82 protein-coding genes, 1 tRNA gene, 2 pseudogenes, 1 riboswitch and 4 other annotated features (1 of these 90 only partly in view) are annotated in these 88412 nt (G+C 42.6%); of the genes and pseudogenes, 9 read left to right on the forward strand and 76 right to left on the reverse strand.

The window, feature by feature from the left end; translation table 11 throughout:
- The 7 genes and pseudogenes from ilvC to CVD28_RS14730 all read right to left on the reverse strand — a co-directional run.
- Nucleotides 1-458, reverse strand: the beginning of a protein-coding gene (gene ilvC / locus CVD28_RS14695; RefSeq protein ID WP_101593133.1) for a ketol-acid reductoisomerase. Its footprint begins 568 nt before the window's first position; only the first 458 of its 1026 coding nucleotides appear in the window; the start codon lies at nt 456-458; its stop codon lies off the left edge, out of view.
- A 52-nt stretch (nt 459-510) separates the two neighbouring features.
- Complete coding sequence (gene ilvN / locus CVD28_RS14700) at nt 511-1029, reverse strand: acetolactate synthase small subunit (RefSeq protein WP_101593134.1); 519 nt, start codon at nt 1027-1029, stop codon at nt 511-513.
- Complete coding sequence (gene ilvB / locus CVD28_RS14705; RefSeq protein ID WP_101593135.1) at nt 1026-2744, reverse strand: acetolactate synthase large subunit; 1719 nt, start codon at nt 2742-2744, stop codon at nt 1026-1028. Before ilvB ends, ilvN begins: the two co-directional genes overlap by 4 nt.
- Before the next feature lie 172 nt (nt 2745-2916).
- Nucleotides 2917-3177: a binding site (T-box leader), on the reverse strand.
- Nucleotides 3178-3180: 3 nt separating this feature from the next.
- Entirely contained in the window at nt 3181-4086 is a 906-nt protein-coding gene (gene ilvE / locus CVD28_RS14710; protein ID WP_101593136.1) for a branched-chain-amino-acid transaminase, read from the reverse strand.
- 398 nt (nt 4087-4484) lie between these two features.
- Nucleotides 4485-4721, reverse strand: a complete 237-nt coding sequence (locus tag CVD28_RS14715) for a YiaA/YiaB family inner membrane protein (RefSeq protein ID WP_101593137.1) — start codon at nt 4719-4721, stop codon at nt 4485-4487.
- Nucleotides 4722-4870: 149 nt separating this feature from the next.
- Nucleotides 4871-5326 (reverse strand): annotated as a pseudogene (locus CVD28_RS28830) (FtsW/RodA/SpoVE family cell cycle protein); the annotation flags it as partial.
- A gap of 18 nt (nt 5327-5344) precedes the next feature.
- A complete protein-coding gene (locus tag CVD28_RS14730) occupies nt 5345-5614 on the reverse strand; it encodes a hypothetical protein (RefSeq protein ID WP_101593140.1) in 270 nt (89 codons plus the stop codon).
- Nucleotides 5615-5756: 142 nt separating this feature from the next.
- Here CVD28_RS14730 and CVD28_RS14735 point away from each other — a divergent pair, with 142 nt between their 5' ends.
- Nucleotides 5757-5930: a YjfB family protein gene (locus CVD28_RS14735; RefSeq protein WP_101593141.1), complete on the forward strand. Its 174-nt coding sequence runs from the start codon at nt 5757-5759 to the stop codon at nt 5928-5930.
- 96 nt (nt 5931-6026) lie between these two features.
- Here CVD28_RS14735 and CVD28_RS14740 read toward each other — a convergent pair.
- The 13 genes from CVD28_RS14740 to CVD28_RS14795 form a co-directional block, all read right to left on the reverse strand.
- Nucleotides 6027-6100: transfer RNA gene (locus CVD28_RS14740), tRNA-Arg, on the reverse strand.
- 265 nt (nt 6101-6365) lie between these two features.
- Complete coding sequence (locus CVD28_RS14745; protein WP_101593142.1) at nt 6366-6878, reverse strand: metallophosphoesterase family protein; 513 nt, start codon at nt 6876-6878, stop codon at nt 6366-6368.
- The gene (locus CVD28_RS14750; protein ID WP_101593143.1) at nt 6875-7492 is read right to left on the reverse strand and encodes an XTP/dITP diphosphatase; all 618 of its coding nucleotides are present in this window, start codon (nt 7490-7492) and stop codon (nt 6875-6877) included. Before CVD28_RS14750 ends, CVD28_RS14745 begins: the two co-directional genes overlap by 4 nt.
- Entirely contained in the window at nt 7489-8247 is a 759-nt protein-coding gene (gene rph, locus CVD28_RS14755) for a ribonuclease PH (protein ID WP_101593144.1), read from the reverse strand. The genes CVD28_RS14750 and rph overlap by 4 nt, the downstream gene beginning before the upstream one ends.
- 122 nt (nt 8248-8369) lie before the next feature.
- Nucleotides 8370-9446 carry a GerMN domain-containing protein gene (locus tag CVD28_RS14760; RefSeq protein ID WP_101593145.1) on the reverse strand — a complete coding sequence of 359 codons (1077 nt, stop codon included), beginning with the start codon at nt 9444-9446 and terminating at the stop codon, nt 8370-8372.
- Between the two features lie 234 nt (nt 9447-9680).
- Nucleotides 9681-10487, reverse strand: coding sequence for a glutamate racemase (gene racE, locus CVD28_RS14765; protein WP_101593146.1), 807 nt, complete (start codon nt 10485-10487; stop codon nt 9681-9683).
- A gap of 1 nt (nt 10488) precedes the next feature.
- Nucleotides 10489-10944, reverse strand: a complete 456-nt coding sequence (locus tag CVD28_RS14770; RefSeq protein WP_101593147.1) for a MarR family winged helix-turn-helix transcriptional regulator — start codon at nt 10942-10944, stop codon at nt 10489-10491.
- 275 nt (nt 10945-11219) lie between these two features.
- A complete protein-coding gene (gene gerE / locus CVD28_RS14775) occupies nt 11220-11444 on the reverse strand; it encodes a spore germination transcription factor GerE (RefSeq protein ID WP_101593148.1) in 225 nt (74 codons plus the stop codon).
- A 163-nt stretch (nt 11445-11607) separates the two neighbouring features.
- Nucleotides 11608-12072 carry an acyl-CoA thioesterase gene (locus CVD28_RS14780; RefSeq protein WP_101593149.1) on the reverse strand — a complete coding sequence of 155 codons (465 nt, stop codon included), beginning with the start codon at nt 12070-12072 and terminating at the stop codon, nt 11608-11610.
- A gap of 74 nt (nt 12073-12146) precedes the next feature.
- On the reverse strand, nt 12147-12320 hold the full coding sequence (locus CVD28_RS28145; RefSeq protein ID WP_180954177.1) for a hypothetical protein: 174 nt from the start codon (nt 12318-12320) through the stop codon (nt 12147-12149).
- An 83-nt stretch (nt 12321-12403) separates the two neighbouring features.
- Complete coding sequence (gene sdhB, locus CVD28_RS14785) at nt 12404-13165, reverse strand: succinate dehydrogenase iron-sulfur subunit (protein WP_101593150.1); 762 nt, start codon at nt 13163-13165, stop codon at nt 12404-12406.
- 3 nt (nt 13166-13168) lie between these two features.
- A complete protein-coding gene (sdhA, locus tag CVD28_RS14790) occupies nt 13169-14929 on the reverse strand; it encodes a succinate dehydrogenase flavoprotein subunit (RefSeq protein ID WP_101593151.1) in 1761 nt (586 codons plus the stop codon).
- A gap of 65 nt (nt 14930-14994) precedes the next feature.
- Nucleotides 14995-15603 (reverse strand): succinate dehydrogenase cytochrome b558 subunit, encoded by a 609-nt coding sequence (locus CVD28_RS14795; RefSeq protein WP_101593152.1) that lies wholly within the window; start codon nt 15601-15603, stop codon nt 14995-14997.
- Nucleotides 15604-15955: 352 nt separating this feature from the next.
- Here CVD28_RS14795 and CVD28_RS14800 point away from each other — a divergent pair, with 352 nt between their 5' ends.
- Nucleotides 15956-16411 carry a YslB family protein gene (locus CVD28_RS14800; protein WP_101593153.1) on the forward strand — a complete coding sequence of 152 codons (456 nt, stop codon included), beginning with the start codon at nt 15956-15958 and terminating at the stop codon, nt 16409-16411.
- A gap of 147 nt (nt 16412-16558) precedes the next feature.
- Here the strand turns inward: CVD28_RS14800 and CVD28_RS14805 are convergent, their stop codons facing one another.
- The 13 genes from CVD28_RS14805 to zapA all read right to left on the reverse strand — a co-directional run bounded on the left by CVD28_RS14805 (nt 16559) and on the right by zapA (nt 32190).
- Nucleotides 16559-17788: an aspartate kinase gene (locus CVD28_RS14805; protein WP_101593154.1), complete on the reverse strand. Its 1230-nt coding sequence runs from the start codon at nt 17786-17788 to the stop codon at nt 16559-16561.
- 114 nt (nt 17789-17902) lie between these two features.
- A riboswitch (Lysine riboswitch) is annotated at nt 17903-18076 on the reverse strand.
- A gap of 69 nt (nt 18077-18145) precedes the next feature.
- Entirely contained in the window at nt 18146-19918 is a 1773-nt protein-coding gene (uvrC, locus tag CVD28_RS14810; protein ID WP_101593155.1) for an excinuclease ABC subunit UvrC, read from the reverse strand.
- Nucleotides 19919-20314: 396 nt separating this feature from the next.
- A complete protein-coding gene (trxA, locus tag CVD28_RS14815; RefSeq protein ID WP_101593156.1) occupies nt 20315-20629 on the reverse strand; it encodes a thioredoxin in 315 nt (104 codons plus the stop codon).
- 331 nt (nt 20630-20960) lie between these two features.
- Entirely contained in the window at nt 20961-21938 is a 978-nt protein-coding gene (locus CVD28_RS14820; protein WP_101593157.1) for an electron transfer flavoprotein subunit alpha/FixB family protein, read from the reverse strand.
- Between the two features lie 41 nt (nt 21939-21979).
- Nucleotides 21980-22753 (reverse strand): electron transfer flavoprotein subunit beta/FixA family protein, encoded by a 774-nt coding sequence (locus CVD28_RS14825; RefSeq protein ID WP_101593158.1) that lies wholly within the window; start codon nt 22751-22753, stop codon nt 21980-21982.
- 51 nt (nt 22754-22804) lie between these two features.
- Nucleotides 22805-23578 carry an enoyl-CoA hydratase gene (locus CVD28_RS14830; RefSeq protein ID WP_101593159.1) on the reverse strand — a complete coding sequence of 258 codons (774 nt, stop codon included), beginning with the start codon at nt 23576-23578 and terminating at the stop codon, nt 22805-22807.
- Nucleotides 23579-23664: 86 nt separating this feature from the next.
- A complete protein-coding gene (locus tag CVD28_RS14835) occupies nt 23665-24249 on the reverse strand; it encodes a TetR/AcrR family transcriptional regulator (protein ID WP_101593160.1) in 585 nt (194 codons plus the stop codon).
- 239 nt (nt 24250-24488) lie between these two features.
- Nucleotides 24489-26183, reverse strand: coding sequence for a long-chain-fatty-acid--CoA ligase (locus tag CVD28_RS14840; protein WP_101593161.1), 1695 nt, complete (start codon nt 26181-26183; stop codon nt 24489-24491).
- 363 nt (nt 26184-26546) lie between these two features.
- Entirely contained in the window at nt 26547-26954 is a 408-nt protein-coding gene (locus tag CVD28_RS14845) for a DUF350 domain-containing protein (RefSeq protein ID WP_101593162.1), read from the reverse strand.
- A 16-nt stretch (nt 26955-26970) separates the two neighbouring features.
- On the reverse strand, nt 26971-29325 hold the full coding sequence (locus CVD28_RS14850; protein WP_101593163.1) for an endonuclease MutS2: 2355 nt from the start codon (nt 29323-29325) through the stop codon (nt 26971-26973).
- Nucleotides 29326-29366: 41 nt separating this feature from the next.
- Nucleotides 29367-31085, reverse strand: coding sequence for a DNA polymerase/3'-5' exonuclease PolX (gene polX, locus CVD28_RS14855; protein WP_101593164.1), 1719 nt, complete (start codon nt 31083-31085; stop codon nt 29367-29369).
- Nucleotides 31086-31381: 296 nt separating this feature from the next.
- Nucleotides 31382-31924 carry a CvpA family protein gene (locus CVD28_RS14860; protein ID WP_101593165.1) on the reverse strand — a complete coding sequence of 181 codons (543 nt, stop codon included), beginning with the start codon at nt 31922-31924 and terminating at the stop codon, nt 31382-31384.
- 5 nt (nt 31925-31929) lie between these two features.
- Complete coding sequence (gene zapA, locus CVD28_RS14865; RefSeq protein WP_101593166.1) at nt 31930-32190, reverse strand: cell division protein ZapA; 261 nt, start codon at nt 32188-32190, stop codon at nt 31930-31932.
- Nucleotides 32191-32379: 189 nt separating this feature from the next.
- Here zapA and rnhC point away from each other — a divergent pair, with 189 nt between their 5' ends.
- Nucleotides 32380-33342, forward strand: a complete 963-nt coding sequence (rnhC, locus tag CVD28_RS14870; RefSeq protein WP_101593167.1) for a ribonuclease HIII — start codon at nt 32380-32382, stop codon at nt 33340-33342.
- A gap of 128 nt (nt 33343-33470) precedes the next feature.
- Here rnhC and pheT read toward each other — a convergent pair whose 3' ends face one another.
- The 3 genes from pheT to CVD28_RS14885 all read right to left on the reverse strand — a co-directional run bounded on the left by pheT (nt 33471) and on the right by CVD28_RS14885 (nt 38222).
- Nucleotides 33471-35885, reverse strand: coding sequence for a phenylalanine--tRNA ligase subunit beta (gene pheT, locus CVD28_RS14875; RefSeq protein ID WP_101593168.1), 2415 nt, complete (start codon nt 35883-35885; stop codon nt 33471-33473).
- Nucleotides 35886-35953: 68 nt separating this feature from the next.
- Entirely contained in the window at nt 35954-36991 is a 1038-nt protein-coding gene (gene pheS / locus CVD28_RS14880; RefSeq protein ID WP_101593169.1) for a phenylalanine--tRNA ligase subunit alpha, read from the reverse strand.
- 59 nt (nt 36992-37050) lie between these two features.
- Nucleotides 37051-37288, reverse strand: a binding site (T-box leader).
- Between the two features lie 178 nt (nt 37289-37466).
- Nucleotides 37467-38222 carry a TrmH family RNA methyltransferase gene (locus CVD28_RS14885; RefSeq protein WP_101593170.1) on the reverse strand — a complete coding sequence of 252 codons (756 nt, stop codon included), beginning with the start codon at nt 38220-38222 and terminating at the stop codon, nt 37467-37469.
- A gap of 150 nt (nt 38223-38372) precedes the next feature.
- Here CVD28_RS14885 and sspI point away from each other — a divergent pair, with 150 nt between their 5' ends.
- A complete protein-coding gene (sspI, locus tag CVD28_RS14890) occupies nt 38373-38582 on the forward strand; it encodes a small acid-soluble spore protein SspI (protein ID WP_101593171.1) in 210 nt (69 codons plus the stop codon).
- Nucleotides 38583-38672: 90 nt separating this feature from the next.
- Here sspI and CVD28_RS14895 read toward each other — a convergent pair whose 3' ends face one another.
- On the reverse strand, nt 38673-39758 hold the full coding sequence (locus CVD28_RS14895) for a M42 family metallopeptidase (RefSeq protein WP_101593172.1): 1086 nt from the start codon (nt 39756-39758) through the stop codon (nt 38673-38675).
- 62 nt (nt 39759-39820) lie between these two features.
- Nucleotides 39821-40309, reverse strand: a complete 489-nt coding sequence (locus CVD28_RS14900; protein ID WP_101593173.1) for a dUTP diphosphatase — start codon at nt 40307-40309, stop codon at nt 39821-39823.
- A gap of 314 nt (nt 40310-40623) precedes the next feature.
- Here CVD28_RS14900 and CVD28_RS14905 point away from each other — a divergent pair, with 314 nt between their 5' ends.
- Nucleotides 40624-41004 (forward strand): sigma-w pathway protein ysdB, encoded by a 381-nt coding sequence (locus CVD28_RS14905; RefSeq protein ID WP_101593174.1) that lies wholly within the window; start codon nt 40624-40626, stop codon nt 41002-41004.
- Nucleotides 41005-41088: 84 nt separating this feature from the next.
- Here the strand turns inward: CVD28_RS14905 and CVD28_RS14910 are convergent, their stop codons facing one another.
- From CVD28_RS14910 to CVD28_RS15035, 25 genes and pseudogenes are all read right to left on the reverse strand, one after another.
- Nucleotides 41089-41355, reverse strand: coding sequence for a DUF1294 domain-containing protein (locus tag CVD28_RS14910; protein ID WP_101593175.1), 267 nt, complete (start codon nt 41353-41355; stop codon nt 41089-41091).
- An 83-nt stretch (nt 41356-41438) separates the two neighbouring features.
- Nucleotides 41439-41798, reverse strand: a complete 360-nt coding sequence (gene rplT / locus CVD28_RS14915; protein WP_101593176.1) for a 50S ribosomal protein L20 — start codon at nt 41796-41798, stop codon at nt 41439-41441.
- A 33-nt stretch (nt 41799-41831) separates the two neighbouring features.
- A complete protein-coding gene (gene rpmI / locus CVD28_RS14920; RefSeq protein ID WP_028392188.1) occupies nt 41832-42032 on the reverse strand; it encodes a 50S ribosomal protein L35 in 201 nt (66 codons plus the stop codon).
- Nucleotides 42033-42054: 22 nt separating this feature from the next.
- On the reverse strand, nt 42055-42555 hold the full coding sequence (infC, locus tag CVD28_RS14925) for a translation initiation factor IF-3 (protein WP_219621198.1): 501 nt from the start codon (nt 42553-42555) through the stop codon (nt 42055-42057).
- A gap of 83 nt (nt 42556-42638) precedes the next feature.
- Nucleotides 42639-42776 (reverse strand) — a sequence feature (ribosomal protein L20 leader region).
- Nucleotides 42777-42983: 207 nt separating this feature from the next.
- Nucleotides 42984-43490, reverse strand: a pseudogene (locus CVD28_RS28835) (GNAT family N-acetyltransferase).
- A gap of 152 nt (nt 43491-43642) precedes the next feature.
- Nucleotides 43643-45574: a threonine--tRNA ligase gene (gene thrS / locus CVD28_RS14940; protein WP_101593180.1), complete on the reverse strand. Its 1932-nt coding sequence runs from the start codon at nt 45572-45574 to the stop codon at nt 43643-43645.
- Between the two features lie 88 nt (nt 45575-45662).
- Nucleotides 45663-45904: a binding site (T-box leader), on the reverse strand.
- Between the two features lie 129 nt (nt 45905-46033).
- Nucleotides 46034-46864 carry a putative sporulation protein YtxC gene (gene ytxC, locus CVD28_RS14945; RefSeq protein ID WP_257985877.1) on the reverse strand — a complete coding sequence of 277 codons (831 nt, stop codon included), beginning with the start codon at nt 46862-46864 and terminating at the stop codon, nt 46034-46036.
- A 250-nt stretch (nt 46865-47114) separates the two neighbouring features.
- A complete protein-coding gene (gene dnaI, locus CVD28_RS14950) occupies nt 47115-48053 on the reverse strand; it encodes a primosomal protein DnaI (RefSeq protein ID WP_101593182.1) in 939 nt (312 codons plus the stop codon).
- 8 nt (nt 48054-48061) lie between these two features.
- Nucleotides 48062-49462 carry a replication initiation and membrane attachment family protein gene (locus CVD28_RS14955; RefSeq protein ID WP_101593183.1) on the reverse strand — a complete coding sequence of 467 codons (1401 nt, stop codon included), beginning with the start codon at nt 49460-49462 and terminating at the stop codon, nt 48062-48064.
- Between the two features lie 198 nt (nt 49463-49660).
- The gene (gene nrdR, locus CVD28_RS14960; RefSeq protein ID WP_101593184.1) at nt 49661-50119 is read right to left on the reverse strand and encodes a transcriptional regulator NrdR; all 459 of its coding nucleotides are present in this window, start codon (nt 50117-50119) and stop codon (nt 49661-49663) included.
- Between the two features lie 172 nt (nt 50120-50291).
- Nucleotides 50292-50678 carry a hypothetical protein gene (locus tag CVD28_RS14965; RefSeq protein WP_142384783.1) on the reverse strand — a complete coding sequence of 129 codons (387 nt, stop codon included), beginning with the start codon at nt 50676-50678 and terminating at the stop codon, nt 50292-50294.
- A gap of 149 nt (nt 50679-50827) precedes the next feature.
- Nucleotides 50828-51208, reverse strand: a complete 381-nt coding sequence (gene speD / locus CVD28_RS14970; RefSeq protein WP_101593186.1) for an adenosylmethionine decarboxylase — start codon at nt 51206-51208, stop codon at nt 50828-50830.
- Nucleotides 51209-51581: 373 nt separating this feature from the next.
- The gene (locus CVD28_RS14975; protein ID WP_101593187.1) at nt 51582-52613 is read right to left on the reverse strand and encodes a glyceraldehyde-3-phosphate dehydrogenase; all 1032 of its coding nucleotides are present in this window, start codon (nt 52611-52613) and stop codon (nt 51582-51584) included.
- Between the two features lie 257 nt (nt 52614-52870).
- Nucleotides 52871-53479 carry a dephospho-CoA kinase gene (coaE, locus tag CVD28_RS14980; RefSeq protein ID WP_101593188.1) on the reverse strand — a complete coding sequence of 203 codons (609 nt, stop codon included), beginning with the start codon at nt 53477-53479 and terminating at the stop codon, nt 52871-52873.
- A 101-nt stretch (nt 53480-53580) separates the two neighbouring features.
- Nucleotides 53581-54417, reverse strand: coding sequence for a DNA-formamidopyrimidine glycosylase (gene mutM / locus CVD28_RS14985; protein ID WP_101593189.1), 837 nt, complete (start codon nt 54415-54417; stop codon nt 53581-53583).
- Between the two features lie 101 nt (nt 54418-54518).
- Nucleotides 54519-57152, reverse strand: coding sequence for a DNA polymerase I (gene polA / locus CVD28_RS14990; RefSeq protein ID WP_101593190.1), 2634 nt, complete (start codon nt 57150-57152; stop codon nt 54519-54521).
- Between the two features lie 91 nt (nt 57153-57243).
- Nucleotides 57244-58173 (reverse strand): protease modulator HflC, encoded by a 930-nt coding sequence (gene hflC, locus CVD28_RS14995; protein ID WP_101593191.1) that lies wholly within the window; start codon nt 58171-58173, stop codon nt 57244-57246.
- Entirely contained in the window at nt 58173-59132 is a 960-nt protein-coding gene (gene hflK, locus CVD28_RS15000; protein WP_101593215.1) for an FtsH protease activity modulator HflK, read from the reverse strand. The genes hflC and hflK overlap by 1 nt, the downstream gene beginning before the upstream one ends.
- Nucleotides 59133-59361: 229 nt before the next feature.
- Nucleotides 59362-61122 carry a two-component system histidine kinase PnpS gene (gene pnpS / locus CVD28_RS15005; protein WP_101593192.1) on the reverse strand — a complete coding sequence of 587 codons (1761 nt, stop codon included), beginning with the start codon at nt 61120-61122 and terminating at the stop codon, nt 59362-59364.
- Nucleotides 61119-61838: a response regulator transcription factor gene (locus tag CVD28_RS15010; protein WP_101593193.1), complete on the reverse strand. Its 720-nt coding sequence runs from the start codon at nt 61836-61838 to the stop codon at nt 61119-61121. Before CVD28_RS15010 ends, pnpS begins: the two co-directional genes overlap by 4 nt.
- 229 nt (nt 61839-62067) lie before the next feature.
- A complete protein-coding gene (locus tag CVD28_RS15015) occupies nt 62068-62541 on the reverse strand; it encodes a MaoC/PaaZ C-terminal domain-containing protein (RefSeq protein WP_101593194.1) in 474 nt (157 codons plus the stop codon).
- 105 nt (nt 62542-62646) lie between these two features.
- The gene (gene mdh, locus CVD28_RS15020) at nt 62647-63585 is read right to left on the reverse strand and encodes a malate dehydrogenase (protein ID WP_101593195.1); all 939 of its coding nucleotides are present in this window, start codon (nt 63583-63585) and stop codon (nt 62647-62649) included.
- Nucleotides 63586-63699: 114 nt separating this feature from the next.
- On the reverse strand, nt 63700-64968 hold the full coding sequence (icd, locus tag CVD28_RS15025) for an NADP-dependent isocitrate dehydrogenase (RefSeq protein WP_101593196.1): 1269 nt from the start codon (nt 64966-64968) through the stop codon (nt 63700-63702).
- Nucleotides 64969-65220: 252 nt separating this feature from the next.
- Nucleotides 65221-66336 carry a citrate synthase gene (gene citZ / locus CVD28_RS15030; protein ID WP_101593216.1) on the reverse strand — a complete coding sequence of 372 codons (1116 nt, stop codon included), beginning with the start codon at nt 66334-66336 and terminating at the stop codon, nt 65221-65223.
- Between the two features lie 793 nt (nt 66337-67129).
- Nucleotides 67130-67588: a DUF441 domain-containing protein gene (locus CVD28_RS15035; protein ID WP_101593197.1), complete on the reverse strand. Its 459-nt coding sequence runs from the start codon at nt 67586-67588 to the stop codon at nt 67130-67132.
- Nucleotides 67589-67745: 157 nt separating this feature from the next.
- Between CVD28_RS15035 and ytvI the strand changes: the two genes are divergently transcribed.
- Nucleotides 67746-68873, forward strand: a complete 1128-nt coding sequence (ytvI, locus tag CVD28_RS15040; RefSeq protein ID WP_101593198.1) for a sporulation integral membrane protein YtvI — start codon at nt 67746-67748, stop codon at nt 68871-68873.
- Nucleotides 68874-68986: 113 nt separating this feature from the next.
- On the opposite strand, the gene aceA is transcribed toward ytvI, so the two are convergent.
- The 9 genes from aceA to dnaE all read right to left on the reverse strand — a co-directional run bounded on the left by aceA (nt 68987) and on the right by dnaE (nt 82038).
- The gene (gene aceA / locus CVD28_RS15045) at nt 68987-70288 is read right to left on the reverse strand and encodes an isocitrate lyase (protein WP_101593199.1); all 1302 of its coding nucleotides are present in this window, start codon (nt 70286-70288) and stop codon (nt 68987-68989) included.
- Nucleotides 70289-70657: 369 nt separating this feature from the next.
- On the reverse strand, nt 70658-71044 hold the full coding sequence (locus tag CVD28_RS15050) for an FxsA family protein (RefSeq protein WP_101593200.1): 387 nt from the start codon (nt 71042-71044) through the stop codon (nt 70658-70660).
- 158 nt (nt 71045-71202) lie between these two features.
- Nucleotides 71203-72963, reverse strand: a complete 1761-nt coding sequence (pyk, locus tag CVD28_RS15055) for a pyruvate kinase (RefSeq protein ID WP_101593201.1) — start codon at nt 72961-72963, stop codon at nt 71203-71205.
- Between the two features lie 167 nt (nt 72964-73130).
- On the reverse strand, nt 73131-74090 hold the full coding sequence (pfkA, locus tag CVD28_RS15060) for a 6-phosphofructokinase (RefSeq protein ID WP_101593202.1): 960 nt from the start codon (nt 74088-74090) through the stop codon (nt 73131-73133).
- Nucleotides 74091-74610: 520 nt separating this feature from the next.
- Nucleotides 74611-75588 carry an acetyl-CoA carboxylase carboxyl transferase subunit alpha gene (gene accA, locus CVD28_RS15065; RefSeq protein WP_101593203.1) on the reverse strand — a complete coding sequence of 326 codons (978 nt, stop codon included), beginning with the start codon at nt 75586-75588 and terminating at the stop codon, nt 74611-74613.
- Complete coding sequence (gene accD / locus CVD28_RS15070) at nt 75582-76451, reverse strand: acetyl-CoA carboxylase, carboxyltransferase subunit beta (protein WP_101593204.1); 870 nt, start codon at nt 76449-76451, stop codon at nt 75582-75584. Before accD ends, accA begins: the two co-directional genes overlap by 7 nt.
- Before the next feature lie 92 nt (nt 76452-76543).
- On the reverse strand, nt 76544-77182 hold the full coding sequence (locus CVD28_RS15075; protein WP_101593205.1) for a FadR/GntR family transcriptional regulator: 639 nt from the start codon (nt 77180-77182) through the stop codon (nt 76544-76546).
- Nucleotides 77182-78420, reverse strand: coding sequence for an NAD(P)-dependent malic enzyme (locus tag CVD28_RS15080; RefSeq protein ID WP_101593206.1), 1239 nt, complete (start codon nt 78418-78420; stop codon nt 77182-77184). The genes CVD28_RS15075 and CVD28_RS15080 overlap by 1 nt, the downstream gene beginning before the upstream one ends.
- Nucleotides 78421-78672: 252 nt before the next feature.
- The gene (dnaE, locus tag CVD28_RS15085; protein WP_101593217.1) at nt 78673-82038 is read right to left on the reverse strand and encodes a DNA polymerase III subunit alpha; all 3366 of its coding nucleotides are present in this window, start codon (nt 82036-82038) and stop codon (nt 78673-78675) included.
- A 165-nt stretch (nt 82039-82203) separates the two neighbouring features.
- Between dnaE and CVD28_RS15090 the strand changes: the two genes are divergently transcribed.
- Together CVD28_RS15090 and ytrI are read left to right on the forward strand one after the other, a co-directional pair.
- On the forward strand, nt 82204-82539 hold the full coding sequence (locus CVD28_RS15090) for a YtrH family sporulation protein (protein WP_180954178.1): 336 nt from the start codon (nt 82204-82206) through the stop codon (nt 82537-82539).
- Entirely contained in the window at nt 82536-83045 is a 510-nt protein-coding gene (gene ytrI, locus CVD28_RS15095) for a sporulation membrane protein YtrI (protein WP_101593207.1), read from the forward strand. The genes CVD28_RS15090 and ytrI overlap by 4 nt, the downstream gene beginning before the upstream one ends.
- Nucleotides 83046-83141: 96 nt before the next feature.
- Here ytrI and CVD28_RS15100 read toward each other — a convergent pair whose 3' ends face one another.
- Nucleotides 83142-84086 (reverse strand): DHH family phosphoesterase, encoded by a 945-nt coding sequence (locus CVD28_RS15100; protein ID WP_101593208.1) that lies wholly within the window; start codon nt 84084-84086, stop codon nt 83142-83144.
- A 178-nt stretch (nt 84087-84264) separates the two neighbouring features.
- Here CVD28_RS15100 and CVD28_RS15105 point away from each other — a divergent pair, with 178 nt between their 5' ends.
- Complete coding sequence (locus CVD28_RS15105; protein ID WP_101593209.1) at nt 84265-84570, forward strand: YtpI family protein; 306 nt, start codon at nt 84265-84267, stop codon at nt 84568-84570.
- A 312-nt stretch (nt 84571-84882) separates the two neighbouring features.
- Here CVD28_RS15105 and CVD28_RS15110 read toward each other — a convergent pair whose 3' ends face one another.
- The 3 genes from CVD28_RS15110 to CVD28_RS15120 form a co-directional block, all read right to left on the reverse strand.
- The gene (locus CVD28_RS15110; protein WP_101593210.1) at nt 84883-86202 is read right to left on the reverse strand and encodes a CBS domain-containing protein; all 1320 of its coding nucleotides are present in this window, start codon (nt 86200-86202) and stop codon (nt 84883-84885) included.
- A 70-nt stretch (nt 86203-86272) separates the two neighbouring features.
- Complete coding sequence (locus tag CVD28_RS15115) at nt 86273-86512, reverse strand: hypothetical protein (RefSeq protein ID WP_101593211.1); 240 nt, start codon at nt 86510-86512, stop codon at nt 86273-86275.
- Between the two features lie 189 nt (nt 86513-86701).
- Nucleotides 86702-88075, reverse strand: a complete 1374-nt coding sequence (locus CVD28_RS15120; protein ID WP_101593212.1) for an amino acid permease — start codon at nt 88073-88075, stop codon at nt 86702-86704.
- Nucleotides 88076-88412 lie beyond the last annotated feature (337 nt).

Consider the following 88412-nt stretch of genomic DNA (forward strand, 5'->3'; position numbering starts at 1 on the left):
TAAATAGCGAATAATGCGGGTACTCCAGCTTCCTGCTCATAGGTTCTGCGTACCAGATGCCCCGGCCCCTTTGGTGCAACAAGCAGGACGTCTACATCAGCAGGAGGAACCACCTGATGGAAATGAATATTAAACCCGTGAGCGAACATCAAAGCATGGCCTTCTCTTAAAGCAGGTTCGATTTCTTCCTTATATACCTTCGGCTGCATTTCGTCCGGAAGCAAGATCATTACAACATCGGAAGCTTCAACTGCTTCGCCCACAGGGTAAACCTGGAAGCCATCCTGAACTGCCTTCTCCCATGACTTTCCTGGCCTTAATCCAATGACTACTTCCACACCGCTGTCACGAAGGTTTTGTGCATGAGCGTGTCCCTGGGAACCATATCCGACAACTGCCACCCTTTTATTCTGAAAAAATGCTGTATTGCCTTCTGCGTTATAATATACCTTTGCCATTAAAAATCTCTCCCTTTTCCATTTGTTTGTTTGATTTGAAATTTATTTATAATTACAAAATTGATACTATTTTATTTGCCTGGCTGCTCCGCTGGGTGCCTCGCAGGAAGGCTGTCGTTCCGGTACGTGCCAGCTCTTTAATGCCATATGGTTTTAGAAGTTCAATAAAAGCTTCAATCTTATCGGATTCTCCTGTTATCTGGATGGTCAAATTGTCCTTGCTTACATCAATTACTGAAGCCCTAAACGGTTCAATAAAGGAGTATAGTTCCGCCCTTGTCTGAGGGTTGACCGTTACTTTTATCAGGGCGAGTTCTCTCGCAACAATGGATTGCCCTGTAATATCGGAAACCTTTAAAATATCAACCTGCTTGTTTAGCTGTTTCGTAATCTGTTCAATGTCCTTTTCATCCTCAGCCTGAACAACAACTGTAATGCGAGAGATGTCTTCCTGTTCAGAATGCCCTACCGTAATGCTTTCGATATTATAGCTTCTTTTAGAAAATAGATTGGTAATCCGGTTAAGTACGCCTGGCCTGTTTAGAACGGTCAGGGAGATAATTCCTTTCATGGCTTTACCCCTTCCATTTCATGTAACCCTTTTCCTGGCGCGATCATTGGATATACATTTTCGCCAGGTTCAACCCGCAAATCTACCAGTACTGGTTCATTCAGTGCAAATGCCTGCTGGAGTGCTGCTTTTGCCTCCTCTTCTGTAGATCCCTGGAACGCCTTTATTCCATAAGCGTCCGCCAGCTTCACGAATGATGGCTGTACCTGAAACAGGCTATGAGAATAACGTTCCTTATAAAACAGCTCCTGCCACTGCCTCACCATCCCTAACGCCTGGTTGTTTACAATGATGATTTTAATAGGAAGCTTCATCTCCGCTATTACCGCCAGCTCCTGGTTTGTCATCTGGAAGCCAGCGTCGCCTACCACCGCGATTACCGTCTTTTTCGGTTCAGCAATTTGGGCGCCAATCGCTGCAGGAACACAGAACCCCATTGTTCCAAGCCCTCCTGAAGTTACCCATGCATGAGGCTTATTGAATGTATAATACTGGGCGGCCCACATTTGATGCTGGCCTACATCAGTAACAACGACTGCGTCGCCTTTGGTGTATTCATGGAGCAGCTCTATTACCTTTTGAGGCTTCAGATTCTCGCTCTCGGTATCATACCAATACGGACATTCTGCTTTCCATTCTGTTATTCTAACCAGCCATTCATCAGATTCAGCCTTCTTGCCATTTTGTTCAACTAGCTGGGAGAGGGCCTCCTTTGCATCTCCGACGACAGGTATTTTCGTTGGTACATTCTTGCCGATCTCTGCCGGGTCAATATCTATATGGGCGACAGTTGCCTTTTTGGCAAAATGCGTCAGGTTTCCAGTCAGCCGGTCATCAAATCTTGCCCCGACACTGATTAATAAATCACACTCAGACAAGGCCATGTTGGCTGCGTATTCACCATGCATGCCGGCCATTCCGACAAAAAGTCTGTGATCGGCTGGAAAACCGCCAAGTCCAAGCAAAGTATGAACGACCGGTATACCCTGCTGTTCAGCATAAGCTTTCAGCGTTTCAGATGCTTTAGCGTGAAGGACACCTGCTCCCGCAAGAATAACAGGCCTTTTTGCGCCGGATACTGCTTCAACAAGCTTTCTGATTTGAAGGTAGTTCGGCTGGATTTTAGGCTGATAGCCAGGCAGGTAAAGTTCCGGATCTTCCTCCGCTTCCCCCTCCAGGACTGCCATATCCTTCGGAATATCGATCAGCACTGGACCAGGTCTTCCGCTAGCCGCAATATAAAAGGCTTCTTTAACCATCCGCGGAATATCTGAAGGCTTTCTTACCTGGTAATTATGTTTAGTTATTGGGGTGGTTATCCCGAGAACATCCGCCTCCTGAAAGGCATCCGTGCCGATTACATTTGTCGCAACCTGGCCTGTAAATACTACTAAAGGAATGGAATCAATCATTGCATCTGCAAGACCTGTGACAATGTTTGTGGCTCCAGGTCCGGATGTCGCAATAACAACTCCTGGCTTTCCGGTAATTCTTGCATATCCCTCAGCAGCGTGGATGGATCCTTGCTCATGCCGGCAAAGGATATGTGGTATTCCGGCGTCGTAGAGCTTATCGTAGATAGGAAGTACAGCCCCTCCTGGATAACCGAATATGACTTCTACATTTTGCTTTCGTAGCGCTTCCATCAAAAAATCGGCACCGGCTTTTTTGGTTTTTTCACCCTTCTTTTCTGGAAGTACTGTCTTTTGATTCATTTCTTTGCCTCCCCAATAACTTTTCATTACTTCTTAACAAGCAGCCGACTTAATCATTAATGTAAACTCTTTGAAGCTACTTAGATGATTGGCTATTCTTTAAGTTTGCTAATGCTGTAAAAAAACAATATAAAAAGCCCCTCCACCCGCATACGCCTGCCTCAAGCAAGCTAGAAGGGGTGAAAAGGCTTTGGGAACCAATCCACGGTACCACCCTTGATTCGCGCTTAAAAAGATGCGCGCACTTATGGACAGCTTTTGCTATCCGTTTTGATAACGGGTGATGGTATTCACCCGTTCAGCTCTACTCGATTGCTTTCAAGCTGAAACTCCGAGGTGAGTTCATTTTCCAGCTGCATGGCCGGCTCTCAGCAACCCCGGCTCTCTGTACCTGCTTTTCTGGAAAACTACTTATCCTCATCTACGTTTTGCGATATTAAATGACTTGTTTGGCATCCTCCGGATAATAGACCGGTACGCCATCTTCAACTACTTTTTTCCTGAATACTTCAAGCAGCTTTTTCGTTGTCTCTCCAGGTACACCGTCGCCAATCGTCCGCCCATCAACCTTGATGACGGCGATGACTTCAGCAGCGGTACCTGTCAAGAAAACCTCGTCAGCCACATAGACATCATGCCTTGTAAAAGCCTCTTCCTTCATTTCATAGCCTAATTCCTTGGCAATTTCGATAATGGCACTGCGGGTTATCCCTTCCAGTGCTCCGATATAACCAGGCGGTGTATAAATGCATCCTTTTTTCACAATAAAAACATTATCGGCCGATCCTTCAGCTACATACCCTTGGTCGTTTAACATTAAAGCTTCACTTACATTAGCAAGATGGGCTTCAATTCTAACCAATACATTATTCAAATAATTCAGTGATTTCACCATAGGACTTAACACATCCGGACGATTCCGTCTGGTCGCTACAGTTACAATTTCAATTCCCGTCTCATAAAGATGTTTTGGGAAGATGGCCAGCGGTTCAACAATGATGACAATACTTGGAGCTTTACATTTATATGGATCCAGGCCAAGATCTCCAACACCTCTGGAAATCACTAGCCTGATATAGGCATCTTTAATGTTATTTCTTGCTACTGTCTCCAGGACTATTTCAGTCAATTCTTCCTTGGTATGAGGAATGTTAAGCATAATGGACTTTCCTGACTGGTACAGGCGATCCATATGTTCCTCCATTCTGTAGACATTTCCGCTATATACTCGAATTCCTTCGAAAATTCCGTCTCCGTATAAAAAGCCGTGGTCGTAAACAGAAACTTTTGCATCTTCTTTTTTTACGAACTCGCCATTTAAATAGATCCATTGTTCCGACACAGAAGCCACTCCTTTGCAGTTAAAAAGCTTTAAATCGATAAAGCGAAAAAATATACCTTTTACCGGGGAAAATTATATCGGACTTTTAATCCCGCCCTGGTTGTATTCTTGGTGAGCCATCCCTTATTTGTGGACTATATTACGCCCATTTTTTAGGGGAGTCAATACTATTTTTATGAATTATTTGACTATTTAGATTTATTAATTATTTTGTATCCGCTTACATCCGCATTAGGACAGCAATAGTTATCTTGAAAAATTTTTTTGATTTTCTAAATTTCTTATGTACATCGCTGCTCTAAGCTGCCATCCAGGTCCTTACTAATCACGCCCTTATTTTCGACAAATTTGTGAACAACAAAAAAAGATGGAAGGTAAGCGCCATCTTTTTAGGTTCATTACATATCGTTATTTTGTTTCGTATACTCATCGTCTTCCTGATTATCACGTACAACCTTTGCAACCGTAAAGGAAGAAATAATTACACCAATCGTTCCCATTAAATAATAGCCTTTTACCATCAGCGGTTCTTCTAATGTATATAACCCTATCAATATAAGACCGGTAAAAAGAATCAATCCGAACCAGGCTAACATGGTAAAGGCCGGAGTATTTCTACGGCGATATTTTGCCATCCAATTTCAACCTCCTTTTCCATAAATTATATTACAAACTATTCCTCATGTTCTACAATTAACTCTAAAATTAGCATAATAAATGGTCGCAGGTAAATGCGGCCAATATCTTATCTAGTCATAATATTGTCAGGCATATAGAGGTCCTTTCACCGATAAACACTTAATACAATACCAACTGCCATGGCATTTAGAAGCATAGACATAGTTCCATAGCTTATAAACGGAAGCGAAACAGCAGTTATCGGTACTAAACCTATAACCATTCCCACGTTGATTATTAAAGGATAACAATATAAGGCAAGACAGCCGCTTATCATAACTTTTCCAGATGTATCCTATATATTGCGGTTTAACGATTGCATTCTGAAAGCAACAATCAACAAGAGAAGGATGATAACAGAAGCCGCAGCCCACCCAAACGAATATGTCAGTGTAACAAAAACAAAATCCGTATGGCTGCCAGGCAAGCCTATCCCCTCTTTGGGAACGTTATGGCCAAACCGGCCAGCTTCAGACATTAACTTATTAACTTTTAGATACAAAAACCCACTGCTTTGCGGATTCTCCTCCGGATATAGAAAAGCAGTGATCCTGGCCCTTTGATATTCCTTTGCATATGCCTATGTTAACACGCCTCCAAGGGCTATAAAAATCGCTCCGGCCGATGAGACAATCAAAGCAGCCTTTCTTCCGTATTTACTGTGCCACAACATAACAAATAGCCCTGTAGCATTTAACGAAATCTCCTGAGTTAAATCCTCGGCCGCAGTTTTAATGCCTGCATAAGAATATGCGAGCCTCAGCACATCCTGCCCGGACATTTTCATAATGTCATCAAGCAGCGCTTCAGTGTCCCCTATTTCCATGGCCTCAAGCACAAATTCTTCCAAACCTCTCACCTCTCTTGATATCTATTTGACGAGTCCCACTTACAAAAAGTTTTTCATTTTTGCAGACGACTGTAAATAGATACCACTCTAAAATTTATTTTATAAAAAACGAACCGATATAAGAAACAGGAGGTGTAGTAATTTGGGTATTGCTTCATTGTCAATTGGCATGAGCCAGGCTTCACTTGGCCAAAAAGTAAGTTTAGCTTTAACAAAAAAAATTATGGACACATCACGGCAAAACGCAAATCAAATGGTAGAGATGATGCAAGCTCCGCATCCTTCATTGGGCAAATCAATAGATTTAAAGGGGTAACAATTTAGAGAAATGCATTCCGCATTCGGATGCATTTCCCTTTCAGTTTACGCAAAAAAAAAGAAAACCCCAAATGAGGTTTTCTTTCTGCATTAGCGTCCCAGGAGAGATTCGAACTCCCGACCGACGGCTTAGAAGGCCGTTGCTCTATCCAGCTGAGCTACTGGGACATTATGAAATTTAATTAATAAATTTGTGCTTACATTTTGAGCGTCGTCCTGATCTCAGGAAGTAATTGCAAGATGCGGCTCGATCAGTACGCTGCAGATTATTCAGGAAGCATATTCGATCGTGCTCTATCCAGCTCATATTATTGTAACCTGAAAATGATTTTTTCAAGGACATTTTTCATTATAGTACCATAGTTTACGAAAGTCAATATCATTTTTGAACAATAGACAGAAAGAATTTTACTCTCTGTCTATTGTTACTATATCAATCAAAAATATACTTCTTGCTCAATACATCAACTGAATTTCCTTCGGTATCGTAGTAGTTCACTTTTATTTCATTGCTGTTTACTTCTAAGATCACGTATGTTTTTTCAGGCCCCTGCTTCGGGAGACGGATGCTTCCCGGGTTGATGAAGATGGTATCGCCAATCATTTCTGAACCAGCAATATGGGAATGGCCAAAGCAAGCGATTTGGGCATTTTCTTCTTGCGCTTTATAAGACAAATTCATCAGCGTCATTTTAACATTGTAAAGGTGTCCATGGGTAATAAAAAAACGGAATCCTGCCAAGTCCTGTGATATATGCTCAGGATAGTTGCCCTCAAAGTCACAATTTCCCCTTACTGCAAGGAACCCAGACATCTCCAGGCTTCCATAAGACAGTTCAGAATCTCCGCAATGGATCATTCCCGCTACTTCATTGCGGTGTCTAACCTTGATTCTGCTGACTTCATCAGTTAAGCCATGGCTGTCACTCATGATTAACACTTTCATTTCTCTTCCTCTTCCGTTTGCAAGAAAGTCTCTAACAGGCCTTCCAGCTTTTTCAAAGCAACAGCCCGATGGCTGATCGCATTTTTCTCTTCTTTCTCTAATTCAGCCATCGTTTTCCCTTTTTCCTCAACGAAAAAAACCGGATCGTACCCAAAACCGTTTGTTCCTGAGGGAGTTTCCGTAATCCTGCCTTCTACTGTGCCTGCAACCGTTACAGTTTCCTGATTAGGTGAAGCAAGCGCCAGGGCGCAATAAAAGCGGGCTGTTCGCTCCATTTGCGGCACATCTTTCAGCTCCCTCAGGACCTTTTCGGTATTTGCAGCGTCATTTTTTTCCTCACCGGCATAGCGGGCAGAATACACGCCCGGCCTGCCATCCAGAGCATCGACAATCAAGCCTGAATCGTCGCCTATCACGATAGTGCCAATTTGCCTAGCAATTGTTTCTGCCTTTAGAATCGCATTTTCCTCAAATGTGATGCCTGTTTCCTCTACATCAATAGAACCTTCTATATCAAGCAGGGTTTGTACATTGTAGCCCTTTGGCAAAAACAAGCTTTCAAACTCTTTTGCTTTTCCTATGTTTTTTGTTGCAATCAATACAGTTTTCTTCATGCCTGTCCCTCTGCAGCAGCTGGTATTTTATCTGCAATTTCACCAAGTGCTTTCCGCTGGATTTCAAATAAATTCATTAATCCTTGCTGGGCTGCATCCAGCATCTGCTGTAACTGATTGTATGAGAACGTTGCCTCTTCGCCTGTCCCCTGAAGCTCTACAAATTCTCCGCTTCCCGTCATGATAATATTCATGTCTACAAGAGCCGCTGAGTCCTCAACATAATTTAAATCAAGCACAACGCCCTGATTCTCGACAATCCCAACACTAGTGGCTGCCAAATAATCCTTTATTGGGAACTTGGAAATTCTTTTTTCTGTATGTAATTTATTCAGTGCTATTGATATCGCGACAAATGCTCCTGTTATGGAAGCCGTCCTTGTACCGCCATCAGCCTGAATAACATCACAGTCAACCCATATCGTTTTTTCACCAAGTGCCTGCAGGTCGACAATGGCTCTGAGTGCACGGCCGATGAGCCTCTGTATTTCCATAGTGCGCCCGGTTATTTTCCCTTTCGCCGCTTCCCTGATCGTACGCTGGTTTGTAGCTCTCGGCAGCATGGAATACTCAGCTGTAATCCAGCCCTTTCCCTGCCCTCTCATAAAGGGAGGTACCCGGTCTTCAATGCTTGCCGTACAAATCACCTTTGTATCACCAACAGTGATTAAAACAGAGCCTTCAGGGTGCTTCAAATAATTTGTATCAATATGTATCTCTCTCAATTGATTATGTACCCGTCCATCATTCCGCATAAATAAAGAGCCTCCTGTGCTACCGGCTTTCTGAATACAGCCAATATCAATTTACAAACAAAGAAGAGGCGGCTTCCGCCAACCCCCGCTTTATACTATATAGTATATCAAAAAATATTTTTTTAAAAACTGCCAGTGTTGACTTTTTCTGGACGCATCACAGGTTCAGAAAGCGGTTTTCCATCTTCTTTCACCAGCTCTGCCTTCCCATTGACCTTAATTTCAACGCTTTCAATCCCTGGTTGTTCTGTTAGTGACAGTACTAGAGCATCGAGCATTTGGCTGGAAACCTTATTTTTTTCCTTAAAGCTGCCTGAAATAGATTCATTAAAATTTAATGTAACCTTACCGTCTGCTACCTTTGGCGTATCGACAAGCTTAACATCCGGCATAAATAAATTCTCCAGGCTAGAAGCGTAAGAAGGACCTTTGACCAGTTCATCAATGGCAGCTGCCACATTATCCTTTTTTGTTTCACTGACCCTGCGTGTAACAGGCACGTAATAATAGTTGTCCTCTTCCCCGCCAATATAATAAACAGTCAGGGCTTTGGTATTAGTAATATCTGCAACATTTTGAACATCAAGATTTATACCATGTGCTCTTGTAACACCTTCAGACACTGGAGTGCCATTTACAGGCATTTCATTTACATCGTGACCATTTATTCTCAGCTTAACCTTTTTCACGGAATCGAATTGAGTCAGTGTCCAAGTAATGGCCTGCAGAATGCGTTCTTCATCCTCTGCTTTATACTCTGAAAACTCTTTGGAAAAATCGGCAATTGCCTCTCCATTTTTAATATTTACATTTACCTCTGTACCAGCTGGAAGCACTGCACGGAAGCCATTTGGGAGCATTTCCTCAACAGGGCCGTTTGAAACAAGATATTCCAAGGCTTGTTTAGCTACCCCTTCCAACTTAGGCAGCGCCATTGTCTGGGGTACAACATAGCCGTTTTTATCAATTAAATAAAGCTCCGTTTTTACAGTCCCTTGTGCAGCTTCCTTATTTGATGTCTGCTCGGCTTTACCTTTATCCTCACTCTTATCCAGTGATTCAGCATCCTCCACATAAGAAACAGCTTTTGGCGGATCTATTTTCTTGACCTCTTCTCCTCCAAATAAACCGCATCCAGTCAACAGTACAGAAGATGCAAGAATCGTAGTAGCTATCGTTCCTTTTGTCACTTTGGACATTACAAATCCCTCCCAAGACAGTTTGTACTACTATTTATACGAGCCCTCAGGTATTTTAGACCGATTTCAAAAAATATAATAATAAAAATGCCATATAAAAAATCGACGTGCTGGAGCCATTTATAAACAAAACACACTGCTCTCGTTATCCGCAGGTCTGGAATTAAAATCTCTTTATTAATGAAAAAAATCCCCTGCCATTTGGCAGAGGATTGTTGTTTTCTTCATTCAGTTTCAGAACTGTTCAAACAGCTTGACAGTGATCACTTCTTCAATTGGCCTCTCCAGCCACGAAGAAGCAATTTTACGGAAAATTTTCTTTGATCCTGTTGTAAAGAAACGGTACTCGGGTAGTTCGCTGCTTGTGTTCAGCAGCCCATTGTGCTGCAGGATCACACTGGCTTCCCTGGCCGTTTCCTCACCCGAAGAAATCACCTTAGTACTGGGACCCATATAATTGCTGATTACTGGACCTAAAAGCGGATAATGGGTACATCCCAGAATAAGTGTATCGAGATTTTTCGACTTCAGGGGGCGAAGTGTTTCGGCCACCACTTTTTTCACTATGGATCCCTGGAATTCACCGCTTTCCACAATCGGGACAAATTTCGGGCAGGCAAGACTTTCTACAGACACCCGCTGATTGATAGATTGCAATGCTTTTTTATAAGCCTCGCTTTTCACTGTGCCCTCCGTTCCAATGACACCTACACGGAGAGTACGTGATGCCTTAAGTGCAGCCCTTGCTCCAGGATGGATAACACCCAGAACAGGAATTGGCAGCCCTTCCTTTATTTCCTCCAGCACTGCTGCTGTAGCAGTATTGCATGCTATGATCAGCATTTTAATATCATATTTTAATAAGTAACGGGTTATTTCCCATGTAAATTGCTTTACTTCTTCCATTGGCCGAGGCCCATAGGGGCACCTTGCCGTATCTCCCATATACAGGATATTTTCGTTTGGCAGCTGTCGCATTATTTCTTTCGCAACCGTTAGCCCGCCTACTCCTGAATCAATTATGCCAATTGCTTGTTTCAACTCATTCGTCTCTCATTTCTTGGTGTAGTTTAATTAAATTTCGCTTAAGAGAAGCTATTTCCTCGTTATTATGATCAGTCAATACTGCATTTAAATAATCCTGGCGCTTTTTGATAACTTCATCGATAATTCGCTTTCCTTCTTGCAGTAAATGGATTCTGACAACACGGCGGTCATTTTCATCCTTAACTCTCATTAATAATTCATTCTTTTCCATACGGTCCACTAAGTCGGTAGTTGTGCTGAATGCTAAATACATCTTATTGGAAAGCTCCCCAATTGTCATGTCTCCATCCTCAAACAGCCATTGCAGCGCGATAAATTGAGGTGGAGTGATTTTATAATTGCTTAGTATTTCCCGCCCCTTTTGCTTTATGATGGATGAAATGTAGCGTAACTCTTTCTCTATCTCAGCAACATCTTTGCTATTGCTAGTTATTGGATGAACTTCATTCATTCTCTCCACAGCTCCCTATTCCTTCTTTAGCAGACTCATTATTCTTATTGTGTAATAAAATACAGTAAATTTCAAGGCGAATGATCTTTATTAAAGTTATCAATTATTTCTAAAAGTTTGTTCAAAAAAAAGTAAGATGGCAGGAGTGTTTTTTAGCGCATGTGGAAATACACAATACGCCTTACATCTCCGTTCCATCTTACTGCTAAAATTTAAAACTATACGACGATTATTTTTTTCACCCTGCCAGAGGCAAGAATACACCGACAAAAACACTAAAGCTCAAGCTCGCCCATACGAAGGAGCTCTACTACAGCTTGTGATCGCCCTTTAACTCCAAGCTTTTGCATAGCATTCGAAATGTGATTCCGAACGGTTTTTTCGCTGATAAACAATTCACCTGCAATTTCTTTTGTGGTTTTGTCTTGAACTAATAACTCAAATACTTCTCTTTCTCTTTTGGTGAGTAATGGCTTATGAGTGAATTCGTTCTCCTTCAAGTATTGTAACCCTCCTTGCCTTCACCAGCGTAAACCCGGAATGGGTATCTATTTAGTCATCATATCTTATGTGAAAGACAGGAATGTCGTGACTGGTTTTAAACAAAAACTTCTTGCATTAGGAGGAGTCCGTTACAACAGTTTGGATAGAAAATTTATGAAATTAAATTTTGCAGTTTTCTTCAGTCTGCAGGAGTGCTTTTGCTTCGTCCGTCCACTTTACAGGTTTACCTGTATAACGTGAAATTTGTACCATTGTCCCTCTTCCGGTAAAGCAGATAGTTCCGTCCTGCTTTTTACCCATATAATGAACATCTACAGAGGAAGAGCCCACATTGTTGGCCTTAACATATACCAATAAAGTTTCATCGAAAAATACTTGCTTAAGAAAATCGCATTGGAGATCGGCCACCACAGGAATTGTTTCATTATTGCTGCTCACCCAGTCCTGCATTAAACCAAGACTTTTAAAAAACTCAATCCGAGCTTCTTCAAAATAAGTAAATGGAACGGTATTGTTTAAATGTCCAAACATATCTGTTTCTGAAAAACGCACTTTCACTTCATTATAGAATTTAAATGTTTGCTCCCACTCTTCGATATTAGGTATATATGTAATTTTGCTCAAAACAGATGAACCCCTTTCCATTGAATGAGTACTCACTCATATTTTAATAGATTAGCTTAATGAATGAAAGGATTTTACTTGATTAGATACTTTTTCTGTAAAAGGGCAGAGCTGTCCGCTTGGACATTGGATTGGCTTCCTTGAAAAAACACCGCACGAAGGAAATGCAAAGCATTTTCGAGGAGTCTCACGCCTTCCGCTCCAATCAAAATAGCGGCAAATTCAACAATGAGCTTTAAAAAAGCCAATAAAAAGGAGCCTTCATAATAGCTGAAGGCCCCCTTTTATTCATGCTAGCTTCGCCAAGAGGATTAATTACTTAACTATCTAATTAAACCTGGTCGCTTCCGAAGAAATTACGGAAGGATTGCAGGGTAGTATCCCTGTTTAATGCTGCGATAGAAGTTGTTAATGGAATCCCTTTCGGGCAAGACATAACACAGTTTTGCGAATTACCGCAGTTTGCCAGGCCTCCATCACCCATGATAGCATTCAGGCGTTCTGCCTTGTTCATTTCACCAGTTGGGTGAGCGTTAAATAAACGCACCTGAGAAAGCGGCTGGGGACCGATAAAATCAGAGTTGCTGTTAACGTTCGGGCATGCTTCCAGGCAAACACCGCATGTCATACATTTAGAAAGCTCGTACGCCCATTGGCGCTTTCTTTCAGGCATACGTGGTCCAGGTCCAAGATCATATGTTCCATCAATAGGAATCCATGCCTTTACCTTTTTCAGGGAGTCAAACATGCGGCTGCGATCTACCTGAAGGTCACGGACTACCGGGAAGGTGCGCATAGGCTCCAGCCGGATTGGCTGTTCCAATTGATCCACCAGCGCCGTACAGGATTGGCGAGGCTTGCCGTTGATGACCATAGAGCATGCACCGCAAACTTCTTCAAGACAGTTCATGTCCCAGGCAACCGGAGTTGTTTGTTTTCCTGTTGCATTCACTGGATTTCGGCGCAGCTCCATAAGTGCTGAAATTACGTTCATATTAGGTCGATATGCGATTTCAAATTCTTCCGTATAAGGGGCAGAATCTGGCTGATCTTGACGTGTGATCACAAAACGTACTGTTTTATTCTCGGCCATTTGTTAATTTTCTCCCTTCTTCTTGGAGTAGTCGCGTTTACGAGGCTTGATCATGGAAACATCCACGTCCTCATAATGGAACTCAGGAGCACTTGTTAAGCCGGTAAACTTGGCCATTGTTGTTTTCAGGAAATCTTCATCATTGCGGTCCGGGAAATCTGGCTTGTAATGGGCACCGCGGCTTTCATTACGGTTATACGCTCCGATTGTAATAACCCTTGCAAGCTGTAGCATATTTTGAAGCTGGCGGGTAAATGCTGCACCCTGATTGCTCCATTTAGCCGTATCGTTAATATTGATATTGTTCCAGCGCTCGATAAGCTCCTGGATCTTTTGGTCAGTTTTTAATAGCTTGTCATTGTGACGAACAACCGTTACATTATCAGTCATCCACTCGCCAAGCTCTTTATGAAGCACATAGGCATTCTCCGTGCCATTAAGTGACATAATATTATTCCACTTTTCTTCTTCTTGCTTTACGAAACCTTCAAATAATGAAGAATCAAGGGAATCAGCACCTTTTTCAAGGCCCTCGATATAATGGACAGCCTTTGGTCCAGCCACCATTCCTCCATAAATTGCAGATAGCAGGGAGTTTGCGCCAAGACGGTTTGCACCGTGCTGAGAATAATCACATTCCCCGGCAGCAAACAAGCCTGGAATATTAGTCATCTGGTCATAATCAACCCATAGTCCGCCCATTGAATAATGGACAGCAGGGAATATTTTCATAGGAACCTTGCGAGGATCATCTCCCATGAATTTTTCATAGATTTCGATGATTCCGCCAAGCTTAATATCCAGCTCTTTTGGATCTTTATGTGAAAGATCCAGATAAACCATGTTTTCACCATTGATGCCCAGCTTTTGGTTAACGCACACGTCAAAGATTTCACGTGTTGCAATATCACGGGGAACCAGGTTTCCATACGCAGGATACTTTTCTTCAAGGAAGTACCATGGTTTTCCGTCTTTATATGTCCATACACGGCCGCCTTCACCACGGGCAGATTCACTCATCAGACGAAGCTTGTCATCCCCCGGAATAGCAGTCGGGTGAATCTGGATAAACTCCCCATTCGCATAATAAACGCCCTGCTGATATACAATGGAAGCAGCAGATCCAGTATTGATAATTGAATTTGTAGATTTACCAAAGATGATTCCAGGCCCGCCAGTCGCCATAATGACTGCATCGGCCGGGAAGGCTTGAACTCTCATATCTTTAAGGTTTTGCGCAGTTATCCCGCGGCAAACCCCAGATTCATCGATTACTGCCCCTAGAAATTCCCAGCCCTCGTATTTTGTGACAAGCCCTGCCACTTCATAGCGGCGAACCTGCTCATCAAGAGCATATAACAGCTGCTGCCCGGTTGTTGCTCCGGCAAAAGCTGTTCTGTGGTGCTGCGTGCCTCCGAAACGGCGGAAATCAAGCAAACCTTCAGGTGTACGGTTAAACATAACACCCATTCTGTCAAGCATATGGATAATCGCCGGAGCCGCTTTTGTCATTGCCTCTACAGGCGGCTGATTAGCAAGGAAATCCCCGCCATAAACTGTATCATCAAAGTGCTCCCAAGGTGAATCTCCTTCACCTTTTGTATTAACCGCACCGTTAATTCCGCCCTGCGCGCAAACAGAGTGGGAGCGTTTCACTGGTACCAGTGAGAATAACTCAACTTGCTGTCCTTCTTCAGCAGCCTTGATGGTAGCCATAAGTCCAGCCAGACCGCCGCCGACAACGATAATTTTCCCTTTACCCAAACTTGCTCACTCCCTTAATCAATATCAAAGCATTCGAACGCTTTGACGAAAAGATCTATCTATTATTATATGAATGCTAAAATAGTACGAATCCCTACTAAAGAAAGAGCGATAAAGATGCCCATTGTAACATATGTTGAAATCCTTTGTGAACGCGGTGATACCGTTAGTCCCCAGCTGACTGCGAAAGACCATAAGCCATTGGCAAAGTGGAAAATAGCAGAAATGATACCAATAAGATAAAAAGCAACCATTAAAGGATTTGAAAGAATGTTTTCCATCATTTGAAAGTTAACTTCAGAACCAAAAGCAGCCTGAACTCTAGTTTCCCAAACATGCCAGGCAACAAATACTAGAGTTATAATTCCGGTTACACGCTGAAGCATGAACATCCAGTTGCGAAAAAATCCAAATTTGCTAACATTGTTTTTCGCTGTAAATGCTATGTATATCCCATAAATCGCATGATAAAGAAGCGGCAAATAAATTACTACCGTTTCTAAAACAATCCGGAAAGGAAGCCCCTCCATAAAATGTGCAGCATCATTGAATGATTCTGGCCCTTTTGTTGCAAAGTGATTAACTACCAAATGCTGAATGAGGAACACACCTACAGGGATTACTCCCAGCAGTGAATGTAACCTGCGATAGGCAAACTCTCGATTTTTTGCCATACAATACCCCCCCTTATAAATAAAAAAGCAATGCATGGCATTAATTCCCCCTGCCGCTGCAATACTCCGAAAATGATTTTTCGTCATTTTCTAACAATTATGTGACATGTCCATTTTACTCCCTCAATCTATTAGCGTCAAGAAAACGGATACAACATTATTTCTTTAGTAAAATAGAAATATTTTAAATATTAAAATATTGTTAACCTTAATAAAAACCTTTCCATTACTGCCGGAATATCAGTTATAAATATACCAAAATAGTTATTTATAAATATATATTCCAGGAAATAATTTATTCTGCTGCAGCCTAAAAGCGTATATAATGTAAAAATAGAAAGAGGAGATGAACATGGAAAAAAATACTTCGACAAATTTACAGGACAACTTGAATTCGGAAGATCTGATGTCTTCGTTTGGATACGAATTGATCAGAGACATGCTTCTGCCTGATATTCTCGGCAAGGATGCCCCGCAAATTCTTTATTGGGCCGGGAAACAGCTGGCCCGGAAATTCCCTTTAAGCGGTGCAGAAGAAGTAGCTTCATTCTTTCAAAATGCCGGCTGGGGCAGCCTCCAACTAGCTAAACAAAGCAGGAATACATACGAGTTTGAACTTACTGGCAACATTATCGCTCGCCGGCTTTTCATGTATCCGGATGGTCATTTCCAATTAGAGGCAGGTTTCCTGGCTGAACAGCTTTCCCTTCAGAAAAAGATGCTCGCGGAAGCTGTTGAAGAAAAGAAGAAACGGGCCGGCAAGGTCATCCTCACTGTTAAATGTGATACGAAAGATAACATGGAGTAACAGCAATTGATCAATGGATTGTGTTATTATCGAGACACCGGGTCAGGTACGACAAGGTGTCTCTTACCCGTTAAGGCATATTACCCGCAGCATTTTTTCAAAGGTTTCGTCCAGTTTAGTACAAAACGGCATCCCCCATGACCGTTTTTACAATACTTGTACTGCTTCCAGGTTGAAGGCTTTATGAAGGGCCTTTACCGCATTAAGCATCTGAGCTTCTGCAACCACAGTTGATACTTTAATTTCTGATGTACTTACCATTTTGATTTGAATTTCATTTTCTGCCAGTACCTGGAACATTTCTGCCGCTACACCCGGATTGGATACCATTCCAGATCCTACAATGGAAACCTTTGCAAGATCTGTTTCAGTTTCAACATGCGTGAAATTAAGCTGCTCCTTATATGTATTAAGGACTTCAACTGTTTCTTGTACATCCTCACTATTAATGGAAAAAGAAAGACTGGTGCTGTTTTGCTCCTGAGTCATGCTTTGGATGATTATATCTACATTAATGTGGTGTTTTGCCAGAGTAGTGAATATCGTTGATAGCGTACCAATTTTTCCGGATAGCCCGCAAACTGTCATTCTGGTAATTCCATCTTCAAAAGCAATGCCTCTAACTACCAAGTTTTGTTCCATTGTTGCTTCCTCCTCAATAATTGTACCTGGAACTCGTTCCATGCTTGATCTGACCTGCAAAGGAATTTTATAATTTTTGGCAAACTCGACAGCCCTTGGATGCAGAACTCCCGCTCCTAAGTTAGCAAGCTCCAGCATTTCATCATAGGAAACGGAAAGCAGCTTTCTTGCTCCTTCAACATAACGCGGGTCTGTCGTATAAACTCCGGTTACATCCGTATAAATATCACATTTCTCCGCTTTTAATGCTGCTGCCAATGCTACAGCTGTTGTATCAGAACCGCCTCTGCCAAGCGTTGTTATTTCCCTGTCCGCAGTCCAGCCCTGGAACCCTGCCACAACAACAATTTTCCCCTTTTTAAGCCTATCAAGGATTTTTCCTGTTTCAATATTCATTATTCTTGCATTTGAATGTACTGGCTCTGTCTCTATTCCAGCCTGCCAGCCGGTGTAGGAAACTGCTTCCTGGCCTAACTCGTTCAAAGTCATCGCCAGCAAAGAAATCGTTATTTGCTCTCCGGTTGTAAGAAGCATGTCCATTTCTCTCTTGCTTGGAAACGGGGAGATTTCCTTTGCCATTGAAACCAAGTGATCCGTAGTTTTCCCCATGGCCGACACCACAACAACTACTTGATTGCCATTCCGAACTTCCTCTATAGCCCTCTCGGCTACATTTCTGATTTTCTCAACACTGCCAACTGAAGTTCCTCCGAACTTTTGTACAATTATGCCCACGCTGCTATCCCCTCTCTATCGGTTCCCAACAAACCTTTCTTCATTCGTTTCAACAAAAAAAGCAATGAGAATATTATCTCATTGCTGTGAGGTACGCAAAAAATACGCAAGACACAGTGAGATAGCTCTCCAAGAACATTCTTGACAATCCGGTTTTTATTTAAAACCGGACCAGCAAGGCAAGCTATGAGGCTGCCTCACTTCGGCGATTTCCCCTTTCCAGGCTTTTCGTTGAAGCTCATACTTCTCCAAGCCTGTACTATTGAATCTCGCACCTCTATCACCACTTTAATATGGTAAAGTTTAAACGTATGAATTTAAAAACGATTATAGCATAGGTATACGACAGTGACAATGTTATTCCTGTAATTTTCTAACGATTTCATCCGCCAGTGCTGCCGGCATACCAGCTGCTATTATTTCCTCAACGGTAGCTTCTTTCATTTTCTTAACGGATCCGAAGTGTTTTAATAACATCTTCCTTCGTTTTTCTCCAACTCCTGGAATATCATCCAGCGTGGATTGGAAGGCATTTTTTCCTCGTAATTGACGGTGGAATGTGATAGCAAAACGGTGAACTTCATCCTGAATCCGCTGAAGCAGATAAAATTCCTGGCTTCTTCGGTCAAGCTCAACCATTTCAAGCGGGCTTCCAATCATTAATTGTGAGGTCCGGTGCTTTTCATCCTTTACCAGCCCGGCTAGGGGCACATCGAGTCCCAGCTCATTTTCCAAAATATCGCGAACCCCTTCAACATGACCTTTTCCGCCATCAATAATAATTAAATCGGGTAAAGGCAGACCTTCCTTTAATACTCTGCTGTACCTTCGTCTAACTACTTCCCTCATGGATTCATAGTCGTCAGGACCTTTTACTGTTTTAATATTATATTTTCGATATTCCCGTTTTTCCGGTTTTCCATCAATGAAAACTACCATTGCTGAAACAGGATTCGTTCCCTGGATGTTCGAGTTGTCGAAAGCTTCTATTCTATGCGGAGTGTATATCCCTAGCTGCTGACCAAGACTTTCCACAGCCTTTATTGTCCGGTCTTCATCGCGTTCAATTAAGGAAAATTTCTCTTGGAGAGCGATCGCTGCATTTTTGCTGGCGAGCTTCAATAAATCCTTCTTCTGTCCTCTCTTTGGCTGCAAAACCCTAACTTCCAGCAATTTTTCTGCCAGCCCTGCATCAATAGACTCAGGAAGCAGAATTTCCTTTGGCTTGAAGTGATTGACCTGTGAGTAAAATTGCCCCAGAAAAGTGAGCAGTTCCTCCTCCGGTTCACCATAAACCGGGAAGGTGGATACATCGCGCTCAATAAGCTTTCCCTGCCTGACGAAAAATACCTGGACGCACATCCATCCCTTATCAAAGGCAAAACCAAATACATCCCGGTCTGTAAAGTCTGTATTCATCATTTTTTGCTTTTCCATCGTTACTTCAATATGGGCAATTTTATCCCGGTATTCCTTTGCCCGCTCAAAGTCCAGCTCTTCTGCTGCAGCATGCATTTTTTCAGACAGCTCTTTTTTTATATCCTTATATCCTCCATTAAGAAAACGGGTAATATCTTCTACAATGGTTTTATATTCAGTATCGGAAACCTTATAAACACAAGGCGCGAGGCATTGTCCAAGGTGGTGATATAAACAGACCCGATCGGGAAGGGTGGAGCATTTCCGCAGCGGATAAATCCGGTCGAGCAGCTTTTTTGTTTCATTCGCTGCAATTACATTTGGATAGGGTCCAAAGTATTTTCCCCCGTCCTTTTTTACCTTCCGGGTGGTAATCAGCCTGGGATGCCTTTCCGATGTTAGCTTAATAAATGGGTACGTTTTATCATCTTTAAGCATGACATTGTACTTTGGATCATGTTTTTTGATTAAGTTGAGTTCAAGAATTAGCGCTTCGATATCCGATGAGGTAACAATGTATTCGAAGTCTTCGATTTCATTTACGAGCCTTAAGGTTTTTCCGTCATGCGAGCCGGTGAAATAGGATCTGACCCGATTCTTCAAAACCTTCGCCTTGCCGACATAGATAATTGTTCCCTGTCGGTCCTTCATTAAATAACAGCCGGATTGATCAGGCAGAATCGCCAGCTTATCCTTAATTCGCTGATTCATTTTAGTCCTCCTTTCTGAAGTAGTTTAAAAGTGACTAATAGTTTTTTATAAAAAGGCCATTGCATGGGCCATATATGCTATCTTCCATCATATAGCGGTTTGCCGGGATAATCAATTAACAGATTCTGCCCAGCAAAAGAAATGCGAAAAGCGCCCTGATCAGGGAAGAACGGCTAAGATCGCAACAATCGAGGCCGACTAAACCGCCACGTCCTCACAAAGCTGTCGGTTTGTTTTGTGCGATGAATCACTGCCGTAGTGTTCCTTGTCCTGTGCATCTGGGCTGGAGGGCTGGAGCTAGACATGTGTACACTTTAAAAAAGTAAATTTTTTATTTAGAAAAAAAGAAAACCCTGCACATTGGCAAGGTTTTCGATATTTGAGCGGGTACGCCTATTAAGAGTGTTTTGATAATAGCTCAGCTAATGCTTCTTTAGGCTGGAAACCAACCACTTTATCGACTACTTCACCGTTTTTGAATACTAATAAAGTAGGGATGCTCATAACGCTGAACTTTCCTGCTGTCTCCTGATTTTCATCAACATCAAGTTTAACGATTTTCAATTTATCGCCCATTTCTGAATCAAGTTCTTCAAGAACTGGAGCAATCATTTTACAAGGTCCGCACCATGGTGCCCAAAAGTCTGCCAGAACAAGACCCTGGCTGGTTTCAGTAGAAAATGTTTGGTCAGTAACGTTTACAATTGCCATAAAATTATGCCTCCTAATGAGTTGGTAAATAGCTAAAAATAGTATAGCATTGTTTAATTCCATCAGCTAATTTTTTGCTTCAAGGTTACTTTACCCTGAATTTGGTCAAATATCCTTATTTAGCGGTCAAGCTTCCTGCCAAAAGTATAGTGTACTAAGGCTGTGAAGGTCTTAGATCACAATATTCCGGAACCAAACCATGTTAAGTAATTGGATCATTTTTCATTATTCTTCTTTTTTCGCAAAAGCTGCCCTCTATGTAGCAAGACTCTAAATAATTTCGGAACCGAACATCGAAAAAAGACCCGGCGCCGGGCCTTTTCCATTTAATTTATGCGTTTACCTTTAACTTCTTGAACTCTTCTGTCAGCAGAGGAACTACCTCAAATAGGTCTCCTACAATTCCGTAGTCTGCAACCTTGAAAATGTTGGCTTCCGGATCTTTATTGATGGCAACGATAACCTTAGAATTGGACATACCTGCAAGATGCTGGATAGCTCCTGAAATTCCGCAAGCTATATAGAGGTCAGGAGTTACCACTTTACCTGTCTGGCCAATTTGAAGCGAGTAATCGCAATAATCTGCATCACATGCTCCACGGGATGCTCCAACAGCTCCTCCCAATACCTGTGCAAGCTCTTTTAGAGGATTGAATCCGTCAGCGCTCTTTACTCCGCGTCCACCTGCAATAATCACTTTTGCTTCAGAAAGATCGACACCTTCACTAGCTTTACGGACTACTTCTTTAATAACGGTACGAAGGTCTTTAACTTCAGCTGAAAGTAAAGTTACATCACCTGAACGGGATTCATCCTTTTCAAGCGGTGCGATATTGTTAGGGCGAATCGTCGCAAAAATCAGGCCATCGGTAATGATTTTCTTTTCAAATGCTTTTCCTGAGTAAATAGGACGAACGAATACCAGATTGCCTCCGTTTTCCTCAATATCTGTTACGTCAGAAACTAAACCGGAATTCAGCTTGCTAGCAATTCGTGGTGAAAGATCTTTTCCAAGTGCTGTATGGCCGAAGAAAATCCCTTCAGGTTTTTCAGATTCAACTACAGCCATAAGTGCCTGTGTGAATCCATCGGATGTATATTGCTTTAATTTTTCATCTTCTACCGCTACTACACGATCCGCACCGTAGTGAATTAATGATTGGCCTAATGACTGAACACCGTCACCAATTAATACGCCGACAACCTCTCCGCCTTCAGCAGCCATTTTTGCCGCTGCAATCGCTTCAAAGGATACATTCCGAAGAGCGCCATCGCGAACCTCTCCCAATACAAGAACTTTTCTAGACATCTATATAACCTCCTGTGCATTTTTAAAAGGATGGATTACGATTAAATTACTTTTGCTTCTGTATGAAGTAATTTAACTAGCTCGGATACCTGCTGAGGGATATCTCCGCTGAGTACCTTGCCTGCTTCTTTTTTAGGCGGCAGGTAAACTTCAATTGTTTTTGTTTTTGCTTCCACGTCGTCTTCTTCAAGATCCAGGTCATCAAGCTCCAATTCTTCAAGCGGTTTCTTCTTCGCTTTCATGATCCCTGGAAGTGAAGGATATCGTGGTTCATTTAAGCCCTGTTGAGCAGTTACGAGGATTGGAAGAGAAGCGCCTATTACTTCAGAATCCCCTTCAACATCACGGACAACGCTTACATTTTGGCCGTCAATTTCAAGTTTTGTAATTGTTGTGATATATGGAATATCCAATAACTCAGCAACGCGCGGTCCAACCTGGCCTGACCCGCCGTCAATTGCTACATTGCCGGCAATAATCAAATCTGCTTCTTTATCCTTCAGGTACTCAGCCAGAATCTTGGCAGTAGAGAACTGATCTCCATTTTCAAGGTCATCCTCGGTGTTGATCAATACAGCCTTGTCTGCTCCCATAGCTAGAGCTGTACGAAGCTGCTTTTCTGCTTCTTCGGAACCAACCGTTACTACTGTGACTTCCCCGCCCTGTGCATCGCGGACCGTAATTGCTTCTTCTACCGCATACTCATCGTATGGATTAATAATAAATTCAGCGCCATCCTCGTTGATTTTCCCGCCAGACAGAGTTATTTTTTCTTCTGTATCAAAGGTCCTTTTCAGCAATACATAAATATTCACGGGTATTCCCCTCCTAATTAATTTCAGTATACTTAAAATCTATCAACCTACCTAATTTCCTTTAAAGACAGGCTCCCTTTTTTCCAAAAAAGCGCTGATTCCTTCTTTTGCATCAGCGGAAACGAAAACTTTCCCAAATAACTCTGCTTCCTTTTCAACGCCCTTATAGTAAGATTCAGGCTTGGAATAGTTCAGCAGCTCGATTGCTGTCTTGATTGCAAGCGGGCTTTTCTTAGCTATTTTAACCGCCAGTTCCTGCGCCTTTGGAAAAAGATCTTCCTCCGAGTACGCATGGTTGGCCAGGCCATAATGAGCAGCCTGTGTTCCGGTAATCGGCTCGCTGGTAAATAGCATTTCTGCTGCCTTGGCAGGACCAACATAGCGCGGCAGCCGCTGTGATCCAGCGAAACCGGGTACAATTCCGAGCTGAAGCTCTGGGAGTCCAAGCTTTGCATTTTCTGTTACAAGCCTGATATGGCATGACATTGCCAATTCAAGTCCGCCCCCAAGTGCGGCTCCATGGATAGCGGCAATCACCGGTTTTGGAAAGGTTTCAATTCGTTCGAACAAGTCCTGGCCTCTTGAGGCCAAGCGTGCAAATTCTTCGCCGCTTTCTATGGTTGTGAATTCCTTGATATCCGCTCCGGCTGAAAAGAATCTTCCTTCACCCTTAAGCAAAATAACCCTGACAGATTCATTCGATTCGAATTCATCAAAGAGCACTGAAAGCTCTTGCAAAAGTACTGAGGATAATGCATTCGCAGGCGGCTTTTGTATGGTTACCTCAGCCACATGCCCCTCGATTGAGTAAGATAAGAATCCCAAATTTATACCCCCCTCTAGTTTTGTTAAATCGAAAACTCTTCTTTTATGTAGAACAGGATGGGCGGCCAGTTTCCCATCCCTATGCCCTAGCTGCGGCCGCAGCCGCCAACTAAGATCTGATGCACTTGCTTTGCCAGGTCGGTCAAGCTATATTTTTGCTCATTCATGACCCATGTGGTGGCAATTTCATCTATCGTCCCGAAGACCGTCTGCCTTGCCAGCCTAAGATTTAGATCCGGGCGGAATTCCCCGCTGGAGATTCCTTCCGTGATAATTTGGTCGATAAGATTTAAATAACCCCGCAGCACTTCATTTATCCTGTGCCTTAGCTCTTTATTGGACTGCCTTAATTCAAGCTGAGTCACAATGGCTAAATGGCGATCTTCAGAAAGAATCTCAAAATGTTTTTCGATTAACACTAATAATTTCTGCGTTGCCGCGTCTTTTCCTTTAATTTCTTCTTCAATTTTTTCAACAAAGTAACCCATTTTTTCATGAAACAAGGAGATCAGGATATCTTCTTTATTTTTAAAATAAAGATAAATTGTTCCGTCGGCAACGCCTGCTTGCTTTGCAATCCTTGAAACCTGTGCCTGGTGATAGCCATTTTCAGCAATGACAATAACTGCTGCGTCAATAATTTGTTTATATTTTGGTCTATTTTTCTTCAATGATAAAGCTCCTCTACAGAAAATGAATGAACCATCATTCATAATTTAATGATAAGCTGACACATTATTTCTGTCAAGAAAAAACTGCTATTCGGAGGCGTACCACCAGTATCAGATCGGCTACGGCTTGTATTGATATTAGGAACTTATCCCATTTTTTTATTTTAACCATTTGGGCGCAAGCATGTCCAGTAACACTCAAAAACCTGAGCCAGATTTATGGCTCGGGGAAAATATTTTTAGGCTTCTTTTCTTTCATCAATCTTTTGTTTTTCCTCATCGACAAGTGCCCGCCGCAGAATTTTTCCGACAGCCGTTTTTGGCAATTCATTTCTGAATTCATATAAACGCGGGACTTTATAAGCAGCCAAATGCTTTCTTGCAAACTGATTCAGTTCTTCCTCAGTTACTTTGGCCCCTTCTTTCAGAACAATATAAGCTTTAACGGTTTCCCCCCGATAAGGATCCGGGATTCCCGCCACAACAAGCTCTTGTATGTCTTTGTGTTCGTAAAGCACTTCTTCAATTTCACGAGGATAAATGTTATACCCTCCCGCTATGATCATATCCTTTTTCCGGTCAACCACATAAAAATAGCCGTCTTCATCCATATATCCGATGTCTCCTGTTAAAAACCACCCATTTCTGAACGACTGTTCCGTATCATCTGGCCTGTTCCAATACCCTTTCATTACCTGCGGCCCTTTTATACCTATTTCCCCTATTTCTTTAGGCGGCAATGGCTCTCCCGTTTCGGCAGATATGATGGCCGCCTCTGTATCTGGCCACGGAACGCCAATGCTTCCTTTTATCCTCGGGCGGTCCCAGACAAAATTAGCATGTGTAACAGGAGAGGTTTCTGTAAGTCCGTAACCTTCTACTAGTTTCCCGCCGGTTACTTCTTCAAATCTTTGCTGAATTTCAAGAGGCAGAGGTGCAGATCCGCTTATGCAAGCATCAATTGATGACAAATCATACTTTTTCAAATCCGGATGGTTCAATAATGCGATATAAATCGTTGGAGCACCCGGGAAAAGTGTAGGGCGCTGCTTTTGGATTGTTTTTAATGCTGTTTCTGCGTCGAATTTGGGAAGCAGGATCATTTTATTCCCCTGCATAATCGATAAGAACATTACAGTTGTCATTCCATACACATGGAAAAAAGGAATGATGCCAAGTACGCTTTCTTTTCCCTTGTGTCCTTTATACAGCCAGGCAGCGCACATTTTGGCATTTGAAACAAGGTTTTTATGTGTCAGCATGACTCCCTTTGGAAAACCGGTAGTCCCCCCTGTATATTGAAGTACTGCAAGATCATTTTCAAAATCAGACGAAAGTTCTATTTCTTCCGGAACAGCACCTTTTAGAATTTCATTAAGCAAGTGATTGCTGCCGCTATGTTCAACATTCACTGTTATACCATACTGTTTTTTCTGGATAAACGGATATATCAAGTTCTTTGGGAATGGCAGGAAGTCTTTGATAGCGGTTACAATAATATGCTCCAGCTTAGTTGCCGGCATAACCTTCGATGCACGGGGATACAAAATATCCATCGTTACAATAATCTTTGCACCCGAATCCTTCATCTGGTATTCAAGTTCGCGTTCCATATAAAGCGGATTGGTAGGTACAACTACACCGCCAGCAAGCATCGTCCCAAAAAAAGTAATGACTGATTGCGGACAGTTTGGCAGCATGATTGCTACCCGGTCTCCTTTTTCAAGACCAAGCTGTTTTAGATATGCAGCAAATTTCAGCGCGGAATGGTAGACTTCCTTGAACGTTAGTTTCTTCCCCATGAAATGTATAGAAGTCTGTTCAGGAAACTGCTCGGCCGCTTCTTTCAAAAATGCTGGCAGCGGAGTTTCTCCATAAGAAAGCTCATGAGGAATTTCCGATGGGTATAATGCTAGCCAGGGTTTTTGATCCAATAATTTTCCCTCCCTTTTCTTTGTTAAAAATTCAAACTATTCAATTTAATTATATTATACTTAAACTGCATTATACAATGACTAACAATTTCATCATTGCAAAATGCATGGTACGATAGACCCGACAAAAAAAGCACCCGGCCAAGAGAAAATCTTTGACAAGGTGCTTCCATACTTTTAACAGGCCTGCTGATATTTTTTCCTAAAAAAACTCAGGCCGGAAATCCATTAGTTCGGCAAACTCGTTAAGCTAGAAAATGCTTTTTTAAAAGAAAACCATATAAATTATACCTACCAGCAGGAATACTGCACATAAACCAAGGAGTACCTTTGCGAGTGTTTCCAAATCTAAAACCTCTCCTATTATGAGATACCTGCACCGATCACAAAGGATAGCCCGACAGAAATCATCAGTGATATTAAACCAACGGCACGGTTATCTTTTTCTATTTCTTTATCAATTTTAAAACCTGGTGTTAGAAATTCAAAAATAAAATAACTGGCTAACAAAAGGATAAATCCAAAAATCCCCCAGCTTATCATCGACAATAAAGAATTGTGCTGCAGGATTGAATGAGTAAAAATATTGGCTATGCCAAATATTTTTCCGCCTGTTGCCATTGCTACAGCCAAATTTCCCTTTTTAATTTCTTCCCAGTTCTTATACTTTGTCACCAGCTCGAAGACGGCAAGAAAAACCACGATGAAAAGGATGACGACGCTATAATTAGCAGCAGTATTCACGAACTCATTTTCCCAAAAGTTCTTCATAAGGTTAGCTCCCGATTTATTTAAACTCTACAACCGTCACACCTGATCCGCCTTCTCCCGCTTCCCCGAAGCGTATCTTTTTCACGGAGCGGTGATTTCGCAAATACTCCTGGACACCCTGTCTTAGCGCACCAGTGCCTTTGCCGTGAATGATGGAAACACGCGGGTAGCCAGCCAGCAGAGCATCATCAATATACTTTTCCACCCTGGAAAGGGCATTTTCAAATCTTTCTCCCCTTAAATCGAGTTCCAGGCTGACGTGGTAGTCCTTTCCGCGGACTGTAGCAAGGTGCTTCGTTTCCTTCGGCTTTTGGCTTTTTATATATTGGAGGTCTCGTTCTTTGACCTTCATTTTCATAATGCCCATTTGAACCTGCCACTCGTCTGATGAAACTTTCTCGACTAAGTGTCCTTTTTGGTTAAAGGTAATAACCTTGACCTCATCACCCGGCTGCCATTCGCGTTTTTCAGGTGCTGCAGCAGCTTTTTTCGACTTTTTCACAGCCGGTGCAGATTCTTCAATCCGCCTGCGCGCTTCGATTAGTTCATGCTCCTTCACTTCAGCATTTTTTTCAAGGGCGAGTTTTCTTAATTCACTAATTACTTCTTCAGCTTCACGTTTTGCTTTTTCAACAATTTCTGCTGCTTCCCGTGCAGCTTTGTCAATCAGCGAATCTTTTTCTTCATAATATTCCATAACCTGTTTTTGAAGGTCTTTATGAAGTTTTTCCGACTGCTTCAGATAATCGTTTGCATCTTCCCGCGCCTCTTCTGCCTTCTTCCGGCTCTCTTCCAGGGAAGCAATCATATTCTCTACTTTATTTGTATCTGCCCCAATATAGCCTCGAGCTATGTCAATTACCGAATCGCTCAGCCCCAGCCGCTTTGATATTTCAAACGCATTGCTTCGGCCGGGTACCCCGATTAATAAGCGGTACGTAGGGCTAAGTGTCTCAATGTCAAATTCCACACTCGCATTAATAACTCCCGGGCGATTATAGCCATACGCCTTAAGCTCCGGATAGTGCGTTGTCGCGATAACTCTGGCCCCTCTTTTATAGACCTCGTCAAGAATGGAAATAGCAAGTGCCGCCCCTTCCTGGGGATCAGTTCCTGCACCCAGTTCATCAAAAAGCACAAGGCTATCATGGTCCATGCGCTTTAAAATATCAACAATGTTAACCATATGGGAGGAGAAGGTACTCAAGCTCTGCTCGATAGACTGTTCATCGCCAATATCTGCATATACAGAACGGAAAACAGCGGCCTCTGAACCTTCCATTACTGGTATTTGCAATCCGGCCTGGACCATTAGCGTACATAGGCCGATCGTTTTAAGCGTGACTGTTTTACCGCCAGTGTTCGGTCCGGTTATAACGATTGTCGTAAAGTCGTCACCTAGAAAAATATCGTTCGCTACCACTACTTCTGGTGGGATTAGCGGATGCTTCGCCTTAAGAAGCTTCACCCTGCCTTCATTATTAAGCAGCGGCTTTGAAGCCTTTAGTTTTTTTGCATATTTCGCCTTGGCGAACATAAAATCAAGCTGGGCAAGCACTTTGACATTCTGCAGCAGCTCATGGGTTTGTTCCCCGACTGCTGCTGACAGTCCGATTAATATCCGTTCTATTTCCTGCTGTTCCAGAACCCGTGTTTCTTGAAGCACATTATTAAGCTGGATAATAACCTGCGGCTCAATAAACAAAGTTTGGCCGGACGATGATTGGTCATGAATTATCCCCCCATATGAGCTTCGGTATTCTTGTTTAACAGGAATAACAAAGCGGTCATTACGGATCGTAATAATTGCATCAGACAGCATCTTTTGGGCATTAGAGGAACGGATCATGCTTTCAAGCTTTTCTCTTACTCTTGCTTCATTCGTTCGCAGCTGATTGCGAAGAGTCCTCAGCTTATCGCTTGCCGAATCCATTACTTCGCCATTTTCACTTATAGCATTATTAATTAACCGCTGCAAATCCTGCTGCGGGGTAAATGCGTTCATGTATTCTGCAATAAACGGCAGTTCATGGCCATCCTCAAGCAATTCTCCGATAAAGCGCTCCAGCACCCTGCCTGCCCGAATGGTGCTGGAAATCTCCATTAGCTCCCCGGGACTCAGCATTCCGCCGATTTGCGCCCTTTTTGCATGCGGCCTTATATCAAAAATCCCGCCGAGCGGAACGTTCCCCCGCAAGCGGAAGGCCTTTGCTGCCTCATCCGTTTCTCCCTGCCATTTCACAACTTCATCAAAATCGACAGATGGTTCAAGCTGCTGGGCTTTTTCCTTCCCTATTGAAGAGGAGGCAAATGTAAGCAGCTGTTCTTTAATTTTATGAAATTCTAGCGTTCGCATTGCTTTATTATGCATGGAGTAAGTACCTCCTTAATTAGCCTGTATACTCCGGAAGCTTAATCATTTCTTTTTAAAAACGCAAGTAGATCATCTGGCTCTCTTGCATTTAACACGCTGGATTTCTTGATCCAGCCTTTCTTTGCAGCCGCTACTCCGATTTCCATATCTTCAAGCATTTCTATGCTGTGTGCATCAGTATTGATAACAAGCATAACACCGGCCTCCTGCGCTTTCCTGACATTCTCAGAGGAAAGATCAAGCCTGTTAGGGTTTGCGTTTAGCTCGAGGGCTGTATTCGTCTCTGCGGCCAGTTCAATCAGCATATCCATATCTGCATCATAGCCTTTGCGTCTGCCAATTACTCTTCCTGTTGGGTGGGCGATGATGTCAACATGTTTGTTTTCAAGCGCAGTTTTCAGCCGATGCATTATTTTTTCCCTTGGCTGTGAAAAACTCGAGTGAATGGAAGCAATGACGAGGTCCATTTCCTTTAAAAGGTCGTCATCATAATCAAGGGATCCATCCGGCAAAATATCCATTTCAATGCCAGAGAGGATCGTAATGTCATCATATTTCTTGTTCAATTCATGGATAATGGCTTTCTGTTCTCTTAATCGTTCAGGAGTCAGCCCGTTTGCCACCACCAAATAACGGGAGTGGTCTGTTATGGCCATATATTTATAACCCTTTGCACGGCATGCTTCGATCATTTCTTCTATAGAGTATGCCCCATCACTCCATGTAGAGTGCATATGGAGGTCACCTTGCATATCCGCTAGAGAGATCAGGTCACTAGCGGATATTTGTTTATCAACCTCAGTGCCATCCTCCCTTGCTTCAGGCGGGATGAATGGGAGTCCAAAATGTTCAAAGAACTCTTCTTCAGAATCAAAATTCAGAATTTCGCCGGTGTCCGGCTTTTCCACCCCATATTCACTGATTTTCTCTCCTCTATCCTTTGCCAGCTGCCTCATACGGACATTATGGTCCTTAGATCCTGTAAAATGGTGGAGGGTTGTGATGAATTCATGATTTTTTACGAGTCTGAAATCCACGGACACATCATATTCATAAGCCAAAGTCACGGAAACCTTTGTATCACCTGCTGCAATGACCTGGCTAACATGCGGGATTGCAAGCAGCTGTTCCTTCACGGAATCAGGATTATCTGTCGCAATAATAAAATCAAGATCTTTTATCGTTTCCTTCATCCGGCGGATACTGCCAGCGCGCGAGAATCTTTTTATGTCTTTCATTTCATTAAGAACTTGTTCAATCTGGTCTGCAATTGGCAGCATGAACGCGATCGGAAGGCGCTCAGGACGAGATCCGGCCTCCTGGATCGCAGCCAGAATCTTTTCTTCCGTTTTCTTGCCAAAGCCAGCAAGATCGCGAACCTTCCCTGCTTCACAAACAGACTTCAAATCTTCAATATTCTCTACCTGCAATTCTTTGTAAAGCTTGGCAATCTTCTTCCCGCCAAGCCCTGGAAGCTGAAGCAGCGGAACCAGTCCCTCAGGAACCTCCGCCTGCAGTTCCTCGAGTACTGAAGATCTTCCTTCATTTATAAACTCTTCAATAACAGCAGCTGTTCCCTTGCCTATCCCCGAAAGTACAGTAAAATCCTCAATGCCAGGCAGGCTCCGGTCATCAGTTTCCAGTGCTCCGGCTGCCTTTCTGAATGCAGAAACCTTAAATGGATTCTCGCCCTTTAATTCCATATATACCGCGATGCGCTCTAATAAACGAATCACATCTTTCTTATTAACAGACATTGTGTTCACCTGCAATTTTCACTAGATTTTCTTTCTTTAAGATACCGTGCTTCAAAAGAAATCACAACTCAGAAAAGCGGAAGCGCCCTTTTAGAGGAAGAACAGCTCATTTCCCCAAGCCCTCACAAAGCTCCTTCCTTATCCTGTTCGTCGGGGCCGGAGCTGTAGTAAGACATCTGTACTTGTTAAAAAGTTATACAATACATAGCACGCTCTTTGGTTCAGACGAAGAACCCTGCCACCACTAAACTGACAAGGTTCTTATTCATATATTTTTTTTAATTTTAGTGTCCGGTTCAGACTTGCACGTAATTGAACCAGAGTTCCTTAACCTTACTTGACAGCAGCGGAGTGTTCTTCACGATACCTTCGGCTATAAAAGAGTCGTTCAGCTGAGCCTGCAGAGGTTCAACCGGCACCAGAGCGGCTATGTATAATAGAATAAACATGATAAGATATACTTCTATAAGTCCTAAAAAGCCTCCGCCCCAAACATTCAATTGTTTTAATATCGGGAAGTGGGCAATAAAATCAAGCATTGATCCGAATAGCTGCCAGGCTATTTTGGCAGCGAAGAACAGAATTGCAAAAGCAATGGCATTATAAAAAGCGGTATCCAATCCCATTCCATCAAAGATCATTTTTAGTGCAGCTGTATTCCCAAAGCTAGGATAAGGCACCCACAGCTTCAGCTTTGGAGCCAAATCATCATAATACATATATGCAACTATAAAAGCTGCAAAAAAGCCTGTGATATGGATTAACTGAAGAATGAATCCCCGGCGGAGTCCAATCAGGAATCCAATTATGAGAATGGCTATAATGGCAAGATCAAACATTTACTTCAATCCTTTACTCTCTTTAATTCCAGTTCAAGCTGGTTTATTTCATCTTTTAGCTTTAAATAATCATGTACGGTATTAACAGCAGTTAAAACAGCAAGCTTACTTGTATCCAACGACGGATTCTTGGAGCTGATTTCTCGCATTTTATCATCAACCATAGATGCTACGAGCCGGATATGGCTAGAGCTTTCCGTACCTACTATGGTATATTGCTGTCCAAATATATCAACAGAAATTTTATTTTTCTTATCGTCTGACAAGATGATGCCCCCAATCCTAAAGAATCCTAAGTTATATCATAACATGAAACCCTTTCGCCTTGAAAGCATGACGAAACCATTTTATAGGCGTTGAATATTTTCCTTAAAAATTTAGGGTATAGAACATAACTATTACGGAAAATGAACATCGTTTCGTTCAAAAATTAAAAGCAAGGAGAGTATTAAGATATGTCAAATGTAGTTCTGCAATTATCACTTTCACAGATTGAAGCCATGAAAAAACATTATTTCAAATCCCTTTCAGATAAAAATCCCCCTGGAAGCATTTTTACAGCAAAGCCGGCCCAGTGCACAGTAACTGCCTATAAATCAGGAAAAGTTCTGTTTCAGGGAGCAAGCGCAGCCGCTGAAGCACAGCAATGGGGTTCTGTTTCTGCTTCTGGAACCGGAAAGCCCGTGAAAAAGCCGGCCTCCACATCATCGGTTAAAATACATAGCTACTCACCACCTTCCAATATCGGACAATTATCAGTCATCGGATCAGACGAGGTGGGAACAGGCGATTATTTCGGGCCAATAACAGTAGCGGCTGTCTATGTTAATAGTGATCAAATTGCTCTGCTAAAGGAGCTGGGAGTAAAAGATTCAAAATTCCTGAATGACTCACAGATTGTAAGTATAGCCTCTCAAATCAAACATATTGTTCCATACAGCTTGCTAATATGCGCTAACCCTAAATATAATGACATGCAGGCAAAAGGGATGTCCCAGGGAAAAATGAAGGCATTGCTCCATAATCAAGCCTTAAAGAACGTAATTGGAAAAATACTGCCCGAGGAAGCAGATGCTGTTTTGATCGACCAATTTGCCCAGCCTGGCGTGTTTTTCAATTACTTAAAAGGGCAGGAGTTATTTAAGTCCAAGCAAGTGTATTTAAGTACAAAAGCAGAGAGCATACATATGTCGGTTGCCGCAGCCTCCATACTTGCCCGATATGCCTTCGTTAAGCAGTTTGATAAATTATCAGAAGCGGCGGGATTCAAGATTCCAAAGGGGGCCGGCGGAGCGGTTGATGAGGCGGCAGCAAGGCTAATTCATGAGCGTGGGCTCGAGGCACTCTATGAATTTACGAAGGTGCATTTTGCGAATACTGAGAAAGCGAAGGGGCTTTATAATAAGAAGTATAAATAACCGCAAGTACGGCCGATTTTTATAACTGATAAATCCCGGATTATTTTTCTCTCACACCTTAAAAAGCTTTAAAGGCAAAACAAAAAGCAGTGGTCCCAAAAAATCGGCCACTGCTTTTGTATTTTTTCTTAACCGCGAAGCTCTGCTCCTGCTTCTTCCTTCACTGCCTTCAGTACTTTTTCATGTGCCTTCGCTATATCTTCATCAGTCAAAGTTCGTTCCGGGTCATAATATTTTAGAGAGAATGCAAGCGACTTCTTGCCTGGTTCCATGCGCTCGCCTTCATAAAGGTCAAAAAGCTGTACTTCCTTCAGCAGCTTTCCGCCTGCTTCCGTGATGATGCTTTCCAATTGGCCTCCTGCAACCTCTTTATCAACCACCAGGGCGATATCACGTGTTATAGAAGGATAGCGTGGAATAGCTTGGTAATGGATTGGCTCAACTTCAGTGCTGGCAAGCTTTTCAAAAGAAAGCTCAAACACGTAGGTTTCCTTCAAGTCCAATTCCTTCTGGACTGTCGGGTGCACCTGCCCAATAAAGCCAATACTTTCATTGTTTAACAGGATTTCCGCTGTACGGCCTGGATGCATACCTTCGATTTTGGTCTGCTGGTATGAAATGTTCTGTTTCAGGCCCAATGTATCAAAAACAGCTTCGATGACCCCTTTTGCAAAGTAGAAGTCAACCGGCTTTTTCTCTCCCTGCCATGGATGTGAAAGCCATAATCCAGTCAGCGCACCAGCCAGATGTTCTTTTTCCTCAGGAAGTTCATCATTTCCTCTGCTCAAGAAAACAGAACCGACTTCATAAATAGCGATCGAATCGTTTTGACGGGCAAGATTATATTTCAGCACTTCCAAAAGCTGCGGAACAATACTTTGGCGAAGATAACTTCTGTCTTCACTCATTGGCATCGCCAGACGGATTGGCTCCCGTTTTTCAAGAGCATATTCGGAAACCTTTTCTTCACTTGTTAATGAATAAGTGATTGCCTGGTAGACCCCTGCACCCTCGAGAGCACGCTTAACCTGGCGGCGCTTCTGCTGATAGGCAGTCAGCTTCCCAGGAGCCTGAGCACCGATCGGCAATGTTGTCGGAATATTATCGTAGCCATACAAGCGGGCAACCTCTTCGATTAAATCTTCTTCAATAGTGATATCTCCACGTCGAGTTGGTACCGTTACAGTGAATTCACCATTTTCAAATTTCACTTCAAATTTCAATCTCTCGAAAATAGAGACAACATCCTCGGCCGTAAGCTCTGTGCCGATGATTTTATTTATCTTATCCAATGTGACTGTGACTACCGCCGGCTCTATTGTAAGTGCGTCTGCTTCAACTGTTCCTTCCAGTACAGTTCCGCCGGCATATTGAGCCATCAGACTGGCTGCACGTTCTCCTGCATTGCGTACACGGGCCGGGTCTACTCCCTTTTCATAGCGGGAACTAGCTTCACTCCGAAGGCCATGATCCTTTGATGCTTTACGGATTGCAGCCCCTGTGAAGTAAGCTGATTCCAATAACACAGTAGTTGTATCACTATTCACCTCTGAATTAGCACCGCCCATTACTCCAGCAAGCGCAACAGGTTCCTTGCCGTTTGTTATTACGAGATGTTCAGGTGTAAGAGTGCGCTCGGCATCATCAAGTGTGACGATGGTTTCACTTTCAGCTGCCCGGCGGACGAGAACTTCCTTAGATCCAAACCGGTCATAGTCAAACGCATGAAGCGGCTGGCCGTATTCAAGCAGCACATAGTTCGTAATATCAACAATATTATTATGAGGGCGAATACCGCTAGCCATTAATTTCGTCTGCATCCATAGCGGTGATGGTCCAACTTTTACATCCTTGATCACCTTAGCAGTATAAAGCGGGGCATCTTCCTTTGCTTCAACCGAAACAGAGATATATTCAGAAGCCTTTTCAGAAGCCTGCACAGTGTTACTTTCCGGCCAGTTTACATCTCTTCGGAGAATGGCTGCCACTTCATAAGCAACGCCAAGCATACTCATCGCATCTGCCCTGTTTGGAGTGAGGCCAAGCTCAAGAATATGATCCTCCATGCCAAGAGCATCAAGTGCATCCGTACCTGCTTCTACTCCATTGGGAAACACAAAGATTCCAGTTGCATATTCCTTGGCAATCAGCTTTGTCTCAAAGCCAAGCTCCTGCAGGGAACAGATCATTCCATTGGACTCTTCTCCGCGAAGCTTTGCCTTTTTAATTTTAAAATTGCCTGGAAGAACCGCTCCGACAGTTGCCACGGCTACTTTTTGGCCTTTGTCTACGTTCGGTGCACCGCAGATGATTTGAACAGGTGCTTCTCCTCCTAAATCAACCTGGCAGATGTTTAATTTGTCAGCCTCAGGGTGTTTTACACGGTCAACCACGTGTCCGACCACTACTCCTTTGAGGCCTTCACTTTTCTTTTCAACACCTTCGACTTCAATTCCGCTCTTTGTTATTTTTTCAGCCAGCTCGTATGCGTCTATGCCTGTCAGGTCTACATATTCACGGAGCCAATTATAGGATACAAACATGTTAATCCTCCCAAAGTATTTAATCTTGCCGCCTAGAAAAGCAAGTTTTATTATAAAAAATTAATTGTTTACTCGTGTCGATGGAATTGCTTGATGAAACGAATATCATTTGTGTAAAAATGGCGGATGTCATCCACACCATATTTCAGCATAGCAATCCGCTCTGGTCCCATTCCAAAAGCGAAACCTGAATATTTCTTAGAATCAAACCCGGACATTTCCAGAACCCTTGGATGAACCATACCAGCACCAAGAATTTCAATCCAGCCGGTTCCTTTACAAACGCTGCAGCCTTTTCCGCCGCAAATTTTACAGGAAATATCCATCTCAACAGAAGGCTCTGTGAATGGGAAGAAACTTGGACGAAGGCGAATTTCACGGTCCTGTCCAAACATCTTCTTGGCAAACACTTCAAGAGTTCCTTTTAAATCGCTCATCCGGATGTTTTCATCAATTACAAGGCCTTCGATTTGTGTAAATTGGTGGGAGTGTGTAGCATCATCATTATCCCGGCGGTACACCTTTCCAGGACAGATGATTTTGACAGGTCCCTTCCCTTTATGCTTTTCCATTGTCCGCGCCTGGACAGGAGATGTTTGCGTACGAAGAAGGGTTTCTTCCGTTATATAAAACGAATCCTGCATGTCGCGTGCTGGGTGCCCCTTCGGAAGGTTTAGCGCCTCAAAATTATAATAATCCTGCTCTACTTCAGGCCCTTCTGCGATTTCATAGCCCATTCCGATGAACAAGTCTTCAATTTCCTCAATGATTCTTGTTAGAGGGTGCGAATTCCCTTTATTAACAGTACGTCCTGGCAAGGTAACATCAATAGTTTCAGATGCCAGCTTTTTTTCTACTGCCTCATTTTCAAACTGTACCTGTTTTGCCTCCAGTTTATCGGCAATCGCTTCGCGCACTTCATTGGCCAGCGCCCCGATCTTCGGACGTTCCTCTGCGGAAAGTTTGCCCATTCCGCGAAGCACTTCCGTAATCGGACCCTTTTTGCCTAAATACGCAACCCGGATATCATTCAGTTCTTTTAAATCTACGGCAGCCTCCACTTTCCCTATTGCTTCAGCCTGCAGATCTTGCAATCGCTCCTGCATGTAATTTCCTCCTTGAATCCATTGGCATTTATTTTTAAACACAAAAAAACCCCGCCCATAGAAGGGACGAGGTTTATGTATCGCGTTACCACCCTTATTAGCATCCCAAATTCTCTCGGGACACTCACTTCATTTCGTTAACGGCTTTGCGCCGGTACACCTTTATGCCAATGGCAGTCCCGGTGCCAACTCAAGAGGTGAATTCAACTGCACAGTCCCATAAAAATGCTCTCAGTCTGCGGCATTTTTTCCCTGAATGGCTTGATGCAGGCTACTCTTCTCTTTCATCGTATTTAGAATATAGAATTTAGCACTTATTATAGTATACTTTACTGCTGTTTTCAAACCGTATTTGAAAATGGGATTCAATCAAGCTTTCGCTTACAGCTATGTTGCCTTCAACTAAATTGATAAGATTCCGCTTTAAAGATCCGGATCTCCGCTTAATTGGCTTATGAACTTTGATTGCAGAAAACTACGCCCGCAAATGGTACAGCAATATTCCGGCTGCAACTGCAACGTTTAAAGACTCGCTTCTCCCATGGATCGGTATATATAAATTCATATCGGTTTCGGCAAGCAGCTCTTTCCTTACACCGCCGCCTTCATTTCCTACCAGCAGTGCAAATTCATGACTTTTTTCAGATTTTTCAAATGGTGCAGCATTTTCAAGTGAAGTACCATACACTGGTATGTCTTTTTCCTTTAATTGTGCTATTAGCTCCATTAAATTGCCTTTGAATACAGGAAGATGAAAGATACTGCCTTGTGTCGAACGGATAACCTTTGGGTTATATGGATCAGCACAGCCTTCTCCCAATACAACTGCGTCTATGCCCGCCGCATCAGCAGTTCTTATCATTGTCCCTATGTTCCCGGGATCCTGAACAGCATCAATCAGCAAGAAGGTTTTTCCTTCTATATTATTTAATGACAGGGCCTTTTGTTCGCATACTGCCGCTATTCCCTGCGGTGATTCAGTATCAGATACGGCCTTCATCACTTCTTCGCTCACATATGTAACCTCTGCCCCGTCAAGCTTAAAGCCAGCCGGCAGTTCCGTTCCTTCAGATATAATGACTTCCAGAACAATATCCCGCTCCTTAAGAGCTTCCTCCACTAAATGGAACCCTTCAATTAAATACTTACCGCTCAGATCCCGTTCTTTTTTGGAAAGCAGCTTCTTCCACTGCTTAACTGTCGGATTTTTTGCAGATTGGATATATTTCACGCTATACGCTCCCTTTATCGCTGATTTTCCTATTATACCTAATTGAAATACATAATGCACCGCTGCAGGAGAAATAATACCACTATGTAAAAGTCCCCTGAAGTACAGAAGCAGCCGGGACTTTAAAAAATAGCATATGGAGGAAAATTGATGAATTTAAATCTGCGGCACGCCATCATGCAAAATATTTCAGGGAATTCACAAGAAGAATTAAGAGAAACAATTGTGGATGCGATCCAAAATGGCGAAGAAAAAATGCTCCCGGGTCTTGGTGTTTTATTTGAAGTTATTTGGCAAAATTCCAGCGAACAGGAAAGACAGGAAATGGTACAGGTCCTGGAGTCCAGTGTTAAGAGATAAGTAAAAATGTCATCAAGGAGCGTCAATCCAGTTTCATGACAAATGCAAAAGACCATGCCAGTCAATTCAGGCATGGTCTTTCTTTCTTGACTATTCAAAAGTGATTTTATCTACTGTTTCCCTATCAAGTTTTTTAATAACTTCAACGATCAGTTTTACTGTGTTTTCAAAATCATCGCGATGGAGCATCGATGCATGGGAATGAATATACCGTGTGGCAATCCCAATGGACAATGCCGGTACGCCATTTGCTGTGATATGGATTTGTCCTGAATCTGTGCCGCCTCCTGGTATGATTTCAAATTGATAAGGAATTCCAAACTCATCTGCTGTACTTGTCACAAAGTCTCTTAATCCTTTATGGGAAACCATAGAAGCGTCGTATAGCACGATCTGCGGACCAGCACCCATTTTTCCAAGTGCTTCTTTTTCAGTGATTCCCGGTGTGTCAGCAGCGATGCCTGTATCAACAGCAAAAGCAATATCTGGCCTAATCTTAAAGGCGGATGTTCTGGCACCTCGAAGACCAACTTCCTCCTGCACCGTTGCGACACCATATACCACGTTTGGATGCTCGCTATCTTTTAATCCCTTTAATACATCAATTGCAATTGCACAGCCGATCCGATTATCCCATGCTTTGGCCAGCAGCATTTTTTCATTATTCATTACAGTAAACTCAAAATAAGGAACAGCCATATCTCCCGGCCGCACACCCCAGTCCTGTGCTTCCTCTCGGCTGGAAGCGCCGATATCAATGAACATATCCTTAATGTCTACAGGCTTTTTACGGGCATCAGCTGTAAGGATATGCGGCGGCTTTGAACCGATAATGCCTGTAATATCACCTTTTTTTGTAACGATTGTCACACGCTGGGCAAGCATAACCTGAGACCACCAGCCTCCTACAGTTTGAAAGCGAAGGAAACCTTTGTCATCTATTTGGGTGATCATAAAACCAACCTCATCCAGATGGCCGGCTACCATAATTTTCGGGCCGTCTTCCTTGCCTGTCTTCTTAGCAATTAAACTGCCAAGGTTATCGGTTTCGATTTCGTCAGCAAATGCAGCTATGTATTTTTTCACTACCTCGCGAACTTCGCGTTCATTTCCCGGAATCCCTTTAGCATCGGTCAAATCTTTAAGCATTGCTAAGGTTTCATCAAGCATGGCAATTCCTCCAGTTATGTATTTCTTCCTATTATATTAAACCTTAAGAGCACATACAAAAAAGAGGATTAATATCCCTGTTCCTGGCGTTCAAAATTCACGATATTTTTTTCCGTATATGCCCTCTCTATATCATTGCCATCAAACCCAAGCAGCAATCCAAGCTCAAGGTATACCGCAAACATATCTGTGTAAGAAGCCGCAGTTTGTTCACAACGGAATAGGTTAATCGCCTGAAAAACATTTAAAAATTGAGAAGTCAGGTCATGCTCCCTCGGCTCACTTGCAGCAGGCACAACTGCCTGAAGCTGTTTCATAATTCCTAATGACAGAAGAAAATGAATACCGTCAACATATTCTTCAAGCACTTTTTCAACAGGGGAAGCTGGCTTTTTACTCCAGAATTTAAAGCAGCGGGTTTCATTTGCCAGCTCGCCTACTTCCACAAGAAGCGCCATAATTTTCTTTTCGGTTAAGTCTGTTTTCTCTAATCCGTGCTGTGTTTCTATATGTGTATCCAAAGCAGCCTGCATTTCAAAAAGCTTGCTAAAATTCATCTTATTTCTCCTAACATCTAAATTCATAAAAAATTATATCAAATTAAGGGAACCTTTTCGAATTGAGTACGTATATAGGAAAAGCGCAAGCGCCCTGGTAAGCCCCGACAAGCATAAGACAAGCGCTGACAGAAGGCGCTCTTTGCCTTCCGAAGCGATTGGCTTATGACCTCGAGGGGCTGGGCGCTGAAGCTGGACATCATAGAAAAGCGCAAGCGCCCTGTAAGAAAAACTGGACATCTGACTTGTTAGAAAGGTCATACTCTCTTATTTTTTTAAAAAAACAATCTCTGTTGTCTTTAGGAGGATAATCGATGCTGCTGCTAATCCGATTATTATTATTCGCCTTAATTATATTCATAATTTATTCTGCAATTAAATATGTTATCAATCCAAAGCGGAAGCTGGAACTGGCCCATGAGCAACAGCAATTTTACTTTCTGGATGATGCAAATAATGTACGAAAAAACTTCCTGCTTACCTACAATGGCGTTTTATTTGAAGGCGAAAAATACTTAGGCACAACAGACAATGCCTTTGAGGTTGTATCGATTTTTATCTGGCCAAAAACAGTAGCAGAGCTTCAGGGATTAAAACGGGATGACTTCATTTGGATTGAAGGGGTCATTAAAGAAAAATACCCTCACTCCACAATTGATTGGAAAAGTCCGGTCAAAGAATTTTTGAAAAACTAATGAATTTTAAAAAAGCAAAGCTTGGTTCACATCATACCCAAGCTTTGCTTTTTAATTTACATTTTTTTCACCTTGATTCTGTAACTATCTATTAATCACCCAGACAATAAGGACTGCATGGACAAACAGCAGCAGCGGCATCCCGCCGGTGAAGGAAGCGTGCTTTGTTTTATGCCGGAAAAGATACATGCCTGCCAGGGATCCAGGAGTCCCGCCCGCTGCGGCCAGCAGCCATAATGTTTTTTCGCTGATCCGGTATGCTCCTCTCTTGGCCTTGCTTTTATCAATCCCCATACTGGCAAAAGCTGCCGCATTTATTGCAATAAAATATAGATAAACAATACTAAGCACTAAACTTTCCCTCCCCGTTTAACAAATAATATGTAAAAAGCCATTCTCTGCGAAGGAGAATGGCTAAGTCAGATCAGCAGATCTTATTTATCGAATTGTTGCTTTGCAGCAGTTGCCAATTGAGCAAATGCCTGCTCGTCAGAAACTGCAAGTTCAGCTAACATTTTACGGTTAACTTCGATTCCTGCAAGCTTCAAACCGTGCATTAAACGGCTATAAGAAAGACCGTTCATGCGTGCAGCTGCATTGATACGAGCGATCCAAAGTTTGCGGAAGTCGCGCTTTTTCTGGCGACGGTCGCGGAATGCATACATTAAAGATTTCATTACTTGCTGGTTAGCAACTTTGTATAATGTATGTTTGGAACCATAGTAACCTTTAGCTAATTTAAGAACTTTTTTACGACGTTTGCGAGTAACAGTACCGCCTTTTACACGTGGCATGTTATTTCCCTCCTATTTAAATCGAAAATACGATTACTTGATATTGTCTAGCATATGACGGATACGTTTGAAGTCACCTTTGCTTACAAGGCTTGCTTTGCGAAGCTTACGCTTAGCTTTTGTAGACTTGTTAGCGAATAAGTGGCTTGTGTAAGCGTGTGAACGCTTAAGCTTGCCAGATCCAGTTTTCTTGAAGCGCTTTGCGGATCCGCGGTGAGTTTTCATTTTAGGCATAAGGTATTCCTCCTCATTACAATTACTTTTCGTTTTTCGGTGCCAAAATCAAGAACATGCTGCGTCCATCCATTTTTGGATGTGTTTCGATTGTTGCTACTTCTTTACAAGCTGCAGAGAAGCGGTCCAATACGCGCTGACCGATTTCCTTGTGCGTGATTGCACGTCCTTTAAAACGGATAGAAGCTTTCACTTTATCGCCTTTTTCAAGGAATTTGATTGCATTGCGAAGCTTAGTATTGAAATCATGTTCGTCAATAGTCGGGCTCAGACGAACCTCTTTCAAAGTAATGATCTTTTGATTTTTGCGTGCTTCTTTGTCTTTCTTTTGCTGCTCGAAGCGGAATTTTCCGTAGTCCATGATACGGGCTACCGGAGGCTTTGCATTCGCAGCAACTACAACTAGATCAAGATTTGCACGAGCGGCAATATCCAGTGCTTCGAATTTCGTTTTAATTCCCAGCTGTTCGCCGTTTTGGTCAATTAGACGAAGTTCGCGGGCACGGATGCCCTCGTTTACCATCATGTCTTGTTTACTAATAGTTAGCCACCTCCAAGGATATTTAGCGAATACAGTTTAGTTATCATGATTTGCACTTGTTAACAAGCAATAAAAAAGTGTGGGTGCCAGAGAACACCCACACTGATAGATTAGAAAGGATAAATCCAAATAATCAAATCATGAACCTGTTAACTGCAAAGATGCGTCAGTCAGGTGAGAAGCGGGTGCCTCTTCTTTTCCTCAAACACGTATTCAATTCACCTTAGAAAATATATCATAAATAAAGATGATATGTCAACTCACTTGTTTTTCACAACAGAGATTATCTTATCAAATGATTCTGTTTTTTGCAATATGTTTTAGTATTTTTTTAATGAATGTTTAATAATGGCCAAAGAAAGCCTAAACTCTTCCGGATATTAGAGAGCCGTGATAGCCCCGTCGATAAGTTACGGCTGCCCTAGAATCTTTGCCATATAGTATCCGTCAGCATATGTTCCATCGATAAAAAGCGAGTTCTTTTTCGTGCCTTCCACTTCAAAGCCCATTTTTTTATAGAGAGATAGTGCCCGAACATTATGGGAAAGGACTGTAAGCTCAATGCGATTGATGCTATGGCTAATTGCCCACTGTTCCATCTATTCAAACAGTTTTGTGCCAATCCCTCCGTTCCTAAACTGCTCTGAAACGCCAACAACAAGATAAATAGAATGTTTCACCCGTGCAAGGCCGTTTCCGATAATGATTAAATATCCCGCCAGTTCACCATTGATATCAGCAATAAAAATTTCGGAGAACTCTTGGGCATTGAAATTTTCTATTCGCTTGCGCTGCTCTTCTACAGTTGTCTGCCGTTCTCCCGGTCCATATAACATTAAATTGGAGTTATCCACAGCATTCATTAAGTTAAGCAGCCTTTTGGCATCGCCGGGAACTGCTTTTCTGATATTCATCATCTCTTCTCTCCTATGGACCAATGGATTTCTCTCATTTAGCGTAATTGGGCTTCTGTATTTCTTTTTCGCTTTTTCGCAATGATTAGCTTAATTCAGCCCGCTGCTCTTTTTAAAAGGGAGGCACCCGATTTATCAGGTGCCTCCCAAGGATATTACTGTCTTACTTCTGCTTTGATAGAATTGATAAAATCCTCAAATGCTACAGTTTCGGATTTCTGTTCGCCGTATTTGCGGACGTTTACGCTGCCTTCGCTGCTTTCATTATCTCCCACAACAAGCATGTAAGGGATTTTTTGCATTTGTGCTTCCCTGATTTTGTAGCCGATTTTCTCATCGCGGCCGTCAAGGTCAACACGGAAGCCTTCTGCCTGAAGTTTTTCCTGGACTTGCTTCGCATAGTCAAGATGGGCTTCAGGAGAAACAGGGATCACTTGGACTTGTACTGGTGCAAGCCATGTTGGAAATGCCCCTTTGTATTCCTCAATCAGGAAGGCAACGAAGCGCTCCATTGTTGATACTACACCACGGTGGATAACGACCGGGCGATGAGGCTTTCCATCTTCCCCAACATAGCTCAAGTCAAAGCGTTCTGGCAGTAAGAAATCAAGCTGAACAGTGGAAAGCGTTTCGTCTTTTCCTAATGCAGTACGGACCTGAACGTCAAGCTTAGGGCCATAGAATGCTGCTTCGCCTTCCGCTTCGAAATAATCAAGGCCAAGTTCGTCCATCGCTTCCTTGAGCATGCCCTGGGCTTTTTCCCACATTGCGTCATCATCAAAATATTTCTCAGTATCCTGAGGATCACGGTAGGAAAGACGGAAGGAATAATCATTTAAGTTAAAGTCCTTGTAAACAGCTAGAACCAGGTTTACAACACGTTTAAATTCTTCCTTGATTTGATCCGGACGCACAAAGATATGTGCGTCATTCAGTGTCATTCCTCGTACGCGCTGCAATCCTGAGAGGGCACCTGACATTTCATAACGGTGCTGTGTGCCAAGTTCAGCAATCCTGATAGGCAGTTCTCGATAGCTGTGAATGCTGTTTTTGTAAATCATCATATGGTGCGGGCAGTTCATAGGACGAAGTACAAGCTGTTCATTATCCATGTCCATTACAGGGAACATGTCTTCCTGATAATGCTCCCAGTGTCCGGAAGTTTTGTACAAATCCACACTGCCCATAACCGGCGTATAAACATGGCTATAGCCAAGACGCTCTTCCTTATCGACAATGTACCTTTCAATTACACGGCGGATTGTTGCACCTTTTGGAAGCCATAATGGCAATCCCTGTCCAACCAATTGAGAGCTGGTAAACAAGCTTAATTCTTTTCCGATTTTACGATGGTCCCGTTCCTTTGCTTCTTCAAGCAAGCGCAGATGCTCTTCAAGATCTTCTTTCTTGAAGAAGGCAGTTCCATAAATGCGCTGAAGCATCTTATTGTTGCTGTCACCTCTCCAGTAGGCCCCCGCAATGCTCATCAATTTAAACTCCTTGATTTTTCCTGTTGTGGGTACATGAACACCGCGGCAAAGGTCGAAGAATTCACCCTGCTCATAGATAGTTACCTGTTGTTCTGCAGGAATAGCCTCAATCAGCTCAAGTTTATACTCATCGCCAATTTCCCGGAACCGGTTTACCGCTTCATCACGGCTTACTTCAACACGGACAACCTCAAGGTTTTCATTGATGATTTTCTTCATTTCTTTTTCGATCTTTGGAAGATCTTCCGGAGTCAGTGATTCCTCAAGATCAACATCATAATAGAATCCGCCTTCGATAACCGGTCCTACCCCAAACTTTGCGTTCTTGTACAAACGCTTGATAGCCTGCGCCATTAAGTGTGCTGAACTGTGGCGGAGGATTTCTAATGCTTCGCCGCTGTCCTGAGTGATTATTTCAACGGAACCGTCCTCTTCTATTGGACGTTTTAAATCATATTGCTGGCCGTTGAACTTTCCTGCAATCGACTTCTTCTTCAGCCCTGGGCTGATTGAGGCCGCAACCTCTTCAGTTGTCGTACCCCTGGCAAACTCCTTAACCGCTCCATCTGGAAAAGTAAGCTTAATCATTTCAGACATACAATGCCACTCCTTTAATTCAATTTAAAATGTGATTTTGCAGGGGCCAAGCTTTTAAAAACGCAAAAAAGCCCGCCCCTGTTATAAAAACAGGGACGAGCTTAGTAATCAAATGATTGCAACCCGCGGTTCCACCCTCGTTTCACCTGCCTTATGCAGATGACACTCGATGCTTGTAACGGAAGCTCCCGTCGGCCAATACTCGAAAATTCTTTCCTGGACGAAGTTTAAAGGCGGTAAATACTCTAACCGTGTTAGGAAGTTTGCAGCCTAGCCTTCCCTCTCTGAAAACCGTGCATAGAATACCCATGTCCTCATCATAACTTTTAAAAATAATATGTTGTATAGTATGTAGGAAATTATAATTTGTTATGTAATGAAAATCAAGAGCTATTTATTTAAAAAGTTATGGAGGCATTGGAAAGCTATTTACGTGTTCTCCTTTTGAAGCTGACCGGATCAGACGCCCTTAAATGCGGCAGTCGGGCGAATGACGGTTCTTTCTTCGAATATCCGTGTAATGGTCTGGATGAGCCCATCCTCGGCTTCATCAGTGTATAAATGTAAATTTCTAGGTGCTATAGAAAGCAACGGAGCCAGTGCCGTCGAGTCAACGTATACCGGGTTATCTGCAAGCAGCTTTCTGTCAATCATTTTGTGGATTTCCTGCTTTCCAAGCTTTCTAAACTGCCCATCGTAAAAATGAAAACCGCCGCTATGGAGCAAATGGACATTATCCATTTTCGGCTCCCGTTCATGCAGGAAGTCGCGGAGTGCTGCAATAAAGCTTTGATAATCCTGCTCAAGCTTATATTCATCAATTGCTAATTCCACATACTCCAGAAGTGAATCATAAAATGACTTCAGACGAAATGTCGCAAATGAATCAAAGGAAAATGAAACCTTATCGGCAAGAAATGTTTTTAGTCCTTCCCGGATGATTTCCCTCTCCTTATTAAAAGCAGGTTCAGATTTTTCATGCTGCTCCCCTTCAATAATCGAACAAGCTATTTCGACAATGCTATCTACTTCCTCCTGCTCCCGGAAGTAAAACCGTTGCCTGACAATTGATTCAAGAACACTTAAGAGCTTATCCTCAAGCAGAAATCTGTAAAACACATCACTTAATAATGCCAGCAGCTTTTTCATATACTTTTGTTTAATGTGAAGCACCAGCCCCCGTTCCGGCTGAAATTGTATATATGGATTCAGTTCTGTCCCCAAAGGGTGGACAGAGACGTATTCGAGCAGCTTAAACGCTTCAGTTTCAGTCTGAAAATGAATATGCACCAACCAAACTCCCCCTAACCCTTATCCTGCTTATATGTATATGGGATAAGCTTGCTTTTTAGAAGCAAGTTTGGGCTGATTAGCTTTGGAAAAGTAAAAAGCCAGCTGCAAAATAGACAGCTGGCATCTCAATATTTAGTTTCGGACAAATTAATTTAACCTGAAAAATAATCCTGATTATTAATCTCAGAAAAGTCATTATTCCAGATCATTTATTTAACTGCTTTTTTTAGAGGATCCCTTTATTTTTTTACCTTCTGCGATTCTCTCCACCCAGCTGAAGCGGTTCAGCCAGATATCTGATGCGCTCCATAATCCTGGCTGCTTTCACTTCTTCCCTTTCCCCCCGCTGGGAAACGGTTAAATGATTTTGAAGTCCGTCAAAATTAAAATTAGAAGTGAAGAATGTTGGCAGGTTTTCAAGCATTCTGAACTGCAGTATCGGACCGAGCACCTCATCCCTCGCCCAGCTGCTCATCGCCTCTGCCCCGATATCATCCAGCATAAGAACTGGAGCTTTCTTTGTCATATCGATTTTTTCATTAAGTGTATTGTCGCTGATTGAAGCCTTTATTTCGCGCAGGAAATCCGGGACATAGACAATCAGCGATGATATTTGATTCTTAGCGAGTTCATTGGCAATCGCACCCAGCAAATACGTTTTCCCTACTCCGAAACTTCCGTATAAATAAAGTCCTTTTTGTGTAGCTCCGGGAATAAAATTCTCTACAAAGGTAGTTGCCCTGCTTACTGCCTCCATCCTGCTGCCTTGGCTGTCAGTCATGATAAAGTCTTCAAGAGTAGCGGATAAAATGTCCTTGGGCACATATAAACTCTGAATCAGTTTTTGATGACGCCTTTTTTCATCATCCATAATTTTGCGCGGGCAAGGTTCATAATTTAAAGCAATTGCATTCCCCTGCAAAACAAGCTTTGGATGGTACCCCTCCAAGAAGTTGATGCAGCCTTGAAGGCTTGGACATTTATCGCAGCTTTTGCTCTGGGAGGAAAACTCATACAGCTTTGACAAGCCTTTTTCAACCATCTCACCTGAAATCCTCGAGCTATTCTCATGAAGGAAATGACGGATCTCCTTTTCATTCAGGACTTCATGCTTTAAATGTTCATACCGATTTTGAAATTCTGTATTGTTTGTCAATCTGCCCAACGCTTTATCAATTCGTTCCATGGTGTTTTTCACCCCCTGTTATTCAGCTTTTTAAGCCTCTCGAGCATCTGTTTCTTCTGCTCTTCCAGCTCTTGGCTGTCCTTTTTCCCTTTTCCTTCAGGTGCAGTATTCTGCTCGTTTTTCAGCCATTGGGGCACCTGTTCCGTCCGAATAGGCTTTTTACCCGATAGCTTATTTGTGCCTTTTCCATCTTGCCATTCCTGATATTGGCGGTGCTCTTTTTTAGCCAGCTCCATCGCCTGCTTGACCGTAACAATCTTTTTCCTCGCCCAGTGACCGGCAATCTTTTCAACATATCCTTTTGAAAGCTTCATATCCGTTTTGATCATGACATACTCAATAAGCACGTTTATGACTCCAGGCGGAAGGTTCTGGTTCATCATAATATCTTCTATAATTTGAAGGTCGTTTTTTGAAGGCTCTGCCCCTCCTGAAACCTGAATGAGCCTTTGTCTTGGCGACACTGTTTCCAAGTGGCGGATCAGCTGCTCTTCTTTGGTCTTCGGCTCTCCTGTCTGGGTTAGGTAGTTCGCGGGCTGGACCCTGTCTGAAAGTGAAGGAAGGCTTTCATAATGTTCAATTTGATACCAATCTCTAGCGGCCTTCCGCAATTCCTCCAAATCAACTTCGTTCTCGCCATTAACTGCACGAAGAATTAAATTTTGCATCTGCAGGGCATCAATGCCATACAAAAACGCCAGCTTAGCAATCGTTTCCTTTACCTTAAGAGTAAATGCCTTTCGCGGTACAAGAGAGTTGTTAAGGCCGGAGAATAATAAATCAAAATCAAAAAATGGCTCAAAGCCCGTTAGCTCGGCTCCGCCTGCTTTTCCAATAAACTCCTGTCCCGGATCAGGTGAAATATGGCTCTGCGCCTCATCTGTGACATATAAGGATTCCAAGTGTTCGGAAGAAAATACTTCAGGAAAAGCCTTCGTAACTTCACTGTACTCATTAGTCGAGATTGCCTCATCACAAAAGAACTTTTTCAGACGTCCAAAATGCACCTTGCCGACTTTTTTGAACAGGTACACATTCAGCATTCCATCTGTGAAGAATTGTTCGGGGCTTAATGGGGGATGGAGCTCATAAATAAATTCAGTCTCATCATTATCCTTCTTTTTATAAACCTTCAGCAGCCCAAGGCCCTCCAGTTTTACCCGCGCATCATAAATCTCCTTGAGATTTATTGCCATCGTATTCATCAGTCCATAATGGAGAGAGGAATTCGACCACAGGCGGTTTTCTTCCAGCTCGCTCCATAATGTGATATATAAACTGATGCACACCGGCCCAATCAGCGGCTGGTAAAGCATCGTTAAAATCTTCCGGTCATAGTCATGTATCATTCCGGCTGCCGAAACGGTGTACCGGTCAACAGGAAGCAGTTCTTGCCAATGCTTTGTCATTTAATATTCATACCTTTCTAAAGAAAAGCGGAAGCGCCTTAGGCGCTGGAGCTAGACATCTGTACTTATGCTTTCTTATCTAGTAAGAAAAACGCCCAGAGGCTTGGACAGCGCAGAAGCGAAGTACCAAACACATTTTTTAAAAATTACCCTTATTAAAAGGTAAAAATGAGCTAAAACGAAAATCTTTTAGCCCATTTACCGTTCCTTATTAATCAAGTCTTTCAGCTCTTCGATAAAAACGTTGATGTCCTTAAATTGCCTGTAAACTGATGCGAAACGGACATATGCCACCTCGTCTATCCCAGCAAGCTTGTCCATCACCATTTCGCCGATACTTTCGCTCTTCACCTCGGATACACCTTGGTTCCGAAGCTCCTTTTCAACATAGGATGTAATTTCCTCCAGCTCTTTTAGCGGAACAGGACGCTTCTCACATGCCTTAATCAATCCGCGCAGAATCTTATCCCTGCTGAATTCTTCCCGAGTGCCTTCTTTTTTCACAACAATCAGAGGGATTTCCTCCACTTTTTCAAATGTTGTGAACCGGTATTGGCATACCTCGCATTCTCTCCGCCGTCTAATCGCCCGGCTTTCATCCACCGGACGGGAATCCAGAACCCGAGTACCATTATACTGACAGGACGGGCACTTCATACAATCAGCTCCGATTTGGTTATTTTCCTCTCGCACGAGGACTTAATGATAATAATTCAATCTTATAAAAAAGAACCTTCCTGTACAAGTGGAAAATTGAAGCTATTAGTTGAAAAGAAAGGCTGTAATTGATCCAGCAAAAGCAAATAATGCGAGGTTCCATTTAGGGATATCAGGAGTTTTTTCCTGCACCAATAAAAGTGAGCTTTTTATTCAGCTCTTCATATGCCTGAACTATGTACGTCCGTAAAGCCGGGTATACGCCTATTAAAGACCATTTTTCCGTAGAAGCATTAAAATCAATCGCGGTCTCAAAGGGCCTTACCGTGATAAAAGTCGCTACAAGGTATGAAAGAGGGGATGTTCTCGTTTCAACCAGCATTTCGCCATGCTCTTTCGAAATGGAGGTGATGCTGAATTTCTGTTTATTGTTAAATACTTCCTCGAGTGCATTTAATATCTGCTCTGAATTAGCTTTATAGTAATGTGTTTTAAGCAGTTCGTCTGAATGGTTTTCGCTTGTTTCACAATGTTGCTGGTATCTTGTTAGAACTCCCATTTCCATCAATCCTCGCCTGTTAATCAATTGTGCTTATATTATAACTTATTAACGTTATAATCATGAAGCAATAACCATGAAGCAAATGGATCTGGTTCAGAAATATAAAAAAGAGGCGTATGCATACACCTCTTTGGTCTTTTCGGTTATTAAAGTGCTTTAGCTTGTGACTGCTTGACCTGTACAGGACCCATTCCGCGCGGAAGTTCAATATTCTCGCGTGTCTGAGCATTCAGGGCTTCAGCAATATAGTCAGCAGCAATATTAGGGTTCAAGTCACCACAAGTGTATACATCAATGCTAGCATATCCATGTTCAGGAAAGCTGTGAATCGTCAGATGAGATTCAGAAATGATTACCACGCCGCTTACTCCCTGAGGAGCAAATTTGTGGAACGCAACCTCGCGTACTTCCGCACCTGATTTCAATGCTGCGTCTACGAAGATCTGTTCAATTAAATTGATATCATTCAGCTTGTCAAAATCGCAACCCCAAAGTTCTGATATTACGTGTCTACCCATTGTTTCCATGTTCAAGTTTCCCCCTTTAACATGATAAAGTTTTCAAATTCCTTTAAAACATTTAACGCAATAACTACCACGGGGGAAAGTTAGTCCGAAGAGGTCCTAACCCTTTAAGTAGATATATGAATCTCTTAATCAAGAAGTTCACGAATCATAGTATACTTTGTATGTATTTTTTTTGCAACATATCTTTTTTAAAAAATTTAGATGATTTTTTTACGCTTCAGAAAAGGGTTGTTATAAGGCCTTTTAGAAATATATTCGAAACCACACTAAAAACCCTGCCGCATTAACGGACAGGGTCCACGATTCTGAAAGCCTGTCAAACAGATCAGCTTTCAAAATTTTTTAATATGATTCAATGAACGGTTAAAGCAATTTAACCTACTTTTACTCCAAGAGATTGCTTCATTTCACGGGCAACAAGTGATACCAAATCAACAACACGGTTTGAGTATCCCCATTCATTGTCATACCAAGCCAGCACTTTTACTTTGCTCTCTCCGATTACCATGGTGGATAATCCATCAATGATTGCTGAATGAGGGTTTGTATTAAAATCCACTGAAACAAGTGGTTCAGTTGTAAATTCTAAAATTCCATTTAGTGAACCTGCAGCTGCAGAAACAAAGGCCTCATTAATATCTTCTACAGTAACATCTGTTTTAAGATCTACAACAAGATCTACAAGTGAAACATTTGGAGTTGGCACCCTTAAAGCCATCCCATGGAGCTTGCCGTTCAGCTGCGGCAATACCAGGGATAAAGCCTTCGCAGCACCTGTAGTAGTAGGAATGATGCTTTGAGCACAAGCCCTTGCACGTCTAAGATCCTTATGAGGATTATCCAGGTTTTTCTGGTCATTCGTATATGAGTGAATAGTTGTCATTAAACCATTCTCAATCCCAAATTGTTCATCCAGCACCTTTACTACTGGAGCAAGGCAATTGGTTGTACAGGATGCATTGGAAATAACGGAATGCTTGGTGATGTCAAGTGCATCCTCGTTAACTCCCATCACAATGGTAACGTCTTCATTTTTGCCCGGAGCTGTTAAAATGACCTTTTTCGCACCTGCATCCAGATGGAGGGCGGCCTTTTCACGGGAGTTAAACTTTCCTGTTGCTTCAATAACGATATCAATGTCAAGTTCAGCCCATGGAAGCTGTTTAGGGTCGCGGTCGCTTAACAGCATTACACGATGTCCATTTACAATCAATGCTCCATCTTCAGGCAATACTATTCCATCAAATTTTCCATGGATAGTATCATATTTTATTAAATGAGCTAAAGTTTCAGCAGGATAGCTTGCATTTATGGCAACGATTTCAAGATTATCATCTAAAATTGCTTTGCGGAACACCATTCTACCGATTCTACCAAACCCGTTAATTGCTATACGTGCTTTCATTTTTCGGCTCCTTTTTTTAATTAATGTTATACTTTATGTTTGTATTCTCGGAAATAGTATAACATATTAAGACACAATTGTGATGGTAAAAATGCGGAATTTTAAATGTTTTATTATTCTGACTATTAAAGAACAGTTATTCTATTGGCAACCCTTTGTATGTCCTCTTTTTAATGATAAATGGCTCTTCTTATTGAAAACAACCGGCGTCGCTTTCGCCCCTTTTCCATACAAAAAAAGCACCTGGTCCGGTGCTTTTATTTGCTGATAACCTGCCATTTATTTAATATCTCGACAACTTGCTGCTTTGTTTCATGGATTGTTCCATTATTATTTACAACCTCATCGGCCAGCTGTTTTTTATCTGCAAGCGGCATCTGGGAATTAATCCTGGCCCTCGCTTCAGATTCAGGAAGATTATTTCTTTCAATCAGCCGCTGCAGCTGAACATCTTCATCTGTATAAATAAGCATCGTTTTAGCAACCATCTGTGTGAGCTTACTTTCAAATAGCAATGGAATATCCAAAAATACAACACGTTCCCCTTTGGAAAATGCCTCTTCCTGCTGCTGGATCATATACTCTCTGACTGCGGGATGAACGATGCTGTTTAGGATCAGCCGCTTTTCTTTGTCATGAAAAATTAGTGTTCCAAGCTTTTCCCGGTCAATGGAACCATCCTTTAGGAGAATGTGCTGACCAAAGGCCTCAGCAATTTTTTGGTTTGCTTTCATCCCAGGTTCAACTACTTTCCTGGCTGCCAGATCCGCATCAATGACTATAAAGCCAAGCTCATCGCTGATGAATTTGCTTACTGTGCTTTTTCCGCTTGCAATTCCACCCGTAATTCCATATACAATGCCCATTTTCAAATTGCCTCACTTACTATTAGTATAATGTTATAGGAAGAGTAAGCTTAAGCATGATCTAACCCCTGCTTAATATAAGAAGGAGCCAGCTCTCAGTCTCAACTCCCATTTACTGGCTGACACACAGGACAGATAGTAGTGCCTCTGCCTCCAACAACTAGCTTTTCCAAGGGTTTGCCACACCGTTTGCAGTTCTCCCCTTTTCTGCCATAAACAAGCAGCTCTAGCTGGAACATGCCAATCTGTCCCTGGGAATTAACATAAGAGCGAATTGTGCTTCCGCCCTTCTCAACTGCTTCTGATAAAGTAACAACTATTTCCCCATGCAGCCTCGCGATTTCAAGCTCAGTCAGTGTAGACGCAATCCGTTCCGGGTGAATCCCTGCGCGGAATAACGCCTCATCAACATATATATTGCCAATTCCAACTACAACCGTCTGATCGAGAAGAACAGGCTTAATTTTCCTGTTTGTTTTCTTCAGCTTTTCTTTGAGATGCTGGACAGTAAATTCATCAGAAAGGGGCTCAGGGCCGAGATGCTGGAGCGGAAGATTTATTAATTCCTCCCCTTTGGAAAACAAATGCATTGTACCGAATTTCCTGACATCCCGGTATCTCAGCTCAGTCCCATCCGTAAATGAAAAAATAACATGGGTATGCTTATCATACTCTTCATCTTTTTTATACAGGCCGTACTTGCCTTCCATACGGAGATGGGAAACCATCGCATAGGAATCCAGATGGAAAATTAAAAACTTGCCTCTCCTGCCTATTTCATGGATGGTCTGGCCCTTTAAGGCATCCTGAAACTGCTCTGCCTGCTCGGGCATCTTTATAATTTTCGGCCAGAAAACGGAGACTTCCCTGATCGTTTTGCCAGTGACCAGCTGTTCAAGTGTCCGCCTGACTGTTTCAACCTCTGGCAGCTCTGGCATATTTTTCCCTCCTTTTATCGCAGCAAATAATATATTCCGGGCCTAAATTAGGATAGTAAAATAATATCTTAAAATAATTACAAAAAGTTTATGGAGCTTTTTTATTTTGCATCAAACCAGGTCGGACCATAAGCATAGTCAACCTTAAGCGGTACCTTTAACTCCACAGCACGTTCCATTTCTTCCGGTACGATTTTCATTAGGATTTCTAATTCTTCCTGAGGCGCCTCAAAGATTAATTCATCATGCACCTGAAGGAGCAGCTTGGCCTGCAGATTTTCTTCCTTCAAGCGTTCGCTCATGTTGATCATTGCCTGCTTGATGATATCAGCAGCACTGCCCTGTATCGGGGTATTCATCGCTGTCCGCTCCGCAAAGCTCCTAATATTGAAGTTTCGGCTCGTAATTTCAGGAATATACCGCCTTCTATGGAGCAAAGTCGTACTGTAGCCTTTTTGCTTTGCTTCCTGGATACTTTCCTTCATGTATTCCTGGACTCCAGGGAAACTCTTTAAATACTGATCAATGAATTCCCCAGCTTCCTTTCTGGTGATGCCAAGGCTTTGTGAGAGGCCGTAATCGCTTATCCCGTATACGATACCAAAGTTTACAGCTTTTGCATGCCGGCGCATATTGGATGTAACCTCTTCCTTTGAGACATGAAATACATCCATCGCTGTTTTTGTATGAATATCCATGCCGGCAAGGAAGGCTTCTATCAATCCCTCATCATTGGCTATATGGGCAAGTACCCGCAGCTCAATCTGGGAATAGTCCGCAGCGAATATGACCCAATCCTTCTCAGACGGTATGAAGGCTTGTCTGATTTTCCTTCCTTCTTCAAGGCGGATTGGAATGTTTTGCAGGTTGGGATCTGTTGAGCTGAGTCTTCCTGTTTGGGTTAAGGCCTGATTGAAACGGGTATGGACTTTATCTGTTTTCTTATCAACAACCTTAAGCAATCCCTCTATATAGGTAGACTGCAATTTCCCAAGCTGTCTGTAATGGAGGATTTCCCGGACAATTTCATGCTTATTCTCCAGCTTTTCAAGTACATCTGCAGACGTGGAATAGCCAGTCTTTGTCTTTTTTACGGCTGGAAGCCCAAGTTTTTCGAATAAAATAACGCCGAGCTGCTTCGGTGAGTTTATATTAAAGCTCTCACCCGCGAGCCCATGTATTTTTTCCTCTATTGCCCTCAGCCTTTGAGTCAGTTCAGAACCCATTGCCTTTAGCCTTTTCACATCGACCCTAATTCCCTGAATTTCCATCTCCGCAAGAATGATGGCCAAAGGCATTTCAAGCTCAGTGAACAGCCGGTACTGTTCATTTTCTTTAAGCTGGGCAATCATAGGCTCCTTCATTAAAAGTATAGCCTGAGCATTTCTCGCTAAGTGCTCGCTTAGAGCATTTTCCCCCGGAATTGAACGCTTTGCGCCTTTTCCGTAAAAAACTTCATCCTTTTGAAGCGGCATTCCTTTGTGCCACTTTGAAATGTCAGCAACATCCTCGACCATTTCCCCAGGATTTAAGATATAAGAAGCTAACATAATGTCAAAATCAATTCCGGCCAGCGCAATTCCTTTTCTCCTTAGTGACACAATGGACCGCTTAGCATCATAAACTGCTTTTTTCTTCGTACTGTCCTCCGCCCATCGTTTAAATTCTGGAGAATCAGCCGCTTTATCTGCAGACAAATAAAAGTTTCCCTTATCATTGGAGATACTTAACCCAATAATGTCAGCATGATTGTAATTATCTTCAAGTATTTCAATGTATAATGCATTTTCTTCGGCAAAAATCTCATCGGCCACTTTGTCGATTATCTGGACTTCAATTGCTTCCTGGACAAGTTCATCCTTGGCTCCTGCAGTATCACCCATTTTCTCAAGCAGAGATTGAAAGCCCAGTTCTTTATACAAGGAGATTACTTTTCCGTTATCTTTTCCTTTATATTCTGTGTCCTCAAGCTTTACTTCAATTGGTGCTTCCCTGGTTATGGTGGCCAGCTCCTTGCTAAGCACAGCCAGGTCTTTATGCTCCTCAATTTTTTCCTTAAGCTTTTTCCCGGTTACTTCATTAACCGAATCCAAAAGGTTTTCAATTGTACCAAATTGATGCAGCAGCTTCAGAGCTGTTTTTTCGCCTATCCCCGGAATTCCGGGGATATTATCTGAGGCATCACCCATTAGACCTTTCATATCGATTATTTGATCTGGTCCGATGCCATACTTCTCCTGAATATGCTCAGGTGTGTATTCTTCAATATCGGTGATTCCTTTACGGGTTATTCCAACCGTAACAGCCGGAGAGGAGAGCTGCGTCAAATCCTTATCCCCTGAAATGACCTTCACTTCAAATCCATCCTTTTCAGCCTGAAGCGAAAGCGTTCCAATAATGTCATCGGCCTCATAATTCGTCAGTTCATATCTGCAAATGTTGTACGAATCCAAAAGCTCGCGGATAAATGGAAACTGCTCTGACAGCTCGGGCGGCGTCTTCTGCCGTCCTCCTTTATATTCCTTGAAGGTTGAATGCCTGAATGTCGTTTTTCCTGCATCAAAAGCGACAAGCATATGTGTCGGTTTTTCTTCCTCCAATATTTTATTAAGCATCATTGCAAAACCATAAATGGAGTTTGTATGAACTCCTTTATCGCTATTTAAAAGAGGCAATGCAAAAAATGCGCGGTATGCAATGCTATTGCCATCTATCAAAACAATCTTTTTAGTCAAATGAATACCTCCCTATAAAAACAAAAACCGTTATTATCCTTCCTCCATTCTACCATGAGAATATTAGGAAAGAAAAATAACGGCATCCCTATTAATTTGTATTTCCCATCAGCAGGCGTGCGTATGGGGAGTCTGATGGCAGGACAATGACTGTTTCCCCATCAATGGTTTTCTTATAAGATTCAAGTGTCCTGAATAAGCTGTAGAACTCTGCATCCTTTGAAAAAGAAGCATTATAAATTCGGGCAGCTTCCCCTTCCCCTTGTGCCCTGATGACTTCAGCATCAGCCTGGGCCTTTGAAAGGATTTCTTTAACCTTTCTGTCGGTATCCGCTTCGATCCGGTTTTTTTCAGCATCACCCATCGACAAATATTCCTGGGCTTTGGATTCGCGTTCAGATATCATCCGCTTAAATACCGATTCTTCATTTTCCGCCGGCAGGTCGGTCCGCTTTATTCTAACATCAGTAACCGCAATTCCATAGGAGTCCTTTTTCAATAAATCATTGACCAGTTCTGTCACTCTGTCATTCAGGCTCCCCCTGGAGGATTTTTCATCATTAATGATTTCATCATAGTTTAATTGGCCCAGCTCCGCCCTGACAACGGAATAGATGAACTCTTCCATTCTTGCTTCGGCATTTTCTACAGACCTGGCGTTGTTGATCATTTTCTTTGGGTCAACAATTCTCCATACCGCATAATTATCGATCAGCATCCGCTTTTTATCCTTCGTATTAATTTCCGCTTCTGATACCTCATAGCTCATCTGATATTTTGGAAGAGTTGTTACCGTTTGAATAAAAGGTATTTTTGTTTTTAGCCCTGGTGATTTATCAATCCTGACTACCTCTCCAAACTGGCGGACAACCTTGTACTCTCCTTCACTCACAATATAAATATTGTTAAAGATAAACAGAGCGGCTGCCAATATAATTATGATGAAAATCCCTATTTTTGTGTAGCCTCTCCATTCTATAGTTGTTTTCTTCTTATCAGTAATTCCAATCACTTTGTTCATTACTGGCCATCCCCTTCCGCCTTCGGTTTTGGCTGTTCTTTTTCAAGCGGCCGAATCGGGAAATACTTCATTGTATTCCCATCATCATTCATAATATAAATCTCTGATTTTGGAAGTACCTGTTCGATTGTTTCAATTACCAGCCGCTCCTTGGTAATGTCAGGATTCTTTTTGTATTCCTGATAGAGTTTATCAAAGACCGCCACATCACCGCGTGCCCGTTCAGTCCTGGCTGCCTTCTCTCCATTCGCCTTGGAAATGAGAGCATCCTTTTCACCTTTTGCTTCATTCATCTGCTTATTTTCATACTTCTTTGCTTCATTGATTTTCGTGTTCATTGTTTCCCTTGCACTTGTTACATTGGTAAAAGCTTTACGAACTTCTTTATTAGGCAGTTCTACATCCTGCAGCTTAACCGCAAGGACTGATATACCAATATCATATTTATCAATTAAACTGGAAAGTAAATCCCGTACGTCCGCTTCAATTTCTGCTTTTCCAGAAGTTAGTGCATCATCAATCTTCGAGCTTCCAATAATGCTCCTTAAAGCAGAAGATGTAGTATTATATAAAATCTCCTCAGGTTCATCAGCGTTAAACAGGTATTTCGGCGGATCTGTAATTTTCCATTGTACAACCAGATCAGCAAGAACGATATTCTCATCGCCTGTGATCATTTTCGTATCCTCAGGATATTCCTTGATTTCGCCGTCCTTTTGCTCGTAGCCAAACTGAAGGCTGAACGTTTCTTTAGGAAGCTTCTCTACAGACTGGACCGGCCAAGGCATTTTAAAGTGCAGTCCTGGCTCAGTTATCGTCTCATCCACATCACCAAATGTCAGGATGACCGCCTGATCGGATTCGTCCACTGTATACCACGTAGTAAAAGCTAAAAGACCCAATAATAAAACGGCAGCAATAGCACCTGCTATTATATAGATTTTCCTTAAATTCATCATGCTCACTCATTCCCCCCTTGCACTGTATAGTCTTTTTACGGATAAGGATTGGAAAAAGTTTCAATAATGTTAATAAAAAAAGAAAAGGCAAGGACGGGGTTTTTGTCCTTGCCTTTCATGCCCTTGGATGAAGGGGTTTTCAAATACATTTTATTCGCATGATGTTAAGCACGATTGAACGCCATGTAAATATAATGTAAATCTTGCCTATCCCCTTCTGGCCGAATTCCTACTTTTGAAGCTCAACAATAAATGTCGAACCTTCACCTGGCTTACTTTCGACATAAATTTGGCCCTTGTGCGCCTCCACAATATGCTTGACGATTGCAAGACCAAGCCCTGTTCCGCCGGAGTTACGGCCCCGGCCACGGTCGACACGATAGAAACGTTCAAAGATTCGCGGCAGCTCTTCTTTTTCAATTCCTATCCCTGTATCTTTTATTTCTATCCGCACTAATTCCCGTTCATCTTTAATTATGACATCCACTCTGCCGGAGTTGGATGTGTATGTCAAAGCATTCGTAATAAGATTGATAAACGCTTGCTTAAGCCTGAAGGAATCCCCCTCTATAAATACCTGATGTTCAGGTGATGCGATATTCAGCTCGATTTCTTTTTGCAGTGCCTTTCCATCTAATATGTCACAAGTTTCCTGTAACAGCAGCTTTATATCAAGCTTTTCAATATTCAGTGTAAATTCATGCTGTTCTATTTTAGACAAATCCAGTAACTCCTGAATTAGTATCTGGAGCCGATTGCTTTCTTTCAAAATAATTCCCAGAAAGTTTTCTAACGTCTCTTTATCGTTTAATGCTCCGTCCAGAAGTGTTTCCGAAAAGCCTTTAATCGAAGTAATCGGAGTCTTTAACTCATGTGATACATTCGCCACGAAATCCTTCCTGATTTGTTCTAGCTTCTTCAGTTCAGTAATGTCATGGAAAACGATCAATATACCTTTCCACTCATCATTAGTTCCAATAATAGGGGCCCCATAGACTTCAAAGTGCTTTCTCTCAAGGTCAACAGGAAGAATAAGCTGTCTCCTCAGGCTTTTTTCCGTAACAAAAATTTCTTCTATGATCTGGATAATTTCTTTATGCTGGATAACCTCATAATAAAGCTTGTAAAGGAAATCTGTACCAATGACCTTAAATAAGTGTTTATATGAACGATTAATAAGAGTAACATACCCTTTATTATCAATTAACAGAACACAGCTTCCAATGTTTTCTATCAAGGTAACCAGACGGTCCTGCTGCATCGCACGGGCGACCTCCATTTCCTGAAGGTTCCTCGCCAAAATATTTATTGAAGTGCTTAGCATCCCGGTTTCATCAGATTTTTCCTCATATGTTCTAGCCTTGTAATTTCCCTTCGCCAGTTGGATGGCAGTCTTTCTTGCCGCTTCAATCGGCCGTGTGTATCTCGAAGCTATCTTTACACCCAGCATGATAATAAGAATTAATGCCGAACCAAGACTGATCGACAGAATACCCCACATATGCCTGTTTGCTTCTTTTATAACACCCAGCTGGTTATTAAGGATCACATAGCCTTCAGGTTCTCCGTTGCTCTCGATTTCCTTCCAGTAATAATGGAGGTCGCTGCCCCCATCCGATACCTCAAATCCCTCAGATTCAATACCTTTTTTTTCGAGAATTCTTGAGAGCATTCTTTTGTGTTCCTGGCGATATTCTCCCGTTTTTTCATTTGAATCAAATAAAATAGAACCATCCGTTGAAATAATAGTAACATTAGAATCTAATATCCTTGTGAAATTATCTGCTTTCCCTTCCTTAAAGAAATCTTCCAAACCGCCGTTTTCTTTAATATATAACGATATGAATAGTGTTTCTTTTTCCAGCCTTTCATTAAAAGTATTTAAGAAATAACCTTTGAATAATTGTCCTAGTATCAGGCCCAGTGCCAATAATACAGTGATAATTAGTGCAGTTAATGTAAAGATAAGTCTGAAACGAAAATTGGTCATTCTTCCTTCGGCTCCTCTAATTTATACCCAAGGCCTCTTATCGTTTTTATATAAATCGGTTTCTTCGTATCTTTCTCGATTTTTTCGCGCAGATGGCTGATATGTACATCCACAATTCTTGTATCACCTGCAAAGTCATAATGCCACACCGAGCTGAGCAGCTGATCTCTTGTTAATACCCGGCCCTTGTGCCTGGCTAAATAAACCAGCAATTCAAATTCCTTTGGAGTTAATTCAAGTTCTGCTCCTTCAAACAAAGCAACGTAGCGTTCGGGGAAAACTTTTAAGGCTCCAAGCTTAATCATTTCTTCCCGCTCATCTTCTATATCCCCGGTTTGCTCATTGTGAAATTGCGACCTTCTTAGAATTGCTTTAACCCTTGCCACTACCTCTCGCGGACTAAATGGCTTTGTCATATAGTCATCCGCTCCAAGCTCTAAACCAAGGACTTTATCGAACTCATCATCCTTAGCTGTAAGCATCAATATCGGAGTCATAATCTTCTGCTGGCGAAGCTGTTTACACACATCTATCCCATCAAGGCGCGGAAGCATTAAATCCAAGACAATTAAATCCGGCAATTCCCTGATAGCAAGATCTTTTCCTTCTTCTCCGTCCATAGCAGTTATAACTGTGTAGCCTGCCTGCTCCAAATTGTATTGAAGCAATGTCAAAATCGATTTTTCATCATCAACTACAAGAACCTTTTTTGCCATTTTGTCCTCCCGAGTTTGAATACTAAAACCCTTCGACCATTCGGTCCTCTTCATCCAATTCCAATTATAAATAAAAAAAGAATAAAGGGAAACAACCGGTTTAGGAAGATCCCGGATGCTGCGGTTTTAACGGCAAAAAGGTTTTGACGGGATAACACTCTAACGTAGGCGTTATCCCCTTCTATGTACATAAAAAAGAACCCATAGAAGCGGGTTCTCGTTAAGGCTATTAAAAATTTTCAAGTGCCTGACCATTTGTGGCATCATTGAACCGGGGCGGACAAACCTTAAGGCTTGCTTCCAGTACTAAGTCATTTTCCTCATTTTCGGCACTAACATTTATATTCACCTGCTGCTGGTCCCTATCTACTTCTTTTACTTCAAAGAGGAATTTAACAGTTCCGTAATGGTAAACCGGCTTATGGTAAGTAATATTCTGTGAGAGAATATGGCTTCCGGGTCCCGGCAGATATTTTGATACAGCTGAATTTATAATACCAATCAGCATGATGCTTGGAACAATCGGCTTTTTAAAGGGAGTTTGTGAGGCGTAATCGTGCTGAATATAAAGCGGGTTGGCGTCATTGGTTAAACCCAAGTACAGCAAAAGATCTTTGTCTTCTATTTTTTCAGTCAGGGAAAGCTTCTCGCCAGCTTTAATATCTTCAATTTTCCTGCCAAGCTTTCGTTTTTTTAATAACATGGAAACCTCCTCCTTGCATGGTCTAAAACATTTTAAAAAAATTCGGGGAAAATATTGTTTCCCCGAATTTCAGTCTTTAACCTATTTATATTGAGAATATGTTTTTTAAGCTAAAACATTCATTACATTACGAACAGATTCAACAGATTTAGCAAGGGCTGCCTTTTCATCTTCAGTCAATTCCAGTTCGATTACTTTTTCAATTCCTCCTGCACCAATAATAGTAGGGACGCCAAGGTAAATTCCTTCAAAGCCATATTCACCTTCAAGATAAGCGATAGTCGGAAGCACACGGCGCTGATCTTTAAGGATCGCTTCTGCCATTTCAACAAGTGACGCAGCTGGAGCATAGTAAGCACTGCCGTTGCCCAAAAGATTTACAATCTCACCGCCGCCCTTGCGTGTGCGCTCAACGATTGCATCTAAGCGTTCTTGAGGAATAAGAGTTTCCAATGGGATACCGCCTGCATATGAGTAGCGTACAAGAGGAACCATATCATCTCCGTGCCCGCCTAAAACGAAACCGGTTACATCTTTTACAGAAAGATTTAATTCCTGGGCGACAAATGTACGGAAACGAGCCGTATCAAGTACTCCAGACTGCCCGATTACACGGTTCTTAGGGAAGCCGGACTCTTGGAACACGGTATAGCTCATTGCATCAACTGGATTGGTAAGAACGATGATATAACATTCTGGAGAATATTTCACGATTTCCTTAGTTACAGATTTCATGACTTTTTGATTTGTTTGAACCAAATCATCACGGCTCATGCCCGGTTTGCGCGCAATCCCCGCTGTAATAATCACGATATCTGAATCAGCTGTGTCTTCGTAGCTGGAGGTTCCTGTAATGTTTGCGTCAAAGCCCTGGACCGGACTAGCTTCAAGCATATCAAGCGCTTTACCCTTTGTCGGGTTTTCCATTTGAGGAATATCAACTAAAACTACATCACCAAGTTCTTTCTGAGCTAATAGAAAAGCTGTTGTAGCACCAGTAAATCCTCCACCGATTACAGAGATTTTTTTACGTTTTAACGACATAACATTCCCTCCTCAACTTTTAAGCTTCCAGGATATTAAACTGCTTCTGTACTTGACCGCGGAAGGCCAGGCACAGAAGCAACTTTTTGTTAGATAATAAATTATTGGATTAAATTACAGGTTTTTAATCAATTCATCAGCAAATTCAGAGCATTTTACTTCTGTTGCTCCATCCATCAAACGGGCAAAGTCATAAGTCACAACTTTAGAAGAGATTGTCTTCTCAACAGAAGCTGTAATCATTTTCGCTGCTTCTGTCCATCCAAGGTGTTCAAGCATTAGCACACCTGATAGAAGTACAGAAGAAGGATTCACTTTATCCTGGCCTGCATACTTAGGAGCAGTTCCATGTGTTGCTTCGAAAATTGCATGTCCTGTTTCATAGTTAATGTTTGCACCTGGGGCAATGCCGATTCCGCCAACCTGTGCAGCAAGTGCATCAGAAATGTAATCTCCGTTTAGGTTCATCGTTGCAACAACATCAAATTCTTTTGGACGAGTAAGGATCTGCTGCAGGAAGATATCCGCGATTGAATCCTTGATAATGATCTTGCCTGCTGCTTCAGCTTCAGACTGAGCTTTGTTTGCAGCATCTGAGCCTTGTTCAGCCTTAATGCGGTCATATTGGTCCCAAGTGAATACTTTATCGCCGAATTCCTGTTCAGCAAGCTCGTATCCCCAGTTCTTAAATGCACCTTCAGTGAACTTCATAATATTGCCTTTATGTACTAGAGTTACAGACTTCCGTCCCTCTTTGATTGCGTAATTGATCGCTGCACGGACAAGGCGTTTTGTTCCTTCTTCAGAAACAGGCTTGATACCAATTCCTGATGTCTCAGGGAAACGGATTTTATTAACTCCCATCTCGTTACGAAGGAAGTCAATCACCTTTTTCACTTCGTCAGAACCTTGTGCATATTCGATTCCGGCGTAAATATCTTCAGTATTCTCACGGAAAATAACCATATCGGTATCTTCAGGGCGCTTTACCGGAGAAGGAACACCATCAAAATAGCGAACTGGGCGCAGGCAAACGAACAGGTCAAGTTCCTGGCGCAAAGCAACGTTCAATGAACGGATCCCGCCGCCGATAGGAGTAGTAAGCGGGCCTTTAATTGCAATTAAATATTCCTGGATAACATCCAGTGTTTCCTTTGGAAGCCACTCGCCAGTTTGGTTGAATGCCTTTTCCCCTGCAAGTACTTCCTGCCATACAATTGACTTTTCACCGTTATATGCTTTTTCTACTGCTGCTTCAAGAACGCGTGATGCTGCTGCCCAAATATCAGGACCAATGCCATCTCCTTCGATAAATGGGATGACTGGATTATTTGGCACACGCAGCGTACCATTTTCCACTGTAATTTTTTCACCTTGAGTCATTGCTTTTCCCTCCAAAATCGATATCAAAGGTAAGGGCACTTCGAAAAGCGGAAGCGCCTTGATAAGCCCTGACCAGCATAAGACGAATTCCGTAAGAAGGCGTTCTTTGCCTTCTGGGGAATTTGCTTATGACCTCGCGGGGCCAGGCGCTGCAGCTAGACATCTTTCTTGTTCTAAATAAATAAGAAGCCCCTTACCCTTACTACTACACTATTAATTTACTTTAGTTCTGTCAATTCAAAAAATGCAAACCTATCGTGCGTCAACCGGCACATATTTTTGCATGCCAGGGCCTGTGTATTCAGCACGCGGGCGGATCAGACGATTATTTTCGTACTGCTCCAGAATATGAGCAAGCCAGCCTGAAGTACGGCTTACTGCAAAAATTGGTGTAAATAAATCGTGGTCGATGCCAAGGCTGTGATAGACAGATGCTGAATAGAAGTCAACATTAGGCGGCAGATTTTTTTGAGATGTTACAAGTTCATCTATTTTAATCGACATTTCGTAATATTCTGCCTGTCCTGTCAGATTTGTTAATCTCTGGGACATAACTTTAAGATGCTTCGCACGCGGATCCCCTTTACGGTATACACGATGGCCGAAGCCCATGATTTTTTCTTTATTTTGAAGTTTATTAGTTACATAGCTTTCTACGTTTTCAACCGACCCGATCTCTTTTAGCATCTTCATTACAGCTTCATTAGCTCCGCCATGCAGAGGCCCTTTCAATGCACCAATGGCTGCTGTAACACCTGAATAAATATCAGATAGGGTAGCCACACATACGCGCGCTGTAAAAGTGGATGCATTAAGCTCATGGTCAGCATGAAGAACCAGTGCTTTATTAAACGCTTCTTCTTCGATCGGAGATGGTTCCTCACCGCTCATCATATACAGGAAGTTGGCCGCAAAGCTCAGATCAGTTCTCGGAGCTACTGGTTCAAGTCCTTTTCTTACACGGGAGAATGCTGAAACAATGGAAGGGATCTTTGCCTGAAGGCGGATCGCTTTACGGTAGTTTGCATCTTCATCCATCAGGTCCGCTTCTTTGTCATAAAGTCCCAAGAGTGAAATTGCGGAACGCAGGGCAGTCATTGGATGAACTTCCTTAATCGGGTACATTTTGAAGTGATCAAGCACTTCCTGAGGCAGGCTGGCGTTCTCTGCAAGCTGCTGTGTCAGTTCAGACAGCTGGGCTTTATTAGGAAGCTTGCGGTGCCATAATAAATAAATTACTTCTTCAAATGTTGCATTTTCTGCTAGATCATCGATGTCATAGCCTACATATGTAAGCGTATCATCAATTATGGAGCTAATGGATGATGTTGTTGCTACTATTCCTTCCAGACCTCTTGTTACTGTCATCAAGAATCTCTCCTTTTTATAAAATTCCCCTTTACCCATTACTATCTGCGTATATAGTCGACCACGGATGGCATGAGCGCATTTCCACACCATATGTATCTCTAACCGAAGGAAAACCTCCGGAAAAATGAAAGCGTTGCCAATAGTGCTAAAAAACCTGAATAAATTGACATTAGGAAAAAGCACTAGCACTTCCATTTGTACCCCTTCTTGACGCTTTCAAAACTTTCTTAACTGAGCGCTTGCTCAATGCTGCGGCGCTGTTTCCGTAAACAGACAGGTCCTTGGACAAGCATGTTTATAGAAAAATATGAAAGGATGCGCTTACAAGTCCTATTATAAACAATTATCTGACATTTGTGAACGAAAAAGCACAAAATGTGAATAAATTAATATTTTATTAGAAAAACACAATGGATATAAAACTAACTTAGTTTTTACAATCTTTCGCTAATAATCTAATAGAATATGTATTTCCACTTTGCCATATATTTAGAAGAGAACATTCATACCTGAAAAATGGAAGCAGATTAATTAAAATTACGTTCAGGAAAAAACATCTTTCGGTATAAACCCTAGTTAACAGACAAATTGCTTTGCAGCTGTAAAGACAATACTGAAGCTCCCCTGTTATAAATATCAATTCCATAAATTCTTTGTGCCTGACAGCTATCATATTACTTAATTATTACTAAACACGTTAATAGAAGAGGGCTCATTCAACGTGTTAAACCCTGTGGCCTCCGCAAGCGGCCCGACAGGTTTTCAAGACGGGCCCTTGAGCCAATGCGTATCACCTTATGAATTCAAAAATTTTCATGCAAATAAACGCAATGCCTGCACCGATAAGCGGACCTACTGCGATACCTTTGAACAGGGCAACAGCAAGAATCGTTCCGAAGACCAGGGCAGTTGTAATATGCGGATCGTTTTCCAAAAGGGTAATACCGCTTTTCGCTATTAATGCAACTGCTATTCCTGAACCCAGGGCTATCCAGGCCAATGGAGATTTCATTGCCAAACCCAGTTCTTTAAAGCCGATCGAACCGTTAGCAATTGGGACAAGTACTGCAATTGTAATAATTGTCACTCCAAGGTTAATTCCTTTGGATTGCAAGAATGGAAAAACCTTTGAATCAAGCCAGGATGCCTTTAATAACAGCAAGGACACTGCGGCAGCAATCAATGATGTGTTTTTCGCCACTATGCCGATTAAGGCCAGAAGCACTAAAAAAAGTACTGGTCCACTCATGTTCAATCTCCTAGTCATGTAATTATGTCAATATAACTTCCCGAGCAATATTAATCAGTTTGCTGCCAGGCTAATTTTTTATTTTTTTCAGCTATATAATTTAAGATTTTTCACTTAATTTGAATATAAACAGAAAAGAAATAGGAGGACTTTATTCTTGAATCCCATTCACGTACAACGGCTTTTACGTCTTCTATTCGTAGTTTGTATCATTTTACTAGCTTCAGCTGCCCTGTTTTATGTTTCAAGATATACATATCCATTTATCATTGCCATTGTGATTGCTTTTCTAATTAATCCGCTGGTCAACTTTATAGAGCGGAAGATTCGGCTTCCCAGGGGGCTAGCCGTATTCGTATCCCTTGCCTTCATTCTTTCTTTATTTGCCGGTATGGTTACACTTTTGGTGGCCGAAATTGTTTCTGGTGCTGATTATCTTGGGAATATGGTACCCCGGCACCTCGATACTCTAATCGATTATATGGAAGATTTTATCGAATCGCAAATAATCCCGCTCTTTAATCAAATTGCAGCCTATTTTAATAACTTGGATGCCAGTCAGCAAAACACACTTATGACAAATATTGAAAATAGCGGCAAGCAAATTGGTTCAACAGTGGGAGATTTTATTCAAAGCTTTTTTCAAAAAATACCCGCTATCATCGGCTGGTTTCCAAACGCTGCAACCGTTATCGTTTTTTCTCTTCTGGCTACTTTCTTCATTAGCAAGGACTGGTACCACCTTTCTAGGATAGGCGGCAGGATTTTGCCGCAAAAAATTTTTCGTGGGATAAAAAGAGTAATTGAGGATTTAAAAAAGGCATTATTCGGGTTTATCCGCGCACAGTTTACGCTAATATCCATAACAACGGTAATCGTGCTAATCGGCCTGCTCGTTCTGCATGTAGAATATGCGATCACTATTGCCTTAATAGTCGGTATGGTGGATATTTTGCCCTATCTCGGAACCGGAGCGGTCTTCGTTCCCTGGATTGTTTTTGAGTTTATCTCAGGTGAAACGAACCTGGCAGTCGGGCTTTCCGTCTTATACATAGTAGTAATTGTCCAGCGGCAGCTTATGGAGCCTAAGGTTCTCTCCTCCAGCATCGGTCTAGACCCGCTTGCAACTCTAGTGTCGCTTTTTGTAGGATTTAAAATAATGGGCTTCCTTGGACTAATTGCAGGCCCTATCGTCCTTGTAATTGTAAATACGCTGCAGCGGGCGAATACCTTCAGGGCTGTTTGGCAGTTCATCCTTGGTGATGACAAAAGCAGCAGTACTTAAGGAAATGCGAGCATATGAACCCAATTCCTTATACCCGCCAAAAGGAGGACGCTATTTTCGCGTCCTCCTTTTGATTAAGAAAATATGATTGTTTTTACTTGGAGCTTTACGGCTTATTGAGGAACCGATTCCTTGTTATCTGCATGGAATTGCTCCGCTTCAGTAGATCCCTTTAGGGCAGTAGTTGAAGATGTCCCTCCGGATATAACCTGGGCCACTTCATCAAAATAGCCTGTTCCAACTTCGCGCTGGTGTCTTGTGGCAGTGTAGCCATGTACTTCACTTGCGAATTCTGCCTGTTGAAGTTCGGAGTAAGCAGCCATGCCGCGGTCTTTGTACTTACGAGCCAATTCAAACATACCATGGTTAAGGGCATGGAAACCGGCAAGCGTAACAAATTGAAACTTGTATCCCATTTTGCCCAGTTCCACCTGGAAGTTGGCAATCGTTTCATCATCCAGCTTTTGCTTCCAATTAAATGATGGAGAGCAGTTATAGGCTAGGAGCTTTCCTGGGAATTGCTCATGGATTGCCTCAGCGAATCTGCGGGCTTCGTCGATATTCGGCTCAGAAGTTTCACACCAGATCAGGTCAGCATATGGGGCATATGAAAGTCCTCTGGCAATCGCCTGATCAAGCCCGGCCCGGGTCCGGTAAAATCCTTCCGGAGTACGTTCGCCTGTGATAAATTCTGCGTCCGCAGGGTCAATATCACTTGTAATTAAATCCGCAGCATTCGCGTCAGTTCGTGCAACCAGAACAGTCGGGACACCCATTACATCCGCTGCAAAGCGGGCAGCAATTAAGTTGCGCACTGAGGTCTGTGTAGGAAGAAGCACTTTTCCGCCAAGGTGGCCGCACTTCTTTTCTGATGATAGCTGGTCTTCAAAATGAACGCCGGCAGCCCCTGCCTCAATCATCCCTTTCATTAATTCAAACACATTCAGCTGTCCTCCGAAACCGGCTTCCGCATCCGCAACAATAGGTGCATACCAATCGATTTCTTCATTCCCTTCCATATAATGAATCTGGTCTGCACGCTGAAGGGCCTGGTTAATGCGTTTAACAACCTGCGGTACGCTATTTGCCGGATATAAGCTTTGGTCAGGGTACATATGGCCAGAAAGGTTTGCGTCCGCTGCAACCTGCCATCCGCTAAGGTAAATAGCTTTCAAACCTGCTTTCACTTGCTGCATCGCCTGATTTCCTGTCAAAGCTCCAAGTGCATTGATGAAATCCTCAGTATGCAGAAGCTTCCAGAGCTTTTCGGAGCCGTGGCGGGCAAGCGTATGCTCGATATCCAGGGAACCTCGTAGGCGGATGACATCCTCCCCGCTGTACGGTCTTGCAATGCCTTTCCACCTTTCATCCGTTTTCCAGCTTTCCTCTAATTGCCTAGCTTTTTCTTGTCTCATATTCTATTTTCCTCCTTAAATATTCTTTAATTTGTAAGTATTCGCAACTATCTAAAACTATTTAACCCTCAAGCAGCAGCTATTAAGTTCACTCCCTCTCCATATTAATAAAATTGTTATAATACAGTTTTTCCATGTCTTGTTTGTATTATATAACAACGATTTTTAGTTTGTCACTTTATTTTTCAAAAAATTCTAAAAAAAATAAAAAGACAAGTTTCAACAGAAAAAACACCGTAAACTTGGACGATTAACTACTTCCGGATCATCCAAACCGGTTCATTCTTTTTCAAAAAAAATCCCCTGGCAGGGGCGGTGAGTAGTCACCTCCTTAGCCAGGGGCAATGCTAGTGCCAGCGCGGGATCCGCTTAGCGAATAATCGTGATATTTTTATTAATCATCCTGTGCCTGATGAACCGCAGCAGCACCGGCTTAATCATTTTTCGTGTCAGCGGCAGCAGGAGAATAAATCCAGTGATGTCGGTAAGGAAGCCGGGCGTTAGCAAAAGGCAGGCACCTGCCAGAATACAGATTCCATCCAGTACAGCCTCCCCCGGAAGCTGGCCTGTCCTCATTTGCAGCTGTGCGTTTTGCAATGTTTCCAGCCCTTGCTTTTTGGCTAAATATGCGCCAGCTATTCCAGTAGCGATAATTAATAAAATGGTGGGAATATAACCAATTGTTCTTCCGGAGAGCACCAGCGTGCCTATCTCAAAAGCTGGGACGATTATCAAAATCAAGAGCAAATATCTCATACATTCCTCCAGATAAAAAAGTTCTTGTACTATTAGTATACACCCAAATTAAAACTCATTCCTTTAAATCATTCCGGATAAATTATTGCCGGTTCAAAGCAAAAAACCCTGCCAGAAAAAACAGGCAGGGCAGTAAAAATCACTAAAAGTTATACGGATTAAAGTACGCTTGAATGTCCATTATAAATAATTCCTCTTCCAGAATCGACAGTGATGCTTTGCCCATCAGTTAAAAGGGTTATAGCATTCACTGCACCTACAATGACTGGTATACCAAGAGTGACTCCGACAACCGCTGCATGGCTGGTCAATCCGCCCTCAACAGTAATAAGAGCCGCACATTTTTCAATAGCAGGCATCATATCACGATCTGTTGCAATGGTAACCAAAACAGATCCTTCTGTTACTTTTTCAATTGCTTCTGCTGCATTTCTGGCAATGACAACATTTCCTTTAGCAGATTTACGGCCAATGCCCTGTGCCTTGATTACTTCTTCACCAAGTACATGAATTTTCATTAAATTGGTAGTTCCAGTCTCACCAACTGGTACACCTGCTGTAATCACAACTAAATCTCCATGAGAAACCAAACCGGAGTTCAAGCTTTCCTGAATCGATGACTCAAGCATTTCATCCGTAGTCGTTGCTTCCGGGCCAATCTGAGGATAAACTCCCCACGCAAGTGCCAGGCGCCTTGATACATGGTCCTTAGAAGTAACCGCAATAATCGGTGCTTTTGGACGATACTTAGATATCATCCTTGCAGTATGCCCGCTTTCAGTAGGAGTAATAATTGCATCCACTTCCAGGTTAAGTGCTGTATGAGCAACCGATTGCCCAATGGCGTCCGTAACATTATGCTCACTGTCTTTGCTGCGCTTAGAAAGAAGCTCCCGGTGATTTAGCGCTGACTCTGCACGTGAAGCAATATTGTGCATTGTTTCGACAGCTTCTACAGGATAAGTTCCCGCTGCCGTTTCACCTGAAAGCATAATTGCATCGGTGCCATCAAAAATTGCATTTGCAACATCGCTCGCTTCCGCACGTGTTGGGCGCGGATTTCGCTGCATTGAGTCAAGCATCTGGGTGGCAGTAATGACCGGCTTTCCAAATGTATTGCACTTCTTAATCAGCTGCTTCTGAACAAGAGGAACCTCTTCTGCAGGTATTTCAACCCCAAGGTCTCCTCTCGCAACCATTAGACCATCAGAAACTTCCAGGATTTCATCAATATTGTCAACGCCTTCCTGGTTTTCGATCTTTGGAATAATCTGAATGTGTAAAGCATTATTCTTTTGAAGTAATTCACGGATTTCCAATACATCGGAGGCACGGCGGACAAAAGAAGCAGCGATAAAGTCTACCCCTTGTTCAATACCAAAAACAATATCCTGTGCGTCTTTTTCCGTAATTCCGGGAAGATTGACAGAAACTCCAGGAACATTTACACCTTTTTTATTTTTAAGGATTCCTGTGTTAAGAACTTTGGTTTGGATCTCCTGTTTATCCCGCAGAATTTCCGTTACCTGAAGCCCAATTAAACCGTCATCAAGCAAAATCTTGGAGCCAGGATGGACATCCTCAATCAGGCCTGGGTACGTGATTGAGAACTTTTCCTTCGTTCCAAGTACTTCATTCATCGCCACTGTCACGGAAGAACCTGCAGAAAGCTCAATTGCATCGTTTTCCATGTTGTGGGTCCGTATTTCAGGTCCTTTTGTATCTAGAAGAATCGCAACCTGCTTTCCGGTTTTTTTAACAGCCTCCCGAATGTTGGCAATTCGCTGTGCGTGCTCTTCGTGATTTCCATGGGAAAAATTAAGGCGTGAAACATTCATGCCTGCTTCGATTAATTGAGTCAGCTTTTCGATGCTCTCACTTGCAGGACCGATAGTACATACAATTTTTGTTTTACGCATGTGTTGATTGACCTCCTATTATTATCCGCATAAGGCTACAGATGGGATAAGTGATTTCATTACTAATTGTTCCTGGCTTGCCCCTTGGCGAAGCAAATGGTTTCGTCCACCAGGTGAGATTTAAACAGAACTTTCCGGACATTATTGCCGGGTTTGACAATACGTAATTAAATCGACAATTCCTCAGATAGCTGATACATTTTCATATCTAAAACATGAGGCTGTGCCAGTGCTTCGATAATATCATAGTTAACGAGGCGGTTTTGGACAATTCCAACAGCACGGCCGCCTTTGTTCTCAATAAGCAATTCTACCGCATGTGCTCCTAAACGGCTAGCAAGAACCCGGTCGCTGGCTGTTGGGGACCCGCCACGCTGCGTGTGTCCAAGTACAGTTACTCTTGTTTCGAAGTTTGTCATCTCCTGGATCTTTCTTGCAAAATCCACTCCGCTTCCAACACCCTCTGCAACAACAATAATACTGTGCTTCTTACCGCGCTCATGACCGCGCATCAGTTTGCTGACAATTTCATCCATACTTGATTTGTCTTCTGGAATCAAAATCGTTTCTGCCCCACCGGCAAGGCCTGCCCATAATGCGATATCTCCAGCGTCTCTTCCCATAACTTCAATTATGTATGTTCTTTCATGAGAAGTGGCTGTATCCCTGATTTTATCGATGGCATCGATTACAGTATTCAGTGCCGTATCAAAACCGATTGTGAATTCTGTACCTGGAATATCATTATCAATGGTTCCTGGAACTCCAACGCACGGGAAACCTCGCTCAGTCAATGCCTTAGCTCCGCGATAGGAACCATCTCCGCCAATAACTACAAGCCCTTCAATTCCAAACTTTTTCAATTGCTCTATTCCTTTTAGCTGGCCTTCTTCTGTTCTGAATTCCGGACACCGGGCTGAATAAAGCATTGTTCCGCCGCGATGAATTATGTCACCTACTGATCCAAGTTCAAGCTTTTTAATATCACCTTCAATTAATCCCTGATAGCCGTGATAAATGCCATAGACCTCCAGATTGTGATAAATAGCTTTACGGACAACCGCCCTGACTGCGGCATTCATACCCGGAGAATCTCCGCCACTCGTTAAAACACCTATTCTTTTCAACCGAATCACCTCTTAATCTCTATTTGAAAATTGCCAGAAAGACGGCCCTGACCATTATTCTAAAAATCGAACCTTATTCGGAGCGTATTTTGAATGATATCTTCAAAACAGCCATTCAATTAATGTATGCCTTCGCTTAATATTTACGTTCCCAAGCTACATTATTTATTAGAATCAAGAGACGCTAAAATAAACACACATACATGCTCAAGTAATTATTCTAAAATAGAAGAACCCTTTCGTAAACCAATATGTGCAGTAAAGCACAATATTTTTAGTTTAACAACTTTTTAAGCTTCAAAAGGGCGTAAGCAGTCCTGTACCATTATATGAGGATTTAAAGCCTAGAAAACACATAAGTTATCACCCAAACCAGGATCGGAGCTTTTGTGTGAATTCGGGCCGCAATAAAGTGGTCTTCTTTTCTTTCCCCTAATTAGCTTTCTAAGAAGAAAGATTCGGACTCACAAAAAAAAATAAAGACAGAAAGGAAAAACGTGAAGCCTTGTGGCAACACGTTTTAATTTACCCCTGAAAAATGTTTTACAAACGAGTACTCACCTATTTGCTTGAATTTAGCATAACGAAAAGCCACAAGCTCATCACTGTTCAGATTAAGCAATTCAGATAAGGATTTTTTAAGCACTTCATCAATTGCCCCTGCCTGTTCTTTTACATTGCGGTGGGCTCCGCCTTTTACTTCCTCGATTATACTATCTATTACTCCAAGTTCCTTAAGGTCTGGTGCGGTAATTCTCATCGTTTCCGCAGCCTTTTTAGCCTGGGAAGCATCTTTCCAAAGAATGGCCGCGGCTCCTTCAGGAGAAATAACGGAGTAGGTTGAGTTTTCAAGCATATAAATTCTATCGGCCACTCCGAGGGCCAGGGCTCCGCCGCTTCCGCCCTCACCAATGACAATGGAAATAACAGGAACTGTTAAGCCAGCCATCTCAAAAAGATTTCTGGCTATGGCTTCGCTTTGTCCACGTTCCTCAGCAGCCTTACCAGGGTAAGCCCCCTTTGTATCAATTAGACATATAATTGGCCTGTTGAATTTTTCTGCCTGTTTCATCAGCCTTAATGCTTTTCTATATCCTTCTGGATGCGGCATCCCAAAATTGCGCCTGATATTTTCCTTTGTGTCTTTTCCGCGCTGATGACCGATTACCGTTACCGGGTAGTCATGGAATTTCGCAATTCCGCCAACAATTGCTTCATCATCCCCGAAATTCCTGTCGCCATGACATTCAAAAAAATCAGTAAACAAGTGAGCAATATAATCCAGCGTTGTCGGCCTGGCTGGGTGCCTTGCAATTTGGACACGATCCCATGGCTTGATATTTTCATATATGTCCTTCTCAAGCTTTTGAAGACGATTTTCAAGCCTTTCGATTTCTTCGGTTAAGTCGACTTCGGCATCTTTTGTAAGCTTCTTTAACTCATCAATTTTCTTCCTAAGTTCCACTACCGGACGTTCAAATTCCAATTCTCCTACCATTTCCAAACACCACCCGGCATATGTATATCAAGAATATTCATCAGTTTGTCCTTTAGCTCCAGCCTAGAAATGACCGCATCCAATTGACCATGTTTTAAAAGGAATTCTGCTGTTTGGAAATCCTCCGGCAGATCCTCTCTTATGGTCTGTTCAATAATCCGGCGGCCTGCAAAACCAATCAGTGCGCCCGGCTCTGCCAAATTATAATCACCAAGAGAAGCAAAGCTTGCAGAAACCCCGCCTGTTGTTGGATGAGTCATCACAGATATGATCAAGCCTCCATGGCTGCTGAACATCTTTAAGGCAGCGCTTGTCTTTGCCATCTGCATTAAGCTAAGCACACCCTCCTGCATTCTGGCCCCGCCTGATGCAGTAAAAATGATGAACGGCACCTTAAGTTCATCGGCCTTTTCAATCGCCCTTGTTATCTTCTCGCCGACCACTGAGCCCATGCTTCCCATTCTGAAACGGGAGTCCATAATCGCTAAAACTACTTCATTGCCGCCGATCTTCCCGGTTCCGGTTAAAATTGCTTCATTAATTCCTGCCTTAAGCCTGTCCTGCTCCACTTTTTCCAGATATCCCGGAAAGTCTAACGGATTCACTGTAGCCATTTCACTATCCAGCTCAATAAAGCTGCCTTCTTCTATGAGGCTCTCCACTCTCTCAGGGGAACTCATTGGATGATGATAGCTGCAATGGAGGCAAACCTTCAGATTCTTAACAAGCTCCTTCGTATACATGATTTTTTTACAGTTAGGACACTTTGACATGATCCCTTCTGGTACATCTTGCTTATCGCGCTCTGAAGGAATGGTTGCGTATTTCTTTTTTTTAGGCTTTGAAAATAAATCTTTTAGCAAAGAGGAATCCTCCCTTTTCTAACAAATGTCTTATGCCGAATGCATTTCCTATAAGAATACAAGACTTGTTTTAAATTTCTTGTAAAAAGATGTCATTCGCCATTCGACAATTTCCTTACTTTTTGTTTATATACAATTATCGCTTTATCAATATCGCGACATAACAGAAAATCGATCAGTTCCAGATAGCTTTCTTTCCCATTAACTGTCTGGCCTGCGTCCGAGCAGCCAGCATAGCTGTTGACTACCCGCCAAATTCGTTCCATCAGCTTATTCGGGTTTGTCCGGGCTGCATGATCAAAAAACATTTCATCCGTAAATTGGGCTGTCTCGGCCCATTGCTTAAAGTCTTTAAGGGCCTGGTCCGTGGAGGAAAGAGCCAAAAGCCTGAGACAGTCCAATTCAATCATTATTTTTGTTTCTGCAAGATCGCTGATTACTTTTTCATCCTGCAGAAAAAACGTGCCTAATAGCTCTACAAGCCTATGCTCTTGAAAGTCCCTGATGAAGGTCCCTTCTCCTCTGCGCGTTTCGATCAATCCGAGGAGTTCCAGTGCGCGCAAAGCTTCACGGACAGAAGATCTCCCAACGGTCAAACGTTCAGATAATTCCCTTTCCGAAGGGATTTTATCACCAGGCTGCAGTCCATCCTCTTCAATCATTTCCCGCAGTTTTCCCACGATCTCAAGATAAACCTTAGGAGGAGAAGTGGTTTTTTTCAAACTGTCCATCACTCACTTTTTCCGATTATCGCAAGTCTTCTCGTTTTTTCTTTAATAGCCTCTGGATCTGCCTTAATCCTCGCTACTCCTGTATCCATTGCAGCCTGAGCCACGGCTGCCGCTACCTCTGGGGCCACTCTTTCATCAAATGGGCCTGGTATTACATAATCGGCATTTAGCTCCTCAGGGGAAATCAGTCCCGCAATTGCCTCAACAGCAGCTACTTTCATTTTTTCATTAATATGGGTTGCCCGTGCATCAAGCGCACCGCGGAATATCCCTGGAAACGCCAGTACATTATTGACCTGGTTAGGGAAATCGGACCGGCCGGTTCCAACAACCTTAGCCCCCGCTCTTTTGGCGTCTTCCGGCATAATCTCAGGTACAGGATTAGCCATTGCAAAAATGATTGGATCAACATTCATTGAAGCAACCATTTCCTCGGTCAGCGCTCCAGCAACGGAAACTCCGATAAAGACATCAGCTCCCTTTATGACTTCCTCAAGGCTACCTTCCTGTTTATCCTTGTTCGTCATTTTGGCAACCTGTTCCTTCACAACATTCATTCCATACGGTCTTTCTTCAAAAATAGCACCTTTTGTATCGCACATGATGATGTCACGCACGCCATAGCTGTATAAAAGCTTTATTATGGCGATACCGGCAGCACCTGCTCCATTTGCGACAACTTTAATTTCGGACATGGATTTGCCGACTATTCGAAGCGCATTAACAAGGCCGGCAACCGTTACTATAGCAGTACCATGCTGATCATCGTGAAAAACCGGGATATTCATTTCTTTCTTTAATCGCTCTTCAATTACAAAGCAGTTTGGAGCAGCAATGTCTTCCAGATTTACACCACCAAATGTAGGCTCTAAAAGCTTGACAGTTTCAATGATTTTTTCGACATCTGTTGTATTCAGGCAGATTGGAAATGCATCTACCCCGGCAAAGCTTTTGAAAAGGACTGCCTTCCCTTCCATTACTGGCATAGCTGCTGCAGGCCCAATATTTCCGAGACCAAGCACAGCTGTCCCATCTGAAACAACTGCAACAGTATTGCCTTTCATTGTGTATTCATATACTTTTTCCGGAATATCATAAATATCCTTGCATGGTTCAGCTACTCCCGGTGAATAGGCCAGGCTTAAATCTTCAGCGTTTCGTACAGCTACCTTTGACACCGTTTCCAATTTCCCCTGGTTTACACGGTGCATATGTAATGCTTCATCCCTTAATGTCAAGCTGCTCACCCCTCCAATTGGTATGTAAAAATCTTTATTTAAGGAATCTAAGTGGTCTGACCACGAATTATATTATCCAATATAACATATCTAAGGTAGATGTAAAGTTTAATTATTTAAAATAAGGCAGCACCATGAAGGGGGGAGCACGTTCTCAAGCTATCAGCATGAAGAATTCTGTCTTTCCCTTTAAGGCACTGCCGTGATAAATTAAAATTCCAAATGAAAATAACAGTTATCAAGAGGCTGATCCTATTTCTTATCTATTAACCGAACGTTCTTTTCTCCAAGGATCATGCTGAGCTTCTTTAATAAGTCATCCCCGGGGGTTACCCAGTCTACGAGGGAAAGCTGTACATATCGTTCCTCCCGTTCATAATAAAGCATGACCTTTGTTGTCCCGCTATGCCTCCTCAAGGTTTGTTTCAGCTTTTGCAGAGTTTGGGAATTTTGCTGGGCCAATTCAATTTTTAAAAACAGACGATTCCCGCTGCTATGCAAAATTTCTTTTATAGTTTCCATAGAAAACACCCTCTGGACAATGAGCTGCTTTTTTTCTTCCCTCTCTTCCATGGACCCTTGAAAAACCAATACGTTTCCTGTCTTAAATAAGTCAGTCTGCTTTTTATACACATCCGGAAAAACAACTGCTTCCAGGTCACCGCCTTCATCGCTGATGGTTAAAAACGCCATTACTTCCCCTTTTTTTGTACGGATTGTTTTAAGAGAGGTAATATAAGCGCCGACCAGGACTTTCGGGTCTGCTGCAGACAGAGCCTGGACAGTATCAGATGCACCAGCTTCCCCGAACAGCTTTTTAAACGCAGAAACTGGGTGATTGGATAAGTACAGTCCCAATGCTTCACGTTCCAGAGCAAGTTTATCCTCCAGCCGGATTGGCTCCACGACCATATACTTGGGCTTAAGTGTAAGTCCGGCATCAGCAAATAAATCAAATTGATCATCATTAGGATTAACCAGCTCCGAGTGGCTTAAAGCTACATCAAGGCTTGCGAGAAGTGTTGCCCGGTCCTGCCCAAATTCATCAAAGGCCCCTGCATGAACAAGCATTTCAAGCACCTTGCGATTGATAGCCTTGCCTGAAACTCGAAGACAAAAATCAAACAAATCGGAAAACCGCTTATTTCTTCTCGCCTGGAATATCTCCCTTATGGCAGCCCCTCCTATGCCTTTTATTGCACCAAGACTATACCGCAGACCTTCTTTTTCAACCGAAAACGGGTATCCGCTGTGGTTAATGGACGGCGGGAGAATGTTCATTCCTTTATGCTTTGCTTCCCTGACATATTGGGAAATCTTATCATCATTCCCGATTACAGAGGTCATTAACGCGGACATAAAATATTCAGGGTAATGGGCTTTCAGATAAGCGAGCTGGTAGGCGATAAAGCTGTAGGCTACAGCATGGCTCCTGTTAAAGCCATAATTGGCGAAACGGACGATCATATCATAGACGTCATGGGCAATCTTTTCAGTGTGCCCCTGAGTTATTGACCCTTTTACAAAGTGCTCCCTTTGCTGGTCAAGCACTTCCTTCTTTTTCTTCGAAACTGCCCTTCGAAGCAAATCTGCTTCCCCCAATGAAAAACCTGCCATCCTTGAAGCGATTTGCATTATTTGCTCCTGATATACAATGACACCATATGTATCAGCAAGAATGTCTTTCAGGTCTGGATGGATAAAATCAATGGGTTTAATTCCGTGCTTCCTTTCAATAAAGAGAGGGATGTTTTCCATCGGCCCTGGACGGTAGAGGGCGTTTACAGCGACAATATCCTCGAACCGGCCCGGTTTAAGCCTCATAAGCACCTTTCTCATACCTTCGGATTCCAGCTGAAAAATCCCGGTTGTTTCTCCCTGGCTTAAAAGTTCAAAGGTTGCTGAATCATCAAGCGGAATATTAGCGATTTCCAGACTTGTCCCCAGCCCCTTTTTAATACTTGAAACTATATTTTCCAAAAGTGTAAGATTCCTAAGCCCCAGGAAATCCATCTTAAGAAGTCCCAGCTCCTCCAGCACATCCATCGGAAATTGCGTTAAATGGATGCCTTCATGGCCTTCCTGAATTGCTATCAGGTCTGTTAACGGCTGATCGCTGATGATTACCCCGGCAGCATGGGTAGAGGTGTGCCTTGGCAAGCCTTCAAGCTTTAGAGCAGTCTGGTAAACCGACCGATTGATGCTGCTTTCAGCCACAAACTCCCTTAATTTTTGTGATTCTTTATAAGCTCCTTCCAAAGAGATACCCAGCTTGGAAGGTATCGTCCTCGAGAGCCGTTCCTGCTCTTTTGAATTTAAACCAAACACCCGGCCTACATCTCTTAAAGCAGCTTTAGCCGCCATTGTGCCGAATGTGATTATCTGGGCAACATGCAGTTCCCCGTATTTGGAGGCTACATAGGCAATTACTTCTTCCCGGCGGTTGTCGGGAAAGTCGATATCAATATCCGGCATTGAAATTCTGTCAGGATTTAAAAACCTTTCAAACAGCAGTTTATGTTCAATCGGATCTACATCTGTAATCGAAAGCACGTAGGCTACCATTGATCCGGCAGCAGATCCCCGGCCGGGACCGGTCAATATATTTTTCTGTTTAGCGAACTTCATAAAATCCCAGACTATCAGGAAGTAATCGCTAAATTTCATTTTCTTGATTACGCCCAGTTCATAATACAGTCTGTCCCAATATGCCTTCGGAGCATTTGAATACCGTATTTCCAGGCCTTTTTTGCACACAGCTTCAAGCATTTCCTCTGCAGTCATGCCTCCGCTTACAGGATATTTTGGAAGCAGCTGGCGGTTAAAGGGAATTTCAACATTACAGCGGGCGGCTATCTTTAACGTATTTTCAAGGCCTTCGGGCACATCGCTGAAAAGGTCTGCCATTGCTCTGGCGTGTTTCAGATAATTTTCCTTTGACTCCGGCTTCAGCCTTTCATTATCAGAAAGCTTAAAACCATCTCTAACCGCCAGTAAAACTTCATAAGCGAGAGAATCCTCCTGCTGAAGATAGTATACCGGATTTAAGGCAGCAAGCCGGGCGGCTGTCCTGCGTGAAAAGTCGAGAAGCTTCCCGTTCAGCTCTTCTTCCCCGGGTACGGATGTCCGTTGTACCGACAAATAAACGGAGTCCTGGCCGAACATGCTTAGCAATTTATTAAGCGTTTTTTCAGCACCGGTTATATTGCCTTCTAAAAGCAGCTGTTCCATTTCGCCTTCCCTGCCCGGCGAAATAGCCAGCAATCCCTCTGCATAAGCCTTAAGCCATTTCTCTGGAATTCCTGCCGGTGTTTTAGTTTTGATAGCGCTGCTGATTTTTAGCAGATTTTCATAGCCACAAAAATTCTCTGCAAGCAAAAGGAGAGGGTGGGATTCCTCTTGTCCGTTCACCACATCAGCCAGAAGCCCAAGCAGTGGCTTGATTCCCTGTTTCTTGCACTCTTTATAAAAAGCAATAGAACCATACATTACATTCCGGTCAGTTAATGCTAGTGCGGAGAAACCTTTTCGCTTTCCTTCTGCCACTAGATTTTCTATTTTAATTGTGCTTGATAGTAAGCTGTATCCGCTCTGGATATTGAGATGAATAAAAGACAATTGTTTCACCCCCCATTTAACTTTTTCTTTTATTATAGAACGGCCCCTGAAAAAAAGAAAATATGTTCTCATTTTTACTCAAGTTTTCCTCTTCCCTTTGCTCATAAACATCCAAGTTTGTCCATATATAGTATTAAAAGACTTAATAGCTAAGGGATGATAAGAATGAAGGAAGCTTTTTTCCCAGCTTTTATTAACAGTTATTTTATTGCGCTAGGTGTTTTGCTGGGCGGTGCACTGGTTGGCGGGCTGTCGGCCTTCTTCACCGGACAGCCGCCGATCACCACGGTAGCACGATTGTCGGAAAACCTAAGGATATGGGCGATAGTAGCCGCGATTGGAGGAACCTTTGACGCTGTGTATAGCTTTGAACGCGGAATTTTAAACGGTGAAACAAAGGATTTATTGAAACAGGTTTTCTTAATCCTTGCAGCGCTGGGCGGAGCCCAAACCGGTGCAACGCTTATTCATTGGCTAACGCAGGAGAATATCTCGCCATGAGAATCCCTCCTTTGTACCGGCTGCCCGGCTGGCAGCGGTTTTTAGCAGGAGCAGCTCTTGGGGGGTTAGTCAGCTGGCTGATTTTTTTTTATATGTTTGGGATTCTTCAGGAAAAGCAGATTAGCATGATTATGACACAGGAGACTGAAATTGAAGATTTGCGGAAAACGATAGAGATTTTAAAAGAGGAAGCGGACGATTTAAATGAACTGGCAGAATCAAAGATGGTCATTGAAGACATTCAAGTGCGCCTCGTAAACAGCAGAATATTTGATGAGGCCCAGAGGAGGCTCAGTACCGCCCAGGTCCAGGACATGATCCGCGATGATTTGCAGACTCAGCTCACCAAAGATGTGGAGTCCGTTTATAAGGTGAAGGACTTATTAAAAAAGTCGATTGAAAACAAGACAATTGAAATGAATAAAAAGCGATATCAGGCCGAGGTTACTGAAATTTTCTTCTACTCTACTCTTTCAATTGAGGTTAAGCTTAAACAAATAAAGTAAATTGGCCTAAAGCTGTACAATTCCATTATGATAATTTAGCAAAATGTATGAATACAGAAAAGGAAACCGGAATTTACACAACGGTTTCCTTTATTATTAGTGCCCTTCTGCAACAAGCTGGATATCTCTGACAACCTTATCTGCATCATCCCATGAATAGATTGATGCACCGGAAGCCAGCGGATGTCCTCCTCCATTGTACTTTTTTGCCACTCCGTTAATTACCGGACCCTTTGAACGAAGCCTTACACGAATCACTTCATCCTCTTCGATAAAGAAAACCCAGGCCTTCATGCCTTTAATCGAGCCTAAAGTGCTGACGAGAAGCGAGGCCTCAGCAGTCGTTGCACTGAATTGCTTCAATATATCTTTTGTAATAACCATTTTTCCTACTCCGCCAGGAAGCATTTCAAAGTTCTGAAGCACATAGCCATTTAAGCGGGTCACATTGATTCCTACATCGTACATACCATTAAATAGCTCGGTCCTCGAAAAATTGTAATGAATTAACTCTCCCGCATAAAGGAATGTTTTGTCAGTTGTGCTTGGATATAAAAACCGTCCGGTATCGCCTACAATTCCCCCGAACAGCAGGCGCGCAGCTTCATCGCTCATTTTAAGTCCCCTGGTTTTTCCGAACAGATAAAATTCATAAATCATTTCGCTGCAGGAGCTTGCATCTGTGTCCACCCAAAGCATGTCACCATATCGATCCTCATTCGGATGATGATCGATTTTTATGAGCTTATCACCGAGTTTATAACGGGTATCGCAGATCCTTTCTTCATTTGCCGTATCGCAGACAATTACCAAAGCACCTTGATATGTGTCATCCGTTATCACATCAAGCCGCTTCATAAAATGCAGAGTTTCTTCCTCCTTGCCGACCGCATATATTTTCTTAGCAGGAAAAGAGGCTCTTAGCACCTCAGCAAGCCCGCATTGGGAACCATATGCATCCGGATCCGGCCTAACATGGCGGTGAAGGATAATTGTATCGTACTGTTGAATTGCTTCCAGGATTTGTTCTTTTACACTCATTGAGTTTCTCCTTTACTTCCGGGTATATATTTCTATTTAAGCAGAAAATGAAACCAATGAAAAGCAGGGCTAGTTAATAACTATAGCAATATCAGCGGTTAACCGTTAAAATAATAGTTGGTTCTTCATTCATACGGCCCAATTACAAACAAGGATTATTCCAGACGGAGGAGTAGCTATGCCAATATTGGTAATTTTCATTGTAATCGCTCTTGCATTTTATGTATTTTATAAAATTAAATACGTTCGGTCCGGCAGGCCAATGGAGAAGAAGTGGATTTCTGCCAAGTCTTCCGTTGCCCTGGGTTTATTCGTCGCACTCTTTGGACTGAACCAGCTGTTCTTATATCAAACAACTCTCACCTATATCGTAGGGTCTGTTTTTATGATTCTTGGAGCATTAAATATAATTGGCGGCTATAAATCATATAAATTCCACCTTCCTTTTGCTATTAAAGAGGCTGAGGAATTAAGAAAAGCGTAAGCTCCATGTTCTAGGGGCCTGAGCTGAACATCCAAATATCAAAATCTTTTTATTCCTTCCACAAAAAAACCTTGTGTATTTGCCTCCGCGGGAAATCACAAGGTTTTATTTAAAGGTAAGAAAGTATAACTTCTTCTTGTTTCAGCGCCCAGTATTTTTTTCCGGGAAAAATAAAGCCCGACGCACAGGACAAGGAAAGCTTCGACAGCGATACATCGGACGTGTCAAAGCGGCAGATCTGTAAGGACGTGCCAGAACTTAATCGAAGTTCCATTTGTCAGGGCGCTTGGCTTTTCTAATCAGGGAATCTGCTTATGATCTATCAAGAAGCTGGCACATCATGATAGCCTTGCCAACCAGCTTGCCTTCGTTAAAGACCTCAACATCCACCTTACCGAACTTTCTTCCCACTTCAAGGATTCTCGGATTTATCTCAAGAACGCTTTCAATTTGGACTGGCTTAAAGAAGTAAATCGTAATATTTTCAACCACAAGATCACCGCGTTTATAATTCCGTAGCGCCCTGTTAGCAGCCTCAGTGACAATCGTTGTAAAGACACCGTACGAGATTGTTCCGAGATAGTTGGTCATTTGCGGAGTAACTTCATAGCTGTAAACTTCCTCACCTTTTCCTCGGATTCCTGTTGTACCTAGCTGACTGGAAATAACATCATCAATAGTCTCTCCAACCTGCGGCTGTCTCTGGATCATCTGAAGGGCTTTTAACACATCCTGCCTGCTGATAATGCCCTGGAGTATATGATTTTCATCCATGACCGGCAGCAATTCTATGCCTTCCCAGACCATCATATGTGCAGAGGAGGCTACGCTTGTCTTTTCCCCTACTACGATCGGGTGCTTTGTCATCACTTTCTCGATTACTGTATCGGGATCCTGTCCCATAATATCCTTTGACGTCACCATACCCTGTATTTTCATATTGTCATCCACTACAGGAAACCGGCTATGGCGCGTTTCTCTGTTATGGTAAAGGTATTCTGAAACCGTATCGCTTGTTTTTAAAAATGTCGTTTCATGAACAGGTGTCAGGATGTCTTCGACTAGCAGGATTTCCTTTTTGATCAGCTGGTCATAGATGGCTCGATTAATCATTGTCGCAACCGTAAAGGTATCATAGCTTGTTGAAATGACTGGCATCTGAAGTTCATCCGCAAGTTTTTTTACATTCTCTTCGGCATCGAATCCACCGGTTATCAGTACAGCAGCCCCGGCTCTAAGCGCATTCTCGTGTGCCTGGTCCCTGTTTCCTACAATGAGCAGATTGTCCGGGCCGATATATCTCATCATTGCTTCAAGCTTCATCGCACCAATCACAAATTTGTTCAATGTTTTATGAAGCCCGGCGCGGCCCCCCAGGACTTGTCCATCCACAATATTTACTACCTCTGCAAACGTAAGCTTTTCAATGTTTTCTTTTTTCTTCCGTTCTATTCTAATAGTGCCTACCCGCTCGATTGTACTGACATACCCTTTATTCTCAGCATCCTTAATAGCCCGGTAGGCCGTACCCTCGCTGACTGTCATTGCTTTTGCTATTTGACGGACCGAAATTTTCTCTCCCACCGGAAGCTGGTCAATGTACTGCAGTATTTGTTCATGCTTAGTTGCCAAACTTTTCACCCTTTTCACCATATGCCCTTACTGCCATTATAAAGTGAATAGGGCAGCTATTCAAACGCTACTATTGATAATAATGAATTCTTTTGCGGTTTCGGTGCTTCGCTTTGAATCTTTGTGTTTTTTGTTTTTTAGGGTGATAGAGCATTCCTGCCAAGTTTCCGCCCATTACAAACAAAGCAAGCAGGAGCCACATGGCAGCAAATAGGCTCTCCTTCCCTCCTGTTGTGAGCGTGAGCCGGGGCACTGCATAATAAAGCATTACGCCGCCAAGTAAAAAGCATAATAGCAATCTTTGTCGCATCTTAAACACTCCTTTACATTCGCAAGTCAAGGTACCTGTGATAACTATATGCTGGACATGCCGGAAAAAGAAGCAAACTCGTTGTGCTCTTTGAAAACGAAAAAATGGCCTCCAATCGAGCTGCCCCGCCGAAAGCCTATAAGATATTGTTTTGAAAGAAGTTATAAAATATATTAAGCGTCACTGGTTTCATTTTGGATTCAGGTTACTATTCCTGTATCCAAACGTAAAGTAAATGATTAAGCCTAACATCAGCCATACCAAGAAGCCAACCCAAGTAAAAGATGAAAGCTGGAGCATCAAATAGCCGCAGAAGACGACAGCCAAAACAGGGACAAGTGGAACCCATGGGGTTTTAAAGCCTCTCCTTATATCTGGCTGTGTTTTTCTCAGGACGGCAACCCCAAGTGAAACTATTGAAAACGCAAACAAAGTTCCGATGCTTGTCAGTTCGGCCAATTTATCGAGCGGGACAAAACCGGCAAAAAAAGCCACCAGTGCGGCTGTTACCCAGGTGCTGGAAACAGGAACCTTTGTAATTGGATGAATGCCAGATAAGAAAGCGGGGAGCAGGCCATCACGGCTCATCGCATAAAAGAGCCTTGTTTGTCCAAACATCATAACGATTAATACAGTAGTAATACCGACAATAGCACCAAGAGAAATGAGTCCTGCTGCCCAATCCTGGTTTATAAACTCTAACCCGAAAGCTACCGGATCTTTTACGTTCAACAGCTCATATGGAACGATTCCTGAAAGAACCAGCGATACAGCAATATATAGAACTGTACAAATCGCCAGTGCGGATAATATCCCAAGCGGCAGATTCCGCTGCGGGTTCTTTACTTCCTCGGCAGCAGTCGAAACTGCATCAAAACCAAAATATGCGAAAACGACCACGGCGGCACCGGCGACTACCCCTGATGTACCAAAAGGCATAAATGGGGTCCAATTGGATGGCTCCACATACCATACTCCTACCAAGATAAAAAGAAGTACAACAGCCACCTTGACGATAACCATTACCGCATTAAATCTGGCTGATTCTTTAACTCCTCTGGAAAGCAGAATCGTTACCAAAAAAATAATGACCACGGCAGGTAAATCGATTACTGTTCCATTGGAAGGATCAAATGCACTCGTAATCGCGGTTGGGAAATGAATTCCGAAGCCTGATAATAACCCCTGGAAATAGCCGGACCAGCCGCTGGCGACTGCCGAAGAAGCAAGGCCATATTCAAGCACTAAGTCCCAGCCGAGAATCCAGGCGATGATCTCTCCGAAGGCGACATAGCTATATGTATAGGCGCTTCCTGATTCAGGTATCATTGATGCGAACTCGGAATAGCATAACGCAGCAAAAGCACAGGCTAAACCAGCAATAATAAATGAAAGAATCAGTGCAGGACCGGCATATTTTGCTGCAGCTACACCTGTCAGGACGAAGACCCCTGTTCCAATGATTGCACCAACACCTAGCAAGGTTAGGTCTCCCGCACCAAGGACTCTTTTTAGTGAACTGTCTGTTTCATGCCTGATAATTTTTTTTCGAAATAAATCCATGGCAACCTCCTGATATGGCCCGTGTTGAAGACGCAATCGTTTATTTCCGGCTATTGTACTACCTGTAATTGCGCACCTATTATCCATTATGTACATTTAAAGAAATTTTAATTAGGAGTACATTCTGAGGCGAGGAAAGATGTGCTGTAATTTATCAAAAGCTGGGAGGTTTTCAACACTTTCTCGGGGTGTCTTTTACCGACACGCACATGGAAAAAAGTGTAAGTTCATGTGAACAAAATTAAGACGGTGGGAGTGCTTACAAGATAAATTTAATTTCAAACACTGAACAATGTTCGCTGTCCCTCCCTTTTCCAATCGAGTAGGAGGGGGTGAC

The sequence above is a fragment of the Bacillus sp. M6-12 genome, from assembly GCF_002860285.1.
Taxonomy (GTDB): domain Bacteria; phylum Bacillota; class Bacilli; order Bacillales; family DSM-1321; genus Peribacillus.

Coding starts and splice junctions, on each gene's coding strand:
- ilvN (WP_101593134.1), bottom strand. CDS start 1,029: ATGAAAGGAATTATCTCCCTGACCGTTCTAAACAGGCCAGGCGTACTT.
- ilvB (WP_101593135.1), bottom strand. CDS start 2,744: ATGAATCAAAAGACAGTACTTCCAGAAAAGAAGGGTGAAAAAACCAAA.
- CVD28_RS14715 (WP_101593137.1), bottom strand. CDS start 4,721: ATGGCAAAATATCGCCGTAGAAATACTCCGGCCTTTACCATGTTAGCC.
- CVD28_RS14745 (WP_101593142.1), bottom strand. CDS start 6,878: ATGAAAGTGTTAATCATGAGTGACAGCCATGGCTTAACTGATGAAGTC.
- CVD28_RS14750 (WP_101593143.1), bottom strand. CDS start 7,492: ATGAAGAAAACTGTATTGATTGCAACAAAAAACATAGGAAAAGCAAAA.
- rph (WP_101593144.1), bottom strand. CDS start 8,247: ATGCGGAATGATGGACGGGTACATAATCAATTGAGAGAGATACATATT.
- CVD28_RS14760 (WP_101593145.1), bottom strand. CDS start 9,446: ATGTCCAAAGTGACAAAAGGAACGATAGCTACTACGATTCTTGCATCT.
- CVD28_RS14770 (WP_101593147.1), bottom strand. CDS start 10,944: ATGAATGAAGTTCATCCAATAACTAGCAATAGCAAAGATGTTGCTGAG.
- sdhB (WP_101593150.1), bottom strand. CDS start 13,165: ATGGCCGAGAATAAAACAGTACGTTTTGTGATCACACGTCAAGATCAG.
- CVD28_RS14795 (WP_101593152.1), bottom strand. CDS start 15,603: ATGGCAAAAAATCGAGAGTTTGCCTATCGCAGGTTACATTCACTGCTG.
- CVD28_RS14800 (WP_101593153.1), top strand. CDS start 15,956: ATGGAAAAAAATACTTCGACAAATTTACAGGACAACTTGAATTCGGAA.
- uvrC (WP_101593155.1), bottom strand. CDS start 19,918: ATGAATCAGCGAATTAAGGATAAGCTGGCGATTCTGCCTGATCAATCC.
- trxA (WP_101593156.1), bottom strand. CDS start 20,629: ATGGCAATTGTAAACGTTACTGACCAAACATTTTCTACTGAAACCAGC.
- CVD28_RS14820 (WP_101593157.1), bottom strand. CDS start 21,938: ATGTCTAGAAAAGTTCTTGTATTGGGAGAGGTTCGCGATGGCGCTCTT.
- CVD28_RS14845 (WP_101593162.1), bottom strand. CDS start 26,954: ATGAAGAACTTTTGGGAAAATGAGTTCGTGAATACTGCTGCTAATTAT.
- CVD28_RS14850 (WP_101593163.1), bottom strand. CDS start 29,325: ATGCATAATAAAGCAATGCGAACGCTAGAATTTCATAAAATTAAAGAA.
- polX (WP_101593164.1), bottom strand. CDS start 31,085: ATGTCTGTTAATAAGAAAGATGTGATTCGTTTATTAGAGCGCATCGCG.
- CVD28_RS14860 (WP_101593165.1), bottom strand. CDS start 31,924: ATGTTTGATCTTGCCATTATAGCCATTCTCATAATTGGATTCCTGATT.
- rnhC (WP_101593167.1), top strand. CDS start 32,380: ATGTCAAATGTAGTTCTGCAATTATCACTTTCACAGATTGAAGCCATG.
- pheT (WP_101593168.1), bottom strand. CDS start 35,885: ATGTTTGTATCCTATAATTGGCTCCGTGAATATGTAGACCTGACAGGC.
- pheS (WP_101593169.1), bottom strand. CDS start 36,991: ATGCAGGAGCGATTGCAAGATCTGCAGGCTGAAGCAATAGGGAAAGTG.
- sspI (WP_101593171.1), top strand. CDS start 38,373: ATGAATTTAAATCTGCGGCACGCCATCATGCAAAATATTTCAGGGAAT.
- CVD28_RS14900 (WP_101593173.1), bottom strand. CDS start 40,309: ATGAATTTTAGCAAGCTTTTTGAAATGCAGGCTGCTTTGGATACACAT.
- CVD28_RS14905 (WP_101593174.1), top strand. CDS start 40,624: ATGCTGCTGCTAATCCGATTATTATTATTCGCCTTAATTATATTCATA.
- rplT (WP_101593176.1), bottom strand. CDS start 41,798: ATGCCACGTGTAAAAGGCGGTACTGTTACTCGCAAACGTCGTAAAAAA.
- rpmI (WP_028392188.1), bottom strand. CDS start 42,032: ATGCCTAAAATGAAAACTCACCGCGGATCCGCAAAGCGCTTCAAGAAA.
- infC (WP_219621198.1), bottom strand. CDS start 42,555: ATGGTAAACGAGGGCATCCGTGCCCGCGAACTTCGTCTAATTGACCAA.
- thrS (WP_101593180.1), bottom strand. CDS start 45,574: ATGTCTGAAATGATTAAGCTTACTTTTCCAGATGGAGCGGTTAAGGAG.
- dnaI (WP_101593182.1), bottom strand. CDS start 48,053: ATGGAACGAATTGATAAAGCGTTGGGCAGATTGACAAACAATACAGAA.
- CVD28_RS14955 (WP_101593183.1), bottom strand. CDS start 49,462: ATGACAAAGCATTGGCAAGAACTGCTTCCTGTTGACCGGTACACCGTT.
- nrdR (WP_101593184.1), bottom strand. CDS start 50,119: ATGAAGTGCCCGTCCTGTCAGTATAATGGTACTCGGGTTCTGGATTCC.
- CVD28_RS14965 (WP_142384783.1), bottom strand. CDS start 50,678: ATGGGAGTTCTAACAAGATACCAGCAACATTGTGAAACAAGCGAAAAC.
- speD (WP_101593186.1), bottom strand. CDS start 51,208: ATGGAAACAATGGGTAGACACGTAATATCAGAACTTTGGGGTTGCGAT.
- CVD28_RS14975 (WP_101593187.1), bottom strand. CDS start 52,613: ATGAAAGCACGTATAGCAATTAACGGGTTTGGTAGAATCGGTAGAATG.
- coaE (WP_101593188.1), bottom strand. CDS start 53,479: ATGGGCATTGTATATGGAATTACGGGTGGAATTGCAAGCGGAAAAAGC.
- mutM (WP_101593189.1), bottom strand. CDS start 54,417: ATGCCAGAGCTGCCAGAGGTTGAAACAGTCAGGCGGACACTTGAACAG.
- hflC (WP_101593191.1), bottom strand. CDS start 58,173: ATGAACAAAGTGATTGGAATTACTGATAAGAAGAAAACAACTATAGAA.
- hflK (WP_101593215.1), bottom strand. CDS start 59,132: ATGATGAATTTAAGGAAAATCTATATAATAGCAGGTGCTATTGCTGCC.
- pnpS (WP_101593192.1), bottom strand. CDS start 61,122: ATGACCAATTTTCGTTTCAGACTTATCTTTACATTAACTGCACTAATT.
- CVD28_RS15010 (WP_101593193.1), bottom strand. CDS start 61,838: ATGGCAAAAAAGGTTCTTGTAGTTGATGATGAAAAATCGATTTTGACA.
- CVD28_RS15015 (WP_101593194.1), bottom strand. CDS start 62,541: ATGTTATTAAAAAAACGAAAGCTTGGCAGGAAAATTGAAGATATTAAA.
- mdh (WP_101593195.1), bottom strand. CDS start 63,585: ATGTCGTTAAAACGTAAAAAAATCTCTGTAATCGGTGGAGGATTTACT.
- icd (WP_101593196.1), bottom strand. CDS start 64,968: ATGACTCAAGGTGAAAAAATTACAGTGGAAAATGGTACGCTGCGTGTG.
- citZ (WP_101593216.1), bottom strand. CDS start 66,336: ATGACAGTAACAAGAGGTCTGGAAGGAATAGTAGCAACAACATCATCC.
- CVD28_RS15035 (WP_101593197.1), bottom strand. CDS start 67,588: ATGAGTGGACCAGTACTTTTTTTAGTGCTTCTGGCCTTAATCGGCATA.
- aceA (WP_101593199.1), bottom strand. CDS start 70,288: ATGAGACAAGAAAAAGCTAGGCAATTAGAGGAAAGCTGGAAAACGGAT.
- CVD28_RS15050 (WP_101593200.1), bottom strand. CDS start 71,044: ATGAGATATTTGCTCTTGATTTTGATAATCGTCCCAGCTTTTGAGATA.
- pyk (WP_101593201.1), bottom strand. CDS start 72,963: ATGCGTAAAACAAAAATTGTATGTACTATCGGTCCTGCAAGTGAGAGC.
- accA (WP_101593203.1), bottom strand. CDS start 75,588: ATGGTAGGAGAATTGGAATTTGAACGTCCGGTAGTGGAACTTAGGAAG.
- CVD28_RS15075 (WP_101593205.1), bottom strand. CDS start 77,182: ATGGACAGTTTGAAAAAAACCACTTCTCCTCCTAAGGTTTATCTTGAG.
- CVD28_RS15090 (WP_180954178.1), top strand. CDS start 82,204: ATGAAGGAAGCTTTTTTCCCAGCTTTTATTAACAGTTATTTTATTGCG.
- ytrI (WP_101593207.1), top strand. CDS start 82,536: ATGAGAATCCCTCCTTTGTACCGGCTGCCCGGCTGGCAGCGGTTTTTA.
- CVD28_RS15100 (WP_101593208.1), bottom strand. CDS start 84,086: ATGAGTGTAAAAGAACAAATCCTGGAAGCAATTCAACAGTACGATACA.
- CVD28_RS15105 (WP_101593209.1), top strand. CDS start 84,265: ATGCCAATATTGGTAATTTTCATTGTAATCGCTCTTGCATTTTATGTA.
- CVD28_RS15115 (WP_101593211.1), bottom strand. CDS start 86,512: ATGCGACAAAGATTGCTATTATGCTTTTTACTTGGCGGCGTAATGCTT.
- CVD28_RS15120 (WP_101593212.1), bottom strand. CDS start 88,075: ATGGATTTATTTCGAAAAAAAATTATCAGGCATGAAACAGACAGTTCA.